The 115,343-nt window shown below is 67.4% G+C and carries 69 protein-coding genes, 1 tRNA gene and 1 pseudogene (1 of these 71 running past the window's edge); 27 read left to right on the forward strand and 44 right to left on the reverse strand.

The window, feature by feature from the left end; all coding sequences use genetic code 11:
- Positions 1-38: 38 nt before the first annotated feature.
- The 13 genes from tssH to ACYJSS_RS26070 all read right to left on the reverse strand — a co-directional run bounded on the left by tssH (position 39) and on the right by ACYJSS_RS26070 (position 16,466).
- Positions 39-2,705, reverse strand: a complete 2,667-nt coding sequence (tssH, locus tag ACYJSS_RS26010) for a type VI secretion system ATPase TssH (RefSeq protein WP_236205894.1) — start codon at positions 2,703-2,705, stop codon at positions 39-41.
- 95 nt (positions 2,706-2,800) lie between these two features.
- Positions 2,801-3,292 carry an Hcp family type VI secretion system effector gene (locus tag ACYJSS_RS26015; protein ID WP_111264615.1) on the reverse strand — a complete coding sequence of 164 codons (492 nt, stop codon included), beginning with the start codon at positions 3,290-3,292 and terminating at the stop codon, positions 2,801-2,803.
- A gap of 13 nt (positions 3,293-3,305) precedes the next feature.
- Positions 3,306-5,027: an OmpA family protein gene (locus ACYJSS_RS26020; protein WP_236205895.1), complete on the reverse strand. Its 1,722-nt coding sequence runs from the start codon at positions 5,025-5,027 to the stop codon at positions 3,306-3,308.
- Between the two features lie 10 nt (positions 5,028-5,037).
- Positions 5,038-5,715 (reverse strand): type VI secretion system protein TssL, short form, encoded by a 678-nt coding sequence (tssL, locus tag ACYJSS_RS26025; RefSeq protein WP_236205896.1) that lies wholly within the window; start codon positions 5,713-5,715, stop codon positions 5,038-5,040.
- Positions 5,712-7,067 carry a type VI secretion system baseplate subunit TssK gene (gene tssK, locus ACYJSS_RS26030; protein ID WP_236205897.1) on the reverse strand — a complete coding sequence of 452 codons (1,356 nt, stop codon included), beginning with the start codon at positions 7,065-7,067 and terminating at the stop codon, positions 5,712-5,714. The genes tssL and tssK overlap by 4 nt, the downstream gene beginning before the upstream one ends.
- Before the next feature lie 24 nt (positions 7,068-7,091).
- Complete coding sequence (tssC, locus tag ACYJSS_RS26035; RefSeq protein WP_111264619.1) at positions 7,092-8,627, reverse strand: type VI secretion system contractile sheath large subunit; 1,536 nt, start codon at positions 8,625-8,627, stop codon at positions 7,092-7,094.
- 30 nt (positions 8,628-8,657) lie between these two features.
- Complete coding sequence (gene tssB / locus ACYJSS_RS26040) at positions 8,658-9,161, reverse strand: type VI secretion system contractile sheath small subunit (protein ID WP_111264620.1); 504 nt, start codon at positions 9,159-9,161, stop codon at positions 8,658-8,660.
- 495 nt (positions 9,162-9,656) lie between these two features.
- On the reverse strand, positions 9,657-10,058 hold the full coding sequence (locus ACYJSS_RS26045) for an ExbD/TolR family protein (protein WP_021217906.1): 402 nt from the start codon (positions 10,056-10,058) through the stop codon (positions 9,657-9,659).
- 1 nt (position 10,059) lies between these two features.
- The gene (locus ACYJSS_RS26050) at positions 10,060-10,773 is read right to left on the reverse strand and encodes a MotA/TolQ/ExbB proton channel family protein (RefSeq protein ID WP_111264622.1); all 714 of its coding nucleotides are present in this window, start codon (positions 10,771-10,773) and stop codon (positions 10,060-10,062) included.
- A 37-nt stretch (positions 10,774-10,810) separates the two neighbouring features.
- On the reverse strand, positions 10,811-11,611 hold the full coding sequence (locus ACYJSS_RS26055; RefSeq protein ID WP_236205898.1) for an energy transducer TonB: 801 nt from the start codon (positions 11,609-11,611) through the stop codon (positions 10,811-10,813).
- A gap of 572 nt (positions 11,612-12,183) precedes the next feature.
- The gene (locus ACYJSS_RS26060; protein WP_236205899.1) at positions 12,184-13,089 is read right to left on the reverse strand and encodes a TauD/TfdA dioxygenase family protein; all 906 of its coding nucleotides are present in this window, start codon (positions 13,087-13,089) and stop codon (positions 12,184-12,186) included.
- A 74-nt stretch (positions 13,090-13,163) separates the two neighbouring features.
- Positions 13,164-14,069, reverse strand: coding sequence for a TauD/TfdA dioxygenase family protein (locus ACYJSS_RS26065; protein WP_236205900.1), 906 nt, complete (start codon positions 14,067-14,069; stop codon positions 13,164-13,166).
- A 36-nt stretch (positions 14,070-14,105) separates the two neighbouring features.
- Positions 14,106-16,466: a TonB-dependent receptor gene (locus ACYJSS_RS26070; RefSeq protein WP_236205901.1), complete on the reverse strand. Its 2,361-nt coding sequence runs from the start codon at positions 16,464-16,466 to the stop codon at positions 14,106-14,108.
- 367 nt (positions 16,467-16,833) lie between these two features.
- Between ACYJSS_RS26070 and ACYJSS_RS26075 the strand changes: the two genes are divergently transcribed.
- The gene (locus tag ACYJSS_RS26075; RefSeq protein WP_236205902.1) at positions 16,834-17,763 is read left to right on the forward strand and encodes a LysR family transcriptional regulator; all 930 of its coding nucleotides are present in this window, start codon (positions 16,834-16,836) and stop codon (positions 17,761-17,763) included.
- 338 nt (positions 17,764-18,101) lie between these two features.
- On the opposite strand, the gene ACYJSS_RS26080 is transcribed toward ACYJSS_RS26075, so the two are convergent.
- Together ACYJSS_RS26080 and ACYJSS_RS26085 are read right to left on the reverse strand one after the other, a co-directional pair.
- Positions 18,102-19,151: an ABC transporter substrate-binding protein gene (locus ACYJSS_RS26080; protein ID WP_236205903.1), complete on the reverse strand. Its 1,050-nt coding sequence runs from the start codon at positions 19,149-19,151 to the stop codon at positions 18,102-18,104.
- The gene (locus ACYJSS_RS26085) at positions 19,148-19,300 is read right to left on the reverse strand and encodes a hypothetical protein (RefSeq protein WP_173176965.1); all 153 of its coding nucleotides are present in this window, start codon (positions 19,298-19,300) and stop codon (positions 19,148-19,150) included. The genes ACYJSS_RS26080 and ACYJSS_RS26085 overlap by 4 nt, the downstream gene beginning before the upstream one ends.
- A gap of 140 nt (positions 19,301-19,440) precedes the next feature.
- Here ACYJSS_RS26085 and ACYJSS_RS26090 point away from each other — a divergent pair, with 140 nt between their 5' ends.
- Genes ACYJSS_RS26090 through ACYJSS_RS26100 form a run of 3 tightly spaced genes read left to right on the forward strand, consistent with a single transcriptional unit; the run spans position 19,441 to position 23,526 of the window.
- Positions 19,441-21,039 carry an ABC transporter permease gene (locus tag ACYJSS_RS26090; RefSeq protein WP_373875133.1) on the forward strand — a complete coding sequence of 533 codons (1,599 nt, stop codon included), beginning with the start codon at positions 19,441-19,443 and terminating at the stop codon, positions 21,037-21,039.
- A complete protein-coding gene (locus ACYJSS_RS26095; RefSeq protein ID WP_236205904.1) occupies positions 21,036-21,899 on the forward strand; it encodes an ABC transporter ATP-binding protein in 864 nt (287 codons plus the stop codon). Before ACYJSS_RS26090 ends, ACYJSS_RS26095 begins: the two co-directional genes overlap by 4 nt.
- Before the next feature lie 19 nt (positions 21,900-21,918).
- Positions 21,919-23,526, forward strand: a complete 1,608-nt coding sequence (locus tag ACYJSS_RS26100) for an arylsulfatase (RefSeq protein WP_111263966.1) — start codon at positions 21,919-21,921, stop codon at positions 23,524-23,526.
- 121 nt (positions 23,527-23,647) lie between these two features.
- Here the strand turns inward: ACYJSS_RS26100 and ACYJSS_RS26105 are convergent, their stop codons facing one another.
- From ACYJSS_RS26105 to ACYJSS_RS26115, 3 genes are all read right to left on the reverse strand, one after another.
- Positions 23,648-24,616 (reverse strand): GGDEF domain-containing protein, encoded by a 969-nt coding sequence (locus tag ACYJSS_RS26105; RefSeq protein WP_111263970.1) that lies wholly within the window; start codon positions 24,614-24,616, stop codon positions 23,648-23,650.
- 75 nt (positions 24,617-24,691) lie between these two features.
- A complete protein-coding gene (locus ACYJSS_RS26110; protein WP_178083018.1) occupies positions 24,692-25,717 on the reverse strand; it encodes a DUF2955 domain-containing protein in 1,026 nt (341 codons plus the stop codon).
- A complete protein-coding gene (locus ACYJSS_RS26115) occupies positions 25,717-26,778 on the reverse strand; it encodes an HlyD family secretion protein (RefSeq protein WP_111263964.1) in 1,062 nt (353 codons plus the stop codon). The genes ACYJSS_RS26110 and ACYJSS_RS26115 overlap by 1 nt, the downstream gene beginning before the upstream one ends.
- 167 nt (positions 26,779-26,945) lie before the next feature.
- Here ACYJSS_RS26115 and ACYJSS_RS26120 point away from each other — a divergent pair, with 167 nt between their 5' ends.
- Together ACYJSS_RS26120 and ACYJSS_RS26125 are read left to right on the forward strand one after the other, a co-directional pair.
- On the forward strand, positions 26,946-27,902 hold the full coding sequence (locus ACYJSS_RS26120; protein WP_111263963.1) for a LysR family transcriptional regulator: 957 nt from the start codon (positions 26,946-26,948) through the stop codon (positions 27,900-27,902).
- Between the two features lie 96 nt (positions 27,903-27,998).
- A complete protein-coding gene (locus ACYJSS_RS26125; protein ID WP_111263962.1) occupies positions 27,999-28,196 on the forward strand; it encodes a hypothetical protein in 198 nt (65 codons plus the stop codon).
- A 270-nt stretch (positions 28,197-28,466) separates the two neighbouring features.
- Here ACYJSS_RS26125 and desA read toward each other — a convergent pair whose 3' ends face one another.
- On the reverse strand, positions 28,467-29,654 hold the full coding sequence (gene desA / locus ACYJSS_RS26130) for a delta-9 fatty acid desaturase DesA (RefSeq protein ID WP_111263961.1): 1,188 nt from the start codon (positions 29,652-29,654) through the stop codon (positions 28,467-28,469).
- 165 nt (positions 29,655-29,819) lie between these two features.
- Between desA and dibA the strand changes: the two genes are divergently transcribed.
- The 7 genes from dibA to ACYJSS_RS26165 all read left to right on the forward strand — a co-directional run bounded on the left by dibA (position 29,820) and on the right by ACYJSS_RS26165 (position 37,431).
- Positions 29,820-31,760, forward strand: coding sequence for a phosphodiesterase DibA (gene dibA, locus ACYJSS_RS26135; RefSeq protein ID WP_459480816.1), 1,941 nt, complete (start codon positions 29,820-29,822; stop codon positions 31,758-31,760).
- A 169-nt stretch (positions 31,761-31,929) separates the two neighbouring features.
- On the forward strand, positions 31,930-32,112 hold the full coding sequence (oscA, locus tag ACYJSS_RS26140; protein ID WP_021217924.1) for a sulfur starvation response protein OscA: 183 nt from the start codon (positions 31,930-31,932) through the stop codon (positions 32,110-32,112).
- 141 nt (positions 32,113-32,253) lie between these two features.
- Positions 32,254-33,264, forward strand: coding sequence for a sulfate ABC transporter substrate-binding protein (locus tag ACYJSS_RS26145; RefSeq protein ID WP_111263959.1), 1,011 nt, complete (start codon positions 32,254-32,256; stop codon positions 33,262-33,264).
- A 150-nt stretch (positions 33,265-33,414) separates the two neighbouring features.
- Entirely contained in the window at positions 33,415-34,233 is an 819-nt protein-coding gene (gene cysT, locus ACYJSS_RS26150) for a sulfate ABC transporter permease subunit CysT (protein ID WP_021217926.1), read from the forward strand.
- Between the two features lie 13 nt (positions 34,234-34,246).
- Positions 34,247-35,119, forward strand: coding sequence for a sulfate ABC transporter permease subunit CysW (cysW, locus tag ACYJSS_RS26155; protein ID WP_111263958.1), 873 nt, complete (start codon positions 34,247-34,249; stop codon positions 35,117-35,119).
- Positions 35,120-35,122: 3 nt separating this feature from the next.
- Entirely contained in the window at positions 35,123-36,112 is a 990-nt protein-coding gene (locus ACYJSS_RS26160) for a sulfate/molybdate ABC transporter ATP-binding protein (protein ID WP_111263957.1), read from the forward strand.
- A 167-nt stretch (positions 36,113-36,279) separates the two neighbouring features.
- Complete coding sequence (locus ACYJSS_RS26165) at positions 36,280-37,431, forward strand: helix-turn-helix domain-containing protein (protein ID WP_236205905.1); 1,152 nt, start codon at positions 36,280-36,282, stop codon at positions 37,429-37,431.
- Positions 37,432-37,649: 218 nt separating this feature from the next.
- On the opposite strand, the gene ACYJSS_RS26170 is transcribed toward ACYJSS_RS26165, so the two are convergent.
- The gene (locus ACYJSS_RS26170) at positions 37,650-38,054 is read right to left on the reverse strand and encodes a hypothetical protein (protein ID WP_111263956.1); all 405 of its coding nucleotides are present in this window, start codon (positions 38,052-38,054) and stop codon (positions 37,650-37,652) included.
- 131 nt (positions 38,055-38,185) lie between these two features.
- Here ACYJSS_RS26170 and ACYJSS_RS26175 point away from each other — a divergent pair, with 131 nt between their 5' ends.
- The gene (locus ACYJSS_RS26175; RefSeq protein WP_111263955.1) at positions 38,186-38,974 is read left to right on the forward strand and encodes an MmyB family transcriptional regulator; all 789 of its coding nucleotides are present in this window, start codon (positions 38,186-38,188) and stop codon (positions 38,972-38,974) included.
- A 141-nt stretch (positions 38,975-39,115) separates the two neighbouring features.
- Positions 39,116-39,856 (forward strand): hypothetical protein, encoded by a 741-nt coding sequence (locus ACYJSS_RS26180; RefSeq protein ID WP_111263954.1) that lies wholly within the window; start codon positions 39,116-39,118, stop codon positions 39,854-39,856.
- Between the two features lie 529 nt (positions 39,857-40,385).
- Here the strand turns inward: ACYJSS_RS26180 and ACYJSS_RS26185 are convergent.
- The gene (locus ACYJSS_RS26185) at positions 40,386-40,910 is read right to left on the reverse strand and encodes an Mpo1 family 2-hydroxy fatty acid dioxygenase (protein WP_236205906.1); all 525 of its coding nucleotides are present in this window, start codon (positions 40,908-40,910) and stop codon (positions 40,386-40,388) included.
- A gap of 91 nt (positions 40,911-41,001) precedes the next feature.
- Between ACYJSS_RS26185 and ACYJSS_RS26190 the strand changes: the two genes are divergently transcribed.
- Complete coding sequence (locus ACYJSS_RS26190; RefSeq protein ID WP_236205907.1) at positions 41,002-41,691, forward strand: Crp/Fnr family transcriptional regulator; 690 nt, start codon at positions 41,002-41,004, stop codon at positions 41,689-41,691.
- Positions 41,692-41,695: 4 nt separating this feature from the next.
- Here the strand turns inward: ACYJSS_RS26190 and ACYJSS_RS26195 are convergent.
- Positions 41,696-42,145 (reverse strand): annotated as a pseudogene (locus tag ACYJSS_RS26195) (methyl-accepting chemotaxis protein); the annotation flags it as partial.
- Positions 42,146-42,795: 650 nt separating this feature from the next.
- The gene (locus tag ACYJSS_RS26200; protein ID WP_111263950.1) at positions 42,796-43,806 is read right to left on the reverse strand and encodes an AraC family transcriptional regulator; all 1,011 of its coding nucleotides are present in this window, start codon (positions 43,804-43,806) and stop codon (positions 42,796-42,798) included.
- A gap of 99 nt (positions 43,807-43,905) precedes the next feature.
- Between ACYJSS_RS26200 and ACYJSS_RS26205 the strand changes: the two genes are divergently transcribed.
- Both ACYJSS_RS26205 and ACYJSS_RS26210 read left to right on the forward strand, forming a co-directional pair.
- The gene (locus ACYJSS_RS26205) at positions 43,906-44,973 is read left to right on the forward strand and encodes a fatty acid desaturase (RefSeq protein ID WP_111263949.1); all 1,068 of its coding nucleotides are present in this window, start codon (positions 43,906-43,908) and stop codon (positions 44,971-44,973) included.
- Positions 44,974-45,133: 160 nt separating this feature from the next.
- Entirely contained in the window at positions 45,134-45,298 is a 165-nt protein-coding gene (locus ACYJSS_RS26210; protein ID WP_021220460.1) for a rubredoxin, read from the forward strand.
- A 103-nt stretch (positions 45,299-45,401) separates the two neighbouring features.
- Here ACYJSS_RS26210 and ACYJSS_RS26215 read toward each other — a convergent pair whose 3' ends face one another.
- Positions 45,402-45,989, reverse strand: coding sequence for a TetR/AcrR family transcriptional regulator (locus ACYJSS_RS26215; protein WP_111263948.1), 588 nt, complete (start codon positions 45,987-45,989; stop codon positions 45,402-45,404).
- A 91-nt stretch (positions 45,990-46,080) separates the two neighbouring features.
- On the opposite strand from ACYJSS_RS26215, the gene ACYJSS_RS26220 reads away from it, so the two are divergent.
- Together ACYJSS_RS26220 and ACYJSS_RS26225 are read left to right on the forward strand one after the other, a co-directional pair.
- Positions 46,081-46,821 (forward strand): SDR family oxidoreductase, encoded by a 741-nt coding sequence (locus tag ACYJSS_RS26220; protein WP_111263947.1) that lies wholly within the window; start codon positions 46,081-46,083, stop codon positions 46,819-46,821.
- Positions 46,822-46,980: 159 nt separating this feature from the next.
- Complete coding sequence (locus ACYJSS_RS26225) at positions 46,981-47,571, forward strand: 2-hydroxychromene-2-carboxylate isomerase (protein ID WP_236205908.1); 591 nt, start codon at positions 46,981-46,983, stop codon at positions 47,569-47,571.
- 4 nt (positions 47,572-47,575) lie between these two features.
- Here ACYJSS_RS26225 and ACYJSS_RS26230 read toward each other — a convergent pair whose 3' ends face one another.
- The 3 genes from ACYJSS_RS26230 to gabD all read right to left on the reverse strand — a co-directional run bounded on the left by ACYJSS_RS26230 (position 47,576) and on the right by gabD (position 51,908).
- Positions 47,576-48,787 (reverse strand): HDOD domain-containing protein, encoded by a 1,212-nt coding sequence (locus tag ACYJSS_RS26230; protein ID WP_111263945.1) that lies wholly within the window; start codon positions 48,785-48,787, stop codon positions 47,576-47,578.
- A gap of 212 nt (positions 48,788-48,999) precedes the next feature.
- Positions 49,000-50,280, reverse strand: coding sequence for a 4-aminobutyrate--2-oxoglutarate transaminase (gene gabT / locus ACYJSS_RS26235; RefSeq protein WP_236205909.1), 1,281 nt, complete (start codon positions 50,278-50,280; stop codon positions 49,000-49,002).
- A 176-nt stretch (positions 50,281-50,456) separates the two neighbouring features.
- On the reverse strand, positions 50,457-51,908 hold the full coding sequence (gene gabD, locus ACYJSS_RS26240) for an NADP-dependent succinate-semialdehyde dehydrogenase (RefSeq protein ID WP_236205910.1): 1,452 nt from the start codon (positions 51,906-51,908) through the stop codon (positions 50,457-50,459).
- A 320-nt stretch (positions 51,909-52,228) separates the two neighbouring features.
- On the opposite strand from gabD, the gene ACYJSS_RS26245 reads away from it, so the two are divergent.
- Positions 52,229-52,305: transfer RNA gene (locus ACYJSS_RS26245), tRNA-Arg, on the forward strand.
- 105 nt (positions 52,306-52,410) lie between these two features.
- On the opposite strand, the gene ACYJSS_RS26250 is transcribed toward ACYJSS_RS26245, so the two are convergent.
- Positions 52,411-53,301, reverse strand: a complete 891-nt coding sequence (locus tag ACYJSS_RS26250; protein WP_236205911.1) for a LysR family transcriptional regulator — start codon at positions 53,299-53,301, stop codon at positions 52,411-52,413.
- Positions 53,302-53,393: 92 nt separating this feature from the next.
- Here ACYJSS_RS26250 and ACYJSS_RS26255 point away from each other — a divergent pair, with 92 nt between their 5' ends.
- The 6 genes from ACYJSS_RS26255 to ACYJSS_RS26280 all read left to right on the forward strand — a co-directional run bounded on the left by ACYJSS_RS26255 (position 53,394) and on the right by ACYJSS_RS26280 (position 57,088).
- Entirely contained in the window at positions 53,394-54,173 is a 780-nt protein-coding gene (locus ACYJSS_RS26255; protein ID WP_236205912.1) for an SDR family NAD(P)-dependent oxidoreductase, read from the forward strand.
- A 32-nt stretch (positions 54,174-54,205) separates the two neighbouring features.
- Positions 54,206-54,961: an SDR family NAD(P)-dependent oxidoreductase gene (locus tag ACYJSS_RS26260; protein ID WP_236205913.1), complete on the forward strand. Its 756-nt coding sequence runs from the start codon at positions 54,206-54,208 to the stop codon at positions 54,959-54,961.
- A 119-nt stretch (positions 54,962-55,080) separates the two neighbouring features.
- Positions 55,081-55,389, forward strand: a complete 309-nt coding sequence (locus ACYJSS_RS26265; protein WP_236205914.1) for a hypothetical protein — start codon at positions 55,081-55,083, stop codon at positions 55,387-55,389.
- A gap of 46 nt (positions 55,390-55,435) precedes the next feature.
- Complete coding sequence (locus ACYJSS_RS26270; RefSeq protein WP_236205915.1) at positions 55,436-56,167, forward strand: hypothetical protein; 732 nt, start codon at positions 55,436-55,438, stop codon at positions 56,165-56,167.
- Between the two features lie 83 nt (positions 56,168-56,250).
- Positions 56,251-56,595: a helix-turn-helix domain-containing protein gene (locus ACYJSS_RS26275; RefSeq protein WP_236205916.1), complete on the forward strand. Its 345-nt coding sequence runs from the start codon at positions 56,251-56,253 to the stop codon at positions 56,593-56,595.
- 190 nt (positions 56,596-56,785) lie between these two features.
- The gene (locus ACYJSS_RS26280; RefSeq protein ID WP_236205917.1) at positions 56,786-57,088 is read left to right on the forward strand and encodes a hypothetical protein; all 303 of its coding nucleotides are present in this window, start codon (positions 56,786-56,788) and stop codon (positions 57,086-57,088) included.
- 21 nt (positions 57,089-57,109) lie between these two features.
- Here the strand turns inward: ACYJSS_RS26280 and ACYJSS_RS26285 are convergent, their stop codons facing one another.
- From ACYJSS_RS26285 to ACYJSS_RS26360, 16 genes are all read right to left on the reverse strand, one after another.
- Complete coding sequence (locus ACYJSS_RS26285; RefSeq protein ID WP_236205918.1) at positions 57,110-57,643, reverse strand: type II secretion system protein M; 534 nt, start codon at positions 57,641-57,643, stop codon at positions 57,110-57,112.
- Complete coding sequence (gene gspL, locus ACYJSS_RS26290; RefSeq protein ID WP_236205919.1) at positions 57,640-58,746, reverse strand: type II secretion system protein GspL; 1,107 nt, start codon at positions 58,744-58,746, stop codon at positions 57,640-57,642. Before gspL ends, ACYJSS_RS26285 begins: the two co-directional genes overlap by 4 nt.
- A 2-nt stretch (positions 58,747-58,748) precedes the next feature.
- Positions 58,749-59,726: a type II secretion system minor pseudopilin GspK gene (gene gspK, locus ACYJSS_RS26295; protein WP_236205920.1), complete on the reverse strand. Its 978-nt coding sequence runs from the start codon at positions 59,724-59,726 to the stop codon at positions 58,749-58,751.
- Complete coding sequence (gspJ, locus tag ACYJSS_RS26300) at positions 59,723-60,445, reverse strand: type II secretion system minor pseudopilin GspJ (protein ID WP_236205921.1); 723 nt, start codon at positions 60,443-60,445, stop codon at positions 59,723-59,725. The genes gspK and gspJ overlap by 4 nt, the downstream gene beginning before the upstream one ends.
- A complete protein-coding gene (gene gspI, locus ACYJSS_RS26305) occupies positions 60,442-60,831 on the reverse strand; it encodes a type II secretion system minor pseudopilin GspI (protein ID WP_236205922.1) in 390 nt (129 codons plus the stop codon). Before gspI ends, gspJ begins: the two co-directional genes overlap by 4 nt.
- Positions 60,832-60,833: 2 nt before the next feature.
- The gene (gene gspH, locus ACYJSS_RS26310) at positions 60,834-61,400 is read right to left on the reverse strand and encodes a type II secretion system minor pseudopilin GspH (protein ID WP_275672244.1); all 567 of its coding nucleotides are present in this window, start codon (positions 61,398-61,400) and stop codon (positions 60,834-60,836) included.
- Positions 61,397-61,828, reverse strand: coding sequence for a type II secretion system major pseudopilin GspG (gspG, locus tag ACYJSS_RS26315; RefSeq protein ID WP_275672243.1), 432 nt, complete (start codon positions 61,826-61,828; stop codon positions 61,397-61,399). Before gspG ends, gspH begins: the two co-directional genes overlap by 4 nt.
- A gap of 4 nt (positions 61,829-61,832) precedes the next feature.
- The gene (gene xcpS, locus ACYJSS_RS26320) at positions 61,833-63,047 is read right to left on the reverse strand and encodes a GspF family T2SS innner membrane protein variant XcpS (RefSeq protein ID WP_111261375.1); all 1,215 of its coding nucleotides are present in this window, start codon (positions 63,045-63,047) and stop codon (positions 61,833-61,835) included.
- Entirely contained in the window at positions 63,048-64,565 is a 1,518-nt protein-coding gene (gspE, locus tag ACYJSS_RS26325; protein WP_111261376.1) for a type II secretion system ATPase GspE, read from the reverse strand.
- 241 nt (positions 64,566-64,806) lie between these two features.
- Entirely contained in the window at positions 64,807-65,208 is a 402-nt protein-coding gene (locus ACYJSS_RS26330; RefSeq protein WP_111261377.1) for a hypothetical protein, read from the reverse strand.
- Between the two features lies 1 nt (position 65,209).
- Positions 65,210-65,977, reverse strand: coding sequence for a hypothetical protein (locus ACYJSS_RS26335; protein WP_111261378.1), 768 nt, complete (start codon positions 65,975-65,977; stop codon positions 65,210-65,212).
- 14 nt (positions 65,978-65,991) lie between these two features.
- Positions 65,992-72,498, reverse strand: a complete 6,507-nt coding sequence (locus ACYJSS_RS26340) for a COG1470 family protein (protein ID WP_236205924.1) — start codon at positions 72,496-72,498, stop codon at positions 65,992-65,994.
- Between the two features lie 24 nt (positions 72,499-72,522).
- Entirely contained in the window at positions 72,523-79,905 is a 7,383-nt protein-coding gene (locus ACYJSS_RS26345) for a thrombospondin type 3 repeat-containing protein (protein WP_236205925.1), read from the reverse strand.
- 147 nt (positions 79,906-80,052) lie between these two features.
- Positions 80,053-80,922: a peptidyl-prolyl cis-trans isomerase gene (locus tag ACYJSS_RS26350; RefSeq protein WP_236205926.1), complete on the reverse strand. Its 870-nt coding sequence runs from the start codon at positions 80,920-80,922 to the stop codon at positions 80,053-80,055.
- Positions 80,909-81,787 (reverse strand): peptidylprolyl isomerase, encoded by an 879-nt coding sequence (locus tag ACYJSS_RS26355; protein WP_111261382.1) that lies wholly within the window; start codon positions 81,785-81,787, stop codon positions 80,909-80,911. The genes ACYJSS_RS26350 and ACYJSS_RS26355 overlap by 14 nt, the downstream gene beginning before the upstream one ends.
- Before the next feature lie 89 nt (positions 81,788-81,876).
- Positions 81,877-115,343: the 3' portion of an Ig-like domain-containing protein gene (locus ACYJSS_RS26360; RefSeq protein WP_236205927.1), read on the reverse strand. 9,430 nt of this gene lie beyond the right edge of the window; the window shows 33,467 of its 42,897 coding nt (coding positions 9,431-42,897); its start codon lies off the right edge, out of view; the stop codon is at positions 81,877-81,879.

Consider the following 115,343-nt stretch of genomic DNA (forward strand, 5'->3'; position numbering starts at 1 on the left):
GCTGTGGTCGAAGAAATGGCGGAGTTCGGCAAGCATGCTCAAGCCTCCTCGATGACCGGATGCATGTGGTCCTGCCGGTCGATGAACTGCAGGGTGACGCCTTCATCCTCGTCATGGCCGAGGATGACGCTGCGGGCGTGTTGCCGGGTGGCCTGGCGCCGGAGGAGCTGCTGGCTGAGCACCGGCAGGATCTGCTGGTTGAGCAGGCTGTCGATGTTGCGGGCACCGGTATCCGGCAGCAGGCAGGCGGCGACGAGGGCCTCGCTCAGGGCGTCGTCGACCTGGCAGCCCAGGCCGTAGTGGCGTTGCAGGCGGCGTGAGACCTGTTCGAGCTTGAGATCGACGATGCGTCTGAGTGCATCTGCCGGCAGCGGGCGATAGATCAGCGTCTGGAAGCGGGCCAGCAGCGCGGGCTGGAAGTGATCGCGCAGCACCGGGCGCAGCAGTTCCTGGAGCACGCCGTCGGTGGCATCCGGCTGCACCTGCAGGCACGCCTGCAACAGGTCGCTCCCCAGGTTGGACGTCATCAGGATGACGGTGTTGCGGAAGTCGATTTCGCGCCCCTCACCGTCCCGCATGAAGCCACGGTCGAAGACCTGGTAGAACAGGTTGAGCACGTCCGGGTGGGCTTTCTCCACTTCATCGAGCAGCACCACGCTGTAGGGCCGTTGGCGCACCGCTTCGGTCAGCACGCCACCCTGGCCGTAGCCGACATAGCCCGGCGGAGAGCCCTTGAGCTGGCTGACGGTGTGGGCCTCCTGGTACTCGGAGAGGTTGAGCGTGATCAGCGATTTCTCGCCGCCATACAGGCTGTCGGCCAGTGCCAGTGCAGTCTCGGTCTTGCCGACGCCGCTGGTGCCCACCAGCAGGAACACGCCCTGGGGCGCCTGGTCACCGGTCAGGCCTGTCCGTGCGGCTCGCAACCGCTGGGCCAGCGCGCCGAGGGCATGATCCTGGCCGATGACCCGGCGACCGAGTTGATGCTCCAGTTCCAGCAGGCTGGCCTGCTCATCCTTGAGCAGGCTGCCCAGTGGGACGCCGGTCCAGTCGGCGACCACCTCAGCGACGTTGCGCGCGGTGACATCCAGGGACAGCAGCGGCTGGTCACCCTGCGCCTGCTCGAGACGCCGCTGCAGCTCGGTGCAGCGTTCCGCCTGCCGTGGCTCCTCCTGGCGAGCCGCCAGGAGCTGCTGGCTCAGGTCGAGTTCGTGACGGTATTGCCGCTCCAGCTCCGCATGGCGTCGTGCCAATCCGGCGTGCTGTTCGGCGAGCTCGTCCAGCCGCCGGGCGGGTGCCTTTGCGCCCAGCAGGCCATCCGCCTCCAGGGCTTGCCGCTCCAGCTCCAGGGCGACCTGCCGGGCCTTGATGCCGAGCAGTGCCTGGGGCTCGCAATCGAGGCTCATGCGCACGCGGGCACTGGCGGTATCCAGCAGGTCGACGGCCTTGTCGGGCAGCTGGCGCCCGGTCATGTAGCGCCGTGACAGGCTGACGGCTGCGCGTACCGCGGCATCCTCGATATGCACACCGTGATGGCTGGCGTAGCGGGCCTTGAGGCCCCGCAACATGAGGCAGGCGCCGGTGTCGTCCGGCTCGTCGACCTTGACCATCTGGAAGCGCCGCTCCAGCGCCGCGTCTCGCTCGAAGTACTGCTTGTATTCGCTCCAGGTGGTGGCGGCGATGGTACGCAGCTCGCCCCGGGCCAGGGCGGGCTTGAGCAGGTTGGCGGCATCCGCGCCGCCGGCCTGGTTGCCGGCACCGATCAGGGTATGGGCCTCGTCGATGAACAGCAGGATGGGCGGCTCCGCTTGCTGGACCGCGTCGATGATCTGCTTCAGGCGCTGCTCGAACTCCCCCCTGACTCCGGCACCGGCCTGCAACAGCCCCAGGTCGAGGGTCCGCACGCTCACGGGTTTCAGGCTGTCGGGTACTTCGCCCTCGGCGATACGCAGGGCCAGGCCCTCGACCAGGGCGGTCTTGCCGACGCCCGGATCGCCCACGAGGATGGGGTTGTTCTTGCGTCGCCGACTGAGGATGTCGACGACCTGGCGGATCTCGTCATCACGGCCGAACACGGGATCGATACGCCCCTCACGGGCCTGCGCCGTCAGGTCCTGGGTGAACCGGTCGAGCAAGGCCAGGGACGGGTTGGCTGCGGAGCCCGCAGGTGGGCTGGAAGGAAGGACGACCTGACCGGGCTCGGCTTCGTCGAGGCGGGCTTCACGCTGCACATCCGGGCGCTCTTCCGAATGTCGGTCCAGCAAGGGCAACAGGCGTTGCAACTGGGCTTCGCTGAGGCTGAGCAGCGGCCAGGCGGTCTCGCAACGCAACAGGCTGGGCGTTTCCAGCAGGGCGCCGAGCAGGTGCAGGGAACGCAGCCGGTCGTTGTCGTCGTCCAGGGAGGCCCGCAGCCAGGCGTTCTTGATCAACTGCTGCAGCTCGGCACTGAGCTGGGGTCGCTCGCGCACGCTGCGGGGCAGGCTGTCCAGATAGGCGAGCAGCCCCTGCCAGAGCGCATCGAGTTCCCAGCCATAGCGCCGCGCGAGCAAGGTGAGGTCGCCCTCCCCCTGCTCCAGCAGCTTGAGCAGCCAGTGCTCGGGGGTGACCTGGGCGTGGGCGCGGCTCTGGCAGAGCGAGGCGGCGGCACTCAAGGCCCGGGCGCAATAGGGGTTGAGGCGACGAAGCAGGCTGGCGGAGTTCTGGGCCATGGCGATGCGTCCTTGTACGAAGTGCGTGGCGCTTGTGCGTCGGAATGGTTCGCGAAGGGTCGGCGGAGCTTTGTGCCCCGCCGACCATCCCGAGGTCAGGCGCTCTGACGTTCGTTCCAGGAGTCGGCATGGATGATGTTGCCGTCCTTGTAGGTCCAGGTGATCTTCTCGTAGCGCAACTCGACCTGCTCCAGGTGGTTGTGCTTCTCCTTGGACGGGTCCTTCACGTCGTGCATCTTCGGCGCGACCTTCACGACCTTGACGTTCTCCAGCTTGGTGATGAAGTACTCGACTTCCTGGCCGGCATCGTCGATGCGGTACCACTTGAATTCGGCGCTCTTGAGGGTCTGGCCGGTGGTCACCGCCTTGTACAGGTAGGGGCTGGAGGCATCGATCTCCTTGGTGAAGAGGAACGGGGTGTGGACCCGGGTGCCGGTCAGCTTGCCGGTGTTGTTGTCGGTGGGGATGTAGAGGCTGTGATCCTGCGCGATGACCTCGATGCTGCCTTCGCGCTTCTGCACGTCCACCGACCCCTTGATGTCGGCTCCGCCATCGTCCTGCAGCCAGAGATAAACGGGAATTGCCATGTGAAGCTCCTTCTCAGAGGTTGACAGCCGCGGAGTGCGGCTGGTCCTTGCCACCCCGTGCGGCGGTGGGCGACACGCAGGCCCCCACCTCCGGCACCAGGCGGATATCGACGCGCCGGTTGGCGGCGCGCCCGATTTCGGTGTCATTGCTGGCGATCGGCTGACCGGCACCGAAGCCCTGTACGGCAAAACAGCTGTCGGGGATGTCCCCCATCCGCTGCATCCAGTCACGCACCGCCCCGGCACGATCACGGGACAGCTGGAGGTTCCGGTCGGCATCACCACTGGCATCGGTATGCCCGGCAATGACGATCAGCCAGCCGGGCCTGGCCTTGACGTCGACCAGCGCGTTGATCAGGAGCCTGGTCGACTCGGGCTTGAGCGTGGCGCTGCCCACGGCGAACAGCGACAGGCTGTCCAGCCGCACCGGCTCGGGCATCCGCGGCACCTCCGTGGGTGCGTCGTGGGGCCTCCGGTAACCGGTGATGACGGCCAGCAATTCGTCCCTCAGGCGCTCCCCCTGGTACAGGCCCAACCCCAGCCAGAGCGGCTCACCCTGGCGGTAGTAGCCATCCAGGCGCGCTGCATCGGAGCGCAAGACCGCCATGGCTGCTTCACGCAGTTCGAACTCGGGCTGGTCACGGTGCTGGGCGTGGGGGATGGCCAGGTAGCGATGCAGGTCCTCGCTGACCTGGCGCACCAGTTCGCGGTTGTGCCAGGCGGAACCGGCCAGGGCCGAGACCACAGCCAGAGCGGATAGCCAGAGCGATGCCAGCCAGGCACGGCGCAGCGGCGTGGGACTCACACGCGTCGGCAGGAGCGGGAGCAGCGCGTCCGGAAGGGGCAGGAGTGACGAGGTCTCGTGCGCAGGCTCGGTCGCCTCTTCCAGCGTCGTCCGGTCACGCACCCATTGCTGCCAGAGATTCCCGGCGACGCGGCCAGGCAGGGTCGGCACCAGCATGACGCCGCAGGCCACGGCCGTGGCTGCCGGGTCATTGCCGCCCCGGCCGACGAGGGAGGCCTGCACATGCTGGCGCAACCAGCCGGCTACCGCGCCCAGCAGGACGCCGGTGCGCAGGCGCGATGCCGAAAGCACCGGGTCACCCCCGAGCCTCTGCCATTCAGCGAAGGCGATGCAGGCGCCCGCCTCCAGCACATCGGGTTGCGCCCCATTGGCCGCCCAGCAGAACCAGGGCGTCTGGCCCCGGTCGCCTTGCAGGTAGCTGACCTGGAGCAGCGGCAGTACCGCTTGCCGGCGGGCCTGGACGAGTTGATGTCGGAACGCCCGGAGCTTGCCCTCCAGCTCGGCTGCATCGCGATGCTCGCCTGGATCGATGACCAGAAGCACGCCGAGCTGCCCGCCCCAGTGGGGCCGCTGAGCCAGGATGGTGCGGACCATCAGTGGCAGGTGTTCCAGGTTATCCACAGGCAGGTAGCAGCCCTGTGTCGTCATCCTCCAGCGGGGCCCCGCGGCATCGGGCTCATCGAACAGCCCCCTCTGCCCATCGCCACAAACCAGCACCACCGGCTGCTGGAAGCCCGCAGCGGGCAACTGCAGTCCGGCGTCGAGCGTCAGGCCCCGCTGGCCTGCCCAGCGCCAGGCCAGCAGGAGAGCCCCCAGGACGAGCGTCGCGCCCATGAGTCGCAAGCCGCCCGCCATCGGAAAGACGAACAGCAGCGCCAGGGCCAGCAGAGCCGCCCACGCACAGAGCCCGCGCATCAGCATCCTGCTCATCGCACGCCCTTCACACCGCACCGGGCAGCAACGAGGCGACGAGACGACCGAGGTACTGGTCGAGCCCCCACCAGGTCCCGGCGACCAGCACGGCCATCGCGAGCACCTGCATCGCCGGGCCGCGCAGCCAGCGCTTCATCGCATCGCCGCGCTCGACGCCCGTGCCGAGGCTCAGGTCGCCGCCTATGGCCAAGGGCGGGACCCGCTCCTCCAACGCGCTCACCAGGCCATCGCGCTCCAGATCATGCAGCTCGTAGCGCCCTTTGAATCCCAGCAGCAGGACGCGGTGGTACGCCGTCAGGACCTGGGGGTCGGGCGAGGGCTCGCGCAGGACCTCGTGCATGTCCTCGTAGAGGAAATGACCCGCCTGGTGACGGTTGAAGAACTTCACCTGCAACGGCTCACCGGCCCAGTCGGCGTGATCATCGTCCCGGGCGAACGCGAGCACGGTTTCATCCAGCAACGCGCATTGGGCGTAGCTGATGCAGTCGATACTCCGCTGGCTCATGCCCCGCGCCTCGAGTTCGTGGCGTAGCGCTTCCACCTGCTGGATGCAGCGCCTCCACAAGTCACGCCCATGGTGGGCCGACCGCCCCTCGCGCAGGGTCACTACCAGCAGGTAGCTGTCCTGCAGCAGTGCGTCGATGGAGGCCGGGGCGTTAACGCGTACCTCGCTGTGCAGGCTCATGAGCGCAGTACCGCGAACAGTTCGAGCCGGGCGTCGATCAGCGTGGCGGGAACATAGAAGGCGCACACACCGGCGGCGAGCATGGCCCGCCCCTTGGGATGCCCGAGATCCAGCGCGAAATACTGGTTCTCCAGGCGCAACGGGATGGCGGCGGGGACATGGTTGAGCGGTTGCAGCGGGATGCCGTCCAGCGCCGCGTTGACCAGGTGGTCGACGTCATCCGGGGTCCCCACCTTGCACAGGTGGGGAAACTGGCTCTGCAGCTGCGCGGCAGAGAGTCGCGAGCGGACGGAAAGGTAGAAGTCGGCGCCATCCGGCTCGCGCAGCCTGGGGTCGTGGAGCGAAACCTTCCAGCGGTTCGCCCCGCTCTCCTCCAGCTCCAGGGCGATGACGCGCGACGGCAGACTGGCTTCGAGCAGCGTCGAGATCATGCTCATCAGCGGCGGCAGGACCCGCTCCAGCTGCTCGTGCCGGTAGGTCGGCACCTGGTCGATGTCGTGCTCCAGCGAAAAGGTCGACAGGCTGCCGGCGAGCTTCGCCAGCTCCAGGTAGACCTGCTCGGGATGACGCGCAGGATGAGCCCTGAGGTCGGCGAGGATCGGCTGGTAGGTGTTGAGCGCATTGAGCAGCCAGAACAGCGAGACGTCCGCCACCGCGAAATCGGCCATGCGCTGGTTGCTTTCACGGCGCATGGCCATCAGGCGCTGGCGCTTGGCGGACAGCTGGATGAACAGGTTGTCCAGCTGCACCAGCAGGCCCGCATGGGCATCGAGGCTCAGCAATGGCGGTACGTAGCCGGCATCCACGGCCCAGGTTCCCTGGGTATCGCGCAGCAGGCGCACCACCGGGCAGGTCAGGTAGTCGCCGTTGTCGTCGCTGGCCAGGCGCAGGCTGAGCTGGTGCTCCATGACGCTGATGGACTGCCGCTCATCGCCATAGAGGTCCTGCACCGCCTGCCAGTTCTGGCGATAGCGGGTGGGCCGGTCTTCACGCTGGCCATCGAGCACACAGTTGTTGCCATTGCCCTGTTCCAGCGGCAATGCCAGCAGCAGGGTGGCGCTGCGGATGTCGTCGGCCAGGACGCGGGACAGCTCAAGCGCCGGCGGCAGGTGATCGGCGCGGTCGGTATCGATCAGCGTGCCGTCCGGCATGCGCACGTGAAGCCGCGATGCCTTGAGCCGGCCCATCCTCAGGGCATCGGCATCGAAGTCGGCTGCCAGTACGCCCCAGGGATGAACGAGGGCGAGCCGGGCGATGCGCTCGTTGGTCCAGGCTTCCCAGCGGGCCTGTTGCTGGAACTGCTGCGGGGACAGAAGCGTCCCCGCAGCCCAGAGGGGGCGGTCGATGTTCATGGCGTCGTTTCCCTGGCCAATGCGTCAGGCCTTGGCCTTGGGCATCTGCGAGACCAGCGACAGGTTGATGTCCATGCCCTCCACCTGGAAGTGCGGCACCGCGTACAACTTGACGCGGAAGAAGCCGGGGTTGTCGTCGATGTCCTCGACCAGCACCTTCGCCTCGCGCAGCGGATGCGATGCCTGCAGGTCGTCGCTGGGGTCGGTCATCTCGGTGACGAGTCCGCCGATCCACTTGTTGAGCTCCAGTTCCAGCAGGCGCCGGTCCTTGGTGGTGCCGATGTTTTCCCGCTGGATCAGCTTCAGGTAATGGGCGATGCGCGACAGCAGGAAGATGTACGGCAGGCGCGCGTTGATGCGGCTGTTGGCGGTGGCATCGGCGGTGTCGTACAGCGCCGGCTTCTGTGCCGAGTTGGCGGAGAAGAAGCAGGCGTAGTCGCGGTTCTTGTAGTACGACAGGGGGATGAACCCGAGGTTGGCGAACTCGAATTCCCGGGTCTCGGGAATCATCACCTCCGACGGGATCTTCACCTGGTTGCCGGTGCCCAGGTCGTAGAGGTGGATCGGCAGGTCGGTCACCGCGCCACCCGATTGCGGGCCGCGAATCTGCACGCACCAGCCGTTGTTGATGAAGCTCTTCACCATGTTCGCGGCGAAGGCGAACGATGCGTTGGTCCACAGGTACCGGTCGTGGTCGGGCCCCTTCACCTTCTCCACGTAGTTGAAGTTGCGCACGGGGATGGTGTCCGGGCCGTAGGGCAGCCGACCGAGGACACGCGGCAGGGTGAGGCCGATGTAGCGGGAATCGTCGCTGTCGCGGAAGGATTTCCACTTGATGTACTCGGCCCGATCGAAGTAGTTGCCGATGTCCTTGATGGCGGCGACTTCCTCCATCGACTCCTTGCCGAAGAAGGCCGGGCCGACGGCGCCGATGAAGGGCATGTGCGCCGCCGCGGCGACCTTGGACAGGTTGCGCAGCAGGGCGATGTCCTGGGGGCTGGCATCGAACTCGTAGTTGGAGATGGCGGCCGCGATCGGCTCGCCGCCGGGGGTGTCGTATTCCTGGGTGTAGGTGTGGACGTAGAGGCCGCTCTGGGCGATTTCCGGTGCATCCTCGAAGTCCTGCACCAGGTGGTCCTTGCTGATGTCGAGCAGTTCGATACGGACGTTCTGGCGGAAGTCCGTCTGATCGATCAGCGACTTCACACCGCGCCAGGTGGACTCCACGCGCTGGAAATCCTCGTGGTGCATGACCGCGTCGAGCTGGCGACTGATCTGCGCGTCGAGGGAAGCGATGTGTTCATCGAGCAGCGTCTTGTCCAGGCGCTCGACCTTCTGCGCCGACTGCTGGAGCAGGTCGAGGAAGACGCTGACCGCCGCCGTGACGCGCTCGTCCGCCGACGCTTCGGACAGCGCCTCGTTGTTCTGGAATGCATCCAGGCCGCTCAACTCGCTGATCGGGCTGAGGTTGATCTTGCTGAACAGCGCCGCATAGACGCCCTGGCTTTCATCGAATGAAGTGGCGCCACGAGGGGCTGCGGAGGTGTGTTCTACGGACATGGGAAACCTTCCTGTGGAAATCCGGATGCGTTAAGAGGCGTCTTGGGGGGCGAGCGCAGCGAGCTCGGCGCGCAACTCGTCGCTGAGGGCGTCATCCTTGAGGATGCGTTCCAGTTCCTGGCGGAAAGTCGCGTTGTCCAAAAGGTTCGACTTGAGGTCGCGCAGCAGATTGCGCATGGCCAGGAGGGCGCGAAGCTGGGGGATCTGGCGAGCCACCTGCTCGGGCTCGAAATCCTTCATGCGGTGGAAGGCCAGCTCGACCGAGGTTTCCGAATCGTCATCGGCCAGGGTGTTCTCCACGGCCAGCTTCATGCGGGGGGCGAACTCGGCGAGCACGCTGTCGAAGTTGTTGCGGTTGATGTTGACCTTGGCGCGCTCGGACAGGGGGCGCGCCTCACGGCCGTTGCTGTAGTCGCCCATCAGCATCAGCTTCAGCGGAAGCTCGACCTTCTTCTGCGCACCGCCGGTGTGCAGGTCGAGCTTGATGTTGACCCGTGCCTTGGGTACTTCGTTTTGGAAACTGTTCGATGCCATGACTACTCCAGATGTCTCCCCGGGGGGAGGTCAGATGAAAGCTGTCGAGCAGGAATTCGTGACCACGGCCAGGTGGTCGTGCGGTCCGTCGGTGCGATCGAAGGGGCTGAATTCCATTTCGTACTCGTTGCTTGCTTGCATGGGCCGCAACGGCATGAGCGGCTGCTTCGGATGCACGTTGCTACGGAGGCGAACGCCACGCTGGCGGGCCGGCGGCTATCTAGGCCGATAACCACAAAGCGGCGAAAGAGGAAAAGTCCGAGAGGAGCCGTGAACGGTCTGAAGCCGGCGGGGAGTGCTGTAGGAACCCAACTGTTAACGATTGGGCAGATGACGAACGCCGAGGCTCTCCGCCCCTGCGCGCGCACAAAAAACCCGGAGCTGCCGCATGCAGTCCGGGTCAGCCCTGGCGGGCGTTGCAGGCCTTCCTGTCTCAGAAAGCCGCAGGATAAAAAAGCCACCTCCCCCCTGCCTGAAGGGAGGCGGCCAAAGCTGTCAGCGGGCGGTGATCACCGCCAGCTTGGTGATCCCGGCGCGTTCGATGGAGGCCATGGCCTTGGCCACCGCGCCGTAGTCGACCTTGTCGTCCGCCTGCAGCTGCACGCGCAGCTCCGGGTCCTTGGCCTTGGCGGCCTCCAGGTTGGCCTGCAGCAGGTCGGGCTGGATCTCGTCCTTGTTGATGAACAGCTTGCCTTCGCCGTCGATGCTCACCACCAGCGGGTCCTTCTGGTCCGGCGGGGCGACCGCTTCGGTCTTCGGCAGGTTGATGGGGATGGCATTGGTGAGCAGCGGCGCGGTGACGATGAACACCACCAGCAGCACCAGCATCACGTCCACCAGCGGGGTGACGTTGATCTCGGAGAGAACCTCGTCGCTGTCTTGAGTGGAGAAGGCCATGTCAGGACGCCTCCTTCACTTTCTGGGCGGCGCCTTGCTTGCCGGCGGCGGGGTTGACGATGACCTTGAAGGCGCTCTTCTGGGCCAGGCTGTAGAAGTCGTGGGCGAAGTCGTCGAGGTCGGCGGCGGTCAGCTTGAGGCTGCGCAGGAAGTAGTTGTAGACCAGCACCGCGGGCACCGCGACGGCGATGCCGACGCCGGTGGCGATCAGCGCCGCGCCAATGGGGCCGGCGACGGTTTCCAGGCTGGCGGAACCGGCCAGGCTGATGCCCTTGAGCGCTTCCATGATCCCCCACACGGTGCCGAACAGGCCGATGAAGGGCGAAGTGGAGCCGATGGAGGCGACTACCGCGAGGCCGGATTCCAGGGAGCGGCGTTCACGCTGGATCTGCTGGCGCAGGGCGCGCTCGAGGCGGTCCTGGTGGTTGATCGCCTGGCTCAGGTCGCCGGGCTGGCCACCCTGCACCTGGATCGCGGCGAAACCGGCCTGGGCCACGTGGGCAACGGCACCGGCGTGGTCCTGTACCAGGTCGGCGGCGCTGTCCAGGCTGGTGGCGCTCCAGAACAGCTTCTGGAACTTGCGGTCCTGGTGCTTGAGACGGGCGAACTGGATGCCCTTGACCAGGGCCAGGCCCCAGGTGACGACCGAGAAGCCGATCAGCAGCCAGATGACGAGGTGCTCGACCGAGCCGAAGGGGTTGTTGAGTAGGTCCATGTTGCGATCCTCCAAGTGCGCCGGGGCGCGAATCTGTTCAGTTCAATTTGAAGTCGATGGGCACGCTGACCCAGCCATCCTGGGCCACGTCGCCGCGCTTGGCGGGTACGAAGGTCCAGCGTTTGACGGCCTTGATCGCCGCCTCGTCGAGCAGGTCGCGACCACTGCTCTTCTGGATCTGCACCTCGCTCGGCGAGCCGCTGGCCAGTACGTGGACCCGCAGCAGCACCGTGCCTTCCCAGCCGCGACGCTGGGCGAAGGAGGGGTATTCCGGCGCCGGGTTGCGCAGGTAGCCGGCATTGGCCGAGGGCGGCGTGACCGGTGCCGGCGCGGGCGGAGCCGGGGGTGCCGGGGGTGCGGGCGGCGCTTCCACCTTGGGCGGCGCCTCCACCGGCTTGGGTGCCGGCTTGGGCACGGGTTTCGGCTTCGGCTTGGGCACCGGCTTGGGCGGCGGCGGCTTGACCGCGAGCTCCTCCACCACGGGGGGCGGCGGCTCGACGACCGGAGGCGGTGGCGGCTCGGGCGGCGGCGGTTCCACCACGGGCGGTGCCGGCGTGGTGAATTCGATGGTCATGGGCGGAATCTCGGGCGGTACCTCGGGCAGCGCCGGAGTGGGCTTGTTGCTTACCCAGTAGAGAACGCCGGCATGCAGCACCAGGGCGAAGGCGCCCAGCAACAGCGCTTCGCGACGACCGAGCACACGACCGTCGCGGCCCCTGAAGCGGGACGTGCCGAGGGCATGGCGCAGCGGCACGCCGAGGTCACGCACTTCGCCAGGGCTGCGCGCTTCACGCCACAGCAGGTCGCTCGCGCTGTCGGCTTTGAGGACATTGCCCATCGGCAAGACTCCCGGTTGGAAAAAATCCGGCCTGTGCACCGGAAAGTGATCGGATGGCAGCTGCGGAGCTGCATGAGGGCCATTCCAGAGCGGTCGGCCACGGAGAGATGATTGGTTTTTGGGCTTATCTCTTAAAGTAATTTTTAATGATTCATTAATTACTTTAAGGAATATAAGTTTCTAACTGATTGATAAATAAGGATTTATAAATCGTGATGCTTGGAAGGCATTGAAAATATGCTTGGAAGGCATTGAAAGCGGCGGGATCGAGGGGGGTGTTGGCGGCCCCCGCTGGTGGACCGATAAAGCGGGGTCCACCCTAGGCCCGGGATACCTTGTGCCCGTACGGCGCAACGGTGCCGACCCTGTTCGCGAATGAATTCGCTCCACCAAAAGCTCGGCCGGTGCGTAGGGTGGACGTCGCTCTTCACGTCCACCAGCAGAGCTGCCGGCGGCCCCCATTGGTGGACCGATAAAGCGGGGTCCACCCTACGCTCGGGATACCGTGTGCCCTTACAACGCGACGGTGCCGGCCCTGTTCGCGAATGAATTCGCTCCCACGGGGCGAAGGATCAGAAGGGGCGGCTGCCGCTCAGGCTGATGCGCTTCATGCGACGTTTTTCGGTGGCGGGGAAGCCGTTGCGGGCGTGGAGGACGGCCTGGTTGTCCCACCAGACGATATCGCCGGCGCGCCAGGCGTGGGCGTAGTGGAAGCGCGGGTTTTCCAGGTGCTCGCGCAGGCGGCCGATCAGGGCCTTGCCGTATTCCGGGTCGGCACCGGGGATTTCCACTTCGGTGTGCACGCCGAGGAACAGCAGGCGCTTGCCGCTTTCCGGGTGGGTGCGCACCAGCGGGTGCTCGGTGCCCTGGATGGCGGGGATATCCGGGGTGCGGTAGGTGACGAAGCCGCCGTTGTAGCCGCCACTCTTGAGGCGGATGAAGGGGTTGTAGGTGACCAGCCGCAGCGGGTCGATCTCGCGGCGGGTGGCCTCGTCCAGCGCGCTGTAGGCCAGGGCCAGGTTGGTGAAGTGGGTCTCGCCGCCCCTGGAGGGCACCTCCAGCGCGTAGAGGAAGGAGCCGGAGGACGGCGTCGGCGTCCAGTGGTGGTCGACGTGGGCGGGGATGGCGGTGTTGCCCAGCTCGCCATCCTCGGTGTTGGCCACCTTGACAATCTCCGGCGCCTTGCCGTCGACGCCGGAGGACAGCACCGGGATGTCCGCCGGCGGCTGGAACACCGCCCCGAAGTGAGTCGCGAAGGCCAGGTACTGGGCGTCGTCCAGGTGCTGGTCGCGGAACAGCAGGATGTGGTGCTCGCGCAGGGCCTGCTTGAGGGCCAACACCTGCTCGGGGGTGATGCGGGTGGCGTCGAAGCCGCTGACCACCGCGCCCAGGGGCGCGGCCAGGGGCGTGATGGCGAAGGGGGCGTCGTGGTGCAACGGTGCGGCGGGTTCTGCCTGGGTGTGGGTGGCCAGGGTCATGGTCGGTCTCCTGTCATGGGGTGGGTTGGCTCGGCGGGCCCGCGCCTCCGCGAAGGCCCGCCGCACGCCTCGCGTCAGCCCTTGCGGGTGGTGCGGCTGCGCTGGCCGTCGATGCCCACCGGCACGTCGCCGGCCAGGGTCACGCGGCGCACGATGCGCGGCTGGGTGTCGTAGTCGTCGACGGCGTAGTGCTGGGTGGAGCGGTTGTCCCAGATGGCCACGTCACCAGGCTGCCAGCGCCAGCGCACGGTGTTCTCCAGGCGCGTCACGTAGCCCTGGAGGACGGCGAAGATGTGCGCCGAGTCGGACTGCGAGAGCCCCTTGATGCGTTTGACGAAGTGCCCCAGCAGCAGGCTGCGCTCGCCGCTGACGGGGTGCACGCGCACCACCGGGTGCTCGGTCTCGTAGACGGTGGAGGTGAACACCTTGCGGTACTCCTCCAGCTTTTCCACCGGGGCGTTGGGGCGCACGCCGGCGTAGTCGTATTCGTTGCTGTGCACGGCCCAGAGCGTGTCGGCCAGCGCGCGCAGCGGCTCGGGCAGGTCGGCGTAGGCGCTGGCGGTGTTGGCCCAGACGGTGTCGCCGCCGGCGGCCGGGGCCACCACGTTGCGCAGGATGGAGGCCTTGGGGTAGGCGTCGACGAAGGTCACGTCGGTGTGCCAGGAGTTGGCCCGCTGGCCTTCGGCACCGTCGAGCTGGAGCAGGTAGCGGGTGCCTTCGCGCACCGGCACGGTGGGGTGGGCGACGGGGTCGCCGAGCAACTGGGCGAAGGCTTCCTGGGCCTGGTCGTCGAGGTGCGTCTGCCCACGGAAGAAGATCACCTTGTGCCGCACCAGGGCGGCCTGGATGGCCTCGACCGTGGCGGCGTCCAGGTCGCCGGAGAGGGTCACGCCACGGATCTCGGCGCCGATGCGCCCGGCGATGGGGTGGATGTCCAGCTGGAGCTCGGTCTGCTGGGTGGCCAGTGCTGCGTTGCTCATGGTGCGGTCCTCGCGTTGGGTGGGTGCTGCTGGGGGTCAGAAGTCGTAGCGCAGGGAAACGCCGGCGGTGCGCGGGGCACCCACCGAGGCGGTGTAGGCGCCGTTCAGGTAGGCGAAGGCGCTGAGGTAGTAGTCGGTGTCGGTGGCGTTGCGGACCCAGATGGAGGCGTCCACCTGGCCGTCGCCCAGGTCGCGGCGCACGCCGGCCGAGAGGTTGACCAGGCCGTAGCCGTCGATCTTGGAAAGGTCGGAGTTGTCCAGGGTGCCTTCGGCTTCGGAGCGGTACGAATAGCTGGCGGTGAGGTAGGGCTCGATACGGTTCTCCAGCTGCCATTTGTATTCGCCGCTGAGGTTGGCGATCCATTTCGAGGCGCCGACCACGCGCTCGCCGGTGAGGTCACAGGTGGCCGGTGCGCCGGGGGCGGTGCTCACCTCGCCGGGGCACGGGGCGTCCTTGAAGCTGAGGTAGGTGACGTCGTTGTAGGAGCCGTTGACGTTCAGGGTGAGGCCGCGCACGGGCAGTGCGGTGGCTTCGAACTCCAGGCCGCGCGAGCGCACGCTGCCGGCGTTGGCCAGCACCTGCACGACGTTGGTGGAGCCCGGCGCCTGGTACAGGGTGGTGGCCTGGTAGCCGTGGATGCCGGTCCAGAACAGGTTGGCGTTGAGCAGCAGGCGGCGGTCCAGCAGCGTGCTCTTGAAGCCCAGCTCGGCGTCGTTGGCGCGCTCGGGCCCGACCAGCAGCGAGTCGGCTCCGGCCACCGGGGCCGAGCCCACCGCCAGGTTCACCCCGCCGGACTTCTCGCCATGGGCCAGGGAGGCGTAGCCCAGCAGGTCCTCGTCGAACCGGTAGGCCAGGCTCAGCAGGAAGGACGGCGCCGCGTTGTGCAGGCTGAGGTCGCCCGAGTCATAGGCCCCCAGTTGCGCCGCGCGGATGGCGGCGGCCTGGCCGGTCACCGCCGCACCCCCGACCGGTGCGAAGCGCTCGACCTTGGCGTCCTTCTCCTCGTAGGTGCCGCGCAGGCCGGCGGTGAAATCGAGGCGGTCGGTGAGGTGCCAGGTGCCCTGGGCGAACAGCGCGTAGCTGTCGGTCTCGATCTTGCCGTTGGCTTTGGTGCTGACGTTGTTCAGCGCGTTGAGGTTGGCGCCGAGCAGGAACAGGTCGGCTTGGGAGCCGTAGTCGGTGAAGGTCTTGTTGCCCAGGTTCTGGTTGAACACGTAGGCGCCGACCACGTAGTCGAAGGCGCCGCCGGTGGGCGATGCCAGGCGGATCTCCTGGGAGAACTGGCGGTCGTGCACCTCCACCCCGGTGTCGAGCAGCGCCGGCACGTTGAGGCTCTCGTCGTTGGCCGGGGTGAAGTGCCAGTAGCGATAGGCGCTGATGGAGGTGAGGGTGTAGCCGCCGGCGAGGTTCCAGTTGGCCTCCACCGAGCTGCCGCCCTGGTGCACGCTGACGTTCTGGCGGCCGTCGATGTTGACCTTCCTGTCGTCCGGGTCGCGCAGCGGGGACGCTCCCGCCAGGGCCGCGCGCTGCCAGTAACGCGCCGGCGCGCCGTAGACCACCATGGTGCCGGTGCTGGAATCCTCCTCGTTGTAGTCGTTGATCCAGCGCAGGCTGAAATCCTCGTTGGGCTCGAAGAGGAACTGCCCGCGCACGCCCTGGCGTGCACCGCCGTTGAGGTCGTTGCCGTCGTGGATGTTCTTGATGAAGCCGTCGTCACGGGTGCGGTAGGCCGACAGGCGCGCGGCGAGGGTTTCGGTGAGGGCGCCGTTGACCGTGCCCTTGGCCTGGAAGTAGCCGTCCTGGCCGCCGGAAACCTCCACCGTGCGCTCGGGGCTGAAGGTGGGTGCGCGGGTGCTGATGTTGAGCACGCCGGCGGTGGTGTTCTTGCCGAACAGGGTGCCCTGGGGGCCACGCAGCAGTTCCAGCTGCTCGATGTCCAGCAGGTCGAACACCGCCATGCCCGGGCGACCCAGGTAGACGTTGTCGAGGTAGACCCCGGCGCTGCCTTCGAGGCCGTCGCTCGCCGGGTTGTTGCCGATGCCGCGCACCGCGACGCTGGACTGGCGGGCGTGGATGAAGGCGACGTTGACGCTGGGCAGCACCTGCTGCAGGTCCTGCACCTTGTACACGCGCTGGGTTTCCAGGGTGGCGCCGCTGAGGGTGGTGATGGGCGTGGGCACGTCCTGCACGTCTTCCTCGCGGCGGCGGGCGGTGACGGTGACCTTCTGCAGGGCGACATCCTTGTCCGCTTGCTGCTCGGTGTTGCCCTCGGCGGCCCAGGCGCTCCCCGCGCCCAGGGCCAGCAGCAGGGTCAGCGCGTAGTCCACGGCGGCCAGGCGCTGCAGCGCCAGGGGCCGGACGAGGGACGAGGGGAAAGCGGTACGGCGGTGGCTCATGGGGCAATCCTTGTTCGGGGCCCGGCTTTTTCCGGGCAGAGCGGGCCCGCATCGCACGCAGGGCGACGGTCGGGGCAGCATGGGTTCGGGGGGAAGGCTCAGGCGGCGCGCAGGGCCACCGGCTCAGGGGTCGGCTGTCAGCGACAGCGGCGCATGAGCGGCGCGAGGAGCCGGGTCATGGCGGGGACGGGCAATCGGGCTGGCGTGGTCATCGGGTATCCCCCTTCGGGCTGGGCCATATACTTATTCCTTTTTAGTCTTATTTATCTAAACAAGCTTCGTTGACGGAATAAGAGCCTGCATTTAAAACCAGCACCCATATGGGGGCAAATGCCTTCGACCTATATTTTCGATGCCGGTAAAGCATATGGATCTGCGCCAACTCCGTTACTTCATCGCCCTGGTGGAACACCGCAGCTTCGTCCGTGCGGCCGATGCCATGGGCATCACCCAGCCGGCCTTCAGCCGCAGCATCCAGGGCCTGGAGCAGGCCTTCGGCTGCCAGTTGGTGGATCGCGGCAACAAGGACCTGCGCCCCACGCCGGAAGGCCAGGTGGTGCTGCAGCACGCCCTGCGCCTGGTGCAGGGGGCAAGCAACCTGGCGCGCGAGATCGACCAGATGACCAAGCTGGACGCTGGCGAGCTGCACTTCGGGTGCGGCCCGGCGCCGGCGGCCAAGCTGGTGCCCGACGCCCTCGCCGAGTTCATCGCCCGCCATCCGCGCATCAACACCCGTTTCGAGGTGAACAACTGGGAGACCCTGGGCCGCCTGCTGGCCCGGGACGAGATCGAGTTCTTCATTGCCGACATCCGCCAGTTCGAGACGGACCCGAACTTCCAGACCCGCGAGCTGAGCCCGCGCCGGGGGCGTTTCTTCTGCCGCGCCGGGCACCCGTTGCTGGCCAAGGACAGCCTCTCCACCAACGACCTGTTCGACTACCCGCTGGCCGCCACCCGGCTGCCGGCGGGGGTGCGCAAGCTGCTGGCCGGTTTCAGCGGCAAGGCCGATTTCAGCCTCAACGTGGAATGCGAGCACATGCCCGCGCTGGTGCAGGTGGTGAGCCAGACCGATGCGGTGGGCCTGGCCATGCTGGAAACCCTGGCGCTCCACCTAGAGCGCGGCGAGCTGGCGCTGCTGGACTTTCGCAACCTGCCGGAGAACCTGGACAGCCTCTCCGCCCGCTGCGGCATCGTCACCCGCACCGGCTACCGCCTCTCCCCGGCGGCGCGGGCGCTGATCGAGATCATCGTCGAGCTGGACGGAATCGAAGCGGAAGAAGCGCGGCGCAGCGCCTGAGTCTGCCCACCGGACCTCGGTCCACCAAGGGGACTGCCGGGCACTCCGCTGGTGGACGTAAAGAGCGACGTCCACCCTACGCAGCGGTCGAGGTTTTCGTGGGCGAATCCATTCGCGAAAGGGTTCGACGCAGTTGCGTTGGGCCTCGCTGCGCTCGGCGCCAACCTAGGGCACGCGAAATGCCGAGCGTAGGGTGGACCACGCTATATCGGTCCACCAAAGGGGGCCGCCGGAGGCTCCGCTGGTGGACGTAAAGAGTGACGTCCACCCTACGCAGCGGTCGAGGTTTTGGTGGGCGAATCCATTCGCGAAAGGGTTCGACGCGGTTGTTGGCGGCCTTAACGCGATGCCTGCACCGGTTCCTTCAAGGCGGCATCGAGGAAGCGCGGCTCGACCCAGTCGCTCACCTGGAAGGGTTTGCGGATCAGCCGCTGTTCGGCGGCGAAGTCGACGCCCTTCTGCAGGCGGGCGAGGAAGGCGGGGTCCAGCTGCGGGTCGAAGATGTCCTTGAAGCTGTCGTCCTTGAGGTCGGTGCCGAGGATCACCGGCGGGTAGCTGGCCAGGCGCGAGACCAGCTCGACGTAGGCCTGCTTGTGGTTGTCGTCGCGCAGCCACTCCACCGCCTGCTGCTGGGCCTTGACCAGGCGCGCGGTGACCTCGGGGTAGTCGCGGACGAAGGCACCCGTGCCCACCAGCACCGCCTGGGTGCTGCCGGCGCCGCCCAGGTCGCGGGTGCTGAGCGGCAGTTCGGCGAGCCCCTTCTCACGCAGGGCGATCAGGCCGGCCAGGCCCCAGGAGGCATCCACCTGCTTGGCTGCCAAGGCCGCGTTGGCGGCGTTGAAGTCGAGGTTGATCACCTTGTAGTCGCGCTCGGAGAGGCCACGGCTGGCCAGCGCGTTGGCGAAGGACAGCTGGTTGGCGGTGCCGCGGAACACGGCGACGCGCTTGCCCTTGAGGTCTTCCAGGGTCTTGATGCCCGAGCCGGGCACAACGCCCAGGTAGCTCTTGACGCCGCGCGCGGTGGCGCTGAGCAGGCGGGTGTCGAGGCCGCTGGCCTTGCCGATGATGGCGGCCAGGTCGCCCAGGTAGGCGAAGTCCACCTGGCCGTTGGCCAGGGCTTCGTTGATCACGGGGCCTGCGCCCTTGAAGAAGCGCCACTGGATCTCGATGCCGTCCTTGGCGAATTCCTGTTCGAGGATCTGCCGGCTTCGCAGCACGTCCACCACGCCACCGCCGCTGTGTTCGCTGCCGGCGCTGAGGTCGGGCACGGCGATGCGGATTTCCTTGGGTGCCTCGGCCGCCTGGGCGAGCAGCGGAGCCGCGCCGAGCACGCCCGCCAGCAGAGTGGGGGCGAAGAGCCCGAGGACACTGTTGATCAGGGTTTTCATGGATGGGCGCTCCTGCGCGACGGTTCGGTGAGGGCGCCAGATAGGCACAGGAAGAAATCGAAATTAAATACTAAAAATTCATTTTTTAATGACTGGATCGCATAAATCAGGGCCACAGCGGCTTCCAGCACGCTATGCAGGAAATGCATAAAAAATATTCGGCAAAGGCATTTGCCGCTCTCCGGCCCCTTCCCTATCTAATGACGCCTCTTATCCATAAATAAATGGATTTTGAGTTTTTATATTCCACACGGAAATAACGTTAGAGCCCTGGCGCCGGGAGACACCGATGAGCAAGATCCAGACGCTGCCGAGCCTGCGGCCTCCCGCCCGGCTCCATCTGCCGGCCATCGGCGCCGGCATTCTCGACCGGGCCCTGCCCTGGCTGCTGCCCGTGGGGCTGTTCCTGCTCTGGTGGCTGGCTGCCAGGCACCACTGGATGTCCGAGCAGATCCTCCCCGCCCCCGCCCTGGTGTGGCAGAGCGCATTGGAATTCGGTTCCGGCGAACTCTGGGGGCACCTGTGGATAAGCCTGCAGCGCCTCGGCATCGGCCTGCTCGCCGGTGTCGCTGGCGGGGTGCTGCTCGGTGCCTGGCTGGGCCTGTCGCGCCGGGCCGAGGCGCTGGTCTACCCGAGTTTCGTGGCCCTGGCGCAGATCCCGACCCTGGCCTGGATTCCGCTGTTCATGCTGTTCTTCGGCATCGGCGAAACCCTCAAGCTGGTGGTGCTGGTGAAGGCCGTGGTGGTGCCGGTGACCCTGCACACCCTGGTTGGCGTGCGGGACGCCCAGCCGCGCCTGCGCGAGGCGGCGGCGGTGCTGCGTCTGCCGCCGCACCTGCTGGCCTGGCGCCTGGTGCTGCCGGCTGCCCTGCCCGCCTTCATGGCCGGCTTGCGCCTGGCCCTGGCCACCGGCTGGACCTCGCTGCTGGCGGTGGAGCTGCTGGCCTCCAGCGAGGGCATCGGCTACCTGATGGTCTGGGGCCGCCAGCTGTTCATGCTCGACCTGGTGTTCGTCTGCATCCTGGTGATCGGCCTGGTGGGCGCGCTGATGGATCGCGGCATCAACCTGCTCGACGCCCGCCTGCTGTTCTGGCCGCACCCGGCCACCGCCGAGCGCCCGCGCGGCCCGCGCCTGCGGGGCTGGCAGCGGTTGCAGGCAACCCTGCTGCCCCTGGCGCTGCTGGCCCTGTGGCAGGCCAGCAGCGCCCTGGGCTGGGTCGATGCCAATATCCTCGCCTCCCCGCTCGATGTGCTGCGCGCCCTGCACCAGGGGCTGCTGGATGGCAGCCTGCCCACGGCCATGGGCGCCAGCCTCAAGCGCACCGTGGCAGGCCTGGCGCTGGGGGGTGGCGCGGGGCTGGCGCTCGGCCTGCTGCTGGGGCTCTCGAACCGCGCCGAGCGCATCGCCGGGCCCAGCCTTTCGGCCCTGCGCCAGGTGGCGATCTTCGCCTGGGTGCCGCTGCTCACCGCCTGGTTCGGCCTGGGCGAGGCGGCCAAGCTGGCCTTCGTCAGCCTGGCGGCCTTCTTCCCCCTATTCATCGCCACCCAGCGCGGCGTCGCCGGGCTTTCGCCACAACTGGGCGAGGCCGCGCAGGTGCTGCGCCTGGGCCTGGGCAAGCGCCTGCGCCTGCTGGTGCTGCCGGGTGCCGCGCCGGCCATCTTCGCCGGCCTGCGCCTGTCGCTGATCTACGCCTGGCTGGGCACCATCGGCGCCGAATACTTCATGCCCTCGGACGGCGGCATCGCCAGCTACATGCTCGGCGCGCAGCAGCTGTTCCGCATGGACCAGGTGATGGCGGCCATGCTGCTGGTGGGCCTGGTCGGCGCCCTGCTGGGCACTCTCGGACAACGCATCGAAACCCGCGCCACGCGCTGGAGAACCGCATGAACGCCTTCAACCGCAGTGCCGCCGAAGCGGCCAACCAGCCCGTTTCCGCGCCGCCCACCCTGAGCTTCGCCGGGGTCGGCAAGGTCTTCGAGGTGGATGGCCAGGATTTCCAGGCCATCCAGGACTTCAGCCTGGATATCGAGGAGGGTGAGTTCATCGCCATCGTCGGCTCCAGCGGCTGCGGCAAATCCACCCTGCTGCGCCTGCTGGTGGGCCTGGATACCGACTTCAGCGGCCACATCGAGGTGGACGGCCAGCCGGTGCGCGGCATCGGTGGCGAACGCGGCATCGTGTTCCAGGAGCACCGCCTGTTCCCCTGGCTGACGGTGGCGCAGAACATCGGCCTGGGCCTGGTCAACGAGCCCATCGAGCAGGGCGAGCGCGCCCGGCGCATCCAGCAGTTCGTGCAACTGGTGGGCCTGGGCGGTTTCGAGGGCGCCTACCCGCACCAGCTCTCCGGCGGCATGGCCCAGCGCGTGGCCATCGCCCGGGGGCTGGTGGCGAGCCCGCGCATCCTGCTGCTGGACGAGCCCTTCGGCGCCCTCGATGCGCTGACCCGCCAGCAGATGCAGGACGAGCTGCTGGCCATCCGCGCGCGCCAGCGCATCACCACCCTGCTGGTCACCCATGACGCCGAGGAGGCCATCTACCTGGCCGACCGCGTGGTGGTGTTGGCGCCCCGCCCCGGGCGCATCAAGCAGGTGCTGCCCATTGACCTGCCACGCCCGCGCCAGCGCACCGGCCACGACTTCCATCGGGTTCGTGAAGCCCTGCTGCACCAGCTGACCGGCGAGGGTGACTACCAGCCGCCGGTGCCGCCGCGCGTGACCGACCTGCCCCTCGAATTCATCGCCCTGTAGACCCCTTGGAGAACCCTGGATGAGCAAACGCCCCAACTTCCTGGTGATAGTCGCCGACGACCTGGGTTTTTCCGACCTGGGCGCCTTCGGCGGTGAGATCGCCACGCCGAACCTGGACCGCCTGGCCTTCGACGGCCTGCGCCTGACCGACTTCCACACCGCGCCCACCTGCTCGCCGACCCGCTCGATGCTGCTCACCGGCACCGACCACCACATCGCCGGCATCGGCACCATGGCCGAGGCGCTGACCCCGGAGCTGATCGGCAAGCCGGGCTACGAGGGCTACCTCAACGACCGCGTGGTGGCGCTGCCGGAGCTGCTGCGCGAGGCGGGCTACCAGACGCTGATGTCCGGCAAGTGGCACCTGGGCCTGACCGCCGAGCGGGCACCCCATGCACGGGGCTTCGAGCGCTCCTTCTCGCTGCTGCCCGGGGCGGCCAACCACTACGGCTACGAGCCGCCCTACGACGCCACCACGCCGGGCATCCTCAAGGCGACGCCGGCGCTGTACGTGGAGGACGACCGCTTCATCGAGCAGCTACCGGAGGATTTCTATTCCTCCGACGCCTTCGCCGACCGGCTGATCCAGTACCTCAAGGAGCGCGACCAGAGCCGCCCGTTCTTCGCCTACCTGCCCTTCTCGGCCCCGCACTGGCCGCTGCAGGCACCGGCCGAGGTTGTGGATAACTACCGGGGCCGCTACGACGCCGGGCCCGAGGCGCTGCGCCTGGAACGCCTGGCGAAGCTCAAGGCGCTGGGCCTGGTGGCGGCGGATGTGGAAGCGCACCCGGTGCGGGCGATCAGCGCCGAGTGGGAGGCGCTGAGCGAGGCGGAACGCCAGGTGTCGGCGCGGACCATGGAGGTCTACGCGGCGATGGTGGAGCGCATGGACTGGAACATCGGCCGGGTGCTGGACTACCTGCGCCAGCAGGGCCTGGAGGACGACACCTTCATTCTCTTCATGTCCGACAACGGCGCCGAGGGCGCGCTGCTGGAGGCCTTCCCCAAGTTCGGCCCGAACCTGAAGAGCTTCCTCGACCAGCACTACGACAACAGCCTGGAGAACATCGGCCGCGCCAACTCCTACGTCTGGTACGGGCCGCGCTGGGCCCAGGCGGCCACCGCGCCGTCGCGCCTGTACAAGGCCTTCACCACCGAGGGCGGCATCCGCGTGCCGGCCCTGGTGCGTTATCCACAGCTGCAGCGGCAGCAGCAGATCAGCCACGCCTTCGCCACGGTGATGGACATCACCCCGACGGTGCTGGACCTGGCCGGCGTGCGCCACCCGGGTACGCGCTGGCGCGGCCGCGAGGTGGCGCCGGTGCGCGGGCGCTCCTGGCTCGGCTACCTCTCGGGCGAGACGCCCCGGGTGCATGACGAGAAAACGGTCACCGGCTGGGAGCTGTTCGGCATGCGCGCCATCCGCCAGGGGCACCTGAAGGCGGTGTACCTGCCCGCACCCGTGGGGCCGGAAACCTGGCAGCTGTACGACCTGGAGAAGGACCCGGGGGAGATCCACGACCTGGCCCAGGAACGGCCGGAAGCCCTGGCCGGGCTGATCGCGGCCTGGCAGCGCTATGTGGACGAGACGGGGGTGATCCTCAGCGAGTCGCCGTTCCAGCCGTAGGGCGAGCGCGAAGAAAGCAGGGGCGTAGGGTGGACCGCGCTTCACCGGTCCACCGTCGGTGCTCACCCGGGGCTTCGCTGGTGGACGTGAAGAGCGACGTCCACCCTACGAGGGCAGGCGGTTACACCTGCACGATGCGGTTCTTGCCGCTGCGCTTGGCGGTGTACATGGCTTCGTCGGCGCGGGCGTAGAGCTGTTCCAGGGTGTCGCCGGGGCGCAGGGTGGTCAGGCCCTGGCTGAGGGTGACACTGAAGATCTGGCCGGCGGCGCTGAACGACAGGCGCTGCACCTCGCGCTCCAGGCGCTCGGCGACCTGCAGGGCCTGGGCCGGGTCGCAGCCGGGGAATACGGCGGCGAATTCCTCGCCGCCAATGCGCCCGAAATGGTCGACCCGGCGCAGGGCGCCGGCGCCGCACTGGGCGATGCGCTGCAGCACCAGGTCACCGACCTGGTGGCCGTAGGTGTCGTTGATCTTCTTGAAGTCATCGATGTCCAGCAGCAGGAAGGCCAGGGGCCGCTCATAGCGCTCGGCGACGTCGAACTCGCGCTGGGCGCATTCGAAGAAATGGCGGCGGTTGCTGGTGCCGGTCAGCACGTCCGTGGTGGCCAGGCGCTGCAGCTCGGCCTCCAGGGTCTTCTTCTCGGTGATGTCCTCGGCGATGCCCACCACCAGGGTGGACTGCCCGGCCTGGCCCTGGCGGCTGACGAAGCACTTGTCGCTGAGCCAGCGCACCTGGCCGTCGCCCCGGATGATGCGGTACTCGCGCACCTCCACCGCGCCCTTGGTGAGCACCTCGGCGAGGCTGCGCGCGGCGTACTCGACGTCATCGGGGTAGATGCAGTTGCGCCACTCGTTGAAGTCCACCATCAGCAGCTCGGCCGGGCGGCCGAACATGCGCTCGTAGTGGGGGCTGACGTAGATGATCTTCTGCGCGTCCCAGTCGAAGGCCCAGAGCACGGCGTTGACGCTGCCCAGCAGGCTGTTGAACAGCAGTTCGCGTTCGCGCAGGCGCTCCACCTCGCCACGGCTGTGCAGCAGTGCCAGGGTGAGCTTCTCCAGCTCGCTGGGTGTTTCCTCGAAGTTTTCCATCCGGCCCATAGCCTGCCTTCGCGTATTCGGGTCACGTTACGCCCACAACGAAGCGGCGGGCATGAGTGGCCGGCGTCAGGCATGACTCTGGTGACGAATGGCTGCAAAACGGTTGAACAGGCGGTGCAGGACGAACACCGCAAGCAGGGTGATGAAGACCGCAACGCAAACCGAACTGAGCCGATAGGCCAGGCTGAACATCATGTCGTGACTCGGCGTCAGGTATTGACCGAAAACGATGGCCAAAGTTGTCAGCGCACCGAAGCCGATTCCCTGCGCCCCCTCCAATACGTGCACTCGGGCACAGAAAAAGGCGGCTATCCAGTACAGCGAGGCGACGAGCGGTAGCACGTCGTAGTGGTCGTAGAGCAGCAGTTGCAGCACCAGGGCGATCAGGCAGCCGAGCAGGGTGCCGAGGGCGCGGATGCGTCCGGCGAAGCGGATGCCGTTCCAGTGCATGGGGAACAGCACGAGGATCGAGGCGATCTGCGCGGACAGCGAATCCTTCAGGTCGAAGCTCTGGAACAGGATGAACGACAGGGTGGCGATCGAGGCGCCGAGCAGGGCCTCGTGGCGCTGGCTGGCCAGGTCCTTGGGCGGCGGGGTGCGCGGCTCGCGGGGCTCGGCATCGGGGAAGAGGAAGAACATCAGCCAGGCGATCAGCACCGTCAGCGCGGCGGCCACCAGGTTGCTGGCCACCAGGTCGTAGAGGTGGGTTTCGGGGTAGCTGGCGAAGTGCAGCTGCATGGAGAGGAACACGCAGCCCAGGGCGCCGAACAGGAACAGCGGGCCGCGCGCCATGAGGCTGAAGCGCCAGAGGAAGGCGAGGAACACCAGGGGCACGATGAGCAGCGGGCGGTCGCCGAACAGCCCATAGATCACCAGCGTCTCCAGGCTCACCAGCACCGCCTGGGCGAGGAACTGGCGGATCACATGGGCGTTGAGGGTGGGCACCAGGCCCAGCAGCAGCATGGGGTAGACGCAGAAGAACGAGCCGTTGTCCCAGCCCATCAGCTTGCACACGAACAGGCCGAGGGTGCCGCCGCAGGCCAGGCGCAGGCACTGGCGCAGGCCGTTCTCGCTGAGGGCCGGGCGCTTCATCAGTAGATGTAGTGCAGCAGGCTGATGAGGCGGATCTGCACCCGGCCGAAGAACGTGGCCAGGGGCGATTCGTGGGGGTAGAGCTGCACCGTGGCCTTGGCGCCGCTGGGCAGGGGCGCTTCCGGGGGCGCCTCCAGCAGCACGTGCAGGCGCTGGCGCTGGGCGTCGCGCACCCAGCGGTCGGAGGTGGCGGGGGCGGCGAGGTCGCCGTTGGCGTCCAGCTGGCCTTCCTTGACGCCCGCGTCGATGGCGCCGACCCGCGCGGCGAAGATGCGCCCGGGCAGGGCGTCGAACACCACGCTGGCGCCATCGCCCAGGCCCACGTAGCGCAGCGCCTTCTCGCGGAAGTCGGCGCTGATGTCGGCCTCATCGGCTACCAGCGCGGCCACCGGGCTGCCGGCGGCGACGAAGGCGCCGGGGGACAGTTGCAGGTTGCTCAGGGTACCGGCGCGCTCGGCGCGCACTTCGCTGTACTGCAGCTGCAGGCGGGCCTGGTCGAGGGCGTTGCGGGCCTGGCGCAGGCGCAGGTTGTCGTCGCCTGCCGCACCACGCTCGGCGGCCAACTGGTGGATGCGCGCACTGGCGGCGGCCACCTTGGCGCTGGCGGCGGCACGCTGCGACTGGGTCTGTTCGAACAGCTGGCGGGAGACGTGCTGGCTGGCCACCAGCTTGCCGAGGCGCTCGGTCTCGCGCGCCAGCTCCTGGGCCGAGGCGTCGGCGGCGAGCTTGTCGGCACGGGCGGCGGCGAGGCTGGCATCGAGCTCGGCGTTGTCCTGGGCGGCCTGCTCCAGGGCCAGCTCGGCGGCGTTGACGGCAAGGCGGAAGGGCTCGGGGTCGAGGCGGAACAGCAACTGCCCAGCCTGGACGTGGGCGTTGTTGCCGACGGCGATGTCCAGCACCTGGCCGCTGACCCGGGGCGCCAGGCGCAGTACCGGGCGCGTCAGCTGGGCCTGGGGGGTGATGGGCATCCACAGGTCGGCCGCGAGGAAGTAGGCGAAGAGCAGCACGAAGGCCACGATGGCGCTCCGCACCCGGCGGGCGAACCTTTGGTCGGGGGTCATGGATACCTCGGCAATGCAGGGCGGATCGGCAGGGCCACGAGCCCGCAGGCGGGGCGATGGGCGGTGATCCGGGAAAACGGCAAACAGCTCAGGGCTGGCAGTATATTTACCGGCGTTTCCTGGATAATCAGCGCCCTTCGAGAATCAGCCTTGCGCGAGGAGTAACAATGGACACCCTGAACAGCATGCGTGTGTTCACCCGCGTCATCGAGACCGGCAGCTTCACCGCGGCGGCGCAGGCGCTGGACCTTTCCACCGCGCAGGTCTCCAGGCTGGTCTCGGAGCTGGAGCAGCAGCTGCAGGCGCGGCTGCTGCACCGCACCACCCGGCGCCTGGCGCTGACCGAGGTGGGCGAGCGCTACCTGCAACGCTGCCGCTCGATCCTCAACGAGGTGGACCAGGCCGCCGCCGAGGCGCGCGGTGCGCACCTCAAGCCCAGCGGCCGGCTGCGGGTGCACACCATGACCGGCCTCGGCCTGCAGCACGTCACCGCGCTGGTGGCGCGCTACACCGCGCTGTACCCCGAGGTGGTGATCGACCTGACGCTGTCGCAGCGCAACCCCGACCCGCTGGAGGACGGCCAGGACGTGGTGCTGACCTTCGCCCGCGAGCTGCCGGACTCGCAGATGGTGGCGCAATCCCTGGGGCAGATGTACAGCGTGGTCTGCGCGGCGCCCGCCTACCTGGAGCAGCATGGCGTGCCCAAGGGGCCGGCGGACCTTCGCCACCACCGCTACCTGCGCCTGCTGGACCCGCTCTACCAGGACAACTGGGTGCTGCAGGACGAGGACGGCGAGTACGACGTGCTGCCGGCGGAGGCCTTCCAGGTCAACGTCGCCGAATCCCTGGCACGCGCCGCCCAGGCGGGCATGGGCTTCTGCCTGCTGCCCTCCTTCGTCGCCTGCCAGCCGCTGCGCGAGGGCACCCTGCTGCGCCTGCTGCCGGAGCACCGCCTGCGCGAGCGCAACATCTACGCGGTGTATCCGTCACGGCGTTTCCTCGACGCCAAGACCCGCACCTGGGTGGACTTCCTCAAGGCCGAACTGCCGCCCCTCTTCGCCCAGGACGATGCCGTGCTGGACGATCCCCGCCACTGGGCGGTGCGCACGCAATTGTTGCGCTAGAAGCAATTGTGATTCACCTGGGCCGCGGTTTTTCACCACCGGCCCGGCCCCTAAGATGGCCTCGGTTTCCAGATGCATCCCGCCGAGGATCACGCTATGCAACGCAATCTCTTTGTTACTGCCGCCTTCACCGCTTTCGCCCTGTCCTTCACCCAGTTCTCCTTCGCCGAAGAGTCGTCCGCCTTTGTTGCGCGAAATGCGCAGTATGAGCAGCGCGCCCAGGACGCTGCCCAGCAAGAGGCCATCGCCAAGCAGGGCACGGAGCGCAAGGCCGAGTCCGGCCAGGACAGCTGATCGACCCGCTCCACCTCCTCCTTACCTCCTGACGTCGATGTGATTGCTCCTTTCGATGTCTTGTTCCAGCCGCCCTCCCCCGGGCGGTTTTTTTTGGCCGTGTTTCAGGGGCAGGCCTGTGTGGGCGGTGCAGGTGGGAGTGGGAGGGTAGGAGCGAATTCATTCGCGAAGGGGCGGGCTCGCATCGTGGGGCCTCGCGGGCTAGGCGCCAGCCTGCGGGCGCAAAAGAAAAAGGCCGGCGATGGCCGGCCTTCTTCGGGGTTGCCGCGATCAGGCCGCGACGGCCGGGCGCAGCGAGTAGGTCTTGAGCTGCTCGGCGAAGTCGCGCAGGGACTGGATGCCGCTGGCCTCGGCCTCGTGCACCCACTGCTTCATGGCTTCGAGCATGTCGTGGCCGTTGGCGCTGGTCTTGACCCAGATGTGCTGCAGGGCGAGACGGCGCTCGTAGATCACCTTCAGCGCCTGGCTCTGCTCCAGCATGGCGGCGATGCGCGCGTGGTGGCGCTCGTCCAGCAGGCTGGTCTCGCGGGACAGCAGGCGCTTGGCGCGACGGAACAGGTGGCGCACCGACTCGTCGGCCTTGGCCAGTTCCTGTTTCACCAGGGGCGCGATCACCAGCTTGCGGTACTGCGCCATGATCTGGAAACGGTTGTTGAGGATGGCCATGGCGGTGTCCATGTCCAGGCTGCCCTTGCCTTCCACGCGATGGGCGATGGGCGCGACGCGCTGCACCTTGGCCAGGCGCAGGAAGCTGAACAGCTTGATCCAGGCCCAGCCCAGGTCGAACTCCCACTTCTTCACCGACAGCTTGGCCGAGTTCGGGTAGGTGTGATGGTTGTTGTGCAGCTCCTCGCCGCCGATGAGGATGCCCCAGGGCACCAGGTTGGTGGCGGCGTCGCGGCATTCGAAGTTGCGGTAGCCGACGGCGTGGCCGAGGCCATTGATGACGCCGGCGGCCCAGACCGGTATCCACATCATCTGCACGGCCCAGATGGTGATGCCGCCGACGCCGAACAGGGCGAGGTCGATGGCCGCCATCAGGGTCACGCCACCGATGGGGTAGCGCGAATAGACGTTGCGCTCGAGCCAGTCATCCGGGCAGTTCTTGCCGTAGATGCGCAGGGTCTCCTCGTTCTCGGCTTCCTCGCGGTACAGTTCCGCGCCGCGCCGCAGCACGGTGCCCAGGCCCTTGATCACCGGGCTGTGCGGGTCGTCGACGGTTTCGCACTTGGCGTGGTGCTTGCGGTGGATCGCGGTCCATTCGCGGGTGTTCATCGCGGTGGTCAGCCACAGCCAGAAGCGGAAGAAATGCTTCAGCGCCGGGTGCAGTTCGAGGGAGCGATGGGCCGAATAGCGGTGCAGGTAGACCGTGACGCCGACGATGGTGATGTGCGTCATCACCAAGGTGACCGCCACCAGTTGCCACAGCGACAGGTCGAGAAAACCGTAGTACCACATGGAGTGCGTAGCCTCGGGGGGAAGGAAGACGAGGTTGTCGGACAAACACCGGCATTATCCCCATGAATTGTGAGAAAACCATCCCGTTCTTTAGATAAGAAAGAGATGAATCCCCATTCATCTATAATGCGAAACCGATCACATCCGGCACGGCACCCATCACCTATGAAACCCAAGCTCAGCGCCATGAAACTGGTGCTGCCCTACTTCCTCCTCGCCAGCGCCTGGATCCTCTTCAGCGACCACCTGCTCCAGGTGCTGAGCCCCGATGGCAGCCACCTGAACGCGCTGCAATCCGCCAAGGGCCTGCTCTTCGTGGTGATCACCAGCGGCCTGCTCTACCTGCTGGTGTGCCTGCACATGCGCCGCCTGCGCGCCTACCTGCAGGCACGCCGCGAACAGGAGAGCAGCCTGCGCCAGGCAGCCGCTGTGTTCGATGCCACCCAGGAGGGGGTGCTGGTCACCGACGCCGAGCAGCGCATCGTCCACGTCAACCGCGCCTTCGCCCGCATCACCGGCTTCGAGGAGCGCGAGGTGCTGGGCCAGACGCCGGTGCTGTTCAAGTCCGGGCGCCACGACGAGGCCTTCTACCAGTCGATGTGGAACGCGCTGAAGAACCGCCACGCCTGGAGCGGCGAGGTGTGGAACCGCCGCCGCAACGGCGAGGTGTACCCGCTGTGGCAGAACCTGCGCGCCATCCACGACGAGGACGGCGTGCTGACCCATTACGTGGCGGTGTTCTCCGATGTCAGCGCCATCAAGCGCTCGCAGAACGAGCTGGACTACCTGGCCCACCACGACCCGCTGACCAACCTGCCCAACCGCCTGCTGTTCACCGAGCGCGTCGAGCACGCCCTGGAACGCGCGCGCCGGGAGGGCCGCGAAGGCATCGTCATCCTGCTCGACCTCGATCACTTCAAGCACATCAACGAAAGCCTCGGCCACAACCATGGCGACCTGCTGCTCAAGGCGGTGGGCGAGCGCCTGGCCACCCTGATGGCCGGCGGCATGACCCTGGCGCGCCTGGGCGGCGACGAGTTCGGCCTGCTCTGCGAGGACTTCAGCCCGGAACAGGCCACCGACCTCGCCGGTCGCATCCAGCAATGCCTGGCCGCGCCCTTCCACCTGTCCACGCAGAACCTGTTCATCAGCGCCAGCCTGGGCATCAGCCCCTTCCCCGGCGCCGCGGAAAACGTCGAGCAGGTACTGCGCAACGCCGACTCGGCGCTGTTCAAGGCCAAGAGCGTGGGCCGCGAGACCTTCGCCTTCTACAGCCAGGAACTGACCGAGCAGGCGCGCCAGCGGGTCGAGCTGGTCACCGCGCTGCGCCAGGGCCTGGAACAGGACGAACTGCGCCTGGTGTTCCAGCCCATCCACGACCTGGCCGATGGCCGCCTGATCGGCGTCGAGACCCTGGTGCGCTGGCAGCACCCGCAGCGTGGCCTGGTGCCACCGGCGGAGTTCCTGCCGGTGGCCGAGGAAAGCGGCCTGATCGGCGCCATCGACGCCTGGGTGCTGGAGCGCGCCTGCCGGCAGATGCGCGACTGGACCGAGCGCGGCCTGCAGCTGTCGTTCATCGCGGTGAACGTCTCCTGCCGCCTGTTCAGCCGTGGCGAGCTGGACACCCGCGTCGCCCGCGTACTCGCCGACACCGGCCTGGAACCGGGTCGCCTGGAGCTGGAGATCACCGAAAGCGCGGTGATGGAGGACCCGGACACCGCCCTGGAGCTGCTCGACCGCCTGTGCAAGCTCGGCGTGCGCCTGTCCATCGACGACTTCGGCACTGGCTACTCGTCCCTGCAGCGCGTCAAGCGGCTGCCGGTGCACAAGCTGAAGATCGACCAGAGCTTCGTGCACAACCTGCCCGACGACCGCGACGACGTCGCCATCGCCAAGGCCGTCACCGCCCTGGGCCACAGCCTGGGCCTGGAGGTGCTGGCCGAAGGCATCGAGCACCAGCGCCAGGCCGACTTCCTCCGGGGCCTGGGCTGCGACCATGGCCAGGGCTACCTGTTCAGCCGTCCACAATCGGCCCAGCAGCTGGAGCAAAGCTGGCAGCTGGCCCCTCCCACCCTTGGCAACCCGCACCAGATCAGCCTGCTCTGACCTCCCCGCGACGGGGCTCGCGCCTGAGCCCGCCGTCTCAAAGACCCGATGGTTATATAAAAATTATTAAACAGTATTTTTAAGAATATTCATGCCCTGATTAAGATGCGCCCACGCCACGCGAAACCCCTGTTAACCGACGCGGGCATCCCATCCAAGGAGCATGACCATGAGCGCAACCCTTCGCAGCCTCGAAGGCCAGGACGAAGCCAGCATCCTGCGTGAAATCCAGAGCGCCCTGCACGGCCTGCGTTTCGGTGCCGTCGAGATCACCGTCCATAACGGCCAGGTGGTGCAGATCGAGCGCAAGGAAAAATTCCGCCTGCAACCGCCCGCCGGCAAGAACAGCTGACCCGAACACCCGACCGGGTCGCCGGAGGGGTCAACCCGAGACGCGAACCGAGTCGACTGCGACGGGCGCCGTGAACGCCCGTCGTACCTGAAAGACAAACCAGCCAACACCATAAGAACCCGGAATTCAGGAGCTCCATCCATGTCGATTCGCCGCTTCGCCCTGGCCACCCTGGCCGGTGCCCTGCTCACCACCCTGGTCGCCGGCCCCGTCGCCGCCGCCACCGAGCTGCTCAACGTCTCCTACGACCCGACCCGCGAGCTGTACCAGGAATACAACGCCGCCTTCATCAAGCACTGGAAGGCCCAGGGCGGCGAGGACCTCAAGGTCCAGCAGTCCCACGGCGGCTCCGGCAAGCAGGCGCGCGCCGTGATCGACGGCCTCAAGGCCGACGTGGTGACCCTGGCACTGGCCGGCGACATCGACGAGCTGCAGAAGCTCGGCAAGCTGATCCCCGAGAACTGGCAGGCGCGCCTGCCGGACAACAGCACCCCCTACACCTCGACCATCGTGTTCCTGGTGCGCAAGGGCAACCCCAAGGGCATCAAGGACTGGGGCGACCTGACCAAGGAAGGCGTGGAAGTCATCACCCCGAACCCGAAGACCTCCGGCGGCGCCCGCTGGAACTTCCTGGCCGCCTGGGCCTGGGCCAAGAAGCAGTACGGCAGCGATGCCAAGGCCCAGGAATACGTGCAGGCGCTGTACAAGCACGTGCCGGTTCTCGACACTGGCGCCCGCGGTTCGACCATCACCTTCGTCAACAACAACATTGGCGACGTGCTGCTGGCCTGGGAAAATGAGGCCTTCCTGGCGCTCAAGGAACAGGGTGGCGAGAACTTCGAGATCATCGCGCCGAGCTTGTCGATCCTCGCCGAGCCGCCGGTTTCCGTGGTCGACAAGAACGTCGACAAGAAAGGCACCCGCAAGGTCGCCGAAGCCTACCTGCAGTACCTGTACAGCGAGGAAGGCCAGCGCATCGCCGCGAAGAACTTCTACCGTCCCCGTGACGCGAAGGTCGCCGCCGAGTTCGCCAAGCAGTTCCCGAAACTGGACCTGGTGACCGTCGACAAGGACTTCAACGGCTGGAAGGAAGCGCAACCGAAGTTCTTCAACGACGGCGGCATCTTCGACCAGATCTACCAGGCGCAATAAGCCGAAGCTGCAAGCTGCAAGCTGCAAGAAAATGGGTGGGGCGCAGGCCCCGCCCGGACAAGGGGAAGCGCGAGCTTCCCTTTGCCGTGCCCGGGCCGGTGATATTCCGGTGGCGGGCTTGAGCGTTCCAACGCAGAAAAAGGACAGATGATGTCTCGACGTATCTCCCCGGTCATACCCGGCTTCGGGCTGACTCTGGGGTACACCCTGGTGTATCTCAGCCTGTTGGTGCTGATTCCCCTGGGCGCCATGTTCCTCAAGACCTTCGACCTCACCTGGGTGCAGTTCTGGAACATCATCAGCGCACCCCGCGTACTCGCCGCCCTCAAGCTCAGCTTCGGCACCGCGCTCGCCGCCGCCGTGCTCAACGGCCTGATCGGCACCCTGCTGGCCTGGGTGCTGGTGCGCTACGACTTCCCCGGCCGCAAGATCATCGACGCGATGATCGACCTGCCCTTCGCCCTGCCCACCGCCGTGGCCGGCATCGCGCTCACCGCGCTGTACGCGCCGGCCGGCCTGGTGGGCCAGTTCGCCACCGACCTGGGCTTCAAGATCGCCTACACCCCGTTGGGCATCACCCTGGCGCTGACCTTCGTCACCCTGCCCTTCGTGGTGCGCACGGTGCAGCCGGTGCTGGCCGACATCCCCCGCGAGGTGGAAGAGGCCGCCGCCTGCCTGGGCGCCAAACCGCTGCAGGTGTTCCGCCACATCCTCCTGCCGGCGCTGCTGCCCGCCTGGCTGACCGGCTTCGCCCTGGCCTTCGCCCGGGGCGTGGGCGAGTACGGCTCGGTGATCTTCATCGCCGGCAACATGCCGATGAAGACCGAGATCCTGCCGCTGCTGATCATGGTCAAGCTCGACCAGTACGACTACACCGGCGCCACCGCCATCGGCGTGCTGATGCTGGTGGTCTCCTTCATCCTGCTGCTGCTGATCAACCTGCTGCAGCGCCGCATCGAAACCCCCTGAGGAGGCCGTCGTCATGAGTAGTGCAACCCTGACCGCCGCCGCCTCCGCCAACGCTGCCCGCCGGGGCAACGTGTGGGGTCGTCGCGCGCTGATCGCCGGCGCCTGGCTGGTGTTCGGCATCTTCCTGCTGCTGCCGCTGTACATCGTGCTCAGCGAGGCATTGAAGCAGGGCTTCGGTACCTTCTTCGCCGCCATCTTCGAGCCCGACGCCCTCTCCGCGCTGAAGCTGACGGTGATCGCCGTCGCCATCTCGGTGCCGCTGAACCTGGTGTTCGGCGTGGCTGCCGCCTGGTGCGTGAGCAAGTTCGAGTTCCGTGGCAAGAGCATCCTGGTCACCCTGATCGACCTGCCCTTCTCCGTCTCCCCGGTGATCGCCGGCCTGATCTACGTGCTGCTGTTCGGCGCCCAGGGCTACTTCGGCGAGTGGCTGAGCGAGCATGACATCCAGATCGTCTTCGCCCTGCCCGGCATCGTCCTGGCCACCGTCTTCGTCACCGTGCCCTTCGTCGCCCGCGAGCTGATCCCGCTGATGCAGGAACAGGGCACCCAGGAAGAAGAGGCCGCGCGCCTGCTCGGTGCCAACGGCTGGCAGATGTTCTGGCACGTGACCCTGCCCAACATCAAATGGGGCCTGATCTACGGCGTGGTGCTGTGCACCGCCCGCGCCATGGGCGAGTTCGGCGCGGTGTCGGTGGTCTCCGGCCACATCCGCGGCGTCACCAACACCCTGCCGCTGCACGTCGAGATCCTCTACAACGAGTACAACCACGTCGCCGCCTTCAGCGTCGCCAGCCTGTTGCTGATCCTCGCGCTGGTCATCCTGCTGCTCAAGCAGTGGAGCGAGGCCCGCCTGTCCCGTCTTAAATCCAGCGCTGATGAGGAGTGAGTCATGAGCATCGAAATCCGTAACGTCAGCAAGAACTTCAACGCCTTCAAGGCGCTCAACGGCATCAACCTGGATATCCACAGCGGCGAGCTGGTGGCCCTGCTCGGCCCGTCCGGCTGCGGCAAGACCACCCTGCTGCGCATCATCGCCGGCCTGGAGACCCCGGACGCCGGCAACATCGTGTTCCACGGCGAGGACGTATCCCAGCACGACGTGCGCGATCGCAACGTCGGCTTCGTGTTCCAGCACTACGCCCTGTTCCGCCACATGAGCGTGTTCGACAACGTCGCCTTCGGCCTGCGCATGAAACCCAAGGGCGAACGCCCGAGCGAGCCGGAGATCGCCGAGAAGGTCCACGAGCTGCTCAACATGGTGCAGCTGGACTGGCTCTCCGACCGCTACCCGGAGCAGCTCTCCGGCGGCCAGCGCCAGCGCATCGCCCTGGCCCGCGCCCTGGCGGTGAAGCCGAAGATCCTGCTGCTGGACGAGCCCTTCGGCGCCCTCGACGCCAAGGTGCGCAAGGAGCTGCGCCGCTGGCTGGCGCGCCTGCACGAGGAGATCAACCTGACCTCCGTGTTCGTCACCCACGACCAGGAGGAAGCCATGGAAGTGGCCGACCGCATCGTGGTGATGAACAAGGGCGTGATCGAGCAGATCGGCTCCCCGGGCGAGGTCTACGAGAAGCCGGCGAGCCCCTTCGTCTACCACTTCCTCGGCGACTCCAACCGCCTGCAGCTGGGCGACGACCGCCACGTGCTGTTCCGCCCCCACGAAGTCTCGCTGTCCAAGGAGGCCGAGGACGAGCACCAGGCCGCCGAAGTCCGCGACATCCGCCCCCTCGGCGCCATCACCCGGGTGACCCTGAAGGTGGACGGCCAGGACGAGCTGATCGAAGCCGAAGTGGTCAAGGACCACGACAGCCTGGTCGGCCTCGCCCGTGGCGAGACCCTGTACTTCAAGCCCAAGGCCTGGCAGCCCGTCGCCCACGGCTGATCGGCGCGCTGCAATGCAAAAGCCCCTCATCCGAGGGGCTTTTTCATGGGCGCGAATTCATTCGCGAAGAGGCCCGGTGGTATGACTCACCCACATAGGTGACAAATCGGTTCAACCACATGGGTAACAGTTTTTAACCTAGCGGGGTTCCCTCAGGAGGGCGCCCCATGCCTTGGCGAGAGCTGAAACCTATGGACGAAAAAGTATTGTTCATCGCTGATTACCTCAGGCAGGTGAGCAGCTTCAGTGGGCTTTGTGAGCATTTCGGCATTAGCCGCAAGACAGGCTACAAGTGGGTTGAGCGTTACAAGCAAGCCGGCATGCAAGGGCTTGCCGAGCAGAGCCGAAAGCGTCACGAGCAGGAGCGAACTCCCTATGTCATTCGCGAGTACATCCTCGACTTGCGACGGCGCTCGGAGGTTGAGCTAGGGCCCAAGAAAATCCAGGCGCTGGTTGAGCGACGTTACCCCGGCCAGAGTCCCTCCAGGACCACGATCTACACCATCCTCAAACTGGAGGGCCTTATCGCCCCCCGACGAGTTCGCCGCCGGGTACCGAGTTATCCAAAACCGCTGAAGACGACCCACGAGCCCAATGAGCTCTGGAGCGCAGATTACAAAGGCCAGTTTCTGACCCAGGACGGTAAATGGTGCTACCCCCTGACGGTTATGGATCATGCCAGCCGATACCTCCTGGCCTGCGAGGGCATGGCAGGGACACGACTGGAGGAGACCAAGGCAGCCTTTGAGCGGCTGTTTCGTTGCCATGGGCTGCCACTGCGCCTGCGGACCGACAACGGAACACCGTTTGCCAGTACGGGCAGAACTGGCCTGACCCAGCTATCGATCTGGTGGCTACGTCTGGGGATCATTCCGGAGCGCATAGCCCCGGGGCGGCATGAGCGCATGCACCGAACCTTGAAGCGAGCAGTCACCCAGCCTGTGGCGGCGCACATGGCAGAGCAACAGCAGCGCTTCGATGAGTTCATTCAGAACTACAACCAGCAGAGACCTCATGAGGCCCTGAAGCAGCAGACACCCAGCCAGTGCTACAAGGAGTCACCACGTACTTATCCAGAACAGTTGCCGGAGCTGACGTATCCGGGCCATGTCGAAGTCTATCGGGCAGATTGCAACGGCATCCTCAATCGAAGGGGACTACGTATCTACGTAGGGCACCTGCTCAAGCACGAACAGATTGGATTGGAGCAGATTGGTGAAGAACTCTGGGCCGTGCATTTCGGCCCGGTTGTGATTGGTCGCGTAGATGAGCAAGAGCAGAAGGAGGGTTATCTATCCTTGAAAGTGTCACCCATGTGACTGAACTCTTTTGTTACCCATGTGGTTGATCCATACACGGTCGGGTGCAACCCGACACATCCGTGCGCCGACCCACGCGGGTTTCACCCGCCCTACGGATCGACAGGACAAGGCGTAGGGTGGACCACGCTTCACCGGTCCACCAGGCGGGGCTCCGCCGGTGGACGTGAAGAGCGACGTCCACCCTTCGCAGCGATCCGGTCCTTTCGATGCCCGGGTTATCCACAGGCCGCTTCGGCCGAGCGCTTGAGCCCGAAGAACTGCAGCTCGGCGAACAGCACCACCGCCAGCGCCTGGGCGATCACGAAGGCCTGGCCCGGCAGGGTCGGTTGCACCCAGCCGCTGGCCAGCAGCAGCACGCTGTCCACCACCCACACGGCGTTGACCGCGATCACCGCCCACACCGCGCGGCGGTCGAGGGTGTCGCGGCGGGCGAGCCACAGCAGCACGGCGCACCAGGGCAGCATCGACAGGCCGGCGCCGGTGAGCAGCGTGGCAGGCAGGGCCAGCAGGGCGGAAAGCGGACCGGCGCCCAGGGTCATCAGCAGGCCGGCGCCGCCGCTGACCAGGGCATCGAGTTGCAGGGCGCGGCGCAGCAGGGGGGAGGGTTGCACGGTGGTCATGGCGAATCTCCTGGGTATGAGCGGCCCGGCGGTTGCCGGTGCCTGGTCGCCAGGATTCATCGAGCGGAGAATCGCGTCGATTACCTGCCAGGTAATGGCCGTGCCTCACCGGCTCGACTATCGTCGCTGCCATGAACGCACCCACCCACCCCGTCGGCGCCCTGTTGCGCCAGTGGCGCCAGCGCCGCCGCCTCAGCCAGCTCGACCTCGCCTGCGACGCGGAGATCTCCACCCGCCACCTGAGCTTCGTCGAGACCGGGCGCGCCCAACCCAGTCGCGAGATGCTCCTGCACCTGGCCGAGCAGCTGGACATTCCCCTGCGCGAACGCAACCGCCTGCTGGCCGCCGCCGGCTACGCGCCGCTGTTCCCCCAGCGCACCCTGGACGACCCGGCCCTGGCCGGCGCGCGCCAGGCCATCGAACAGCTGCTCAAGGCCCACGAGCCGAACCCGGCGCTGGCCATCGACCGCCAGTGGAACCTGCTGGCGGCCAACGACGCGGTGATGGCGCTGATCGCCGGCGTCGCCCCTGCACTGCTCGGCCCGCCGCTCAACGTGCTGCGCCTGACCCTGCATCCGCAGGGCCTGGCGCCGCGCATCGCCAACCTCGGCCAGTGGCGCGCCCACCTGCTGGAGCGCCTTCGGCACGACATCGAGGTGAGCGGCGACGGGGAGTTGCAGGCCCTGTACGACGAACTCGCCGCCTACCCGGCCCCGCCCGCGCCCGATGCCCTGGTCGCCGATGGCGTGCTGGTGCCGCTGCAACTGGACACGCCGCTGGGGGTGATCAGCTTCATCAGCACCATCACGGTGTTCGGCACTCCGGTGGACGTGACCCTGTCCGAGCTGGCCCTGGAGACCCTGTTCCCCGCCGACCCGGAGAGCGCCGAACGGCTGAGGCAGATCCTCCGGATGGGATGATTTATCGCCCGGCCGTCATAAATCACTCTTTCGGGTAATACCCTCCAGGGCCCGGCGCAGTAGGCTGGGCGCGCACCGACTGGTGCCCACACAACCCATCGCTTTGTCTGCTCACAACAACAACAAAAGGAGCACGCCGGGATGCTTTCAGACGCTCTATCACGCGCTTTCATCGGATTGCTGCTGAGCCTCGCCGGGGCCGGGATGGCCCTCGCCGCCGAACTCGCGCCCATCGACCAGGTGCAGGTCCACGCCTGCCGCGCCACCAGCAGCCTGCTGCTGTTCCGCGGTGAAGGTTTCCAGGAAACCCACAAGACCCGCTTCGATGCCGACATCAAGGCGCTGGATGCCGCATTCCAGAGCGTGCCGCAGCCCAGCGACGGGCTCCGGCAGAAGTACCGCGCGCTTGTTACCCAGCTGCAGCAAGGTGTTTCCTACGGCCACAACGAAGAGGACGTGCCCTGGCGCTTCCCCCAGGAACTGGCCAAGTCCCTGCGCGACTTCCTCATCGCCGCCCGTGCCACCCCCGGCAACACCGCCGACGGCGAGCTGCCGGCCAAGGTGGAATACCTCGCCGTGCAGTACCTCAGCCGCGCCTACATCGGCACCTTCGAGATCGCCCGGGAAAGCAACGACACCTACATCGGCCAGGACGAACGCACCTTGCTGCCGGCCATCGACGCCCAGCTGCAGCCGATGGACAAGAGCGACCCGGCGGTGGGCAAGCTGAAGACCCGCTGGAGCTTCCTCAAGACCGCCCTCAGCGACATGAACAGCCAGAGCAACACCCTGGTCAGCGCCTCCGGCCGGCCCTACGCACCAATGATGGTCGACCGCCACGCACGCTCGATGAGTGCGCAGCTGCTGGCCACGGGCGGCTGAGGCAGAAGGGGTAGAGCGAGTTATCCACAGGGCGCCAGGCTCAACACCGCAGCGGTGGACCGGTGAAGCGCGGTCCACCCTACAGCGCCTGGCGTATCGTGCCGGCCCCCGCTGGGTAGGGTGGATAGCGCTCTTCTATCCACCAGGCGGACTCGCCCCATACACCGAAGCCTCACCCCTATCCCGTAGGAGCGAATTCATTCGCGATGGGGTTTCCAGCCACTCGGAGCCGAGCGCCGGCGATGAGCATTTCGCGGCTGAAGCCGCTCCCACAGATGCCCGGCCCAACACCGTAGCGGTGGACCGGTGAAGCGGGGTCCACCCTACAGCGCCTGGCGCATCGTGCCGGCCCGCGCTCCCCGGCTGGGTAGGGTGGATAACGCTCTTTTATCCACCAGGCGGACTCGCACCAACCACCAACGCTTCGCCCCTCGCTGTAGGAGCGAATTCATTCGTGATGGAAGCTTCAGGCAAGCCTTTCGCGGCTGAAGCCGCTCCCACAGGGGAAGCGATCCAACCGCGCATCGCCTCAGGCGGTGGCTTTCTTCTCGCGGATGCAGGTCGGGCCGGCGCGGTGTTCGATGGCCTGCTCCAGCTCCTTGCGCATGCCGAGCATGAAGCCCAGCTCGGCGACCACGAACAGCGGGCCGACCACCAGGCCCATCAGGTCGTCGACGAACGCCGGCTTGCGGCCTTCGTAGTAGTGGCCGACGAACTGGATCACCCAGCCCACCACGAACAGGCCGAGGCCGGCGCTGAGCCACAGGGCGGTGGATTGCACGGCCAGCGTGGTGCCGACCCAGAGGCTGAGCCAGAGCAGCGCGGTCATCACCAGGCCGAAGCGCAGGTCGAGGCGGAAGTAGAAGACGGCGGAGGCCAGCGCCACCAGGGCTGCAGGAGATATCCACAGGCCGGCGACGACCAGGCCCGGGCGCGACAGCAGCACGGCCACGGCGACCACGATCAGGGGGATGCCGATGAAGTGGCTGAAGATATTGCGCCGGTCACGGTGGTATTCGGCGTACTGGGAAAGATGGTCGACGAGGGTTTTCATTGTTATGTCCTCAGGTTGCAGGCAGTTGCGCCGATAATGGCGCCTGTCCTGACCTATCCTCTGTCAGCTAGCCGACAAAGCCCATCGCCCGATGCCCGAACTTTCCGACTGCCGTTCCCAACTGCTCACCGGCCACTGGTTCGCCGGCCTGCCCGCGTCCCTGCAGGAGGCCCTGGTGGACCAGGCGCGCCCGCTGAGCCTGGCCGCCGGCGAATGCCTGTTCCGCCGGGGCGACCCGCCCTGCGGGCTGTATGCCGTGCTCGAGGGCGCGGTGCGCATCGGCGTGAGTGCGGAAAACGGCAAGGAGGCGCTGCTGACCCTGGAGGAGCCGCCGCACTGGTTCGGCGAGATCTGCCTGTTCGATGGCCAGCCACGCACCCATGACGCCTTCGCCGAAGGCCCGACGCAGCTGCTCAACGTGCCCCAGGCGGCCTTGCAGAAGATGCTGGAGGCGGAGCCGGCCTGGTGGCGCGAGCTCGCCCTGCTGATGAGCCAGAAGCTGCGCCTGGCCTTCATCGCGCTGGAGGAGATGAGCCTCTTGCCGGCGCCGCAACGCCTGGCGCGGCGGTTGCTGATGATCGCCGAGGGCTATGGCGAGACGAGCGGCCAGCGCCGGGTCATCCACCTGGCCCAGGAGCAGTTGGCGTTGATGCTGGCGGTGTCGCGGCAGACCACCAACCAGATCCTCAAGGAGCTGGAGGCCCAGGGCGTGGTGCACCTGAACTATGGCGAGATCGAGATCCTCGACCTCGCCGGCCTGCGCAAGGCGGCGCGGCTGTAGCGGCTCAGGCCGGCCCGCGCAGGGCCTCGGCGAGCTGACGGCCCAGCGCCGCCGCTTCTTCCAGCTGGGCCTCGAGGCGCGCCATCTCCTGGCGCCAGGCCTGCTGGTTCTCGTGCTGCAGCGCCCAGTGATCCGGCAAGGGCGCCAGCGCCTCGCGCAACTGCGCACCCTGCCCGTCCAGGCCGGCCATCCGATCGCCCAGGGGCTCCAGCGCGGCCACGCCTGCGGCCAGCCCGGCATCCTGCCCGGCCAGGTGGGCGACGGCGGCGGCGGTCTGCTGCTGGATGTCTTCGGCCATGCGCCCGACTTCCTCGGTGGCACCGGCGGTACGCGCGGCGAGGTTGCGCACCTCGTCCGCCACCACGGCGAAGCCACGCCCGGCATCACCGGCGCGGGCGGCCTCGATGGCAGCGTTTAGCGCCAGCAGGTTGGTCTGGCTGGCGATGGACTGGATGCTCTGGGCGACCTTCTGGATCTCGCCGCTGCGCTCGGCCAGGGCCTGGACGCGCTCGCGGCCGGTGCCGCTCTCGGCGAGCAGCGCGGCGAAGGCCTGGCGCGCCTTGTCCAGGTCGGCGCGGCCTTCGGCACCGGCCTGCTGCAACTGTGCGGCGAGCTGTTCGAGGCGATCGAGATCCGGCGGGGCGACGCCTGCGTCATGGCGCTGCAGCCAGCTGGCGCCCTCCTCCAGGCGCTGGCGCAACAGGCTGTCGAGCTGGCTGGCGACGGCTTCCAGGCGCAGGCGTTCGGCGGCGTGGCGGTCGGCCTGCACCGCCAGTTCCGCCAGGCGCGGGGCCTGGTCCTCCAGCGGCTCGTCACGCGGTTCCTCCGGCACTTTCCAGGGCCCCAGCCAGGGCCACAGCGCCAGCAACAGGTAGGCCGGGATGCTCCAGGCGGGCGGCACCTGCCAGCGCGTGTAGACCAGCATCAGCAGGGCCAGGCCCAGGGTGTGGAGCGCGACGGCATAGGGATGGCGAGCGTAGGCAGGACGCATGGGCTTCTCGGGTGGTTCTTGTAGTGGAGGGATTCTGGCCGTTCGGCTGGCGACTGGCCAGTTCTGCCACGCAGGCGAAAGGCCCCTGGAGCACAGATGCCTTCCGTGAAGGTTCAACGCCCCAGGCTTTCGCGGTACTGGCTCGGCGCCTGGCCCGTCCAGCGCTTGAAGGCGCGGCTGAAGCTGCTGGTGTCGGCGAACCCGAGCAGGTAGGCGATCTCGCTGATGGAGCAGCGCGGGTCGCGCATGTGCACCAGGGCCAGGGCCTGGCGGGTGTCGCCGAGCAGTTGCTCGTAGCTGCTGCCCTCTTCCGCCAGGTGGCGCTGCAGGCTGCGCAGGCTCAAGTGCAGGGACTGGGCGATGCGCTCGGCCGAGGGTTCGCCATTGGGCAGTTGGGCCTCCAAGCAGGCGCGCACCTTGCGCGCCCAGGTGGGCACCTGCAGCTGTTCCAGGGTGCGCTTGAGCACCGTCTCGTTGTGCTCGGCCAGTTCGGCGTTGGCGTCTTCCAGGGGCCGTTCGAAGTCTTCGCAGGCGAATTCGATCAGGTCTTCCGGGGCGCCGAAATGCAGCGGGCAGCGGAACACCTGGTGCCAGGGCGCAGGGTCGGCCGGGGCCGGGCGACGCAGGTGCACGGCCAGCGGCGCATAGTCGCGGCCCAGGCGGTTGCGGCAGGTGCGCACGTAGATGGCGGCGAAGGCGTCCACCGCCTCGGGGGCCGGTGCGGGGCCCTCCCCGGGCACGCGCAGGCGGAACTCATAGCGCTCGCCATGCAGGGTCAGTTGCAGGGCCAGGGCATCGCTGACCACCTGGTGGTAGCGCTCGATGCGCTCGAAGACCTCGCGCAGGCTGGCACTGGCGATCAGGGCATAGCCCAGGGCGTGGAAGGTGGTGGGGCTGACGTAGCCGGAAATCTTCAGGCCCAGTGCCGGGTCGCCGCTGGCCTCGACCGCCAGCTGCCACAGGCGCGTGGTGGCGGAGAGCGGGTAGCGGGCGTTGGGGTCGTCCATCAGCGCCGGGTCGAGGCCGGCCTGGCGGCACAGGCCGTCGCTGTCGAGGCCGAGGGCGTCCAGCTGCTTGCGCAGGGCTCGGGTCCAGCTGGCGAGGGTGGAGGGCTCGTCGCTCATGCAGGTTGGCGTATCCGGTCAACAGGTTGGCGTTCAGGGTCAGGCGTGGCGGGCACCGCCTCGGCAGAGTGGGCTCACGACGAGCAAGAGGATGTAAGCATGTCCCCGACCACCGCAAGCCCCGCAAAGCTGAATGATCAACAGCGATCAGCCCATATTCGTGAAGTGGTGATGGCCCACGGCGCAGAGCTACGCCAGCGCTACCCGGTCCTCAACCGCCAGGACCTGATCGGCGCCGGCATCCTCGCCTTCGCCCTCGCCGGCATGGTCGGCTCGGCGGTGCTCTACCTGAGCGGCGCGATCGCCTGGTGGGCCTGCCTGCTGGTCAACGCCTTCCTCGCCTCGCTGACCCACGAGCTGGAGCACGACCTCATCCACAGCATGTACTTCCGCAAGCAGAAGGTGGCGCACAACCTGATGATGGCGCTGGTGTGGCTGGCACGGCCGAGCACCATCAACCCGTGGGTGCGCCGCCACCTGCACCTGAACCACCACAAGGTCTCCGGCACCGAGGCCGACATGGAGGAGCGCGCCATCACCAACGGCGAGCCCTGGGGCCTCGCCCGGCTGCTGATGGTGGGCGACAACGTGATGTCCTCGCTGATCCGCATGCTCCGGGCCAGGAGCTGGGCGCACAGGAAGTCCATCCTGGTACGCACGCTGAAGGTCTACGCACCGCTGGCGCTGATGAACTGGGGCACCTGGTACGTCTTCCTCGGCTTCCATGCCATCAACGGCGTGAGTGCGCTGCTGGGCGCGCCGGTGGCCTGGTCGGACACCACCCTGGCGGTGATGCAGGGCGTGGATATCGGGGTGGTGGTGCTGGTGGGCCCCAACGTGCTGCGCACCTTCTGCCTGCACTTCGTCAGCTCCAACATGCACTACTACGGCGACGTGGAGCCGGGCAACGTGATCCAGCAGACCCAGGTGCTCAACCCCTGGTGGCTGTGGCCGCTGCAGGCGTTCTGCTTCAACTTCGGCAGCACCCACGCGATCCACCACTTCGTGGTCAAGGAGCCCTTCTACATCCGCCAGATGACCGCCCCGGTGGCACACAAGGTGATGCGCGAGATGGGCGTGCGCTTCAACGACATCGGCACCTTCGCCCGCGCCAACCGCTGGCAGGCACCGCAGCAGCCGGTGGCCGAGCGCGCACAGACCGCCTGACGCCTGCCCCGTAACCCCAAACCTAAGATGGGCCGCCTGGCGGCCCTTCTGCGCCTACTATCGCCGCCATTCCGCCCACGACAGCGCCCCGGCCACCACGGCCCGGCGGGCGTCGCGCCGCGGACAATCCGCTCAACCGTGAAGAACAAGAGGTACCGGCATGAAAACCTGGATCTGTGTGGTCTGTGGCCTGATCTACGACGAAGCCAAGGGCTGGCCCGACGAGGGCATCGCCGCCGGCACCCCCTGGGCGGACGTGCCCGAGGACTGGATCTGCCCCGACTGCGGCGTGGGCAAGATGGATTTCGAGATGCAGGAAATCTGAGGCGCGGCCCCCCGGGCCCGACCGGGAAGTCCCGAGCGCAGGGACTTCCCAGGTTACGGATACCCGGCTCACACACCGCGTGGGGCGCCTGCCCCGCGCATCATCAGAGCGGCTGTGGATAACCCTGGCCGCGCCGCTCCAGAGCCTGCATCAGCAATTGGCGGCCAGCGCCGAGAACCTCTTCCTGCAAGGGCTCGCTGGCCAGCATGCGCGCGATCACCAGGGCACCGACGCACTGGGAGATCACCGCCCAGGCCAGCTCGCCGTCTTCGAGGATTTCCGCCCAGGCCTGCTGCAGTTGCAGCATCCAGTGCTCGGCGGTCTCGCGCACCGGCAGGCCGGCACGGGCGATCTCGGCGCCCAGGGCGGGAATCGCGCAGCCGCCTTCGGCATTCCGTACATGGGCCATGCTCAGGTAGTGCTCGAGGCAACGCTGCAGCCGCGCCTGGTCGAAGCCTTCACCCTGGGCGACCTGGCCGATCAGGCTGCGTGACAGCTCGCGCTCGACGATGGCGGTGAACAGGTCGTCCTTCGACGGGAAGTGGCTGTAGAAGGCGCCGCCGGTGAGGCCGATGGCTTTCATCAGGGCGTCCACGCCGGTGCTGGAGAAGCCGCCGGCCTTGGCGATGGCACCGCTGCTTTCCAACAGTTTCTGCCGGGTTTCTTCCTTGTGGGTGGGGGAATAGCGCATGTCGACCTCCATAAAACGCACTGCTTGACGCGGGTTGGACTGTAGCATAACGTCCGTTCAGCTAACGACCGTTTAGTTAAAGGTGACTGCCATGAATACCGAATCGAACAACAACAAGGTGGTGCTCGTGATAGGCGCCGGTGATGCCACCGGCGGTGCCATCGCCCGGCGTTTCGCCCGCGAGGGCTACATCGCCTGCGTGACCCGGCGCAGCGCGGACAAGCTGCAGCCGCTGGTGGACAGCATCCGCGCGGAAGGCGGCCAGGCCCACGGTTTTGCCTCCGACGCGCGCAAGGAAGAAGAGGTGGCCGCGCTGGTGGAACAGATCGAGCGCGATATCGGCCCGATCGAGGCCTTCGTCTTCAACATCGGCGCCAACGTGCCCTGCAGCATCCTCGACGAGACCGCGCGCAAGTACTTCAAGATCTGGGAAATGGCCTGCTTCTCCGGCTTCCTCACCGGCCAGGCCGTGGCCCGGCGCATGGTCACCCGCGGGCGCGGCACCCTCCTCTTCACCGGGGCCACGGCGGGCCTGCGCGGCGCCGCCAACTTCGCCGCCTTCGCCGGCGCCAAGCATGGCATCCGCGCCCTGGCGCAGAGCATGGCGCGCGAGCTGGGGCCACGGAACATCCACGTCGCCCACGTGGTGGTGGACGGCGCCATCGACACCGACTTCATCCGCGACAGCTTCCCGGACATCTACGCCCGCAAGGAGCAGGACGGCATCCTCGACCCCGAGCACATCGCCGAGAACTACTGGTTCCTGCATAGCCAGCCGCGAGATGCCTGGACGTTCGAGCTGGATCTACGCCCCTGGATGGAACGCTGGTAGGTGTGCAGCCGACCGGCTGCGCGGCGCCCAGGCGTTGTTGGCGATCCCGTGCGAAATGCTCATTGGCAGAAGCCAACTCCGCTTTCACCCGGGCTCGCCGCCTAGCCTGAACGTCGCTCGCGCGGTCTCACGAATTCGCTGACAAGAACGAGAAAAACCATGACCAAGAGCGTCGAATTCTTCTTCGATCTGGGCAGCCCGGCCAGTTACCTGGCCTGGACCCAGCTACCTGCCCTGTGTGCCCGCAAGGGCGCGGCCCTGGTGTACCGGCCGATGCTGCTGGGCGGGGTGTTCCAGGCCACGGGCAATGCCTCGCCCAATGCGGTGCCGGTGAAGGGCCGCTATTCGATGATCGACCTGGACCGCTACGCGAAGCGCTATGGCGTACCGCTGGTGTTCAACCCGCACTTTCCCATCAACACGCTGACGCTGATGCGCGGCGCCATCGGCATCCAGCTGCACCAGCCGGAGCGCTTCGAGGCCTACCTGGAGGCGATGTTCAGGGCGATGTGGCAGGAGCGGCGCAACCTGGGCGACCCGGCGATCCTCGGCGCGACCCTGGTCGAGGCCGGTTTCGACCCGCAGGCGCTGCTGGCGCGGGTGGGCGACCCGGCGGTGAAGGACGCCCTGAAGGCCGCCACCGAGGAGGCGGTGAAGCGCGGGGTGTTCGGGGCGCCGACCTGCTTCGTCGGCAACGACATGTTCTTCGGCCAGGACCGCCTCGACTTCATCGAGGAAGCCCTGGGCTGAGCCCTCAGGCCTGCAGCAGGCGCGCGGGCAAGCGCCGCAGCAGGTCGGGGTCGAGGCGCAGCAGGCGCGCGGCGCGCTCTTCCAGCAGCGCACCCGCGTCCTGCCCCACGGGCAGGCGCAGCAGCCCGGCGCAGAGGTTCATCACCAGCGCCTCGCGGGAGAAGACCCCGCCACCCAGGCCATAGAAGGCGGCCACCAGCTCGCGCAGGCCGAAAGGCAGGCGCCAGCGGATGCGCAGCGCGGAGCCGAAGCTGGCGGCACGCTTGTGCAGGGTCTCCAGCAGCTCTTCGTCACCGAGTTCGCCACCGGCGTCCTGCCAGTCCTGCAGGCTGCGCAGCAGGGCCAGTTCGCCCATGTTGTGCAGCAGGCCGGCGGTGTAGCAGAGCTCGGCATCCAGATCGAGCTCGCTGGCCATCCAGTAGCCCAGCTCGGCGCTGCGCTGGGATGACTTCCAGGCGATCTCGGCCAGCTCGGCCAGGCGCGGGTCATGCAGGTGGGCGTTGCGCTCCAGGGCCATGCCGAGCACCAGGTTGAGCACACGGGTGACACCCAGGCGGTGCAGCGCCTGGCCGAGGGTCTGGCAGGGCACGCCCAGGTGGTGGGCCGCGCTGTTGGCGGCGGCGATGAGCTTGGCGGTGATCTGCGGATCGCGGGAGAAGACGTCGTCGAGGTCACGCAGGTCGATATCGCTGGCCTGCAGGCACTGGCTGACGGCGTCGCGCACATCGCTGAGCAGCGGCGCGCCCTGCCCTTCCTCGCGCACGCTGTCGAGGTATTCCCTGAGGGTGCCAACCAGCAGCGGGGCCACGGCGCTGCGGCCCTTGTCGGCCCCTGGCAGCAAGCTGCCCAGGCGCTGGCGCAGGCCTTCGGCATTGAAGGGCTTGCCCAGGTAGGCGCTGGGCGCCAGGGGCAGCGCGGCGCGCACGCTGCTGGCGTCGACCTTCTCGCTGATGAGGATGAAAGGCAGCACCGGGGTACGCGGGTGGCGCCGCAGCTGGCGCAGCAGCTCGAGGCCGCCGCCGCCCTGCAGCTCGCCATCGGCGATCACCAGGTCGGGCAGGCGTCGCTTGCAGCGGGCCAGGGCCGCCTGGGTGTCGGTGACACGCACCAGGCTGGCATCGCCACGCACGTCCAGCACCAGTTGCGCGAGCAGGTCCGCCGTCCAGGGGTCGGCCTCGGCAATCAGGATTTCCGGGACCTTGGCGTGGGCAGGCATGTGAACCTCGAAGGGCAGCGCGATCCAGGGGCGTGGCCTGGAAGCCGGGAATGCGATGGAGTTGGCAAAAAAGCGAGCGCGCAGTCTAAACGGCGCCTCACGGGCTGGATAGTGGCCTTTTGAGGGTATTGAACACCGCGAGGTGTAGGCCTTGATCCAGGGCAAAAAAAGACCCGCCGAAGCGGGTCTCAAGTACGCCTGGCTGGTGAGCCTCAGGCGAGTTCGTCGAAGCACTCGGCGACAATGGCCAGGCCTTTGTCGAGCTGCGCATCGGGAATGGTGACCGGCATCAGGAAGCGGATGACGTTGTAGTAGGTGCCGCAGGACAGCAGGATCAGGCCCTTGTCGCGCGCCTTGGCGACGATCTTGCCGACCAGCTCGGCGGCCGGCTTGCTCTCGTCGCCGCCTTCGAACAGTTCGATGGCGACCATGGAGCCGAGGCCGCGGACGTCGCCGATGACCTTGTGCTTGGCCTGGATTTCACGCAGGCCGGCCTTGAGGCGTTCGCCCACGGCCTGGCTGCGCTCCAGCAGTTTCTCTTCGTCGAACACCTTGAGCACGGCCAGGGCCGCGGCGCAGGCGATCGGGCTGCCGGCGTAGGTGCCGCCCAGGCCGCCGGGAGCGATGGCGTCCATGATCTCGGCCTTGCCGCACACACCGGAGATGGGGAAGCCGCCGCCGACGGATTTGGCGAAGGTGGTCAGGTCCGGGATCACGCCCAGTTGCTCGGTGGCGAAGAAGGTGCCGGTACGGCCCGCACCGGTCTGCACTTCGTCGGCGATCAGCAGGATGCCGTGCTGGTCGCACAGGGCGCGCAGGCGCTGCATGAAGGGCTTGGAGTTGACGTAGAAGCCGCCTTCGCCCTGCACCGGCTCGATGATGATCGCGGCGATGTCCTGGGGCTGGGCGTCGTTCTTGAAGATGCGCTCGATGCTGGTGATGGAGTCGTCTTCGCTCACGCCGTGCAGCTCGCAGGGCGCCAGGGCGCGGAACACGCCACCGGGCATCAGGCCCATGCCGGCGGAGTACGGGACCACCTTGCCGGTCAGCGACAGGGTCATCATGGTGCGGCCGTGGTAGGCGCCGGTGAAGGCGATCACGCCGGCGCGGCCGGTGGCGGCACGGGCGATCTTCACGGCGTTCTCGACGGCTTCGGAGCCGGAGGTGACCAGAAGGGTCTTCTTGGCGAAGTCACCCGGTACGCGCTTGGCGATCTCTTCGCAGAGCTCGATGTAGGGCTCGTAGGCCAGCACCTGGAAGCAGGTGTGGGACAGCTTGGTCAGCTGCTCCTGGACGGCGGCGACCACTTTCGGGTGCAGGTGGCCGGTGTTCAGCACGGCGATGCCGCCGGCGAAGTCGATGTACTCGCGGCCTTCCACGTCCCAGACGGTGGCGTTCTCGGCGCGCTCGGCGACGACCGGGTGGATCTGGCCCACGCCACGGGGGACGGCGGCGGCACGGCGTTGCAGCAGGGATTCGTTGGTCTTGCTCATGGGTTCCTCACGGCCGCTCATCGGGCGGCGCAGCTTCAAGGATGAATGCCCCCGGCAGGTTGCAGCGCAGCATTCGATGATCGACTGCGCGGGCCTGCCGGAGGCTCGATATGGTTCATGGGTACCGCTGGGGCGCCGCGCGCTCTTTCGCGCCTTGCCCCGTCTTTACATCGGATTCAGATACCGCCGAGGCAGAGGTACTTGATCTCCAGGTAGTCCTCGATGCCGTACTTGGAGCCTTCGCGACCCAGGCCCGAGGCCTTGATGCCGCCGAAGGGCGCCACTTCGTTGGAGATCAGGCCGGTGTTGATGCCCACCATGCCGTATTCCAGGGCCTCGGCCACGCGGAACACGCGGCCCAGGTCACGGGCGTAGAAGTAGGAAGCCAGGCCGAACTCGGTGTCGTTGGACATGGCGATGACTTCGGCCTCGTCCTTGAAGCGGAACAGCGGGGCCAGCGGGCCGAAGGTCTCTTCCTTGGCCACGGCGGCGGTTTTCGGTACGTCGACCAGGATGGTCGGCTCGAAGAAGGTGCCGCCCAGGGCGTGGGGCTTGCCGCCGGATACGACCTTGGCACCTTTGCTGACCGCGTCCAGGATGTGTTCCTGGACCTTGGCCACGGCCTTCTCGTCGATCAGCGGGCCGGTGGTGATGCCCTCTTCCAGGCCGTTGCCGATCTTCAGCTTGGCCACGGCGACCTTCAGCTTCTCGACGAAGGCGTCGTACACGCCGTCCTGCACGTACAGGCGGTTGGCGCAGACGCAGGTCTGGCCGTTGTTGCGGTACTTGGAGATCAGTGCGCCGTCGACGGCGGCGTCGAGGTCGGCGTCATCGAAGACGATGAAGGGCGCGTTGCCGCCCAGCTCCAGGGACACCTTCTTGATGTCCTGGGCGCATTCGGCCATCAGCTGGCGGCCGATCTCGGTGGAGCCGGTGAAGGACAGCTTGCGCACGATGGGGTTGCTGGTCAGCTCGCCACCCACTTCGCCGGCGCTGCCGGTGACCACGCTGAACACGCCTTTGGGGATGCCGGCGCGCTCGGCCAGCTCGGCCAGGGCCAGGGCGGAGTACGGGGTCTGCGAGGCGGGCTTGAGCACCATGGTGCAGCCGGCGGCCAGGGCCGGGCCGGCCTTGCGGGTGATCATCGCGGCGGGGAAGTTCCACGGGGTGATGGCCGCAGTGACGCCGATGGGCTGCTTGATGACGATCAGGCGCTTGTCCGGCTGGTGGCCGGGAATCACGTCGCCGTAGATGCGCTTGGCTTCTTCGGCGAACCATTCGATGAAGGAGGCGGCGTAGGCGATCTCACCCTTGGCTTCGGCCAGCGGCTTGCCCTGCTCGAGGGTCATCAGGCGACCGAGGTCGTCCTGGTTCTCGATCATCAGCTCGTACCAGCGGCGCAGCTTGTTGGCGCGCTCCTTGGCGGTCAGCGCGCGCCAGGCCGGCAGGGCCTTGTCGGCCGCTTCGATGGCACGACGGGTCTCGGCGGTGCCCATCTTCGGCACGGTGCCGAGGATCTCGCCCGTTGCCGGGTTGTTGACCTTGATGGTCTGGCCGCTGTCGGCGTCCAGCCAGGCGCCATCGATATAGGCTTTCTGGCGGAACAGGGTGGCATCTTTCAATTGCATCGCTGTCTCCTTCACACCGGTTACAAGGAGCCGGGGGCACGTTGTTTTTGTTCGGCCAACACGGGATTGACCAGGAGGGGGATCCGATTGGAACGGCCTGACTTGGCGTTTGCAAGGGGCGTTTGAAATCTCAAACGAATCCTAGGGCCAGAGGGGGTAAAGGGCAATAGCCTGTTCGATAAAACAGACGAAAAAGGGAAAATTTTGCAGGTTTTACTGTGCAGAATCGAGCACGAGCGTCATTTTCGTTCGAAATCACGAACATTCGTGCCAGCGTGGACGCTGGCAGCCCATGCAGGTATCATTGCGCGCCTCTCCAAGCATCCGTAGCTCAGCTGGATAGAGTACTGCCCTCCGAAGGCAGGGGTCGTGGGTTCGAATCCCGCCGGATGCGCCAGATCGATGTCCCGACCGTCCCATGACGGTCGCGGCACCCCGGAAAGCCCGCCTCGCGCGGGCTTTTTCGTTTCCGCCGTTCGGCGCGCGCATCGCATCGCGGCGCTCACGCCCGGCCCGGCTCGGTGCGGGTCTGCTCACGCAGCAGTTCGAGGTAGCGCCTGGCTGCCAGCCCGAGCGGGCGGCTCTTCAGCCAGACGACATCGACCCACAGCCGCATCTGGTTGGCCATGTCGGCGAACGCGACGTGCTCCAGCGCACCGGATGCGATCAGCGGCTGCACCAGCGGCTGGGGCAGGTAGGCCCAGCCGATCCCCGCCTGCACCAGGCCCAGTGTGGCCAGGTAGCTGTCGGTCAGCCAGACCCTGTGGGACAGCACGATCTGCGGGTCCGACGCCTTGGGGTCGCCAAGCGCGACGACGATCTGCCGGCGTTCGGCCAGGCCGGATTCGCTCAGCGCCGCCTGGCTGTAGCCGGGCGCCGCGACGGCGGCCAGCAACTGGCTCCCCGCCTCGACGAAGGCCTCGCGCTCGTCGATCCCCGGGCGTTCGAACACCAGCGCCAGCTGCACGCTGCCCTCATGCAGCATGCGCGTGGCATCGGCCTGGGCAGCGGAGCGGACTTCGATCTCCAGCGTCGGGAACTCACGCGCCAGCGTCGACAGCGGCTGGCTCCAGGCGCCGCTCTGCAGCTCCGGCGCCATGGCCAGCACCAGGCGCGGCTCGAGCCCGGCATGCAGCTGCAGGGCGTGCGCGTCCAGCAGGTTGAGCTGGCCCGCCACCTGCCGCGCCTGGGGCTCCAGCGCCCTGGCCGAAGCCGTCGGCAGCGCCCGGCGGGAGGAGCGGTCGAACAGCTCCAGGTCCAGCTCCGCCTCCAGTTGGGAAATCGCCATGTTGACCGCCGACGGCACACGCCCCAGGGCCCTGGCAGCCGCCGAGAACGAGCCGGCATCCAGCACGGCGAGGAAGACTTTCAGGGATTCGCTGGTGAAGGCCATAGGGTTGTCAGTTCTGCTGATAACGGTTGTCTTTTTCTATCAGCTAAACGCCTTTAGCTTCCAGCTCAAGACAGCCATGCGGGAGAAAAACCATGTCCGAACCAGTATTGATGGGCCAGGTAGCCCTGGTCAGCGGGGCCGGCAGCGAATCGGGGATCGGCATGGCCATCGCGCGGCGCCTGGGGCGTGCCGGCGCGAAGCTGATCGTCACCGCCAGCAGCGCGCGCATCGCCGAGCGGGTGACCGAGTTGCGCGCGGAAGGGTTCGACGCGCAGGGGCAGGCAGCGGACCTCACCGACGAAGCCGCCGTGCACGCGCTGCTCACCTGGGCGCAGGCGCAATGGGGACGCATCGACATCCTGGTGAACAACGCCGGCATGGCGATGCAGGGCAGCCCGGAACCCTTCGCCGAGGTGGCGGGCATGAGCCTGGAGATGTGGAACCTGTCGCTCGCGCGCAACCTCACCACCGCCTTCCTGCTGACCCGGGGCGTGCTGCCGGGCATGCGCGCCCGTCGCTACGGCCGCATCGTCAACATCAGCTCCACCACCGGGACCCGCGGCAGCAACCCGGGCGAGGCCGCCTACAGCGCGGCCAAGGCCGGGATGCTGGGGATGAACATGGGGCTGGCGCTGGAAGTCGCGCGGGAGGGCATCACCGTCAACTCGGTGGCCCCGGGGTGGATCGCCACCGCCTCGAGCACGCCCGAAGAGCAGCATGCGGCGCAGTTCGTCCCCATCGGCCGGGCCGGCCGCCCCGAGGAAATCGCCGCAGCCGTGGCCTTTCTCGCCTCGCCCGAGGCCAGCTACATCACCGGCGAAGTGCTGGTGGTCGACGGCGGCAACTGCCTCGTGGAAAACAAGGCGCCCTGAGCGCAGCCCTTAGCCATGCGAGAGAACAGCCCATGAATCCTGTAGTCCTGATCACCGGTGCCGCCGGCGGCGTCGGCCGCGCGTTGGTGGAACGCTTCATCCAGGGCGGCTGGCGTGTGTTCGCCACTGACCAGAACGCTCCCTCACTCCAGGCCCTGGCCAGCGAGCAGCCCCTGGCCGGCCACCTGGCCGTGGACATCCGCCAACCCAGCGCCTGCCGCGAGGTCGTCGAGGCCGTCATCGCGGCGACCGGCCAGCTGGACGCACTGATAAATGCAGCAGGCGTGTGGCGCGAAGGGCCGGTCGAAACCTGCTCGGAAGAGGATTTCGACCTGGTCCTGGACGTCAACCTGAAAGGCACCTTCTTCATGTGCGCAGCGGCCATCCCGGCGCTGCGCCAGAGCCGGGGCAGCATCGTCAACATCTCCAGCGACGCCGGGCGCCAGGGCAACCGCAACGCCGCCGCCTACTGCGCGAGCAAGGGCGGCGTCACGCTGCTGACCAAGACCCTGGCGCTGGACCTCGCGCCCGATGGCGTGCGCTGCAATGCGGTCTCCCCGGGCGACATCGAGACGCCGATGCTGAAGTTCCAGGCGCAGCGCTACAGCAACGGCGATCCACAGGGCTACTACCGCGAACTGCTGGCCAAGTACCCGCAAGGCGCCGACGCGCGCTTCATACAACCGGCCGAAGTGGCCGAGCTGGCCTACTTCCTCTGCCAGCCGGCCGCCGCCTCGATCACCGGGGCCGATATGGCGATCGACCGTGGGGTGTCGGCGGGGAACTGACTAGCCGGCGCCACGAGCGTGCCCCGGTCACGCAGCGCCCGGGGCAATCCGTAACCGCGTCACAGCCGTTGTGTGCGCAACATCGAGTGGGGTGACAGGAAGATCCTCAACGGCTATGAATGCTCAGCTACGCGGCAACGGCAGTACGACAGCCTGACAACCCACCGCGCCCTCTCGAAGGTAAACAGCTGAACATGGCAAGTAGCGACCTGATTCTCTACAGCACGGACGATGGTCTGGCACAACTCACACTGCGCGAACGGGATGGCCAGGTCTGGCTCACACAACTGGAAATGGCCGAGCTGTATCAAACCAGCAAGCAGAACATCGGCAAGCACGTCCAATCCATCATTACTGATGGGGAGCTGGCTGAAGAGGCAGTTGTAAACCAGAAGCTTACAACTGCCGCTGACGGCAAGACCTTCTAAGTCACAGAAATTACCCACTAATTGTCCTGTATCGGAGGCCCGACTGATGAGCAATAGAGGCTTCACGCTGCGAATCCTTGGCCACCGATACTTTTTCGGAATGCCGAATACCTTGGCAGACCAGATTACCGGCGGTATTGCAGAGCGCTTACAGACACCAATAGATGTTTTAGAAATAAGCGTTGAAGAAGATGGCTTTCTTTTCTTAACTGCCGACGATGCAGGTAAACCCAAGTATGAATTGAAGTATGAACCCAAAGAATTCCCCGGTTTCAAGCTACAGATACAAACCATGTCCCCTTCGTTTTGGGCAACCACACTAAAGCTCGACACCCAAGCATCCCTGAAAATTCTTCATCTCTTTTATCACTGGCTTAACCACAAATTCGCAGAGAGCGCCGAAGAATCAATCATAAAAGGTGAGTTAACCTTCGAAGATGTAAGAGAGATACGTAGCGAGGCTTTTCAAGTTCCCAGCTTTCAACGTTTTTTCTCCGAAAGCTTTGCTGCTGGCAATCTACCCAAGAGAACTAAAGGTAAAAGAAGAAAGCACAATTCAGACATAGAAGACCTTTACGCTCTCGCCTGCAGAATCTACAGAGAAACACCCCAACTGTCTTGGGAGGTAGCATGCTTCGAGGCAACAGTCAGACGTGCAGATCTGGTACCAGCCAGCTGGCGGAAAGACCCTGAGGGAAACCTCAAGCGAGAAGCTGCTCGATACTGGGACGATTCGCGATACAGCCAAAAAAGCTACCGGGAGAATAGGGACGAATAAGTCGACTTATCTGTCCCTGACCAACCTGCCTTATACCCACAAACTGCGCCCATGTTCTCAATACCACAGAGAGAGGCAACAACATGGCACGCAAGAATCAAGAAAAAACTGCATCACTCGTCTATAGCCAAGCTCAACAGACGCGTTTACTGAATCGACTCCAGCAAGGCCCTGTGGATACTCTCACCGCCAGGAGCGATTTAAACATCTTGATGCCCGCCGCTCGAATTAAAGAGCTGAGAGATCTGGGATACGACATACGTACGCAGCGCATTACGCTGATAGACAAGTATGGCCATACCCATCAAGGCATAGCGCTGTACTACATGCTCTCGGCAGAACCCGTTGCCAGGCCCACCAACCCCACCTATAGTCCGGCCCGTCACGGTCAATCCCGTGGCCGACCTTGGCCGGTCGATTGGATATAGGCGCACCAGCGCCAGAACGCGCATTGCAGGGGCTCTCACCACTGCAACGCCGCGTCATGGCAGTTGTGCGCGGGACACCTTCGGGTGTGCCGGGTCCTATATCCCCCGGTCGGCCAACCCGCGTACAGCTGCCACCCTTTCTGTTTGGCCGCAGGGAGTGGCAGCTCCGACCCGATATAGGAGCGTCACCATGCACACCGATCTCCCCTCCACCACCCCCGCACTCGTCCCCCTGACCGCCAATGCCGGCAACACACCGGTGCTGCTGCTCGATGGCAGTCAGCCCTACATCGAACTGCAAGATTGCGCCGAGATGCGCCTGAGCGCTGCTCGAGGCTTGATGCGGGGCTTGGCGAGCCTGTCACCACGGCAGGCTGATGATCTGGATCTAGATTTGGTGGGCATGGTCCACGCCGCCCACGTGCTGCTGACCGACGCCTGCGACCTAGTGGCCGCAGCGCACCTGGCCGCCCGGCGGGAGTCGCGTCGCTAGGCCCCCGCCCGGCCGCCACCGTCAGCCCCCCTGCCCCGCCACCATCAGCGTGAGCCGCGCATCCACCTTGCCGGTGGCCACCTTGTCGAGGCTGGCTTCGGTGAGGGTCACGCCGCGTTTGTCCAGCTCGGCCAGCCACTTCAGCATCGATTCGAACGATGCCTGGGTCAGGGTGACCAGCAGGCCGCCGTTGCCTTCGTTGTCGAAGCGTTCCAGGGTCAGCCCCTGCTTCTGCGCGGTGCTGGTGACCAGGCCCTGCAGCTGGTCGGGGGCGAGCTCCACCTGGGCGCTGGCGGCCTGGCGGCGGGCCTGCCCGGCGTTGGCCTGGATGTAGGTGAACAGCGCCTGCTGCTGTTGCTGGTAAGTACGGGCGCGCTCGACCCGGGCGGCCACCGGCGACCAGACCGCCAGGTAGAACAGCGCCAGGGCGAGGAAACCACCCAGCAGTTGCAGGGCCAGGCGATCACGCGGCGGCAGGTGCTGCCAGCGCTGCCACAGGGGGGATTGCTCCAGCCCTTCGCGCAGGCGCGTGCGGATGTCCGTCAGGGCGTTCATGCGCCACCTCCCAGTACCACGCGGGCGGTCACGCCCCCTTCCTCACGGCTGGCCGAACCCAGCTGCACGCTGAGGCCAGCCTTGACCAGGCGCTTGCGCAGCTTCTCCAGGTCGGCGAAATCCTTGGCGCGGACCTGCAGCGCCAGGTCGCCCCGGGTCTGGCTGTAGTCGACGTTGGTCACCGTCAGCGCCGACCGGGCCTCGGCGATGGCGCTGGAAGCCTGGTCCAGCAGGCTGATGAAGCCGCCCTGCGCGCGGGTGCCCTGGCTCAGGTGTTCGGCGAACTGGGCCTTGAGGTTGACGATGCGCTTGTCCTCGGGGAACAGCTGGCGATAGAGCGCGTGGCTGGATTCCAAATAGGCATCGCCACTGCGCTCCAGCAACCAGGCCTGCACCAGGTTGAAGGCGAGCAACAGCACCACGGCGACACCGGCCAGGGCCGCGAACGGGCGCCACACCGTCCAGGCGCGGTTCTCGCTGCGCGGCGCGAACTCGCCCTGGGCGAGATCGATGGCGCCGCCGCGACCGGCCGCCAGCAGGCGGTAGGGCTCGGCCTCTTCACGTGGCTGGGTATCCGCCGCGCACAGGGCGCCGAGGGCCGGCCAGTGCGCGAAGGGGAAGGCCAGGCGCGTCTCGCAGGCGCCGCCCAGCAAGGCGCGCTCGCCGATCACCAGCAGCTGTTCGCCGTCGCGGGGCAGCAGGTCCGCGTCCATATGGATGGCGGCGACCTTCACGCCGAAGTCTTCCAGCTCCTCCAGCCAGGCGGCCAACTGGGCACGGCGCAGCACCAGCACCGGGTAGCGGCCATCGGCCAACTGGGCACCCAGGGCCAGGTGGAACAGCTCGACATCCTCGGCGAGCATTTCCTCCACCGCATAGGGCAGCGCCTGGTGCATCAGCCGCGCCTTCTGCGTCGGCAGGCCCACCACGAAGGCACTGGCCGCCTCCATGGGCAGCACCAGCGCCACCGGCCGCCCCTGCAGCAGCGCGGCGCATTCGGCCAGCGGCAGGCTGTGGCCTTCTCCGGTCGCCTCCTGCCAGTGCACCTGGCACGCGGGGCCGAGGACCGCCCCGCCGGAGGGCGGGATGAACAGGCAATCCATGATCATTCTTCCTGTGGTTCGAGGGGCGCCTGGGCCAGGTAGCCCGGCTGCCCGAGATCACGCTTGAGCACGCGGACCACGCCCTTCGGGTCGCGCTGCAGGGTGCTGAGCAACACCACCTTGCGCTCCCCCAGGCGCACTTCGCTGCGCACCTGGAAATAGGCGCTGCCCACCCCCAGCCCCGCCGCGCGCACGCCGGTGCCGGCCATGGCCGGCTGGTCGAGGAAGCTGCGGATGTCCTTGAAGCCTTCGCGCCCACGGCCGCTGAGCAGCGACTGGGCGGCGGCCGGGTCGAGGTTGTCGGCGAGGCAGGAGAGCACCAGGGGGCTGGCGGTGTTGACGTTGAGCGGCACCCTGGCCGGCAGCGTGGAGACCCAGGGGGCGAGCAGGCGGTAATCCTCCTCGCTCATGTCCAGCAGCAGGCGCAGTTCGGAGACGTCCTGCAGCTCGCGGCCGGCGGTGCGATAGGGGGGTTGGGCCAGCAGGTACTGGTTGTCCTCGGCGCCGTATTCGCCGCTGGGCTCCTGGTCCTTGTCCAGCCAGTCCACCAGGCGGTCGGCGTAGGGCTTTTCGATCTTCAGGCGCAGCAGCAGGCGGTTGAAGCGCTCGACGGAGAGCTTGTCCACCTTGTCGCCCTGCACCAGGCTGTTGAGGTTGAAGCGCCCGGCCAGGTCTTCGATGTGCACGCCGATCTCGCCCTGGTCGATGGGGAATACCGGCAGCGGCCGGGCCCAGTCTTCCAGGGGGTGGTCGATGGGTGCGCGCGGGTCGCTGCCCGGCTTCTTCAGGTCACGCAGCAGCACCGACTGGCCCAGGGCCTCGCCGCCCAGGGCGTAGTGCCAGGCCTGCTGGATGGCGATGCGGTTGGCGGCGCCACGGATCGACAGCTGCTGGCGGAGGATGAGCCCCGCGCAGATGACGGTGACGATGGAGACCACCAGCAGCACGGTGACCAGGGCGACGCCCCGCTGGCGGGTCATGTGCCCTTCTCCTTGCCGGCATCCGGCTTGGGCTCGGGGGTCGGCTTCCTGTCGTCGTCGGGCGTGGCGCCGCCTTCGCTGGGCTGTTCTTCGATGCCCATCTCCGGCAGCCGGTAGAGCCGGGTCAGCCCGCCGTAGTGGCGGTGCTCCAGCTTGAGCTCGACCGCCACCGGCAGGCGCCCACGGGCCTTGGCCGGGTCGGAGTCGCCCAGGCTCGGCGGCCACTGTTCCTGCCACTGGCCCTTGTCGTCGAGGTAGCGCAACTCCACCGAGCTGACGCCTTCGAGCACCTTCTGCACCCGGGGCGGGCTGTCCACCGCCTGGTCGAGCACGGACCAGTACACGCGCTCCAGGGTCGAGCCGGCCAGGCGCCAGCGCACCCGCTGCAACTGGGAGCGGGTGCTGCCCAGCGGGTTGCGCCAGCCGGCGCGGCTGAATTCGAGGGCGGCGGTGCCGTCGGTGGCACCCAGCTCGCCCACCAGGGCACCGCGTTCGTCGCCGTAGGCGTCGCGCACCACGCGCGGCAGTGCCTGGCCTAGGTCACGGTCGATGGAGGCGAAGGCACGGCCCAGTTCGCGCAGGGATTTCTCATGCTCGCGGGTCACCTCGTCGGCCTTCATCACCGTTGCCAGCATGCGGTAGGTGCCGAGGCCGAGCAGGGCGAAGATGCCGATGGCGATCATCACCTCCAGCAGGGTGAAGCCGCGCTGCCGGTTCATCCACGCACCGCCAGGAAGCCGGTGATGCTGAACACCGAGCGCTCCTTGATCGGCGCGCTGGCGCCGCGCTCGGGCTTGGGCGCCACCCAGACGGTGACGCGGCGCAGGCCCTTGTCGCTGGTGGCTTCGATCTCGCTGTGGGTCTCCCACTGGCGGCCGCCGTACTCCAGCACCTTGTCCTCGCGGCCTTCCGCCGGGGTGGGCTGGCGGATCTGCAGTTCGGTGACGCGGTTGTCGGCGATCCAGCCGGCCAGGGTCTTGTCTTCCAGCTGCCCAGCGACGATCAGGCTGCGGCTGGCGGCGGTCAGCACCGAGGCGGCGACCGTGGCGAAGATGGCCAGGGCCACCAGCACCTCCAGCAGGGTGAAGCCACGGGCGCGGCGCATGCTCATCGCTCCCTGGCCTGCTCGGCGCTGGGCAACTGGTAGCCGTCGCTGGCCAGGGCGTAGGCGTTGCCGTCGGCGCGGCGTTCTTCCAGGCGCAGGCTGAAGGGCGTGAGCTCGCCGCTGGAGAGGATCAGCACCTGGGGCACGGGCTTTTCCTTACGCGCATCCTGCTCCGGCTCGTCCTTGGCCAGGCCGGGGCGGCTTTCTTCCTTCACCTTGGGCTCGGGCAGCTTGAGGGCCTCCCCTTCCAGCTCCAGGCTCAGGCGCATCCAGGCGGCGGGACGGCGTTCCGGGCGGGTGGCGTCATCGGCCCAGGTACCGGAGGCGTTGTCGTAGGCCAGCACCCGGTAGCTTTCGGCGGTCACCAGCAGGCCGTATTCGCGGCCGTCCAGCACCGCTTCGTCGGCGAGGATGGCGATGGTCGCCGCCAGGCGCTCGGCCTCGTCGCGCAGCTCGCGGCCGCTGCTGGCATTGCCGTTGGCGAGCACGGCCACGCTGACCAGGCAGCCGATGATCACCAGGACCACCAGCAGCTCGATCAGGGTGAAGCCGCGCCCGCGCTCCATCAGTTGTCCCAGTTACCGATGTCGGCATCGGCGTCGGTGCCGCCTTCCTTGCCGTCGGCGCCGAAGGAGTAAAGGTCGTAGGCGCCCTTGGTGCCGGGGGCCAGGTACTGGTAGGGGTTGCCCCAGGCATCGACCGGCAGGCGCTTGAGGTAGCCGTCCTTGTTCCAGTTCTTCGGCTGCGGGTTGCCGCTGGGCTTCTTCACCAACGCCTCCAGGCCCTGCTGGGTGCTGGGGTAGGCGAAATTGTCGAGCTTGTACATGTCCAGCGCGGCGCCGATGGCCTTGATGTCGCCCTTGGCGACGGTGACCTTGGCCTGGTCCGGGCGGTTCATCACCTGGGGCACCACCAGGGCGGCGAGGATGCCGAGGATGACCACCACCACCATGATTTCGATGAGGGTGAAGCCTGCTTGCGTACGGCCTGTTTTCACGCGGTTACCCCACGAGCTGGTTGAGGGAAAGGATGGGCAGGAGGATGGCGAGGACGATGACCAGCACCACCGCGCCCATGAACACCAGCATGAAGGGCTCGAACAGCCCCACCAGCATGGCGATGCGGGCGGCCAGGTCGTTCTCCTGGTTGCGCGCGGTGCGGGCCATCATCTGGTCCAGCTCGCCGGACTTCTCGCCGCTGGCGATCATGTGCAGCATCATCGCGGGGAACTCGCCGGTCTGCTCCAGGGCGCGGGTCAGGCTGCTGCCTTCGCGCACCTTCTGCGCCGCCACTTCCACCTTGGCGCGGATGGCGCGGTTGGCCACCACCTGGGCGGCGATGCTCAGCGCCTCCACCAGCGGCACGCCGCTCTTGGTGAGGATGGCCAGGGTGGAGGCGAAGCGCGCGGTGTCGGTGGCGCGCACCAGGCGCCCCACCAGCGGGATGCGCAGCAGGATGACGTGGAAGCGCAGGCGCGCAGCGTCCCTGCGCAGCGACGCCTTGAGCGCGCTGATGCCGGCCACCGCCAGCAGCAGGATCAGCCAGCCCCAGTGCTTGACCACCTCGCTGGCGGCGATCAGGCCACGGGTCAGGGCCGGCAGCTCCTGCCCGGTGTTGACGAAGACCTTGACCACGTCGGGCACCACGTAGCCCAGCAGGAAGCCGACGATGCCGAGGGAAGCGCACATCAGGATCACCGGGTAGAGCAGCGCGAGCTGGACCTTCTGCCGCGATTGCTGGCGTTGCTCGGTGTAGTCGGCCAACTGCTCCAGCACCGGGCCGAGGTGGCCGGCGTGCTCCCCCGCCGCGACCGTGGCGCGGTACAGGTCGGGGAAGGCACTGGGGAATTCCTTGAGGGCACCGGCCAGGCTGTGGCCTTCGAGCACCTTGGAACGCACCGCCAGCATCATGGCCTTGACCCGGCCGCTCTCGCTCTGCGCGGCGACGGCACCGAGCGCCTCCTCGATGGGCATGGCGGCCTGCACCAGGGTGGCCATCTGCCGGGTGAGCAGGGCCAGTTCCATGGCCGAGAGCCCGCGCTGGAAACTCCAACGGCTGCCCACCGATTCCTGGCGGGTGCGGGTGGGTTTCACATCCAGCGGGGCGAGCTGGCGGTCGCGCAGCAGCTGGCGCACCTGGCGGGCGCTGTCGCCCTCCATCACGCCCTTCTTCTGCTGGCCCCGGCTGTCCAGGGCGATGTATTCGAAGGCAGCCATTTATTCTTCCCGGGTCACGCGCAGCACTTCTTCCACCGTGGTCACGCCTTCGAGGATCTTGCGCCGGCCGTCATCGCGGATGCTGGGGCCGCTGGTGCGGGCGTGGCGGGTCATCTCCTGTTCGGAGGCGCCGTTGTGGACCAGGGTGCGCATGTGGTCGTCGAAGACCACCAGTTCGTAGATGCCGGTGCGGCTGCGGTAGCCGGACTGGTTGCATTCGGCGCAGCCACGCGCGCGGTGGAGCGTCGGCGGCTGCGCCGGGTCGAGCCCCAGCACGCCGCACTCGGCGGCGTCCGCCTGGTAGGGCTCCTTGCAGTGGGAACAGAGCACGCGCACCAGGCGCTGGGCGAGCACGCCGAGCAGGGAGGACGACAGCAGGAAGGGCTCGACGCCCATGTCCACCAGGCGGGTGATGGCGCCGATGGCACTGTTGGTGTGCAGGGTGGACAGCACCAGGTGACCGGTGAGGGAGGCCTGCACGGCGATCTCGGCGGTCTCGCGGTCGCGGATCTCACCGACCATCACCACGTCCGGGTCCTGGCGCAGGATGGCGCGCAAGCCCCGGGCGAAGGTCATGTCGACCTTGGCGTTGACCTGGGTCTGGCCGATGCCTTCGAGGTTGTATTCGATGGGGTCTTCCACCGTGAGGATGTTGCGGGTGCCGTTGTTCAGCGTCACCAGGCTGGCGTAGAGGGTGGTGGTCTTGCCCGAGCCGGTGGGGCCGGTGACCAGCAGGATGCCGTGGGGCTTGCGCACGGTCTCCTCCATCTGCGAGCGGTCGCGCGCACTCATGCCCAGATGCTGCAGGGTCAGGCGCCCGGCCTGCTTGTCCAGCAGGCGCAATACCACGCGCTCGCCGTTGGCCGACGGCAGCGTGGAGACGCGGATGTCCACTTCACGCCCGGCCACGCGCAGGGAGATTCGGCCGTCCTGGGGCACACGCTTCTCGGCGATATCCAGCTTGGCCATGACCTTGATCCGCGACACCAGCAGCGCCGCCAGCTCACGCCGGGGCTGCACCATCTCGCGGAGGATGCCGTCGATGCGGAAGCGCACCACGAGGCGCTTCTCGAAGGTCTCGACATGGATGTCGGAAGCGTTCTCCTTGATGGCCTCGCCGAGGATGGCGTTGATCAGGCGGATGATCGGCGCATCGTCCTCCTGCTCCATCAGGTCTTCGGTTTCCGGCACCCGTTCGGCCAGGCTGGCGAGGTCGAGCTCATCGCCCAGGCCCTCCACCATCTGCATGGCGGCCGAGGAATCATGCTGGTAGGCCAGGCTCAGCGCGGCATCGAATGTCGCCGCGTCCAGCTCCTGGAACGCCAGGGGCCGCCCGACGAAACGCAACGCCTCCCCCACCGCCGCCAAGGCCGTGCCCGGTCGGTACACCAGCCGCGCCCCATCCACCCCGACCTGGACCAGCACGCCGTGGCGCTTGGCATAGGCGAACGGCAACCGACGCAGGCTGACGGCCTCGGCAGGGGAGTCGACGGGATCGAGAGGGCTGGCGCTGGGCATCGCAGAATCCATTGCGTTGGAGGCCGACGGACAGCAGGCGGAGTCCCGGCCTGCCAAAGCCTAGAGAGCCACCGCCCCCCGGGCGGGGAGCGATGGCACGGTGCAATTAAATCACAGATGAAGTGCCCGGGAATGGGCGGGAAAGCGAGGAATGTGGGGTGGTTCCGATGCCGGGAGATGGCGCGACGAATGGCGCGCCTGCACAGGCTACAAGCCAACTGTAAGACTGGGTGTGCGGAGCCTATTCGATCAGCTCGTGATACTCACACTCGATGGCCTCGTCTGTGACATTGCAACGATAGACCTCTTCATCCCCCTGTGATTCTCCCTCGAGATCCTCAAGCCCTACCACATCGAGCAACTGGAGCATGTCTTCCAGGAAGGTGTCGCCATGCGCCTCCATCTCCCAGGCCCAGGTGAAACGTCCATCCGCAACCGCAGCTCTCCTGAAGGAGCTGAAGAAGAGAGCGTACTTGGCAAGGGGCTGGAAGCATTCCAAGGCGTATTCATCCAGCCCGGCGAAAGCACTTTCCAGCTGCTGGAGCTCCATCCCTGCAGCCGCCTGTTCCAGTAGCGCAAGAATGATCGGATAACGGTCCGACGTTGCGTTGCCACTGATGCTTATGAAGTAAGGAGTAGCCATTTCAGTTCTTGACCAAGGCCCAGATGTCGAGCAGCAACTTAGGAGCGCTGCCTGTTTCTAGATCGTTCTTGAAGTCACTCAGGAAACGGGCACGGGTTTCAATATTGATATCAGGTCGGCGAGGGAACTTCCCCTTGTCAGCCATAAGCATCAGCTCTTTCATAGAGCTTAAAAAATGCTGCGAAAAAGAGCCGCTCCACACGCCCACTTGCTCAGCAAAGCCTATTCGCTTGCCTTGCAGCACCAAAGGAGACTTTCCAATAAATCTATAGAAGAAGCCCCAAGACGAGGCGAATTTACTCTCATCAAAACAGGCAGCATCCCAAGCTTCCCGGTTTTGAGATTTCAACCACGCCAGTACGCCGCTAATCCATGCTTCGAAATAAGCACCACGAAGACTGCAATTTTTTTCAAATTCCAAGAATTCAAGCAACTCGAGCTGCTGCTCGATGGCCAACCCCACATACAGGAAATCAGTCAGCAAAAGGGTATCGAGGCACGCCTGCGTGTACTCCTTGCCCAGCGATTCGGATACATGCTCGTTGCCATCATCATCTCGAAACCGCTTGCGCTGCTCCAAGATCGAAAACCACCGAGCCTGACTCTGCTCCGGATGCCAAAAAAGCTCTCTGACTTTTAGAAAATCGGGCGCGTCTTCCTCTACAACGCCGTCGAAATAGAGCGCCCGCAGCCGCTCAACTTCACCTGCGCTGCACCAATCAAAATAATCGGCACGTTCAAGTCGGGCCCAAAGCTCTTCACGGTTCATACGTGGTCCTACTCTCAATCATCTTTTATATCGAACTCTGCGGCATCTTTTACGCCTTTGGGTAAGGCAGCTGCACGCTTGAGCGCATCAAAAACAAGGTTCTTGGCATCGAAAGACGCTACAACACCACCGCTTGTACTCGGCTGCCATTTTTTGCCATAGCTATACTTCAGGGCCTTATTGCCACCTGGCATGGGGTAGGTCATCAAACGGTCAGGAATCCCACCAGCCCCGTTATCTATTTCAGGGCTCTGCTCCCGGCTACCACTGGTCGACTTACGAGCAGGAACATCAAACTCATGGAACCACCACTTCACCGAGCCAATATCGACACGTTTCCCTCCGTCGCCCTTGGTGGTGATGGCCCCAATGTTCTTTGCAATACGGTCAAGACTGAACTGCTTATGGTACTTGGTTGTTGGCTTCAGTTCTTGATCTGTCAGCTCACCATTTCCTGAATAGGACTTATCGCTGGTTATATTCCATAGATCCAACGCTTTCGTATACAGCAGATCGCGCGGATCCTTGTAAGAGCGCCTTAATGACTTCAGCTCCACCCAACCCTCATCCTTGGTCATGATGTCAACGTAGCGTAACGCTCGGAATACTTCCTTGTTTGCATCCTGGTTTTTCTTGTTGGTGAACAGCCTGACGATCCTCGGAACTTCTATATCCACTAGCTGATCCGTTGCCAAATAGTAGGCTGTCACCAGAATCTGGAACGTTGCGCCCTGAGCACCGTTATGCATGCCGATAGGCGTCATTACGTCCAGTGCAGGATTTTCCTCCATCAGAGACTCATAACCCGACAAACTGGCCAAGCTCATTACGTATTTGCCCCGAATCTTCTCCACCAGCGCCTTCTTGCCGACCAGTTTCCCCTTGGCAGCCTCTTCCTCGATATAGGCGATGGATGCCAATAGCAACATGGGGTGCACACGCATGCCCTTGAACCCCCTCACAATATTGCGCAGGGCATTCTGACTACCACGCTGCCCTAAAGTCAGAGCCCCCATGAAGAATTGCTTGTCGAAGACAAATTTACGCAATGCGGGAGCGCCGCCTTCACGCATGACCTTGCTGACAGTCTTCATCATTTCGACCAAGGGCTTCGGATCGTCGCCAAGCGCCTCCTTGATCTGCTTCATGACGGGTGACAACGCCTCGCCGGGCAAGCGCTTCGGCTTGATCTTTGGCGCCGCGGCGTAAGCCATCTGGAAGAAACTTATGTTGACAGGAGATACCTGCTCATAAGGCATCAGCTGCGCATAAGGCTGGGTGCTGTCTGGCAGAGGCATCCACCCAAATAGTTCCACTTCTGGAGGCGCACCCGTACCCTCCCAACCTTCTGCAGGCAAACTGAGATAGTCCACCCACGCAAGAATGTCATCGAGGCCGTCAATGCTATTGACCATGTAGGTGATGGAATCCGTATCCATCCTCATCAGCTCGGCCACGGTCAGGAAATAGGGCACCAGTGCGGTGACCCTATCAAACTTTCCTGATTTGGCCTTGATAATGAGGTCCTCCATGACACTGATCATTGCTTTGATCGCCTTGGGGCGCTTACCCAAGTACTTGTAGAACAGCTGCAGCACTTTGACGACAGGTTTCAGCAGTCTCGTTGGGCCGATTGGAAGCCCCGTAATGACGTTCAGGCTGGCAAACGCAAGCGTCTCGACACTGAAGTTCGCCCAATCCTTGGCGATGTAATAATTGATCTGGTCATAGACGATTTTTATATCCTCAAATGGAAACGCCATATTGCCCAAGAAGATCAGCCCATCTACAGCAGAGTCCACTACATCCGTCAGACTGAATGCATACGCCGCCGGGATGAAGAAATTCCCGGAAGAGGTTCCATTGAGGTTCATCGCCATCGCGTCGTAGTCGATGGGCGGAACCTCACTACCTTGATAGGCTGTATTCAGGTAGTTGAGTGAAAGCTCTTTATAGGCCTCCACACCCATGACGTTCACGTACTGCAGCTGCGCCCCAAACTGCACGACTACCCGGTTTATAGATTGATTCGAACCAGACTGTGCCTTGTTGAATTCGTCGGTACTTACATAGGTCAGAACCGACGAACCCTGCTCGGGCATTCGCACATCCGCTTTCGTCTGCCCGTCCTCGAACGTCAGGAGTGGTCGGCTTGAACTGTCATACCACTTGAAAGCTCGCATCAGGCCCACAAAGCCGCCGATGGTCAGGCGGCTCATGCCATAGACCGGAGCACCACTGATCAATCGAGTGCCCGCCAACTGATTGTTGACTGCCAGGGAGAGCTGCCCATCCTTGAACTGCACCCCGACCGAGCTCCACGCACCGATCTCCAGCGCCGGGCCGGTCACTACCTCGGTTCGTCCGTCTATCGTCAGCTGGGCCTGCAGCCCGGAACTGGAAGAACTGATCTCGAGCGGGCCGTGCCGCAACAGAACGCCATGTTTTTCCAGACGAACGTCAAACCGAACACCGATAGCCCCTGGGTTCAGCTTCGGATCACCAGGGGCCCTGATGACGCTGTCTTCTTTGAAGGAGTAACTGCCCCCTTCACCGGCGTAGGGGCCGTCGCTACTCAGCTCGATATTCTCTGCATCGGGACGACGAAGCCCCAGAGAATCGATGGCATATTGCTTGAAGATGATGTCGCCATCCGGCTGCGTGACAGCCTCCGTATCGATGTCCAACATCATGAGCGCAATGAGCGGCTGACGGTTCGGGTCAGTGATGGAGCCCAGTTCCACGCTGACTGTTTCGTTTTTCGTCCCGGTCAAATCGATCTGCCCACTCTTGCGATAAGGCATGCGCAGTACGACGCCGTCCCCCCGATCGATCTCCACCTTATCGGTAGCGACTGCCTCCCCGAGGATCAGGTTGCGCTTCACATTGACACCGCCACCTACCCCCGGCTGGGGAGGCGGTGGCGCGATCACGATCATCTGTTTCTGCGAAGGCGTAAAACCGGTACGGGCGTAGATTTCCGCCGTAGTCGCATCAAAGCCGGTAAAGAACTGGGCCTGCGCGATACCATCTCCTCCAGTGATCAGGCTCGCCTTGTTGAAAAAACCCGCGTTGGTGAAAACACTGATCGCCACACCCGTGGCGGGTACGTTCTGGATATCAGTGGCCTTGATCGAGAAATTGACCGTCGAGTTCAACGTTGCCTTGGGAGGCACATTGGCGAATTCGAGCTTCAGCGGATGAACCTCGAACGTCTTTTCGACCGTTATCGCACCGACCCTTACCTTCAGGTTGTAGGTGCCAGGCTCTATGCCACCCTTGATCTGAGTTGTCGCCGACCCACCCAGGGTGTAGGAGCTGTTGGATGTGAGTGTCGAGTCACCATCGACCGAGAAGTCGACCCCCGTCTCATCTCCCACGCGGTTGAAGTTCTTGTCATAAGCCGTGACCTTGACGTTCAGAGCGCCAATCCCCAGCTGCGAAACCGTTCCTTCCAGGTCAACGAATACGGTCTTGGGCGCTCCCGGCACAACCTCAACGGTCGTGAGTCGGGCAGTCGTTTCCTCATCATCACCAAGGCGGGCTTTCACCACGGCCTTGGCTCCTGCTCCGGGGGACATGCGCAGTGTGTTGAAGAAGGTGCCGGTAAGGTTTCCGCCTTCCCGATAGGTAGAAAGGAAACCATCTCCTTCAACCGACCAATTGGCGGTCAATGGTGTTTTCTTTTCTTCCTCACGATTCGCGTACCCCACGAGAATCGCCTGTAGATCGATTTGCGGGTCATCCGCACTGACAAATATCTTCTCGGCTGCCGATGCATCGATATCTGCCATCTGGGTATCGATCTTGAAATACTCGAATGCCCATTTCCACAACACGTTCCCTGAGTCGTGGTTCGCGAAAAGACGCAAATTCAGGAAGTCATCAGGATCAAGTTTTCCCAAGTGGGCGATGTTGTCGAAGGTGATGGTTTTATCCTCACCAATCTTCGCTTTGATCTCTTGTTCGCCGAAGGCGAGTACCAACTCCCTGCCACGCTCCGTTTCCCAAGTGCCCAACTGCTCAAGATTGGACTGCAGCAGGTCATACAGAATCTTCACGTAGTTATCACTGCTCGTGATAACGGGGTTTTCCTTGGACAGAACATCTACCTCGACATTCTGGTAGGTCTGGCGTCGGATCGATTCGACGTTGAGGTCGTAGAGGCTGAACTGGAGTTCCGGCCTGTAGCTCCAGTTGTAAATGGGCTCCGGCTGTTTCAGATCGGCTTCTGGCTGTTCTTTCTTCGCCTTGCGCCACGCTTGGCGAGACAACTCGCTGCCTTCCTCATCGTGCAACGGCACACGGACCGGTACGTAGTGAGTCGGTCGGTATTTGAGAATTCCGCTCGCTTGCCCCTTGGATGAGAAATCGGGATTACGGTTCTCCGGCTGCCCGGTTACCTGAAGATAGAGATGTTGTTTTGCCAGAACCTTTTCCGGTAGCTGGATGATTTGAACCTGTTGCCCAGGCTTGATCTTGAATTGGGACAGGTTGTTGGCTCCAACCGGCGCCAATTGGTTCGCCGCGACTATCTTGGCCATCCGCCCGGTAAAACCGTAATCGGCCAACTCTTCCGGCAGGGCACCCCCATCGATATCTCGCCAATCGGTATAAATGGCAATGCTGATGTCGCTGCCCAGACCCGCTCCCTCGTTGCCGATCAGGTTCTTCTGTTCCTTCCCTTTGGTAATGCCCTTTTCGATCTTGGTCTTGCGCTCGGCCCAGACCTTCAGGTTTGGCGGAGAGAGTTCGATGCGCTGACTAGCGAAATTCAGCAGGTTGCCACTGGCTATAGCCGACTGCAGCTGAACCTTGGTGCTGCCCATGTATCCGGTCGGCCGGTTGATGGCGATGATGCGCACCGTCTCGCCAGCCTTGAGGTGGTTGGCCGCGCGCTTCTGGAATTCCTCCTTGAAGCCGCCGGCGCTCTGCCACTTGCTGAAGGCCGCCTCGCCGGTGCGGCCGACGATCGCGTAATTGTTCTCCTTCGAGCCACGCAGCTGGATGGTGTAGCGGAAGCTGCCGGACTTCTCGTCGACGCCGGAGTAGTTCTTGTACAGCTCGTCCTCGTGCAGCCCGCGCCGCTCGGCCACGAGCTGGCCGTTGGATTCGCGGAACACGTAGATGTCCGTGTCCTTCAGGTCGTCCTTGCTGATGCTTTCCAGCAGGCCACGGTTCTCCATGTCGGGGGCGACGTCGATCAAACGAGTGAAGTCGGGGCCCGTCTTCTCGGTATTCTCCGGGACCGCATCGAAGCGGCTGGAGATATAGATCCCCTGTAGCTCGGCTTCTTTCAGAGAGGTCTTGACGAAGACCTCCTTCTGCTTGCCCTCGACCTCCTTGGTCACCTTCTTGCCGGGCACCACCCAGTCTGGTTTGCCATCGCCATCGAAGTCGTACTTCTCCTGGAGATAGTTGTCACGCTTGCCGGTCTTGTCGCTGTAGGCGGTCTTGTCGCCAAGCTTCACACCGCCACCGAACTGCGCCGAACCGTCCAGCACCATCAGGTCGATGGGGAAGTCCATCGCCTGCTTCATGGGTGTCGCGGCGGTGAGGACGACCATCGCGGCGTCCAGGCTCCACAGGCCCATGCCGTTGCAGGTGTCGTAGTCCGGCCGGGTCAGGTAGTAGGGCATGTTGGAGCTGCCCCGGGGGTTGAAGCGCTTGTAGTAGAGCTCCAGGTAGGCCGGGGTGGTGTACTCGAAGAAGAACCCGGGGCAAGGCGGCAGGAAGTAGTTCATCCTGTACTTGCCGTCGTCGTCCGTCAGGGCATAGCCGCCGGTGACGTGGCTGCCCAGGGTGACGCCCACGCCCGGTAGCGGGCCGTAGATCTTGGCGTCGCGGTCGCGGGTGTTCTTGTCGTCGACCTTGCCGTCCTTGCCGAAGAAGCCCGCGCGAAAGCCGATGCTGTTGCTGCCCTGGTGGAGGATCTGCCCTTCCTTGGACAGCAGCAGCGCCTTGCTGCTGGAAGACGGCGTGACGTTGCTGTCGATGGGCATCTGCAACAGCAGCAGTTCATCGCCCTTGGTGCTGAAGCGTTCCTTCTCGCCCCGCACCAGCACGGTCAGGCTGCTCGGGCTCAGGCTGGGCTTGTCGATGGCCTTGCCATCCACCGTCTTGAAGGACGTGCCCCGATAGGTGGCGGCGGTCATCACTTCGCTCTGTGGATAACGTTCGCGGGCGTCCTTGAGGCGCTGCAGGTAGGCGCGATAGATATCGCCGGACATCACCTGGGCCTGCTCCAGCGGCCCGGTGGCTTCGCCGATCTCGCGGGCTTCCTTGCCATCGCTGCCGTATTCCACCCAGATGGGCTTGCCGTTGGGGCTGAGCACGATGGCGCGGGTGTAGACGGCCCCGAACTTGTAGTAGGTCTGGGGGATGTAGATACCGGGGATCAGCCCGAAGCCGAAGAACGCCTGGGCCGTGGCCGTCCAGCCGGCCAGCAGTGCACCCAGCGCCAGGCCCAGCCATGCGCGGCTGCGGCGTTTCGATTCGGAAGGCATGACCAACATATCCATCTGTCAGAGATTCCCTTGGCCGCCTCAGCGGCCCTTGTTCAAGCGATAGAGTTCGGCCTGCAGCTGGCGCAGGTTGAGCTCGCCGTTGGCGTATGCCTTGAGCGCGGGTTGCGCTTCGAGGCCGGCCAGGGCGAAGCCGAAGAGATCGAGGTTGTCCTGGGCCAGCACGCCCTGGCTGCGGATGCGGCCGTTGCCGATCACGCCGACGCCCACCGGGACGATGCGCGCGGCCTCACGGTCCAGCCCCACCATCACCACGTAGGAGCCGTCCGGCGGCAGGTAGTCGAGGGTGTTGCCCAGGCGCAGGGCAGCGAGGTCGACGCTGAGCGTGCCTTGCACGCTCACCCCGGCGGGCTGCAGCGCGTACATCCAGTAGGGCATGGCCAGCGGCTCGACCGGGTACGGCAGCTCGCTGAACTGCAGCATCTGCGCATGCAGGTCGCCTTCCTGGCGGCCATCGGGGAACAGCAGGCGTGCGCCGCCGAGGTCGAGCTTGAACTCGCCCTCCAGCAGGCTCAGCTGGCTGCCGCCCTTCACCGGCACGTAGGGCAGCGTGGTGTTGAGCTGCGCCAGCTGCATCTGGCCGAAGTCGTTGCGCTGGCCACCCTGGACCGTGACGCTGCGGCTGTCGGCGCCGTAGCCACGGTTGCCCGAGCCCGGGTTGAGCAGCAGCCGGTACTGGCCACCGGGGATGGTCTGCTCGGCAGTGTCGCCAAAGCCGAAGTTGAAGGCGCCGTCACGGTTGGTGCGCACGCTGCGGTTCAGCTCTTCCAGGCGCACTTCGATGTTCGCCACCGGCTCCTGCAGCTGGTCCAGCACCACGCCGGAGATGAAGGTCGGCAGCGGCCGGGTGCGGTAGCGCAGGCGCTCCAGCTCCTGGCCGTCGTAGCGCACTTCAACCGACACCTCGGCGTCATAGGCCAGGTCCTTCTCCGGATAGAAGGCGATCACCTGGCTGCCCGGCAGCTCGGAGAGCGCGCCGACCACGGCCTGGTGGTCGCGGTCGACCCGCACCAGCTGGTAGCCCTGGGCCTTGAGCGCATTGGTGCCCAGCCCGTCGAGGTCGACGTAGGACATGCCGTGGGCGGTCTCGTGGACCTTGATCTCCAGCTTGGCCAGGTCGATGGCCTGGTTGAAGTAGAGGCTGATGAAGCCGTTGGGCTCGACGAAGCGCGCGTTGTTCGCCGGCTCGACACGCTCCAGGGCCACCGGCACCTGCTGCGGGGTGACCAGGGAGATGGACCGCGCGCTCTGCGCGACCACCTGGCCATTGCCGCCCTGGAGCACCGCCAGCAACTGGTATTGGCCGCTCTGCGGCGGAATCTGCAGGGTGGCGCTCTTGAGCGTGGTGTCGCCGGTCAGCGGGGCATCGGCGATCACATCGCCATTGGCCGCCAGCAGCATGGCCCGAGGCGCCAGCAGGCCACTGAGGTCCTCGATGCGCGCAGCCACCTGCAGGGACACCGGCTCGCCCAGGTTGAGCAGTTCGGTGCCTTCGGTGGGGATGACCCAGCTGATCGCCGCCTGGGCCGAGAGCTCCAGGCTGTACTCGCGGCGCAGCTGGTTGCCGGCCTGGTCGCGGGCGTCCAGGGTCACGCTCACGGGCTGGCCGATGGGCAGTGCGATACGGCTGGCGAAGCGGAACTCACCCGCCTGGCCACCAGGCTCCAGGGTCACGTCGGTGCCGTTGATCTGGAAGCTCGACAGGTTGGCCTCGCGCAGGGTGCCCTTGAGCGGATAGGGCTGCTCGCTGACGCGGTTCTTCGCCGGCAGCTCCACCAGGGCCTGGTCGAGGGTGATCTGCGGCGGCTCCTGGTCTAGCGTCCAGCTGAGGGTCTGGCGGGTTTCCTGGCCGCTGCGATCGCGGGCCAGCAGCTCGACGGAGTAGCTGTTCTGCCCCACCGGTACGTTCAGCGCCTCGCGCAGGTCGTACAGCTGGGCGCCCGGCTCGCGCAGGACCAGGTTGCGCCCGGCGACGCTGATGCGTTCCAGGCCCGCCTCGGCGAACACCTGGCCGCCGAGCATGAAGCCATTGCCCGGCAGCAGGCTGCCGTTGGCGGGCGACAGGTTGTCGAAGCGCGGCGGCTTGAAGCTGGCCTGGGGCGGCTGGTAGGTCACCACGATGCTGCGCTGGATGCTGCGCTGGTCCACCCACGCCTGGAGCGTCAGGGTATTGGGGCCCGCCTGCAGGGTGATGGGGGCCGACTGGAAGGCGAACAGGGTCACCTGGCCGGTGGCCGACAGGCTGGCGGGCTGGCCATTGACCAGGACTTCCATGCGCTGGGCGGCCTTGTCGCTGCGCAGTTGGCCGCGCACCACCAGGCTGGCGTCCTTCACCGTGGCGCCCGGCAGCGGGTAATCCACCGTCAGGGCGATATCGCTGGCCAGCGGCTGGCGTTCGACCGTCCGTACCAGGCTCGCCTGGTTGCCGGCCTTGTCGAAGGCGGTCAGGGTCAGCCGGTTGGTGCCTTCGAGCACCGGTACGCTGGCGGTCCACTGGCTGCCTTGCAGGGTGACGGCGAAGCGGGTGCCGGGGAAGCGGTCGGAGGCGAACTCCAGGCGCGCCATGCCCGAGGCGCTGTCACTGGCGCTGCCGCGCAGGGTGACGCTGTCCTCGTTGACGCTGATGACCTCGGGCCCTTCGATGGCCACGACCGGCGGCTGGCGATCCGGGAAGCTGGTGGGGTCGTTCGGGTTGGTGCCGGCCGCCACTTCGTCGTCGTTACTGACGCCGTCGCCGTCGCGGTCCGGGTCGGCGTTGTCGCCGATGCCGTCGCCGTCGAGGTCACGGCTCTCCTTGGGATCGTCCGGGAAGGCGTCCTGGGCGTTGGGTACGCCGTCGCCGTCGCGGTCGTCATCGAGCGCATCGGGGATGCCGTCCTTGTCCAGGTCCGGCGGCGTGCTGTTCTTGTCGTTCGGGTCGAAGCCCAGTTGGGTTTCGTAGTCGTTGGAAATGCCGTCGCCGTCGCGGTCGGTATCCGCGTTGTCGCCGATCTTGTCGCCGTCGAGGTCGCTGCTTTCCGTGGGGTCGTCCGGGAACACGTCCTGGGCGTTGGGCACGCCATCGCCGTCGCGGTCATCATCCAGCGCATCCGGGATGCCGTCCTTGTCGAGGTCCGACGGGGTGCTGGCCTTGTCGTCCGGGTCGGTGCCGACCTGGGTCTCGTAGTCGTTGGAAATCCCGTCGCCGTCGCGGTCCGGGTCGGCGTTGTCACCGATGCCGTCGCCGTCCAGGTCACGGCTTTCCTTGGGATCGTCCGGGAAGGCGTCCTGGGCATTGGGCACGCCATCACCGTCACGGTCGTCGTCCAGCGCGTCGGGGATGCCGTCCTTGTCCAGGTCCGGCGGCACGCTGGCCTTGTCGTCCGGGTCGGTGCCGACCTGGGTTTCGTAGTCGTTGGAAATGCCGTCGCCGTCGCGGTCGGTGTCGGCGTTGTCACCGATGCCGTCGCCGTCGAGGTCACGGCTTTCCTTGGGGTCGTCCGGGAACGCGTCCTGGGCGTTGGGCACGCCATCGCCATCGCGGTCGTCGTCCAGCGCATCGGGGATGCCGTCCTTGTCCAGGTCCGGCGGCGTGCTGTTCTTGTCGTTGGGGTCGAAGCCCAGCTGGATCTCGATGTCGTTGGCGATGCCGTCGCCGTCACGGTCCGGGTCGGCGTTGTCGCCGATGCCGTCGCCGTCCATGTCACGGGTCTCGGTCGGATCATCGGGCAGCGCGTCATCGGCGTTGGGCACGCCATCGCCGTCACGGTCGTCGTCCAGGGCGTCCGGGATGCCGTCCTTGTCCAGGTCCGGCGGCACGCTGGCCTTATCGTTGGGGTCGAAGCCCAGCTGGGTCTCGTAGTCGTTGGAGATGCCGTCGCCGTCGCGATCGGTGTCGGCGTTGTCGCCGATGCCGTCGCCGTCCAGATCGCGGCTCTCCTTGGGGTCGTCCGGGAAAGCGTCGTCAGGGTTCAACACCCCATCGCCGTCACGATCATCATCCAGTGCATCGGGAATGCCGTCGCGGTCCAGGTCCGGCGGTACGCTGGCCTTGTCGTCCGGGTCGGTGCCGACCTGGGTTTCGTAGTCGTTGGAAATCCCGTCGCCGTCGCGATCGGTGTCGGCGTTGTCGCCGATGCCGTCGCCGTCCAGATCGCGGCTCTCCTTGGGGTCGTCCGGGAAGGCGTCCTGGGCATTGGCCACGCCGTCACCATCGCGGTCATCGTCCAGCGAGTCCGGAATGCCGTCCTTGTCCAGGTCCGGCGGCGTGCTGGCCTTGTCGTCCGGGTCGGTACCGACCTGGGTTTCATAGTCGTTGGAGATGCCGTCGCCATCACGATCGGTGTCGGCGTTGTCGCCGATGCCGTCGCCGTCCAGGTCGCGGCTTTCCTTGGGGTCGTCCGGGAAGGCGTCGTCGGCGTTGGGTACGCCGTCACCGTCGCGGTCATCGTCCAGCGCGTCCGGAATGCCGTCCTTGTCCAGGTCCGGCGGCGTGCTGGCCTTGTCGTCCGGGTCGGTGCCGACCTGGATTTCGTAGTCGTTGGAGATGCCGTCGCCGTCGCGGTCGGTGTCGGCGTTGTCGCCGATGCCGTCGCCGTCGAGGTCGCGGCTTTCCTTCGGATCGTCCGGGAAGGCGTCGTCGGGGTTCAACACCCCATCGCCGTCACGATCATCATCCAGTGCATCGGGAATGCCGTCCTTGTCCAGGTCCGGCGGCACGCTGGCCTTGTCGTCCGGGTCGGTGCCGACCTGGATTTCGTAGTCGTTGGAGATGCCATCGCCATCGCGGTCCGGGTCGGCGTTGTCGCCGATGCCGTCACCGTCGAGGTCACGGCTTTCCTTGGGATCGTCCGGGAACGCGTCCTGGGCATTGACCACGCCGTCGCCGTCACGGTCGTCGTCCAGCGCATCCGGGATGCCGTCGCTGTCCAGGTCCGGCGGGGTACTGGCCTTATCGTTGGGGTCGAAGCCCAGCTGGGTCTCGTAGTCGTTGGAAATCCCGTCGCCGTCGCGATCCGGGTCGGCGTTGTCGCCGATGCCGTCGCCATCGAGGTCGCGGCTTTCCCTGGGGTCGTCCGGGAAGGCGTCCTTGTCGTTCTCCACGCCGTCGCCATCGCGGTCGTAGTCCAGCGCGTCGGGGATGCCGTCGCGGTCGCTGTCCGGCGGGGTGCTGGCCTTGTCGTTGGGGTCGAAGCCCAGCTGGGTCTCGTAGTCGTTGGAGATGCCGTCGCCGTCGCGATCGGTGTCGGCGTTGTCGCCGATGCCGTCGCCGTCCAGGTCACGGTTCTCCTTGGGATCGTCCGGGAAGGCGTCCTGGGCGTTGGGCACGCCATCACCGTCGCGGTCGTCATCGAGCGCATCGGGGATGCCGTCCTTGTCCAGGTCCGGCGGCGTGCTGGCCTTGTCGTTGGGGTCGAAGCCCAGCTGGATCTCGATGTCGTTGGAAACGCCGTCGCCGTCGCGGTCGGTGTCGGCGTTGTCGCCGATGCCGTCGCCGTCCAGGTCGCGGCTTTCCTTGGGATCGTCCGGGAAGGCGTCCTGGGCATTGGCCACGCCGTCGCCGTCACGGTCATCGTCCAGGGCGTCCGGGATGCCGTCCTTGTCCAGGTCCGGCGGCGTGCTGTTCTTGTCGTCCGGGTTGTAGCCGAGCTGGATCTCGTAATCGTTGGAGATGCCGTCGCCGTCGCGATCCGGGTCGAGGTTGTCGCCGATGCCGTCGCCGTCCAGGTCGCACAGCAGGCCGAAGTCCAGCTTGCCCAGCGCGGCCAGGTCCTGGCGCGCCTGGGCCTGGGTTTCCAGACTCAGGTTCGCTGCCACGGCACCGCCGGTGAGCTGGGACGCGTACTGCTGGGTCAGGTTGCCCCGGGCGTAGACGAAGCCGGACACCGTGGTGTTGGAGCCCAGCACCACGTTGCCCTCGGCCAGCACCAGCAGCTGCGAGGGGTCGCGGGCCTGGCCGGAAGCCTCGGCGTTGAAGCGCGCCTGCCAGGGCAGCTCGAGGTTCTGCGCCACGTGCAGTCGCACGGTGCCGGCGCCACGCGGAACGATGCGCGCCTCGCTGGCCAGTGTCAGCTTCTCGATCCAGTAGTCGCCGGCGGACAGTTCCAGGGTGCCGCGGTAGCCCACTTCCACTTCCCGCAGGCGGTAGGCGCCCGGCTTGGTGAAACGCGCGGTGGCCATGCCGGCGACATTCAGCCGGCGCCACTCGGTGCGGCTGCCGTCCATCACCTGCGTGGCGCCGTAGCCCAGGTCCTGGCTGAAGCTGGAGCCGGTCTTGAGGAAGGCCGGCAGTTGCGGAACGGGCGCAGGCGTGTAGCTGGGCTGGCAATCCTGGGTGCCGCAACTGCGGGCCAGGGAGGCGAAGCTGCTGTCGACCCGGCTGGCCGGCAGGTAGGCGGAGACGCCGTCACGCAACTGGGCGTTGAGGCCGAAGCTGATGCGGCCACCGGCGGCGTGGCTCTGCAGGCCCTTGGCGAAGGCCGCGGTGCACTGGCTCGGCTGGGGAGTGGGCGGCGCCACCTGGGGCACGCTCTGGGCGTTGCGCGGGTCGCTGCCCGCCAGGCGCTCGGTCTCGTCGTCATGGCCGTCGCCATCGGTTTCCGCGTCGAACAGGTCGAGCACGCCGTCGCCATCCAGGTCGCGGCGCTCGCTGCATTGGGTGTTCCAGCCCAGGGTGGCGATGGCGTCCATGCGCGTTTCGATGCGCGCGGCGGTATCCACCACGGCATTGCGGGCGTTGAGGCCGCCACGCAGGCGCGAGGCGAAGGCCCCGCGGTAGTCCCCTTCCACATAGGCCAGGGCGCCGACGGTGGCGGACGACTCCAGGCTCAGGTTGCCGCGCACGAAGAGCTGCAACGCTTCGGCGCTGCCTTCGCCATTGAGGCTGGCCTGGTAGGGCAGGTTCAGCGACGAGCCGACCACCACCCGTGCGTTGCCGCCGGCGATGAGCAGTTGGCTGCTGGAGGCCATGTCCAGCTGGCCGATCCAGTAGCGCCCAGGGGCCAGGGTGACCTTGGCGCCATAGCCGATGCTCAGGCGCTGGATGTAGTAGGCCTGGTGGCGGGCGTTGAAGGACAGGGTCGCGCCGCCATCGACGCTGATGGTGCGGTAGCGGTTGAGATCGCCGCCACCCGCCTCGCCCACGCCCAGGTAACCCAGGCTCAGGTCATGCTCGCCCTTGATCTCGGGCAGTGTCAGGCCGGCGAAGTCGGCGGCCGCCATGCCGCTGGCCTGGCAGTCGCGGCTGCCGCAGCTGGGCGCGCCCCAGGGGTTCTGCACACGGGGGGTGTCGATCAGTTGGCTGGGGTTGTTCTGCAGCGTGCCGCCCCACTGGAAGACGACGCCACCGGCGCCATGGGTCTGCAGGCCGCCGGTGAACAGGGCGCGACAGGACTCGGCCGCCTGCGCCAGGCCGCCACTGGTCAAAAGGAGCCATGCCAGCCCCGCCAGCAACCGGCACCGCTTGCCCTGCCCCCCCAGCATCCCCATAGTTCGTCCGTCCACTGTTGTACAGGCTGCCCTGCCGTTTCCCTTTGCCGGCACCTATCGGCCGGCCCTTTGCAATCGGCTCGTCTAGCGCGAGCTGTATTGCACCTTCACCTGGCGCGTCGCCTCTTCGCTCAGGCTCTTCACCGCCTGCTTGAGGGCCTGCGGCGCCAGTTTCTCGCGTATCTCGCCACTGACTTCGGAAAGCGGCCTGGCCGGCAGGCGCTCCTCGCCCGTCACCCGCACCAGCAGCAACTGGCCGTCCACGTAGAGCGGCGCGATGCTGCCCGCCTCGGTGGACTCCACCAGGCCGCGCAGCGGCTGCTCCAGCAGTTCGGGCTTGATGCGGTTGCTGCGGTACTCCAGGGGCTTGCCGGCGGCGCGCCAGGCGGCCACCTGCTTCTGCCAGTCGCGACCCTTGGCCTCGGCGCCGCTGAGCAGTGCGATGAGCTCGGCACGCTGGGGCTCTTCCAGCGCCTGGTCGCTGGCGATGATCTCGAAGCTCTTCTCCACGCCGCCGCCGAATTCCTCGGGGTGGCGCTGGTAGTAGTCGGCCACCTGCTCGCTGGTCACCGGTTCCGGCGTGGCATGCTGCTCCAGGTAGTGGCGCACCAGCAGTTCCTCGCGGTAGGCCTGGGCCTTGAGGTCCAGCTGGGCGCGCTCGCCGGCGTCCAGCTCGCGCTCGGCCAGCAGGGCCATGGCGCGACTGGCCACCAGGCTGTCGAGGATCTTGCGTTCCACCTCGTCGTTGGCGAACAGCGGCGCCGACTCGCCCAGCGTGCGCTCGACGGTCAGTTCCAGCTGGGCCCGGGTGATGGGGCTGTCGTCCACCGTGACCAGGGTCGCCGAAGGCTCGACCGGCACCTGCGCCAGGGCGTCGGCGCCGTCGTCGTCACGGCAGCCGGCCAGCAGCGCCGCCGCCAGCAGGCAGCCCAGCGTCCACTCAACCCGCGGCACGGTCTTCGCCTTCCTTGGCGGCGGTGCCCTCGGCCGCGGCCGGCGGCGTCTTGCGGTCGATCTTAGCCGCTGCCTTGAGGCGCTCCAGCTCGGCCTGCTTGGCTTCCTGGCGCAGGCGATAACGGATGTCGCCGCTGACCGCTTCGAACGGCTGCTTCACCACCTGCGGCCCCTCGATCACCTTGATCACGTGGAAGCCGAAGGGCGTCACCACCGGCTCGGACACCTCGCCCGGCTTCATGGCGAATACCTTGCCGCTGAAGGCCGGGTCGATGGCGCCTTCCTGCAGCCAGCCCAGGTCGCCGCCCTGCTTGGCGGACAGCTGGTCCTCGGAGAAGGTGGCGGCCAGCGCGGTGAAGTCCTCGCCGGCGTTGATGCGCGATTGCACTTCCTGGGCCTTGCTCAGCAGGGCCTGGCGCTCGTTCTCGCTCATGCCGGGGTTGGTGCGCAGGAGGATGTGGGCGACGTGCACCTTGCGCGCCTGGAACTGGTCGGGGTTGGTGGCGTAGAAGTTGCGCACCGCCTCGTCGGTCACCCGCTCGCGGAGGAACTCCTCGAAATAGCGGCTGATCAGCATCTGCTTGCGGAACTCGGCCACCTCGGTCTCCACCTGGTCGGCGGGCAGCAGGCCCTGGGCCTCGATCTGCCCGGCCAGGCCCTCGCGCTCCAGGTACTCGTCCAGCTCGCGGCTGACCCACTGGGTGTTCTGCGCCGGTACCCGCTTGAATGCGAGGAAGGCATCGAATTGCGCCTGGGTGACCGGCTTGCCGTTCACCTCGGCGATGGAATCGCTGGAGGAATCACAGCCCGCCAGCAGCAGGGCCAGGATCGAGGACGCCAAGGCGAGGCGTGGGAACTGCTTCATGGATCACCACCTTAATCAGGTCAAATTCCTTTTATCGCGGGTGCGATATACAGGTCGGCCACAAACAGGGGTGTGACTCGACTCACAAATCAGCTAGGAACGATATCAATTGGCCATTTCGGCTGATTCTGGAAGCCCCGGAACTTCACCGAGATCGACTTCACGCCAATCGGCACCTCGCCCAGGCGCTTCACCCGCCCGGTCTTCAGGTCGACGAAGCCGAGGCTGCGGCGTAGCGTGCCGTCCACTTCATCTTCAACCAGCACCATGACGCCGCCCGCCTGGGGCATGTCGTCCATGGAGAGCACTTTGGGGGCGCTGCCGAAGCCGTCGCCGAAGCTCAGCTCGACCAGCTCCGCCAAACCGTTGTTCAGGCTCAGGCGGCTCAGCTTGCAGCCGTTGAGCAGCAGGGGTTCACCCTGCCAGTGGGCCAGGCCGGCGCCGCAACCGAGGTCCGCCGGAAGGTGGATGAGGTCCTGCAACTCCGGCTGGCCCCAGGGGGTGCGGCGCAGCTGGAGCAGCGCGAGCATTTCCTGGTCATCGATGTTCTCGGCCATGAGCAGGTGGGTCAGGTTGCCCTGGGCGTCGTCGAGCAGTTGTCCGCTGCGGCTCGCCCAGGCGCCCTCCTCGAGCCTCCCCAGGGACGGCAGCTCGTAGGCGTCGTAGCCGAACCCTTCCGAAGAGGCGGGGCTTGCCGCCCACAGTTCGCCGGCGTTGTTCACGTCCAGGCTGACATACCAGCCGTTCAGGTCGCCGGCCGTCGTCATCGGCCCGCTGAAGCCGGTCTGCTTCAGGACCCGGCTGGTCTCCACGCCATCGACGTCTTCCAGGCCGTAGACCTCGAACTCCGGGATCGAGGCCGGGTCGCTGGGGTCGCTATCCAGGTGCACTTCCAGGGCATCGGCGAAACCGTCGCCATCGCTGTCCGGGTTGCTGTCGCTGGAGCCGTGCTGGAGTTCGGCGGCGTTGCACAGCAGGTCCAGGTCATCGTCGCGGCAGGGCGTGAAGTTGACCATGCGTTCACGGTCAGCGGCGGGTACGCCACGGAGCGCATTCTCGCCCAGGCCCTGGAGCACACTGGCCATGTCCTGAGCACCTGCCTCGGCGTTCTCCACCGCCAGGAACGACATCACCACGCGGTGCTCGTTGGCGGGGATCTCGAAGCGATAGCCGATGCGCCAGCTGTAGTAGGCATCGCTGTAGAGCTCGTCGCTGTTGAGCGACGCACGCCCGGCCTGGTCGGCGAAGACATGGACCATGGAGATCGGGCCGAGGATGTCGCCCTCCTCTCCTCCGTAGCTCCGCTTGCGCATGCTGAGCCAGCTGTCCTCGGCAGTGAGCTGGTCGTCGCCGCTGGAGGTCTGCTGACGGTTGCCCGGCCCCCAGTAGAGCGGGCTCGAGCTGAGGACAGGGGTGATGGTCCTGGCCTGGCCGCTGACGTTGTAGTACCTGTCCAGCACCCGCAGGAATCCACGCCCCGTGGCCGGTGCGTAGTACTCGCGGCTGAGCAGCAGGCCGCCGTCCAGTGCCTTCAGCGGGGAGCGCCAGATCGGCTCGTCGCTCAGGCGGCTGTAGGCATGGGGCTGGGTCTGGATCGGAGCACCCGGCGCACGCATCGCCGCCGCTGCGGGCGGGCTGCCGAGACCACCGAACTCCAGGGCATACTCCACGCCGACGTTGCTGAAGTTATCGGTGCGCGTCAGGCGCACGCGGCCATTCTGTTCGAGGGTCGCGATCAGCCCGGCCTCCATTTCCATGGAGGGGGCTTCGTTGCTGCCCAGCAGCATACGGTCGTCGCCGCGGCTCTCGGGATCGGTGCCATCCGCGAACAGCTCGTCACCGTCGCCACGGCCACCGCCATCGCTGTCGTACTTGACCGGCGACAGGCCCAGGTCGATTTCCAGCTTGTCGGGCAGGCCGTCGCCATCGCCGTCCAGCTGGCGCGGGTGGGTGCCCAGGCGGAACTCCTCGACGTTGCTCAGGCCGTCGCCGTCCTCGTCGCCGTCCGGGCTGGTGCCGTCCATGCCGAATTCGATCTCGAAGGGGTCGTCCATGCCGTCGTCGTCGCTGTCGCGCTTGTCCGGCCGGGTGCCGTACTGGCGCACTTCCTGGTAGTCGGTGAGGCCGTCGCCGTCGGTGTCCGCCTTGCTCGGGTCAGCCTGGTTGTCCAGTTCTTCGCCGTCGTTCAGCCAGTCACCATCGGTGTCCCTGCGGGTCGGGTCGGTATGGTGCAGGCGTACCTCGTCGGCATCGGTAAGCCCGTCGCCATCGGTGTCGCCGCCGTAGGGATCGGTGCCGTGCTCCTGTTCTTCCAGGTTGCTCAGGCCGTCGTCGTCCCAGTCTTCGCCAGCCGCTTCCGGGTTGGCTTCCAGCGGGGCCGGGCCGTAGTTCAGCTCGAAGCGATCGTTCAGGCCGTCGCCATCGCTGTCCACCGCATCGGTCCGGGTGCCCAGCAGCGTCTCGCGGATGTCCGAGAGGCCATCGCCATCGCTGTCCAGGTGGCCCGGCAGGCGGTCGAGCTCCATCCGGTAGTTGCCTTCGGCCGTGGGCACGTAGGTGACGGTGTAGCCGTGCAGGTCGAAGTTGCAGTAGCCGCCCTGCTCGATGGCGTAGTCCGGGTAGACCAGGCGACCGTCGACGTCCGGCAGGTGCTGCGAGTCCACCGCGCCATACCAGTAGCCATGGGCGAAGCGCGTACGGACCCGCAGGCCGCAATGCCAGCCGTCGAACGGCACCTTGTAGTAGCGGTTCTCGATGCGGCCGTCACGGTGGATCACGGTCTGCACGTCCACCCGGTCGTCGCTGGTCACGCCTTCGCGGCCCCAATCGCTCCAGGTCAGTACCAGGCGATCCGGCAGCGTGGCCAGGTAGAAGGCCTGGGTGCCCTGGGCGTTCTCCACCAGGCGCTGCAGCGGGATGTTCTGGATGCCGTTGCCGCCACCGATCTCGACCTGCTGTTCGAGCACGTTGATCAGCAGCGACTTGTCGGCGAAGGCGAAGTCCGCCGGCAGTTGCAGGTTGACGTAGGGCTCGTCGTTACGCGCGCCGAGATCGCCGCTCAGCGGCTCGACGTAGTTGTCCTCGCCACCCAGCATCAGGTCACCGGCGTCGTGAGGCCCGTCGATGTTCAGTTGCACGGCCTGTTCGGCATGCACCGGGTAACCCAGCACCTCCTTGTCGACCTTGACCAGCCACTGGGCATTGTCACGGCGGTCGATGCCCTCGAAGAGGTAGCGGCCATCGGCGCCCGTGGTCACGGTGCTGGAATCGTCCAGCAGGCGCGCCATGAACGACGGCACTTCGCCGCCCTGGTCCTGGTGGCGCGCCAGGCTGACCTGGACATCCGCCAGCGGCACGCCCAGCTCGTTGACCACGCGACCGGCGATGCTGCTCGGCGGTACCGCCACCACCTCGATGTCCAGGGTCTGGCGACCGACGTTGCGGTTGCTGTCGGTCGCGCGGACCTCGAAGCGCACGGTGCCCTCGCCCGGCAGGGTCAGCTGCTGCTGGTGCTGGCCGGCGCCGTTGAACACGGCCTGCTGCTCGCCGTCCATGAGCAGCTCGACGTCACCGACGATGCCGGCGTCCTGCACGTCGAAGGTCAGGGTGATCGGGTCGCCCGGATAGAACGGGCCTTCGCTGTGGGCGATGCTCACGCTGGGCGCCTGGGTGTCGGCCACGCTCGGCTCGGGGTCGCGGCCATCGGGGATGCCGTCGCCATCGACGTCCGGGTTCTCCGGGTCGAGGCCCAGCGGCACTTCGTCGGCGTCCGGCATGCCGTCGCCATCGGAGTCCACCAGGCCACTGAGGTTGACCAGATCGCGCACCTCTTCACGGGTCAGGCCGACGTCCACGAAGCTTTCCGAGGCGAGCTCGCGCAGCACGCGTTCGGCTTCGCTGCGGTTGTAGTGCTGCACGGCGTAGTGCATCAGCACCTGGCGGCTATGGGGCTTGAGCGTCAGGTCGTAGGCCACGGAGTAGACGTCACCGCTGAGGCTCACCGAGCTCGGGCGTACCCGCGAATTGGCGCTGCCGAACATCAGGCCCACGGCCGGGTCGCCGCCGCCGTTGCTGCCGTCGTCGGTCAGCAGCCAGTTGTCGGCGGTGGTGAAGGCCTGGTCGCCGCTGGACGTGGCGATGGTGTAGGTGCCGCCATCGGAGCCCAGGTTGCCGCTGATCCGTACCGGAATGGTCATTTCCTGGTCGCTGGTGTTCTCGATCCGCTCGATGAAGCGCGCGTAGTTGCCGTTGTCCGGCACGTAGACGGTGCGGCTGACCTTGAAGATGCCGTTCACCAGTTGCGTGGGCGCCAGCGTCACTTCGCGGCCGGCCAGGCGCAGCAGCCCCTGGTTGACGCCGGAGAAGCCCTGCCCATTGACGGTCAAGGACTGGCCGCCGTCGTAGGCGTCGCTGGTGCCGTCGCTGATCCCGCCGTCGGACTGGATATCCCAGCGGTAGCCATTGCCGAAGAGGTTGTAGCCGAAGCCGGTGCTGCCCTCGTAGCTCAGCTGCGACTCGGCGATGGGGTCGCGCACCAGGCGGCCCTGGGCCTTGAGCACCAGCGGCTCGACGTGCACGTCTTCCGAGTCGACCGGCACCGGCGCGGTCACCAGGGCGGTCATCGGCTGCTTGCCGAACAGGGCGCTGGCCTCGACCTGCAGGACCGTATCGATGGTCAGCACCTGCAACTGGTAATGACCGGTCTCGTCGGTGGTGGCCTGGACACCCTTGACCTGTACCCGCGCGCCAGCGACGCCCTTGCCAAGGACATCCTGCACCAGGCCGGAGACCTGCAGCTCGGGCACGGTGGCGATCGCCACGGTCAGGTCCGCGGTGCGCACGTTGCCGTTGCTGTCGGTCGCGCGGACCTGCAGCAGGGTGCTGTCCTGGTTCGGCAGGATCACGGTGAAGGTCTGGCTGCCGCCGCTGGTGCGGGTCTCGCGCAGCAGGCCGTCCTGCAGCAGCTCGACCTTGGCCACCAGGCCGTTGTCGCTGATCAGCGCGGTCAGGTCCAGGGAGTCGCCGCCATAGCGACGCGCCGGTTCCAGGGGCTGGAAGGTGACGTTCGGCGCGGTGGCGTCGGGCACCAGCGGCTCGCTGTCCTTGCCATCGGGGATGCCGTCGTGGTCGCTGTCGGGGTTGGCCGGGTCGGTGCCCAGGCGCGCCTCGTCGGCGTCGCTCAGGCCGTCCTCGTCCTGGTCGTAGAAGGCGAAGAAGTTCACCACCTTGCCGGCCAGGGTCGGGTCGAGGTTGTCCAGGCCCAGGCCCTTGAGGCTGCGCAGGCGGGCGCCGGTCTGCATGGCGGCATCGGCCGAGCCTTCCAGGGTGGAGAAGTGCATGACCACGCGGCGTTCGCCCGCCGGGATGCGCACCTGGTACTCCGCCTGCCACTGGCGACCGTTGCGGCTGACCAGGCTGGTGCCCTGGCGACGGTTGGCGTTGCCGCCCAGCACCTGCAGCAGCACCGGGCGGGTCGGCGTGGCGGTGTCGCGCAGCGCCAGGTAGTCGTCGGCGATGGTCAGCTGGTCGTCGCCGCTGCTGGTGACGACGGCGGTCTGGGCGTCGTTGGCACCGTAGTAGGACTGCAGGCGCAGGGTGACCACCTGCTCGGTGCTGCCCGGGTTGTCGAGGATCTCCAGGTAGCGGGCGTAGGCACCGCCGACGCTGGGCACCAGTACGCGGCGGCTGACCACCAGGTTGCCCAGGCGGCGCCCTTCGTAGTGGTACTCGCGGCCGTTGGCGCTGCTGGTGGCATGGTTGTAGGAGTAGCCGTACTGGTTGCCGTTGACGAACAGCTGGTTGGCCCAGTAGTTCGGGTCCACCGCGCCGCCGGTGGTGGAGCGCAGATCGCCACTGTAATAGAAGTTCCAGTCGCGGTTGTTCTCGTCCTTGGCGGTGCGATAGCCATTGATGTTAGCGCGGTCGTCGGCGGCCACCTTGGGATCGGTGCCATCGACGAAGCGTTCGTTGATGTCGCGGCGGCCACCGTTGTCGCCGTCGGCCTTGAGCGGGTCGCTCGGCGGCGTGCCCAGCACTTCCCAGCCGTCCAGCAGCTCGTCGCCATCGGTGTCGACGTTGCGCGGCGAGGTGCCGGCCTGGAATTCGGCCAGGTTGCTCAGGCCGTCGCCGTCGGTGTCGTCCTGGGCGCCGACGTTGAGCAGGTTGTTGTCCACCTCGTACTTGTCGGGCAGGCCGTCGTCGTCGCTGTCCGCCTTGAGCGGATCGGTGCCGTGGTTGAAGAGCTCGGCATAGTCGCTCAGGCCGTCGCCATCGGTGTCGGCCAGGTCCGGACGGGTGCCACGGGCGATCTCGTCCGGATCGAGGATGCGGTCCAGGTCGGTGTCGCGGGTCAGCGGGCTGGAGTGATGCACCAGTACCTCGGCGCCGTCGGTGAGCCCGTCGCCGTCGGTATCGACCAGGCGCGGATGGCTGCCGGCTTCCTGCTCCTGCAGGTTGGTCAGGCCATCGCCGTCGCTGTCCTCGCTCGCCTCGCCATTGGCCTGCTTGGCATCGAAGCCGTAGCGCTGCTCGAAACCATCGCGCAGGCCATCCGCGTCGCTGTCGGCCTTGAGCGGGTCGAGGCCCAGCAGGTATTCGAGGGCATCGGCCAGGCCGTCACCGTCGCTGTCCACCTGGGTGGTCCAGTTGACGATGCCGCGCTGTTCTTCGAGCGTCAGGTTCTGTTCCTGCACATCGCGGCTGGCCAGTTGCTCCAGGGTGCTGCGCACGCGCTCGCGGCTGGCATCCTGCACCAGGTACTGCACCAGCACCTGGCGGCTGCGCGGCGCCAGGGTGACCTGGTAGTTGGCGCGGTACTCGTTGCCGTTGCGCCAGGTGGACACCGGGCGCAGGGGCGCATCCGGGCTGCCCAGCACCACGCCGGCGGCGTACAGGCCGCCTTCCGGCGCCGCGTCGTCGGTCAGCAGGTAGCTGTCTTCCGGGTCGAAGCCCGCGTCGCCGGACGAGGTCTGCACCACCGGGCGGGTCGCGTAGAAGTTGCCGTACACATAGAAGGGCACGGTCACCGGCTGGTCGCTGGGGTTCTCCAGCACGTTGATGAAGCGGGCGTAGTTCTGGTCCGTCGGCACATAGGCCTTGCGGCTGACCATGACATTGCCGAGCTGCTTGGCCGGGTAGATCAGCTCGCGCCCATCCAGGCGTGTGCGATAGGTGCTGCTGCTGTAGTTGGTGCCATTGACCACCAGGTACTGGGCACCGCTGAAGGTCCAGTTGGAGGCGTAGGTGCCGTTGTCGATGGCGCCGTAGGTGTTGAAGTCCCAACGGACGTTGTTGTTCACCTGGCGGTTATACGAGGTGCTTTCCTCGGCGGCGGCCACATGACGTTCTTCGATCGGCTCGAATGCCGTGCGGCCATGGGCGGCCAGTACCAGGTCGCCGATATCCGAACTGCCGCCACGGGCCAGCTCGAACACCTCGCTGGTGGCGGAGACCAGCTGGTTGCCGAAGCGCGCCTCGGCCTTGACCCGCGGCTCCAGCGCCAGGGTGGACGCGGAGAGGGTGAAGCGGCCCTGGCTGTCGCTGGTCACGGTGGCCGAGGACGGCATCGGGCCAGTGCCATTGCTGAAGGCCACTTCGTCAACGAACGACCACGGCCCATTGGCACGGAAGCTGATACGCACGTAGCGGCTGTTGATGCTCATGCCGGACAGGGTCAGTTGGGCATGAGCCTCGCGGGACTCCTGGTCGCGGTTGTTGGCATTGTTTGGCGCGGTGTTCAGCGTGCCGACAGCGACCCACTCGTTGCCGACCTTCTGCAGGACATCGAAGGATGGCAATACGACGTTGCCGAGAGTGTCCTGGGTCGAGCCGACTTTGACATCGGTGAGGTTGACCGTCCGACCGAAGTCGAAATCGATATTCATGGTGCGAGCGGTCCAGCCCAGCCACTCGTAGGCCTTGCCCATCCCCAGGTCAGCCACGAAACCGGCTGTCCCCAGCTGGCCATCGATCAGTTGGCGGCCTCGATCATCGCCGTAGCAATAGGTGCCACAGCCCGTCCCCTGGTCCAGGGTGTAGGAGACCGGCTTGATGCGCGCGGCTTCGTAGCCGTCGATCAGGGTCACCTGGGCGCCTTCCACGGCGCGGCCGTTGCCGTCCAGCACGCGGCCGGTGACCTGGGTGCCGGCGTCGTCCACCAGGCTCAGGCGGCGCACGCCGCTGCGGCTTTCGTTGCCGTTGGTGTCGCGGGCGCTGGCTTCGATATCCAGCTGCGCGCCCACGGCCGGCACGCGGATCACATGCTGGTAGGGCGCGCGGTCATAGGTGGCCACGGCCACGCCGTTGACATAGAAGGTCACGCTCGCGACACGGCCATCGTCGCTGGCATCGGCGCGCAGGCGCAGTTGCTGGCCGTGGGCCAGGCTGGCGCCGGCCGCAGGCGATACCAGGCTGACGCTCGGTGCCTGGGTGTCCTTCTCGGTGGGCGCGCTGTCCTCGCCGTCGAGCAGGCCGTCCTTGTCCATGTCCGCGTCCAGCGGGTTCAGGCCACGGGCCACTTCCACGCCATCGGACAGGCCGTCGCCGTCGGTGTCCGCCACCTTCGGATTGGTGAGGGTCTCCAGCAGCTCCTGCTTGTTGCTCAGGCCGTCGGCGTCGTAGTCCTGGCCGGCGTCCTGGGCGTTGCGCGGGTTGAGGATGTCGGCATAGGGGCCCTTCAGTTCGATGAAGTCGGAGAGGCCGTCACCATCGGTGTCCGCCAGCTCCGGACGGGTGCCGTAGCTGTTGATCTCGTCGTAGTCCGGGATGCCGTCGTCGTCGCTGTCGGCCTTGCGCGGGTTGGCCTTGTACTGGACTTCCTGGGCGTCGAGCACGCGGTCGTAGTCGCCGTCCTCGCTCAGCGGGTCGCTGTTGTGCTGGTTGACCTCGGCGCCATCGGTCAGCCCGTCCTCGTCGCTGTCGGCCTGACGCGGGTGGGTGCCCAGCTCCTGCTCGCGCAGGTTGCTCAGGCCGTCGCCGTCGCTGTCCAGGTCCTGCTCGCCGGCCACCAGCGGGTTGAAGCCGTACTTGACCTCGAAGCCGTCCAGCAGGCCGTCGCCATCGCGGTCGGCGATGAAGGCGCTGGTGCCGTTGGCATATTCGTAGACGTCCTTGAGGCCGTCGCTGTCGCTGTCCTTGAGGGTCAGCTCGTGCATCATCACCAGGATGCCCGGGTGGTAGACGGTGAACAGCGGGTCGTTGTCGGCCGGGCGGCCCGACTCGGTCGGGGTGAAGCCGAAGTACACCTGGCCGGCGCCATAGGCATAGCGGATGGCGGCCACGCGCTTGTCGGCGCGGGCATCTGTGAACATCAGCGGTACGGTACCGGGCGCCAGCTTGTCCATCGGCATGTAGGCATGGCCGGCATAGTTGCCGTTGCGGTAGGGCCACCAGGAACCGACGCGGCTTTCGCCGGCATCGGACCAGCGCAGTACCGGCGTCAGGCGGACCCAATTGCCCGTCCACACCGACTCCGCGGGCTGGCCGGGCACATCCGCCAGCACGGCATTGGAGCTGGTGTTGTAGTTCTCGCTGAACAGCAGCGTGCCGCCGTTCTGGACGAAGGCGAAGACCTTGGCGCGGTTGCTGGAGTAGTTGCCGTTGCCGTAGTAGTCCCGCGAGCTGTCCACCATCAGCATGTCGACTTGCGACAGGTCGAAGCTGGCCAGGTTGCTCACCTGCACCGGCTCGTAGCCGGCACGCTCGATGATCAGCCGCTGCGAGGGCTGGCCGGCGTTGAAGCGCGCGTTGAAGTAGCCCACCCGCACCTTCGGCTGCTGCAAGGTGATGGTGCCGACGTCCGTGGTGCCGCCCCAGACCGGGTCGGTGGGTGCGGAGACGGCGGTCACCGCCTGGTTGCCCAGCAGGCCGCTGGCGATGACCGAGACCACGCCCGGTGCCACCGGCACGCGGGTGATGACGAAGCTGCCGTCGCCGCCGCTGACCGCGGTCTGGCCGCCGACGTCGAGCTGGGCGCCCACCACCGGCTGGCCGTTGCTGTCGAGCACGCGGCCGATCACGGTGGTCAGCGGGTCCTGCACCAGGGCGAAGCTGTGTTCGCCACTGCTGCCGACGTTGTTGTTGGTGTCGGTGGCGATGATTTCCAGGCGCAGGCTGTCGGCGTCGCTCGGCAGGTTCAGGCTGTAGGTGAAGGGCGCGGCGTTGACCAGCGCGATCTGGGCACCGTTGAGGCGGAACGCCACCTTGGTGACCCGGCCGTTGTCCTGCAGGGTCGGCACCAGGGTCATGCGCAGGCCCTTGATCAGGGTCTGGCCGACCTTCGGATTGTCCAGGCCCACGCGGGGCGCCTGGGTGTCCTTGACCAGCGGCTCGGCGTCTTCGTCGTCGCGCAGGCCGTCGCCGTCGGTGTCGGCCTTCAGCGGGTCGGTGCCCTTCTGGTCCACTTCGACGCCGTCCAGCAGGGTGTCACCGTCGCTGTCCGGGTTGTTGATCAGGGTGCCCAGCTGCGCCTCACGGGCGTTGCTCAGGCCGTCGTTGTCCTTGTCGGCCTGGCCGTCGGCCGGGTCGCTGGGGTTCAGGCCCATCTGCAGTTCGAGCGGGTCGGGGATGCCGTCGCCGTCGGTGTCCTTCTTCAGCGGCGAGGACGCCGGGATGTTGCTGACCTCGGCACCGTCGGACAGGCCGTCCTCGTCGGTGTCGGCCTTCAGCGGGTCGGTGTGGTGGGTGCGCACTTCGGCGCCGTCGGAGAGGCCGTCGCCGTCACTGTCGGCCACGCGCAGCCTGGTGCCCAGGGCGGCTTCTTCCAGGTTGCTCAGGCCGTCGCCGTCGAGGTCCTCGGCGCCATCCTCGATGCCGTTGCCGTCGGAGTCGCGCAGTGCGGGGTCGAGGCCCTGGGTTTCCATTTCCAGCTTGTTGCTGAGGCCGTCGCCGTCGAAGTCACCGACCGGGTCGAAGACCTGCAGTTTCAGGGCGTTGCCCAGCACCACCGGCTTGACCGGCGTGCCCGGCAGGGTGCCGCTCAGGGTCAGCGGCAGCAGGGCGCCGTCGGCGATCGGATCATTGGCCGCACCGAAGAGGGCCGGAACGGTGAGGGTGCGGGTCGGACTGTAGTACCAATTGAAGCCCTGGCTGGTGCCAGCCAGCTCGGCGCGGCCGTTGGCGACGTTGTACCAGCTGATGTTGTCGGCCAGGGTCAGCGGGATCTGCACGCTCTGGCCGGCCAGGACCTTGAGCGGGCCGGCGACGCTGAACAGTGCATGGGGCGCGCACAGCTCGGCGCCCTGCTCGCGGACCTGGTCGTCGCGGGCGACGCCACGCAGGCCGGAGCCGGTGGTGTCGTAGCGGTAGCAGCGGCCCAGCGCGAGCGCGGGCTGCGCGTCGAAGCTCAGGGTGCGGCCGTCGCTGCTGAGGGTGGCGCTGCCGCCACGGGCCGCGTTGCCTTCGAAGAACTTCAGGGCATCGCCGCTGGCCAGGCGCACCGGCTCGTCGAAGTCGAAGTAAGCGCGCAGCGCGGTGCCCTGGCGGGCCTCGATCAGGGCGCGCACGACTTCCGGCGGCTGCACGGTGAAGCTGATGCGGAAGCGGCTGGAAAGGTCCAGGTTCGGCAGGGCCTGCACCGGGCCGGCCAGGCTGACGGTGACTTCCTCGAAGGTCTCGTCGCTGATGGCCATCCAGCCCAGCCCGGCGTTCAGCTGCACGGTGGCACCACCGGCCTTGCCGTCCACCAAGGCGGCGCCGCTGGCCTGGACGTTGACCGCGAGGTTGGCGGGCTTGCCGTCGACCTGGGTGATGGGGTTGCCGAAGCGGTCCTGCAGCATCAGTTGCAGGCGCACGTCCTGCTTGATGCCACGGGTGAGCACCGCGCCGTCGTCCTGCACCCGGCCCTGGTCGTTGAGCAGGCGCAGGTGGCTGGCCACGGCCGGCAGCACGGTGAGCTCGAGGTTGCTGTAGCAGCAGTTGACGTTGCCACGGGCGTCGTAGGTGTAGCGGATGCTGTTGCCGTTGCTCGACAGCGGCAGGCTGAACTGGCCGGCCTTCTGGCCGACCTGCAGGTTCAGCCGTGCGCGGCCGTCCTTCACGGTCACCTGCACCCGCTCCACGGTCTGGCCGTTGAGGGTGGTGCTGCCGATCTGGATGCCGGCGCCGGGCTGGGCGTGGTAGTCGGCGGCCGGCAGGGTCACCACCAGCAGGCTGCTCTGGTCGTCGGTGACCGGGTTGAGCACCAGGTCCTGGGACTGGATGTCCAGGGTCAGGGTCTCGCCCGCCGCCACCGGCGGCAGGTAGCTGAGCAGCAGGTTGCGGGTCGGGCCGGCGAGCAGGCCGATGGCCGTCTCGGCGCGGGCCACCTGGGTGAACTGCGGCAGGTCCGCCCACAGCTGGTAGTCGCCCAGGCTGCGGTCGGCGTTGAAGGTCAGGCTGGCGTAGCCGCCGCTATCGCTGGCGCTGGTGCCGAGGTTTTCCACATAGCCGTCGGCCAGGCGACGCAGGCGCCACTGCACCGGCTGCTCCGGCACCGGGCGCGCGGCGGCGTCGAGCACCTGCACGCGGTAGACCGGGCGCTCCTGCACCCGCGCCTGGGCGGGGTTGTCGCTGCCCTGTACGGCCTTGAAGCGCAGCTGGTTCGGCGACTGGGTCAGGGCCACGGCGTATTCGCGGCTGAGGGTCTGCTGGCCGATGCGGTCGGTGAGTTCCACCTGCACGCGGAAGGCGTCGCCCGGCAGCGCGGCCTCGGGCATGCGCAGGTCACGGCTGTGGCCGTTCCAGTAGGCGCCATTGCCGCAACGGAAGTTGCCGCTGTCCTCGCGCAGGCAACTGAACAGTTCCTTGCGCTCGCTGCCCACCAGTTGCAGCACGCGCAGGCCCAGGCCGCCGGTGTCGTCCAGGGCGTTGAGGTTGTTCAGTTGCAGGGTGACCAGGCCACCGTAGACGCCACGGGCCGGCAGGCTCACCTGCAGGGCGGCGGCGTCCGGCGCGCGGTCGCGGACCACGCGCAGGTTCTGGGCCGGGGATTCGCTCACCTGGCCGCGGCTGTCGGTCAGGCGCACCTTGAACGGCTGGTTGACGCTGCTGGCGACACGCTCGGTGCGGCGGTCCTGGACGCTGAAGCTGCGGTTCAGGGTGGTGCCGCTGACATCGTAGTGGTCGGTGAAGCCGTTCCACAGCAGGTCGACGCCCTTCAGGCCGACGTCGTCGCGGGCGGCCAGCTGGACGTCGAAGCGGCCACGTTCGATCACCTCGGCCGGCAGGCTCAGGGTGGTGACCTCGGGGAAGGCGTCGTCGATGACGGTGACGCGCAGCTCGGCGCTGGTCACGTTGCCGGCGCGGTCACGCACCTCGACGTTGTAGACCTGCTCACCAAGGCTGGTGGCGGCGTCCTGGTAGCTCAGCTGGTTCTGGCCGAAGGCCACCGCCACCACCTGGCCGTTGCGTAGCAGCGTGGCCTTGTCGAGGGCGCCCTCCTCGTCCGCCATCTGGGCGGTGACGGTGAAGGGGTAGCCGCGCACGGCACGGTTGTTGTCCTTGAACACCGCGCTGCCCTGGTAACCGAGGCTCACGGTGGGCGCCTTGGTGTCCTGGTGACGGTAGAAGCGCTTGGCCGCCGACTCGGCGCTGTTGCCGAACACGTCCACCGCGCGGGCCTTGAGGTACTGGCCGCTGAAGCTGCCGTCCAGGGCCAGGCTGGCCTGGTAGGGCTGGGCGCTGCGCAGGGCGACGCGCTGCCAGGGTCCGTTGCTGCCGGCGGCGACCAGGAATTCCACCTGGGCCAGGGGCTGCTGGCTACCACTGACCTGGGCGCTGACGGTCAGCGGCAGGGGCAGCCAGGAATGTTCGTCGGCCACCAGGGCGATGCTGAAGGGGTTGGCCACGCCGTCGCCCGGCTCCATGAACAGGTCGCGGGCGCTGCCCTGGCGGATCACCCCGAAGGCGTCCTCGACGCGCAGGCCCAGTGCCACGGACTGGCCACCCGGCAGGCTGGCGGGCAGGCGCAGCTGGGTCGCGCCAAGGCCCTGGCCGAGGGTGCCGGCCGGTTGGCCGTTGATGCTGAATTCGACGCCGCGCAGGCCGTCTTCGGCCAGGCCGAGGGCCAGCGCCTGCGCCGCTTGCAGGTGGCTGCCGGCCAGGGGCTCGAGCAGCGAGGTGGTGCTGGCGCCCAGGCCATAGGGCAGCTCGTAGACCAGCACGCCCTGGCTGCCGAGGCCGACGGCCAGGCGGTTGTTCTCCACCGCCAGGGTGCTGATGCGCTGGGCGAGCAGCAGCTCGCCGTTGGCCATGGCCTGGCCGCTGGACGGGTCCAGGGCCAGCAGGCGCACGCCCTGGGCCTGGGGTTGTTCGACCCACAGCAGGTTGCCACCCAGGTACAGCTGGCTGGCGCTGGCGCCGGCCAGCAGTTCGCTGCGCTGGCCGCTGCGCAGGTCGTAGCGCCAGGCGCGCTCGGCGGAGATGTAGAACAGCGCATCGCCATCGAAGGCCAGTTGACGGACCTCGCCACCCAGCTGGGCGCTCAGTTCGCTGACCGGCTGGCGGGCGTCGTTGCGCAGGTCCACCAGGAATACGCGGCCGCTCTCGCTGAGGGCGACGACACGGCTGCCGTGGGCCGACAGCTGGCGCAGGCTTTCCTGGGCGGTGACCAGCAGGCTGCGGCGGCTGGCCGGGTTGGTCAGGTTGTCCAGGGGGGCGATCTGCAGGCTGCCACCGCTGGCCACCAGCAGTTGGCCACGGGCGATGGCCAGGTCGTTCACCGGGGTCTGGGCGAAGACGGTCTGCGCCGCCAGGGTGGAACGCGACAGCGCCACCACCTGCTGTTGTTGATCCTGGGCGAGGAACCACAGGTCACCGGCGCTGGCCACCTGGCTGGCGGCCTGGGTGAAGGCCTGGCTCGGGTAGAGGGTGGACTGCCAGGTGCCGGCGTCGTCCTGGCGCAGCAACTGGGCGCCGAAGTTGTCGGCGGCGACCAGCACCTGGCCGTCACGCAGGCCCAGGTCTTCCACGCTGCCACGGGTCGGGGTGGCCAGGCTGCGGCTGTCGTGCAACAGGTGGAAGCCCGCGCTGCCGGCCTGCGGACGCAGCACCAGGCCTTCGCTGCCGCCCAGCCAGAGGCGGCCGCCGGTCCACTGGGCCGCGGCCACGGGCGCGTTGCCCAGGCTCCAGTCGGCGACGCGCTGGCGGGTGGCCAGGTCGATCAGTTGCAGGCGGCCGTCGGCCAGCGCCAGCAGTTGGCCCGGCAGGGCGAACAGGCGCTTGGCGGCGGTGCCCAGCTGTACGGCGGTGCCCTTCAGGGCGGCATCCAGGCGCCACAGGCGGCCGGCGGCGTCCGACACCTGCAGCTGGTCGCCGCTGCGAGCCATGGCCAGCAGGTTCTCGCCGCTGAAGCTGGCGATGACCTGGCCGCTGCTGGACAGGCGCAGGACCTGGCCGGCGGTGAGCACCAGGAAGCCGTCGTCGCGGGCCAGCAACTGGCGGACCTCGGCGCCCAGGGTCTGGGTGCCGCTGGCCTTGAGCTGGCTGCCCAGGGCGTCGAACCAATAGAGGTCGCGACCGCTGGCGCCGAGGACGCGCTCGCCCTGCACCGCCAGGTGGTTGAGGGGCGCGGCCACGGCCAGGCTGCCGGCGCTGCGCAGGCCGTCCTGCGGGTCCAGCAGGGTCAGGCCGAAGCCCTTGATGCTCAGCAGCAGGTAGCGCTGCAGGTTGTCCATGGCGGCGATCGGGCCGTCCAGGCGCTGGCGCAGGCCCTGGGCGTCGTGCAGTTCGGCGCCGCGTGCCAGCCAGTAGCCACCGACTTGCGGCAGCATCAGGTCGAAGGGCAGCCGCGCGCTTTCGCTCTGCAGGTTCCAGGCGTCCACCACCGGCGCGCTCCAGCGCTGCTCCTGGCGGTTGCCCAGCTCGTCGTCGATCAGGGCACGCACGCGCAGTTCGCGGATGCCCGCCGGCAGGCGCAGGCCGAGCGTGCCGGCACCGCTGGCCAGCAGGCGGTCGTCCTGGTCCAGGGCTTCCAGGCTCATGCGGAAGCGCGCGGCGTCCACGCCGTTGAGGCTCAGGTCCACGCGGCTGCCGGCATACAGCAGGCTCGGCAGGCCGGCGAGTTGCGGCTGGGGCAGTTGCTGGGCCGGCGCGACGCGCAGGTTCAGTTGCTGCTCGCTGTAGTGGAAGTCGCCCGGGAAGTAGGCGCGGGCGCGCAGCACATAGCTTTCCTGCACGGCCACCTGGGGCAGGCGCAGGCTGAAGCGGCCCTGCTGGCCGGCGTCGAGGATGCGCTGCACGGACTGGCCGTTGAAGCTCAGCAGTTCGATCTCCACCCAGGCCGGGACATCGCCCACCTGGTAGGCCAGGGACAGGCTGGAGCCTTCGGCGAACACCTGGTTGTTGCCGGCGCCGCTCAGGGTGACGGCGCTGGTGGACGGGTTGGCCTTGGTGAACAGGCCGATCTCGCGGGCGCCGGCCGCGTCCTGCCAGGCGTAGCGGGCTTCGCCGCTGGCGGGCAGGCCGATCCAGCTGAAGCGCTGGCGCAGGCCGTTGACGGCGGGTTGCGCCTGGCCTTCACGGGCCAGGCTGGCGCCCGCGCCGTCGCTGCCGGCAGCGAACGCGGCGGCCAGGGGCAGGCGGGCGCCGGCGGCGAGGACCGCACCCTGGTCGGGCACGAGGTCGGCGGCGGCCACGGTGGCGGCGGGTACGGCCAGGTCCAGGCTCTGCTCACCGGCGTGGTCCTGCAGCACCAGGCGCAGGCTGGCCGGCGGGTTGGCCAGCAGCCAGGCGCGGCCTTGGGGGAAGGCCTCGCCGAGGTAGGTGTCCAGTTCGCCCTGGTACCAGAAGGCCTGGGCGGCCAGGGGCTTGTCGGCGCCATCGCGCAGGCTCAGGTCGGCCTGGCCGAGGGCGGCTTCGGCCGCGGCAGGCAGGCCGCCCACCAGCACGCCGAAGGGCAGGCGCACGGCCTTGGCGGCCAGTGCGGCAGCCGGTGCGGCGGCCACGTTCAGGGGCTCGACCACCAGGTGCTGCACGCCGTCGCGCAGTTGCAGGGACACCAGGCGGCCAGCGGTGAAGGCCAGGTCCTGGCGTTCGCCCGCCAGGGCACCCAGGCGCTCGCCGTCACGCCAGGCCTGCCAGCTGTCGCCGTGCAGGTCGTTGCTGACCCGCAGCCAGGCCAGCTCGCCGTCGAAGCGGGCACGTTGCACCTGGCCGTCCACGGCCAGCACGGTGGCATCGCCCAGGCGCCAGCCGTCGGCATCCAGCACCGGCGTGTAGCGGGCGGCCTCGGTGGCGGTCCAGGCCAGCAGGCGCTCGCCGTCGAGGGCGAAGCCCAGGCGGCCCGGCAGGGCCAGGCTGGCGCGACGCACCAGTTGCGGCAGGCGGCTGTCGTCCAGCTGCAGCCATTCCAGACCCTTGTCGGTCAGCACCAGCAGGCGCTGGCCATCCAGCTGCACCTGGCGGATTTCGTCGGCGAGGCTCAGGCCCACCAGTTCGGCCATGGCGCCGCCGTCGACGGCGTAGCCGCCCAGCTGCTGGCCATGGCGGACGAACAGCAGGTCGCCACTGCCACCCAGCAGGGTGCCGGCGATGGGTTGTTCCACGGCGGCCAGCCAGGCGCCGTCCTGCCAGCGCCAGAAGCGCAGGTAGTCCTGGCCGTCGCGGCGGACCTGGGCCACCAGGCCGGTGCCGGTGAAGGCCAGCTGGCGGATGCGGCCGCTGTCACGGCTTTCCACCTGGCCGTCGAGGGTGCGGATGCGGTAGCCGTCGCGCTGGGCGTTTTCGGCCCAGGCGGCGCCCTGGGCCAGGCCCGGCAGGCGGGTCAGGTGGCTGGCCTGGTAGCCGGTCTCGATGGCTTCGCGACGGCTTTCGGCCTGCAGGTAGGCCAGCTTGGCCAGGCTGCGGTCCAGTTGTTTCTCGTGGCCGGAGCGGTCACGCAGGGTGGCGGCCAGGCGCAGGCCGGCACCGTCGAAGCGGCTGTTCCAGACCTGGCGCTGGTCGCCGAAGGCCAGGCGCGCGGCGGCGCTGCCGGCATCGGCCGGGTCGAACAGGTCAAGGCTCGAATCACGGCTGAAGTCGGTCATGCCCGCCGGTGGCGGCGCGTCGATCCACAGCTGGGTGCCCGCCAGCAGGGTGCTGGCCGGTTGCAGCAGCAGGGCCACGTCCTGGTCGATGCCGTTGTCGGCATGCAGGTTGAGGATGCGCTGGCTGCGCAGGGTCTGGCCCTGCCAGGTGGCTTCGAGGCGCAGCACCAGCACGCCGTCGGCGGCGACCTGGGGCATGGGCACGGCCAGTTCCACCACCTCGCCGCCGTCGGCGGCGCGGGTCAGGGTACGGGCTGCCGGGTTGCCGGCATGTTGCGGGTTGCCGGCGATATCCAGGTTCAGGGTGGCCTGTTCCAGCTTGCGCATGCGCACCCGCACCGGGATGGTTTCGCCGGCCTGGACGTCGAGGCCGTCGGCCGGAACCAGGAAGCTCAGCTCCGGCGCGCCGGCACGGCTGTCGTAGGGCTGCAGGGTGACGCTGGCCGGGGCGCTGGCCAGGCCGTTGAGGTCGATGGCGCGGGCCACCACGTGGATCGGCTGGGTGGCGTCGGCGGCGACCGGCAGGCGCAGGCGGCCCGGGTCGGCGAGGCGCTGGCAGGCCTGGGCGTCGGCGAAGGGATCGGCGCTGCGGCTGTCGACGCAGGCTTCGACGCGGTCGATGCCGTAGCGGTCGTAGCTGCGCAGGATGACCTCGGTCACCTCGCCACGGGGCACAAATTCGCCGTCCAGCGGGGCGATGATCGACAGCTGCGGCGGGGTGCGGTCCGGCTGCAGGTCGTAGCCCACCTGGAAGTAGCGATAGCTTTCCTGGCCGGCCAGGCCGAAGCCCACGCGCAGCTCGGCGGTGATCGGGGTGGCCGTGGTCGGCGCGCCCGGCAAATCGCGCAGGCGCGGGTGCGGCAGGCTCAGGCTGGCCAGGCCGCTGGCGCGGTCGAAGCTGGCGGCCTGGTAGCGGCCGTCCAGCAGGCGCACCTCGGTGCTGCGCACCAGGTCCAGGTCGCCGCTGATGGCGAAGCGCAGCTCGGCCGGGGTGCTCTCCTCCACCGGGGTCGGCAGGGTGCTGAACGAGGCCAGGCCCAGGTCCGGGGCGCTGATCTCGGCGTCGAAGCGGCGGTCGACGCTGTTGCGGCCGTCGCTGGCGCGCAGCAGCAGGCTGAAGCCCTGGTACTCGCCGTTGAGGTCGAGGCTGAACTCGCCCTTCTGCACCGGCACCCAGTCGGTCTTCCAGGTCTGGCCGCCATCGGCGGACAGGCGATAGGCGAAGGCGAGCTTGTCGGCGGCCAGCAGGTTGTCCTGGGCGCTGACCTTGAAGCCGTAGCGGTTGCCGGTCTTCAGGCGCACCGCCGGGCTCAGCGGGCGGCCATCCTGCAACGCGATCTGCAGGGAGTCGTAGCGCGGTGCCAGGCGGTCTTCGGCCTGGAACACGCCGTTGTAGGCGCCGGCCTTGATCAGCGCGTTGTCGCGGGCCGGGTTGCCGGCGGCGTCGCGGATGCCGCTCAGGGCGATCTGGTAGAGGGCGTTGGCCTCCAGCTGGGCATCGGCGCGCAGGCGCAGCTCCAGGCGCTTGCCCTGGGCGATGAGGGGCTGGAAGCGGGCGCTGACGTCTTCGCTCGGCTGGGCGTGGGTCTCGTAGTCCTTGAACACCTTGATGACGCTGACGCCCTGGGCCTGCAGCGGCTCGTCGGCCTCCAGCACCAGCGACTGCGACGCGCCCAGGGCGCTGATCAGGCGCACGCTCGGGGCGGTGTCGTCGACGGCGGTGAGCCATTGGGCCGGGACGCTGTCGACGCGCTCGCCGCTGGATTCGCGCACCACCGAGACCTGGTACTGCCAGCCCGGCTGGCTGGGCGGGGTGACGAAGTTCAGGCCATCGTCGGCCAGGGTGAAGGCCACGCGGTTGCTGGCGGTGGGCTGGATGCCCTGGCCGGCCGGGTACCAGTGCAGGCTGAGGCCCTCGGACAGGCCCTGGGCGGCGATGTGCACCTGGGTGCCGCCGGCGTCGCTGACCACCGCACCGGCGGCATGGGCGGACTGCACCGCGTCGATGGCCAGCGGGGTGACCACGGCCAGGGCGGTGGGCAGGGTGGCGCGTTCGTCGCCGTAGCGGGCCTGCAGGCTGTAGAGGCCGGCCTGTTCCATCTGCAGGCGGAAGCTCAGCTGGTCGCCGGTCGCGTTGGCCTGCAGCTGGCTGCGGCCGAGCACGCGGTCGCCCACCTGGAGTTCGTCGATCAGTTGCAGCTGGCGGCCGCGCAGCACGTAGTCGCGCGGTACGCCGCTGATGCTGCGGTTGGGTTGCAGGCTGTCCAGGCGCACCTGGGCGGCGCCGAAGAAGTCCACGGCATCCACCAGCCACGGCAGGTCGATGTTCACCTCGGCGCCCTGCAGCCAGTCCAGCGGCGCCTGGCTCAGTTGCAGGCGATAGAGGCCGGCCGGCTGGAAGCTCGGCTGTTGCACCAGGGCGCGCAGTTCGCGGCCCAGTACCTGGGAGTCGCTGGCGATGCTGTCGCCGCTGGCCGAGGACAGCGCCAGGCGCGCCTCGCGCCAGGCGTACTCGGCACCGGACAGGCGCAGGCCCAGCGGCTCGTCGGCGGCTGCCAGGCTTTCCGGGGCCAGGCCCCAGGCGTTGTTCAGCGGCACGACGGCGTTGAAGTAGTTGCCACCGTTGCTCCACTCCAGCAGGTCGCCGTGCAGCTCCAGTTGCCCCAGCGAACCCACCTCGGCGCTGCCGACGGTGATCGCGGCCACTTCACGGGCGACCAGGCGACGCTGGGCGTCCAGGTCGAGGTCGAGCACCTGCAGGCGGCCATTGTCCAGCCAGGCCAGCAGTTCGCCCTGGCTGGTGAGCTTGCCGATGCGGGCGGGGAGTTCCAGCTCGCCGAGCACCGGCTCGCCACGGCCGCGCAGCAGGGCGGCGCGTTGCAGCACCTGCAGCCCGGAGGTGCCTTGCAGGTAGAGGCGCGAGCCGTCGAGCCACAGGGACCTGGCGCCGGCCAGGCCATGCACCTGGGTGGCCAGCAGCTGGGCCGGGTCGCGGACGTTGCGCACTTCCAGGCGGTCGCCGTAGAGCAGGTAGAGGGCGCGACCGTCCAGCGCCAGGTCGACCAGCGTGCCGGCGGCGAGGGTCAGCTCCTTCAGCTCGGGGCCCTGGACCTGGCCGTGGAACACGCGGTTGCCGGACTTGGCCAGCACCAGGTCACCGGCGATGCGCACCTTGTCGTAGGCGACCTGGCGGCTGTTGGCCAGGGCCGGCAGCGCCTGGGGCGAATAGAGGTTGGCCAGGTCATAGACCTGCAGGCGGGTCTTGTCGCCCAGCACCGCGGCGTAGCGATCGCCCAGGGCCAGGTCGACCACCTCGGCGGCGGCCTGCCACTTGGCCAGCAGTTGCGGCGTGCTGCCGTCGCGCAGGCTGTAGAGCTGCACGTCGCGGTTGTTGCCGGTGAGCAGCAGGTCGCCCTGGCGGCGGAACTGCTGGACGCTTTGCAGCTGGCGGCGGGCCGGCAGTTCGATGCGCAGGCTGGCGTCGCTGGAAAGATCGCCCGCGAAGCCCTGGTTGCTCACGTCCACCAGCAGCTGGCCGAGGCTGTTCTCCGGCACGGCGAAGCTGATGAGATCGGCGCGTTCCAGGCGGGTCTCGGCGATCTGCCGGCCGTTGACCCGGACCACGGTGGATTCGCCGAAGCCACGGCCCTGCAGGCCGATGATCTCGCCGGCGTTGTAGGTGAAGCGCTTGGCCTGGGCATTGAGGGTGCCGGCCAGGCGGTCGTAGAGGCCGGACTGGTCGATGCGCGGGTCGGCCACATAGGTCAGCGCGGCGCCACGGAAGGCTTCCTGGCCGCCCTGCTTCAGGCGCAGGCCCACCGGCAGGTTGCGGTCCGGCGAGGCCACCAGGCCCGGCACGCGGAAGCGCAGCTGGTTGTCGTCACGGTAGAGCACATCGCCCGCCGGCACGCGCTGGCCGCCCACCTCGATCGCCAGGACCTCGGCGAAGTTGCGGCCACGCAGGGTGATTTCGGCACCGCCACGCCAGCTGGCCTGGCGCGGCGAGACGCTGTCGAGCGCCGGCTGTGGCTGGTCGTCGGCGACGAAGCCGAAGCGGTAGTCGTGGCCCAGGGTGCGGCCCTGCTGGTCGCGCAGGGCGGCGCCCAGTTGCACCTGGTACTGCTTGCCGGCCTGCAGCGAGGCCGGGCGCAGCACCAGGCGGCCGACACCGACCTGGGCCACCTGGGCCGGGACCGGGGCGCCGTCGAGCAGCAGTTGCACCAGCTGGGCGCCCTGGTCGCGTAGCTGGGCGTTGTCCAGCAGGCGGTTGAACTGCACCTCGATGGCGCCGTCGCGCGGCAGGCGGCCGGACGGCAGCGGCTGCTGGGACAGGATGGCGAGGTTCTGGTAGGCCAGGGTGTTGAGGCTGCCGCCCAGGTAGTTGGCGGAATCCAGGCTCGGCAGCGGGTTCTCCGCAGGGGCGCCGTCCAGGTAGACGAAGGCGCTGCCGGCGTACAGGGCCTGGCTGCCCAGGGACAGGCTGTTGACGTTGCCGAGCACGCTGAAGTAGTCGCGCAGGCCAATGCTGGCGCGGGCGTCGCCGTTGAGCCACGGGGAGATGTCGAACAGCTGCACGTCGCCCTGGCCGCCGGCCACGTAGAGGGTCTGGCCGGCGAGCTGCAGCTGGCCGGCGAACAGGTCGCCACGGCTGACCAGGTAGGTGAGCTTGAGGTCGGCCACCGGGGTGGCGTCGTCGCTGCGGTCCAGGTTGAACAGCTGCACGGTGGCGTTCTTGCCGCTGGAGACCAGCAGGCGCTCGGGCGCCACCAGCAGGTCTTCGGGGACGAAGGGGTTGCCGGCCTGGTCGCGGGTGGCGACGCGGCGCACCACGCGGAATTCGCCGCTGGCCAGTTCCACTTCCACCAGCTGGCGCTGCTGCGGCAGGGTGGCCCAGAGGCTGGAGCCGGCCAGGCGCAGGCGACCGGGTACGCCACCCAGTTGCTGCACGCTGATCAGGCCGAGGTCGGTGAGCTTGAGGTCCTGGCCGATGCGGTACTGGCGCACGCCGTCCTTGTAGCCGACGTAGAGCAGGTCGTCGCGGCTGGCCAGGGCGTTGATCTCGCCGGCCATGTCCAGTTCGGCGAGCTTCTCCGGCGCGGCCGGCAGGGTCAGGTCGAACTGCAGCAGCTTGCGGCCGCCGGCGACGAACAGCTGGCGGTCGTTGATGGTCAGGTCGACGAAGCCACGGGGCGACAGGCCGTTGGGCGCTTCGTAGTGGTAGGCCTTGGCCTGGCCGGCGAACTCGCGGGTGACGATCACCGGGTGCACCGGGTCGCTGATGTCGGCCACCAGCAGGCGCGCGGCGTTGCTGGTCAGGGTGGCGACGCGGCCCTGGCTGTCGAGCTTGTCGAAGCTGCCACCGGTGACGGCGTACAGCAGTTGGCTCTCGGCGCCGTCGAGGCGGGCGATGGCGGAGACCGGGCTGGCCATCTCGGCCGGCAGGTTGACCGAGCCGGTGGGGATGCCGGTGTAGAAGTAGTCCACCGGCGAGTCGGTCTGTTCGCCCGGGAACAGCTGGCTGATGGCGGCGACCCTGGCCTTGCCGAAGCTGCCGGCGGGCGCGCGCACTTCGGCGCGGTTGCTGCTGAGGATCTTCAGGTCGCCGGCCAGGGCGCCGGCGAAGCGCACCTGCATGTAGTGGTTGAAGCCACGGCCGTGCAGGGTCACCAGGTTGCCGCCCTGGGGCGGGCCGGTCTGCGGCTGCAGGTCGTCGATCTCGATCTGCGGCAGCACGGTCATGGCGCCCTGGCGCAGGTAGGACAGGCGCTGGTCGATGCGCTCGACCTTCACCGCCAGGCTGGCGCTGATGCCGGCCATCTGCAGGTCCGGCACCTCGACGCGCAGCTGGGTGTCGCTGAGTTCCAGTATCTGCTGCGGCTGCAGGCGGGTTTCGCCCAGCCACACGGCCAGCTGGTCGGCGGCGACGCCGAAGCCGCTGCCCTTGATCACGGCGACTTCGCCACCGGTGGCGTGGAAGTAGTGCAGGCCCGCGACGCCGGCGGCTTCGCGCTGGACCTGGGTGACCTGCGGACGGATGCCGGTGAGGCGCTCCAGCTGCAGCACGAAGGCCTGGCGCAGGGCGTGGCCGGCCAGGTCGGTGAGCGCGGTGCCCACTTCGATGCGCAGCGCGCCCTGGTAGTCGCCCTTGAAGGCGATCTGCACCTGGCCGCCGCGCAGGGTGTTGGTGCCGGTCATTTCAAAGGCGCCGGCCGGCAGCGCCTGGCCGCCCTCGCCCAGCACGCGGATGGCCTGGGCCAGGTGCGCCGGGTCGGTGTTGATCAGGTTGTTGAAGGCGATCTGCACCGATTCGCCGCTGCCCAGCACGGCGCCGTTGCCCGGGGTGGCCGAGGCGACAGCGAGGTAGGGCGAGGTATTGATCTGCACGCCCTTGCCGTTGCCCTGCATGACCTGCCCGCCGACGCCGAGCAGCTCGCCGCCGGTCTTCTGGTTCTGCCAGTAGATGGTTTCGTACTGGCCCTGGGCATTGGCTTCCAGCAGCAGGTAGGTGTCGCCGGTGCCGACGCTGATCAGGCCCTGCTGGACCTGCAGGGTCGGGCGGCCGAGGGACGCGCTGATGGAGTCGCCGCTGACGGTGCCGCGCTCGATGGCCTGGACGCGGTAGTCGAGCTTGTCGCCGAAGTCCTTGAAGGTGGCCAGGTGCAGCTGCTTGTCGCGCAGGAACAGCACGTACAGCTGGCCGTTGAGCCATTGCAGGTCCACCGGCGCACCCAGCAGGTCGGCGCGCAGGCTGCCGTCGAAGGCGATGCTCGGCAGCGGCGCCTGGGCACCCAGTTCGTTGCGGCCCAGGGGCAGGAAGCGCACGTAGCCGGTGCCCAGGTCGTTGGCGGCGGCCACGGCCAGGGCGCCACGCTCGCTTTCCACGGCCAGGTCGAGGGCACGGTGGTTGGGCAGGGTCAGGCTGGAGACCAGCAGCGGGCGGCCCAGGTCGTTGACGTCCACCACGCGCACGCCGTCGCGGTCGTTGGCCAGGTACACCAGGCTGCCGAGGGTCTCCAGGCCCAGCACCGGCTGGTCGAGGCGCAGCTGGGACAGGCGGATCGGCCGTTCCCACAGCCCGATGTCGTAGATCTCCAGGCCGGCCGGCATCAGGAAGCGGTTGGAGCTGGTGGGCGCGGAACCGGCCTTGACGCCGACGAACAGGGTGTCGCCCACCACCTGGGCGGCGCCGATCTGCATCGGCGGGTAGTTCGGCAGCACGATGCCCAGGCCCTGCGGCAGGGTGTAGGACAGCGCGCCGACCTTGACCTCGCGGGTGCTGGCGCCGCTGGGGATGCGCAGGAAGACGTCGTAGATGTCCGGGTCGATCACGCCCGGCAGGATGAAGTCGAAGTCACGCTGGGTCTCGACGTCGTCCTGCAGGTCGATGGCGGCGCGGCCCGGCTCTTCCACGATGGGGCTGCGGCCGGTGTAGATCTCGGTGGCGCCATGGCGGGCACGCAGGACCACGCGGGTGCCCGGCAGCAGCACGTCGGCGGACGCCTTGATGCTGACGAGGGTGCCGCCCTTCTTGCTCGCGGAATCCGGGCTGATGCGGTACTTGACCTGGTCCAGCGCCTGCTCGGCGCCGATCACCAGGGCGCCCAGGTAGTCCTCGCGCAGGCCGCCGTCTTCCAGGCGCAGGTGCCACTGGCCCGGGCCGAGGGGCAGCATGTCGAGGGCGTTCGGGGCGATTTCCAGGCGCTCGGTGCTGACCCACTGCAGGGCCACCGGGTACTGGTTGACGTAGCCCTTGACGGTGCTGGAGAAGCCGCTGCCGTTGATCACCACGCGGTCCTGGGCACCACGGTGGAAGCGGGCGTTCTCCAGGTTGCGGATGCGCGGTTGGGTGGCGCCGGCGGCGGCCACCTTGAAGTCCACCTGGTAGGGCGCCCACAGGCCGCCGCCACGCAGGTTGCGCGCGGAGGCCAGCTGCAGGCGCAGGCTGGCGCCGGCGGTGGGGGTGAAGCGCAGGGTCACGCGGGTCGCGGACTGGCCGTCGCCGCCCACGGCCTCGATGCTCGGGGCCGCCAGCTCCTGCTCGCCGTTGCTGATGTCCAGCAGGCGCAGGGCGCCCGGGGCACGCAGGGATTCCAGGGTCACCGGCTCGTTGAAGCTCAGGCTCAGGGCCTGCTCGCTGGCCGGGATCAAGGCGCCCTGGGCGACGCTGGCATCGAGCACCAGGGCGCCGGGCAGCTCGAGCACGGTCAGGCCCTGTTTGCCGGAGCCGGCCACCAGGCGGTTGTTGTAGAGGTCCAGGGCTTCGATGCGCTCCTGGTTGCCGGCGGAGACCACGCGCGGCTGCAGCGGCTGGGCCAGGTCCAGCACCACCACGCCGCTTTCCGCCGAGACGAACAGCAGGTTGCCGGCCATGCGCAGGGCGATGCCGCGACCGGCGACGGCCTGCAGCTGCTTGTCGAGGGTGACCAGCACGCGCTCTTCGGGCTCGTCGCGGTTGACGATCTCGACGCCACGGCCGCCCACGGCCACCACCAGGTAGCGGCCATAGACCAGTGCGTCCTGCGGGTTGGCGGTGAAGCTGTAGAGGCGGGTCTGGCTCGGGTCGAACAGGTTCAGGCTGCGGATCTCGCCTTTCTCCAGGTCGACGGCCTTGGCCAGGGTCTCGTCCCAGCCCGGGCAGTTGACCCATTTGGCACCCTGCACCAGGCCGCCGCTGAGCAGCCAGCCGTTGTCGAGCTTGAGCAGGCCGGCACCTTTCAGGCCGTCCGGTGCCGCGACCCGTACCGGGTCTTCGCCATCCTGGTAGTTCAGCGCGGCCAGGCCCAGGCCGCTGGAGCCGCCGACCTTGAAGGCACAGGTGTCGCTGTTCGGCGGGTCGACATCCACCGAGGCGGTGGCGGCGAACAGGCCGTCGCCCTGCTTGACCAGCCGGCTGACGAGGCCTTCGAGCTTCTCTTCCTGGATCACCTGCAGGCCGTTCTGTTCGTCCAGGTTCAGGCGGGCGACGCCGCCATTGCCGCTGGCGATGTAGAGGCGTTTGCGCCAGGTGTTGCCTTCCCACTCGCGGGTCGGGGCGATCTGCAGGGAATCGAGGCCGAGGGTGAAGTCCTGGGCGGCCTGGCGGTCGAGGACGTCCTGCTCCTCTTCGGTGGGCTCCATGACGCCACTGGCGAGGAAGCCATCCGACAGGCGCTTGGAAATGGCCATGGCCTGGGTCTTCAGCGACAGGCGCTGGGCGTCGCTCGGCAGGGCCGGCGAGCCGCCCACCAGCAGCGGCTTGGAGGGGTCCTGCACGGAGAAGGTGGCGGCGCGGTAGTTCTCCGGCAGCCAGCCGCCGGCGGCGAGCTTCTGCTGGCCGTAGCCTTCCACCATGAGGCCGCCGTTGCTCACGGCGACGCCGGTGTCGCGGTCGATCCACAGGTCGCTGGGGAAGATCAGCGAGGGGTGCAGCTCGGCCAGCTTGCGCAGGCCGTAGCCGAAGCTGCGCTCGCCGTTCAGGCGGGCCTGGTTGCCGTAGCGGTCTTCACCCAGCACTTCCACCTTGCCCGGGGCGCCACGCGGGGTGGTGACGCGCATGCGGTTGGTGGAAAGCACCTGGATGCGGCCCACCGGCAGGCCGCCGAAGCGCACCTTGAGGCCGTCCATGACGCTGTTGCCCGGTTCGAAGCCGTCGCCGCTGAGGGTGACGCTGGTGTCGCCTGTGATCGGGCCCCAGAGCGGCGCCAGGGCGTCGAAGCGGATCGGTGCATCCACCAGCAGCGCGCCTTCGAGCACGGCCTGCTGCCAGAGCCCGTCGCGCAGCACGGACAGGGTCAGGTTGTACTGGCCGGGACGCGGCATGGCCGGGACGCTGACCTTGAGCACGGCCGGGGCGGTGTCGCTGTCGCGGGTGACGCCTTCGATCTGCAGGGCGCGGTCACCGGCGAAGAGGCGCACCTGGGCCAGGTTGGCCGGGATGCCGCGGGCGCTGACGGTGATCAGGCTGGTGGTGTTCTGGGCGATACGGCGCGGCACCACGGCTTCCAGGCTCAGGGTGTCGTCGCGGGCGCCGCGGTAGGTGAGGCCGACGCGCTGGTCCTGGGCCAGGCGCTGGAGCACCACGGTGTCGGTGGCGGACAACGGCTTGACCGAGGCGATGCCGGCCTTGGCCAGCAGGGTCAGGCGGTCGCCGGCCTTGAGGGTGTCGGCGACGCTGGCGGCCAGGGTCAGGCGGGCGTCGTTGTTGAGGATCTGCACGGTGGCCGGCAGGGTCTCGCCCTGGGGCCCGAGCAGGCTGAACAGGGCGGCGTTCGACGGGTAGAGGTCGATGGCCTTGTTGAAGCGGGCGATGACCTGCAGGCTGCCGTCGACCTGGCGGTCGAGGATGCCGTTGCGCGGGTCGACGGTGTGCAGCTTGAGCACCACGTCCGGCACCACCTGCAGCACGCTGCCCTTGGCGTCGACACCCCCGGCGTGGGCGGCGTATTCGCTGGCCACCACGCTTTCCACGCTGCCGCCCTCGGGGGCCTGCATGCTGCGGCTGGGCTGCGGGCGCAGCGGGTCGGTGACGTCGATGCTGAGCACGCCCTTGTCGCCACGGGCCACATAGAGGGTGTTGCCGTTGTAGTCCAGGTCGTAGACGTAGCCGATGTCGTTGACGCGGGCGACCACCTGGGGACGGTTCGGGTCCTGCAGGTCGACCACGGCGACGCCGCTGGCGCCGGCAGCCACGTAGGCATAGCGGCCCTGCAGCACCACGCGGGTGCCCGGCAGGTCGAGGTGGCCGAGGCGCTGCAGGCCCTGGCCGCTGCTCTGGCCGTAGACCTGGAAGCCGCCGCTGCCGTTCTCTTCCTTGCTCAGCAGGCGGTTGCTGGGGAAGTCGAAGGCGCCGCCCACGGTGACCAGCAGGCCGCTCTCGCCGGCGGCGGCGTCACGGGTGGCGACGTCGAGCATCGGCAGGCGCGGGTCGCTGGCCAGGCTTTCCACCAGGTAGGTCTTGTTCGGCAGGAAGGCGTCGACCACGCCCAGGCCTTCCTCGCCCATGGCCAGCAGCACGCGGGCGTTGCGCACCCGCAGGCCGCGCACGGCGCTGGAGGGCAGCTCCAGGGAGCCGATCAGGGTGGTGCGCGAGGGGTCGAGGCTGTCGAAGGCCACGGTGAACAGTTGCGCGGCGTCGGGCTTGCCGCCGGCCAGGTGCACGGCGGTGACGTAGACGCGGTCGGAGCCGCGCTCGAAGTAGGGTTCGACGCCCACGGCGATGTAGCCGGACGGCAGGCTGATGGAGGAGATGACGCGGTCGTCGCGGCCATCGCGGTTGCGGTCGATCAGGCGCAGCAGGTCGTCCGGGTTCAGCGGCTTCTGCGGGTCGGCGGTGTAGTTGCCGGCGTTGAGGTCGTAGACCAGCACGCCGTTGCTGCCCTGGGCGGAGAACAGGTAGCTGCCGCTGGGGTCCAGCGCCAGGTCGTAGACGCGGCCCTTGTCGCGGATCTGCGACTGCGGCGGCTGCTGGAAGGTGAAGGACTGCGCCAGGGTGCCCTGCTGACCGTTGGCCAGGCGCACGCGCACATCCACCGTGCCGATGGGGCCGGGCGGGGTGATGACTTCCAGGGTTTCGCCGTCGAGCACCTTGAACTGCTCGGCGAGGATGTCGCCGAAGCTGACGGTCATGGCGCCCAGTTCGCTGCGGAAGCCCTGGCCCTTGATCAGCACGCGGGTGCCGCCGTTCAGCGAACCCTGTGCCGGGGACAGCGAGCGCAGCAGCAGCGGCTCGACGAATTGCACGGCGCCGACGCGGGTGGCCTTGCTGCCGTTGCCGGCGACCACTTGCAGGCTGGCCGGGCCGGGCAGGCTGGCCGGTGCCTGGACGCGGTAGCGGGCGCTGCCGTCGGGCAGGGATTCGGCCAGGGTGCCGGTGGCGGTCTGGCCGGAGACGGTGAACTGCGGCTGGCCGGTGACGCCGGACAGGTGCACGGTGATCTCGCCACCGCCGACATCGAGCATCGACGGCCGGCTGTCGAGGATGGCCACCTGGGCACCGCCGGCCAGGCCGCTGCGGAAGTGGATGGCGTGTTCCATCAGGCCACGGCTGCGGCGGCTGGCCAAATCGCCCTTGAGGATCAGTTGGTGGCTGGCATTGGCCAGCAGCGCCTGCTCGGGGACCAGGGTGAGGGTGCGCGGGTCGGCGCTGCGCTGCAGGGCGAAGGGCAGGCTGGTGGCCGGCTGGTCGCCCTGGGCGTCGCGCTGCAGCACCAGGAACTGGCGCAGCTGCTCGTCGCTCATGGCGGCGAGGGAGCGGGTGAAGCGCAGCTCCAGGGGGCTGTCCAGGGGCACGCCGTCGGCCTGGTCGCGGGGCGTGGAGCCCACCAGTTCCAGGGTCAGCAGGTCCACCAGGCCGAGGTGGGAGACTCTGCCAGCCGTGGCGTCGGCGCGCAGGGCGAAGCCGGCGATGCCCTGGTCGGTGATGACCAGCGGCTGGGTGCGCCAGGGCTTCTTCAGCAGGCCGTCGTATTCGTACTGATAATCGGCGGGGCGTACGCAATAAGGCAGGCTGAGGGCGTCCAGCAGGCCGATGTCGGCGGGGCGGCTGAAGTCGTAGAAGCCCAGGTAGGCCTGCAGGCCCTTCTCGCAGTCGGCGAGGTCGTCGCTGCCGGTGTAGGTCAGGTTGAGGCCGGTGGTGGCCTGGGCGGCGATGCCACGGCTGTCGCCCGGCACGCTGAAGCCGCCGGAGAGGTAGCGGCCCTGCTCGCGGATGAAGGCCGGGCGGCTGGCGTCGTAGAGGTTCAGGCCGTTGCCGGTGGCGAAGCGGCTGCCGTCGGCGGTGAGGCCGATGTAGCCACCCACGCGGGATTCGCCCAGCTGCGGCAGGGACGGACGCGACAGGTCGAAGACCACGCGGGCGCCACCGTTGACCACGTGCAGGCTGTCGCCGATGACGGCGATGTCCTGGACGTTGCCCAGGGTCTGCACGCGACCGTCGATGCTGGCCTGGGTGATGCGGCGGACCACGGTGGGACGCAGCGGGTCGGCGACGCTGACCACGGCGATGCCTTCGCCGGTGGTGGCGATCAGCAGCAGGCCCTGGTGGGCGACGACCTTCTCCGGCACGGCCTGGGTGAAGGGCAGCGGCAGGCTGTAGCGGATGCCACGGTCCTTGCCCGGGGGCTGTTCGGTGAGGTCGTCGGGGTCGCGGATCTCGCGGTCGTAGACCAGCAGCACGCTGCGGCCTTCGTATTCGGTGTCGATGTAGGGGAAGTCGTAGCCGCGGCCCACCACGTAGAGCTGCTTGTCGGCCAGGGCCATGGCGCTGGGCTTCATGTCCTGCGGCAGGTTGTAGTAGCCCAGACCGTGGCGCGGCGCGGCTTCGCCGACCTTGGCCGGGTCGTATTTCACCAGGCTGATCCAGCCCGGGGCGTAGTAGTGCTCGAGCTGCTCGCGGCTGAACACCTGGTTGGGTCGGGGCGAGCCTTCGCCCAGTTCGCCCCGGCCGAGCACGTAGAACATGTGCAGGTCGCTGTCGACGGCGAGGTCGACGATCTGGCCCGGCGGCAGCTTGAGCGGGTCCGGCACGTAGTCGGTGATGCCGCCCTTCTCCAGGGTCTCCAGGCGCTTGTCGATGACCTCGGCGGACATCGGCTTCTCGGTCTCCAGGCCGCGATCGAGCTGCAGGCGACCGTAGAACAGGGCGTTGCGCTGGACGTAGTGGCGGCCCAGTTCGTCGTCCAGCTCCAGGTCGATGAAGCCGCGGTAGCCCTTGCCGTTCTCGTCGCGGAAGTCCGGTACCAGCAGGCTCATGCGCTCGGCGCTGTAGAGGCGCAGATCGCCCGAGCCGACCTTGATGACCTTCTTCTCCGGGTTCGGCTCGCCGCTCTTGTAGGCGGTGAGCGTCAGGCCTGCGTGGAAGCCCTTGCCGACCAGGTCGACGCGGTCGTTCTTGCCGCTCTGGGCGACGCGCACCACGGCCGGGGCCAGGTGCGAGATGGACAGTTCGTCGACGAACACGAAGCCGCCGAGCACGGTGTCGGAGAGGCCGGACTCGGTGTACAGGCTGACCGCCGCCGGGCCCGGGTAGTTGGGCACGGTGCGGGCGTAGAGGCTGATCACGCCGCTGGCGGCGTCGACCGCGCGGCGCTCGACCACCAGCGGCTCGCCCCCCACCAGCAGGCGCGGCTGGTCGCCGAAGTTGAGGCCACGGACGATCAGTTCGGTGCCGCCGCGCACGTCGCCGACGTTGACGCAGGCGCTGCGCTCGGCGCTTTCGCGGGTGCAGATGCTCTGGATGTCCGGGTAGGCGGCGTCGGCCGGCGCGGTGCTGAAGCTGAAGACGTAGTCGGACGCCAGCGGCTGGCCGGTGACCGGTGCCAGGCCCTGCTTGATGCGCACGAAGTAGCGCTGGCGCGGCTGCAGGCTCTGGCCGTCCTTGCGGGTGAGCTGGATGCGGCGCTTGGTGGTGTCGCTGCCACGGGCGGCGAAGGACAGGTCGAACAGGCCGGTGACGTCGCGGCCCACCTGGGCATCGCCTTCGAGCACCTGGACGAAGTCGGCCAGGCGGGTCTGTTCCGGCAGCACCGCCGACAGTTCGATGAGCATGGCCGGCAGCTGGGTGCTGACGTCGTTCTCGCCCACCTGCGGGTTGTGCTGCAACACGGTGAGGGCCGGCAGGTCGATGCGACCGATGCCGCCCTTGCCGGCGGCGACCTGGATGGCGCCACGGGCCAGGGTCACGCCGCGGACGGCGAAGTTGTCGGGGGTGGCGTTGCGCTGGACCATGACCGGGACGCTGGCGTCCAGGCCGCTCTCGCCGATGCGCGCGAGGTCGAGGATCTGCACCAGGCTCTGGGTCGGCTTGTCTTCCTGGTCGGAGAGCAGCTCGGTGACGTAGGCGAGGTTGCCGGAGACGTGCACGTCGTAGAGGCCGTCGGCGGCCTGGTCGGGGCGGTGCGGCTTGATTTCCACCACCTGCACCAGGCGCGGCTGGTCGGGCTCGCTGATGTCGATGCGGGTCAGGCGGGCGCTGTCGCCGCTGCCGGCCATGTCGGTGACGTAGAGCTGGTTGCCCACCAGGTGCAGGCGGTTGGCCACGCCCAGGGTGTCGATGCGTGCCACCTGGGGCATCGCCGGGGTGCTCAGGTCGGCCACCACCACGCCCTCTTCGGAGGCGGCGATGTAGGCGTAGTGGCCGCGTACTTTGACGTCGCGGGCGAAGCCGTTGGGCTTGATGTAGCCGACGTGGTAGGGCGCGGTCATGTTGGTGATGTCGATGACCTGCACGCCGCCGGCACCGTTGGCCACCAGGGCCAGGTTGCCGCTGCGGGTGAGGCCGTAGACATCCGGGTAGGGCATGTCGACGCGGCCCATCATCAGGTAGGGCAGGCCGAACTGGCCGTCGCCGTTGCGCTGGCCAAACAGCAGCAGCTCGCCGGCCTTGTTGTCCAGGTAGAGGGCGCCGGTGCCTTCGCTCGGGGTGTCGCCGCCGTGCCAGTCCTTGCGGATCTCTTCGCTGAACTGGTTGACGAACTGGCAGGCCGCGTCCCCCGACTGGCAGCTGCCGGCGTCGGTGACGCCGGACTTGCCGGCCAGCACGATGTTCTCGTCGGTGACCAGTTCGCCGATGGTGCCGCTGA

It is taken from the genome of Pseudomonas sp. No.21 (genome assembly GCF_054558415.1).

Excerpts from the sequence above, each read along its gene's own strand:
- tssH (WP_236205894.1), bottom strand. The coding sequence starts at position 2,705 with ATGGCCCAGAACTCCGCCAGCCTGCTTCGTCGCCTCAACCCCTATTGC.
- ACYJSS_RS26015 (WP_111264615.1), bottom strand. The coding sequence starts at position 3,292 with ATGGCAATTCCCGTTTATCTCTGGCTGCAGGACGATGGCGGAGCCGAC.
- ACYJSS_RS26020 (WP_236205895.1), bottom strand. The coding sequence starts at position 5,027 with ATGAGCAGGATGCTGATGCGCGGGCTCTGTGCGTGGGCGGCTCTGCTG.
- tssL (WP_236205896.1), bottom strand. The coding sequence starts at position 5,715 with ATGAGCCTGCACAGCGAGGTACGCGTTAACGCCCCGGCCTCCATCGAC.
- tssK (WP_236205897.1), bottom strand. The coding sequence starts at position 7,067 with ATGAACATCGACCGCCCCCTCTGGGCTGCGGGGACGCTTCTGTCCCCG.
- tssC (WP_111264619.1), bottom strand. The coding sequence starts at position 8,627 with ATGTCCGTAGAACACACCTCCGCAGCCCCTCGTGGCGCCACTTCATTC.
- tssB (WP_111264620.1), bottom strand. The coding sequence starts at position 9,161 with ATGGCATCGAACAGTTTCCAAAACGAAGTACCCAAGGCACGGGTCAAC.
- ACYJSS_RS26045 (WP_021217906.1), bottom strand. The coding sequence starts at position 10,058 with ATGGCCTTCTCCACTCAAGACAGCGACGAGGTTCTCTCCGAGATCAAC.
- ACYJSS_RS26050 (WP_111264622.1), bottom strand. The coding sequence starts at position 10,773 with ATGGACCTACTCAACAACCCCTTCGGCTCGGTCGAGCACCTCGTCATC.
- ACYJSS_RS26055 (WP_236205898.1), bottom strand. The coding sequence starts at position 11,611 with ATGGGCAATGTCCTCAAAGCCGACAGCGCGAGCGACCTGCTGTGGCGT.
- ACYJSS_RS26060 (WP_236205899.1), bottom strand. The coding sequence starts at position 13,089 with ATGACCCTGGCCACCCACACCCAGGCAGAACCCGCCGCACCGTTGCAC.
- ACYJSS_RS26065 (WP_236205900.1), bottom strand. The coding sequence starts at position 14,069 with ATGAGCAACGCAGCACTGGCCACCCAGCAGACCGAGCTCCAGCTGGAC.
- ACYJSS_RS26070 (WP_236205901.1), bottom strand. The coding sequence starts at position 16,466 with ATGAGCCACCGCCGTACCGCTTTCCCCTCGTCCCTCGTCCGGCCCCTG.
- ACYJSS_RS26075 (WP_236205902.1), top strand. The coding sequence starts at position 16,834 with ATGGATCTGCGCCAACTCCGTTACTTCATCGCCCTGGTGGAACACCGC.
- ACYJSS_RS26080 (WP_236205903.1), bottom strand. The coding sequence starts at position 19,151 with ATGAAAACCCTGATCAACAGTGTCCTCGGGCTCTTCGCCCCCACTCTG.
- ACYJSS_RS26085 (WP_173176965.1), bottom strand. The coding sequence starts at position 19,300 with ATGCATTTCCTGCATAGCGTGCTGGAAGCCGCTGTGGCCCTGATTTAT.
- ACYJSS_RS26090 (WP_373875133.1), top strand. The coding sequence starts at position 19,441 with ATGAGCAAGATCCAGACGCTGCCGAGCCTGCGGCCTCCCGCCCGGCTC.
- ACYJSS_RS26095 (WP_236205904.1), top strand. The coding sequence starts at position 21,036 with ATGAACGCCTTCAACCGCAGTGCCGCCGAAGCGGCCAACCAGCCCGTT.
- ACYJSS_RS26100 (WP_111263966.1), top strand. The coding sequence starts at position 21,919 with ATGAGCAAACGCCCCAACTTCCTGGTGATAGTCGCCGACGACCTGGGT.
- ACYJSS_RS26105 (WP_111263970.1), bottom strand. The coding sequence starts at position 24,616 with ATGGAAAACTTCGAGGAAACACCCAGCGAGCTGGAGAAGCTCACCCTG.
- ACYJSS_RS26110 (WP_178083018.1), bottom strand. The coding sequence starts at position 25,717 with ATGAAGCGCCCGGCCCTCAGCGAGAACGGCCTGCGCCAGTGCCTGCGC.
- ACYJSS_RS26115 (WP_111263964.1), bottom strand. The coding sequence starts at position 26,778 with ATGACCCCCGACCAAAGGTTCGCCCGCCGGGTGCGGAGCGCCATCGTG.
- ACYJSS_RS26120 (WP_111263963.1), top strand. The coding sequence starts at position 26,946 with ATGGACACCCTGAACAGCATGCGTGTGTTCACCCGCGTCATCGAGACC.
- ACYJSS_RS26125 (WP_111263962.1), top strand. The coding sequence starts at position 27,999 with ATGCAACGCAATCTCTTTGTTACTGCCGCCTTCACCGCTTTCGCCCTG.
- desA (WP_111263961.1), bottom strand. The coding sequence starts at position 29,654 with ATGTGGTACTACGGTTTTCTCGACCTGTCGCTGTGGCAACTGGTGGCG.
- dibA (WP_459480816.1), top strand. The coding sequence starts at position 29,820 with ATGAAACCCAAGCTCAGCGCCATGAAACTGGTGCTGCCCTACTTCCTC.
- oscA (WP_021217924.1), top strand. The coding sequence starts at position 31,930 with ATGAGCGCAACCCTTCGCAGCCTCGAAGGCCAGGACGAAGCCAGCATC.
- ACYJSS_RS26145 (WP_111263959.1), top strand. The coding sequence starts at position 32,254 with ATGTCGATTCGCCGCTTCGCCCTGGCCACCCTGGCCGGTGCCCTGCTC.
- cysT (WP_021217926.1), top strand. The coding sequence starts at position 33,415 with ATGTCTCGACGTATCTCCCCGGTCATACCCGGCTTCGGGCTGACTCTG.
- cysW (WP_111263958.1), top strand. The coding sequence starts at position 34,247 with ATGAGTAGTGCAACCCTGACCGCCGCCGCCTCCGCCAACGCTGCCCGC.
- ACYJSS_RS26160 (WP_111263957.1), top strand. The coding sequence starts at position 35,123 with ATGAGCATCGAAATCCGTAACGTCAGCAAGAACTTCAACGCCTTCAAG.
- ACYJSS_RS26165 (WP_236205905.1), top strand. The coding sequence starts at position 36,280 with ATGCCTTGGCGAGAGCTGAAACCTATGGACGAAAAAGTATTGTTCATC.
- ACYJSS_RS26170 (WP_111263956.1), bottom strand. The coding sequence starts at position 38,054 with ATGACCACCGTGCAACCCTCCCCCCTGCTGCGCCGCGCCCTGCAACTC.
- ACYJSS_RS26175 (WP_111263955.1), top strand. The coding sequence starts at position 38,186 with ATGAACGCACCCACCCACCCCGTCGGCGCCCTGTTGCGCCAGTGGCGC.
- ACYJSS_RS26180 (WP_111263954.1), top strand. The coding sequence starts at position 39,116 with ATGCTTTCAGACGCTCTATCACGCGCTTTCATCGGATTGCTGCTGAGC.
- ACYJSS_RS26185 (WP_236205906.1), bottom strand. The coding sequence starts at position 40,910 with ATGAAAACCCTCGTCGACCATCTTTCCCAGTACGCCGAATACCACCGT.
- ACYJSS_RS26190 (WP_236205907.1), top strand. The coding sequence starts at position 41,002 with ATGCCCGAACTTTCCGACTGCCGTTCCCAACTGCTCACCGGCCACTGG.
- ACYJSS_RS26200 (WP_111263950.1), bottom strand. The coding sequence starts at position 43,806 with ATGAGCGACGAGCCCTCCACCCTCGCCAGCTGGACCCGAGCCCTGCGC.
- ACYJSS_RS26205 (WP_111263949.1), top strand. The coding sequence starts at position 43,906 with ATGTCCCCGACCACCGCAAGCCCCGCAAAGCTGAATGATCAACAGCGA.
- ACYJSS_RS26210 (WP_021220460.1), top strand. The coding sequence starts at position 45,134 with ATGAAAACCTGGATCTGTGTGGTCTGTGGCCTGATCTACGACGAAGCC.
- ACYJSS_RS26215 (WP_111263948.1), bottom strand. The coding sequence starts at position 45,989 with ATGCGCTATTCCCCCACCCACAAGGAAGAAACCCGGCAGAAACTGTTG.
- ACYJSS_RS26220 (WP_111263947.1), top strand. The coding sequence starts at position 46,081 with ATGAATACCGAATCGAACAACAACAAGGTGGTGCTCGTGATAGGCGCC.
- ACYJSS_RS26225 (WP_236205908.1), top strand. The coding sequence starts at position 46,981 with ATGACCAAGAGCGTCGAATTCTTCTTCGATCTGGGCAGCCCGGCCAGT.
- ACYJSS_RS26230 (WP_111263945.1), bottom strand. The coding sequence starts at position 48,787 with ATGCCTGCCCACGCCAAGGTCCCGGAAATCCTGATTGCCGAGGCCGAC.
- gabT (WP_236205909.1), bottom strand. The coding sequence starts at position 50,280 with ATGAGCAAGACCAACGAATCCCTGCTGCAACGCCGTGCCGCCGCCGTC.
- gabD (WP_236205910.1), bottom strand. The coding sequence starts at position 51,908 with ATGCAATTGAAAGATGCCACCCTGTTCCGCCAGAAAGCCTATATCGAT.
- ACYJSS_RS26250 (WP_236205911.1), bottom strand. The coding sequence starts at position 53,301 with ATGGCCTTCACCAGCGAATCCCTGAAAGTCTTCCTCGCCGTGCTGGAT.
- ACYJSS_RS26255 (WP_236205912.1), top strand. The coding sequence starts at position 53,394 with ATGTCCGAACCAGTATTGATGGGCCAGGTAGCCCTGGTCAGCGGGGCC.
- ACYJSS_RS26260 (WP_236205913.1), top strand. The coding sequence starts at position 54,206 with ATGAATCCTGTAGTCCTGATCACCGGTGCCGCCGGCGGCGTCGGCCGC.
- ACYJSS_RS26265 (WP_236205914.1), top strand. The coding sequence starts at position 55,081 with ATGCTCAGCTACGCGGCAACGGCAGTACGACAGCCTGACAACCCACCG.
- ACYJSS_RS26270 (WP_236205915.1), top strand. The coding sequence starts at position 55,436 with ATGAGCAATAGAGGCTTCACGCTGCGAATCCTTGGCCACCGATACTTT.
- ACYJSS_RS26275 (WP_236205916.1), top strand. The coding sequence starts at position 56,251 with ATGGCACGCAAGAATCAAGAAAAAACTGCATCACTCGTCTATAGCCAA.
- ACYJSS_RS26280 (WP_236205917.1), top strand. The coding sequence starts at position 56,786 with ATGCACACCGATCTCCCCTCCACCACCCCCGCACTCGTCCCCCTGACC.
- ACYJSS_RS26285 (WP_236205918.1), bottom strand. The coding sequence starts at position 57,643 with ATGAACGCCCTGACGGACATCCGCACGCGCCTGCGCGAAGGGCTGGAG.
- gspL (WP_236205919.1), bottom strand. The coding sequence starts at position 58,746 with ATGGATTGCCTGTTCATCCCGCCCTCCGGCGGGGCGGTCCTCGGCCCC.
- gspK (WP_236205920.1), bottom strand. The coding sequence starts at position 59,726 with ATGACCCGCCAGCGGGGCGTCGCCCTGGTCACCGTGCTGCTGGTGGTC.
- gspJ (WP_236205921.1), bottom strand. The coding sequence starts at position 60,445 with ATGAACCGGCAGCGCGGCTTCACCCTGCTGGAGGTGATGATCGCCATC.
- gspI (WP_236205922.1), bottom strand. The coding sequence starts at position 60,831 with ATGCGCCGCGCCCGTGGCTTCACCCTGCTGGAGGTGCTGGTGGCCCTG.
- xcpS (WP_111261375.1), bottom strand. The coding sequence starts at position 63,047 with ATGGCTGCCTTCGAATACATCGCCCTGGACAGCCGGGGCCAGCAGAAG.
- gspE (WP_111261376.1), bottom strand. The coding sequence starts at position 64,565 with ATGCCCAGCGCCAGCCCTCTCGATCCCGTCGACTCCCCTGCCGAGGCC.
- ACYJSS_RS26330 (WP_111261377.1), bottom strand. The coding sequence starts at position 65,208 with ATGGCTACTCCTTACTTCATAAGCATCAGTGGCAACGCAACGTCGGAC.
- ACYJSS_RS26335 (WP_111261378.1), bottom strand. The coding sequence starts at position 65,977 with ATGAACCGTGAAGAGCTTTGGGCCCGACTTGAACGTGCCGATTATTTT.
- ACYJSS_RS26340 (WP_236205924.1), bottom strand. The coding sequence starts at position 72,498 with ATGGATATGTTGGTCATGCCTTCCGAATCGAAACGCCGCAGCCGCGCA.
- ACYJSS_RS26355 (WP_111261382.1), bottom strand. The coding sequence starts at position 81,787 with ATGAAGCAGTTCCCACGCCTCGCCTTGGCGTCCTCGATCCTGGCCCTG.